This is a genomic window from Mesorhizobium sp. M1342 (genome assembly GCF_040317955.1).
Taxonomy (GTDB): Bacteria; Pseudomonadota; Alphaproteobacteria; order Rhizobiales; family Rhizobiaceae; genus Mesorhizobium.
Window position 1 is genome coordinate 1 of the sequence record NZ_JAMYLI010000001.1, and the last position, 113,538, is coordinate 113,538.

Annotated in this window: 106 protein-coding genes, 2 tRNA genes, 1 pseudogene and 2 riboswitches (1 of these 111 only partly in view); of the genes and pseudogenes, 59 read left to right on the forward strand and 50 right to left on the reverse strand. The window is 63.5% G+C overall.

What is annotated here, in order from left to right; translation table 11 throughout:
- Nucleotides 1-137 precede the first annotated feature (137 nt).
- Complete coding sequence (locus NKH06_RS00005) at nt 138-701, reverse strand: BA14K family protein (protein WP_023812414.1); 564 nt, start codon at nt 699-701, stop codon at nt 138-140.
- 188 nt (nt 702-889) lie between these two features.
- On the opposite strand from NKH06_RS00005, the gene NKH06_RS00010 reads away from it, so the two are divergent.
- Both NKH06_RS00010 and NKH06_RS00015 read left to right on the forward strand, forming a co-directional pair.
- Nucleotides 890-2,020 carry an endonuclease/exonuclease/phosphatase family protein gene (locus NKH06_RS00010; protein ID WP_023812413.1) on the forward strand — a complete coding sequence of 377 codons (1,131 nt, stop codon included), beginning with the start codon at nt 890-892 and terminating at the stop codon, nt 2,018-2,020.
- 23 nt (nt 2,021-2,043) lie between these two features.
- A complete protein-coding gene (locus NKH06_RS00015; protein ID WP_352439809.1) occupies nt 2,044-2,760 on the forward strand; it encodes a hypothetical protein in 717 nt (238 codons plus the stop codon).
- On the opposite strand, the gene NKH06_RS00020 is transcribed toward NKH06_RS00015, so the two are convergent.
- The 4 genes from NKH06_RS00020 to NKH06_RS00035 all read right to left on the reverse strand — a co-directional run bounded on the left by NKH06_RS00020 (nt 2,757) and on the right by NKH06_RS00035 (nt 6,357).
- Nucleotides 2,757-2,999: a hypothetical protein gene (locus NKH06_RS00020; protein ID WP_352439810.1), complete on the reverse strand. Its 243-nt coding sequence runs from the start codon at nt 2,997-2,999 to the stop codon at nt 2,757-2,759. The two genes, NKH06_RS00015 and NKH06_RS00020, sit on opposite strands and share 4 nt — an antisense overlap.
- Before the next feature lie 133 nt (nt 3,000-3,132).
- Entirely contained in the window at nt 3,133-4,350 is a 1,218-nt protein-coding gene (locus tag NKH06_RS00025) for an ABC transporter permease (RefSeq protein ID WP_352612402.1), read from the reverse strand.
- Nucleotides 4,347-5,060 (reverse strand): ABC transporter ATP-binding protein, encoded by a 714-nt coding sequence (locus NKH06_RS00030; protein ID WP_352891806.1) that lies wholly within the window; start codon nt 5,058-5,060, stop codon nt 4,347-4,349. Before NKH06_RS00030 ends, NKH06_RS00025 begins: the two co-directional genes overlap by 4 nt.
- A 4-nt stretch (nt 5,061-5,064) precedes the next feature.
- Entirely contained in the window at nt 5,065-6,357 is a 1,293-nt protein-coding gene (locus NKH06_RS00035) for an efflux RND transporter periplasmic adaptor subunit (RefSeq protein WP_352891807.1), read from the reverse strand.
- 101 nt (nt 6,358-6,458) lie between these two features.
- On the opposite strand from NKH06_RS00035, the gene NKH06_RS00040 reads away from it, so the two are divergent.
- The gene (locus NKH06_RS00040) at nt 6,459-7,367 is read left to right on the forward strand and encodes a PhzF family phenazine biosynthesis protein (RefSeq protein ID WP_352891809.1); all 909 of its coding nucleotides are present in this window, start codon (nt 6,459-6,461) and stop codon (nt 7,365-7,367) included.
- A gap of 355 nt (nt 7,368-7,722) precedes the next feature.
- A tRNA-Lys gene (locus NKH06_RS00045) sits at nt 7,723-7,798 on the forward strand.
- A gap of 71 nt (nt 7,799-7,869) precedes the next feature.
- Here the strand turns inward: NKH06_RS00045 and NKH06_RS00050 are convergent.
- The 8 genes from NKH06_RS00050 to NKH06_RS00085 form a co-directional block, all read right to left on the reverse strand.
- Complete coding sequence (locus NKH06_RS00050) at nt 7,870-8,268, reverse strand: hypothetical protein (RefSeq protein ID WP_352891810.1); 399 nt, start codon at nt 8,266-8,268, stop codon at nt 7,870-7,872.
- Between the two features lie 91 nt (nt 8,269-8,359).
- Nucleotides 8,360-9,370, reverse strand: a complete 1,011-nt coding sequence (cobT, locus tag NKH06_RS00055) for a nicotinate-nucleotide--dimethylbenzimidazole phosphoribosyltransferase (protein ID WP_352891811.1) — start codon at nt 9,368-9,370, stop codon at nt 8,360-8,362.
- A gap of 37 nt (nt 9,371-9,407) precedes the next feature.
- The gene (gene cobS / locus NKH06_RS00060; protein WP_352891812.1) at nt 9,408-10,184 is read right to left on the reverse strand and encodes an adenosylcobinamide-GDP ribazoletransferase; all 777 of its coding nucleotides are present in this window, start codon (nt 10,182-10,184) and stop codon (nt 9,408-9,410) included.
- Nucleotides 10,185-10,187: 3 nt separating this feature from the next.
- Nucleotides 10,188-11,501: a cobyrinic acid a,c-diamide synthase CobB gene (locus NKH06_RS00065; RefSeq protein ID WP_352891813.1), complete on the reverse strand. Its 1,314-nt coding sequence runs from the start codon at nt 11,499-11,501 to the stop codon at nt 10,188-10,190.
- Nucleotides 11,498-12,316 (reverse strand): uroporphyrinogen-III C-methyltransferase, encoded by an 819-nt coding sequence (gene cobA / locus NKH06_RS00070; protein WP_352891814.1) that lies wholly within the window; start codon nt 12,314-12,316, stop codon nt 11,498-11,500. Before cobA ends, NKH06_RS00065 begins: the two co-directional genes overlap by 4 nt.
- Entirely contained in the window at nt 12,313-13,077 is a 765-nt protein-coding gene (gene cobM, locus NKH06_RS00075) for a precorrin-4 C(11)-methyltransferase (RefSeq protein WP_352761444.1), read from the reverse strand. Before cobM ends, cobA begins: the two co-directional genes overlap by 4 nt.
- Nucleotides 13,074-13,460 carry a cobalamin biosynthesis protein gene (locus NKH06_RS00080; protein ID WP_023812401.1) on the reverse strand — a complete coding sequence of 129 codons (387 nt, stop codon included), beginning with the start codon at nt 13,458-13,460 and terminating at the stop codon, nt 13,074-13,076. The genes cobM and NKH06_RS00080 overlap by 4 nt, the downstream gene beginning before the upstream one ends.
- Nucleotides 13,457-14,686: a bifunctional cobalt-precorrin-7 (C(5))-methyltransferase/cobalt-precorrin-6B (C(15))-methyltransferase gene (locus NKH06_RS00085; protein ID WP_023812400.1), complete on the reverse strand. Its 1,230-nt coding sequence runs from the start codon at nt 14,684-14,686 to the stop codon at nt 13,457-13,459. The genes NKH06_RS00080 and NKH06_RS00085 overlap by 4 nt, the downstream gene beginning before the upstream one ends.
- 1 nt (nt 14,687) lies before the next feature.
- Between NKH06_RS00085 and NKH06_RS00090 the strand changes: the two genes are divergently transcribed.
- Nucleotides 14,688-15,449: a cobalt-precorrin-6A reductase gene (locus NKH06_RS00090; protein ID WP_352891816.1), complete on the forward strand. Its 762-nt coding sequence runs from the start codon at nt 14,688-14,690 to the stop codon at nt 15,447-15,449.
- Here NKH06_RS00090 and NKH06_RS00095 read toward each other — a convergent pair.
- From NKH06_RS00095 to NKH06_RS00130, 8 genes are all read right to left on the reverse strand, one after another.
- Nucleotides 15,413-16,177, reverse strand: a complete 765-nt coding sequence (locus NKH06_RS00095; RefSeq protein WP_023812398.1) for a precorrin-3B C(17)-methyltransferase — start codon at nt 16,175-16,177, stop codon at nt 15,413-15,415. The two genes, NKH06_RS00090 and NKH06_RS00095, sit on opposite strands and share 37 nt — an antisense overlap.
- On the reverse strand, nt 16,174-16,932 hold the full coding sequence (locus NKH06_RS00100; RefSeq protein ID WP_352891817.1) for a precorrin-2 C(20)-methyltransferase: 759 nt from the start codon (nt 16,930-16,932) through the stop codon (nt 16,174-16,176). The genes NKH06_RS00095 and NKH06_RS00100 overlap by 4 nt, the downstream gene beginning before the upstream one ends.
- The gene (locus NKH06_RS00105; protein ID WP_352751302.1) at nt 16,929-17,561 is read right to left on the reverse strand and encodes a precorrin-8X methylmutase; all 633 of its coding nucleotides are present in this window, start codon (nt 17,559-17,561) and stop codon (nt 16,929-16,931) included. The genes NKH06_RS00100 and NKH06_RS00105 overlap by 4 nt, the downstream gene beginning before the upstream one ends.
- A 2-nt stretch (nt 17,562-17,563) precedes the next feature.
- Nucleotides 17,564-19,090: a precorrin-3B synthase gene (gene cobG, locus NKH06_RS00110; RefSeq protein ID WP_352891819.1), complete on the reverse strand. Its 1,527-nt coding sequence runs from the start codon at nt 19,088-19,090 to the stop codon at nt 17,564-17,566.
- Nucleotides 19,087-22,809 carry a cobaltochelatase subunit CobN gene (locus tag NKH06_RS00115; RefSeq protein ID WP_352891820.1) on the reverse strand — a complete coding sequence of 1,241 codons (3,723 nt, stop codon included), beginning with the start codon at nt 22,807-22,809 and terminating at the stop codon, nt 19,087-19,089. The genes cobG and NKH06_RS00115 overlap by 4 nt, the downstream gene beginning before the upstream one ends.
- Before the next feature lie 18 nt (nt 22,810-22,827).
- Nucleotides 22,828-23,865 carry a cobalamin biosynthesis protein CobW gene (gene cobW, locus NKH06_RS00120; RefSeq protein WP_023812393.1) on the reverse strand — a complete coding sequence of 346 codons (1,038 nt, stop codon included), beginning with the start codon at nt 23,863-23,865 and terminating at the stop codon, nt 22,828-22,830.
- Between the two features lie 2 nt (nt 23,866-23,867).
- Nucleotides 23,868-24,296, reverse strand: a complete 429-nt coding sequence (locus tag NKH06_RS00125; protein ID WP_352891821.1) for a DUF1636 family protein — start codon at nt 24,294-24,296, stop codon at nt 23,868-23,870.
- Nucleotides 24,297-24,335: 39 nt separating this feature from the next.
- Nucleotides 24,336-24,540, reverse strand: a riboswitch (cobalamin riboswitch).
- A 29-nt stretch (nt 24,541-24,569) separates the two neighbouring features.
- Nucleotides 24,570-25,769, reverse strand: a complete 1,200-nt coding sequence (locus NKH06_RS00130) for a winged helix-turn-helix domain-containing protein (RefSeq protein WP_352891822.1) — start codon at nt 25,767-25,769, stop codon at nt 24,570-24,572.
- A gap of 331 nt (nt 25,770-26,100) precedes the next feature.
- Here NKH06_RS00130 and NKH06_RS00135 point away from each other — a divergent pair, with 331 nt between their 5' ends.
- The 23 genes from NKH06_RS00135 to NKH06_RS00245 all read left to right on the forward strand — a co-directional run bounded on the left by NKH06_RS00135 (nt 26,101) and on the right by NKH06_RS00245 (nt 51,187).
- Nucleotides 26,101-26,466: an NADH-quinone oxidoreductase subunit A gene (locus tag NKH06_RS00135; protein WP_010910112.1), complete on the forward strand. Its 366-nt coding sequence runs from the start codon at nt 26,101-26,103 to the stop codon at nt 26,464-26,466.
- Nucleotides 26,457-27,038, forward strand: coding sequence for a NuoB/complex I 20 kDa subunit family protein (locus tag NKH06_RS00140; RefSeq protein WP_013531090.1), 582 nt, complete (start codon nt 26,457-26,459; stop codon nt 27,036-27,038). Before NKH06_RS00135 ends, NKH06_RS00140 begins: the two co-directional genes overlap by 10 nt.
- 4 nt (nt 27,039-27,042) lie before the next feature.
- A complete protein-coding gene (locus tag NKH06_RS00145) occupies nt 27,043-27,645 on the forward strand; it encodes an NADH-quinone oxidoreductase subunit C (protein ID WP_127293230.1) in 603 nt (200 codons plus the stop codon).
- The gene (locus NKH06_RS00150; protein WP_127293232.1) at nt 27,646-28,836 is read left to right on the forward strand and encodes an NADH-quinone oxidoreductase subunit D; all 1,191 of its coding nucleotides are present in this window, start codon (nt 27,646-27,648) and stop codon (nt 28,834-28,836) included.
- Nucleotides 28,837-30,117: an NADH-quinone oxidoreductase subunit E gene (locus NKH06_RS00155; RefSeq protein WP_023812386.1), complete on the forward strand. Its 1,281-nt coding sequence runs from the start codon at nt 28,837-28,839 to the stop codon at nt 30,115-30,117.
- Between the two features lie 10 nt (nt 30,118-30,127).
- Complete coding sequence (gene nuoF / locus NKH06_RS00160) at nt 30,128-31,432, forward strand: NADH-quinone oxidoreductase subunit NuoF (protein ID WP_023812385.1); 1,305 nt, start codon at nt 30,128-30,130, stop codon at nt 31,430-31,432.
- 71 nt (nt 31,433-31,503) lie between these two features.
- Nucleotides 31,504-32,193 (forward strand): helix-hairpin-helix domain-containing protein, encoded by a 690-nt coding sequence (locus NKH06_RS00165; RefSeq protein ID WP_352439827.1) that lies wholly within the window; start codon nt 31,504-31,506, stop codon nt 32,191-32,193.
- 73 nt (nt 32,194-32,266) lie between these two features.
- Complete coding sequence (gene nuoG, locus NKH06_RS00170; RefSeq protein WP_352775550.1) at nt 32,267-34,348, forward strand: NADH-quinone oxidoreductase subunit NuoG; 2,082 nt, start codon at nt 32,267-32,269, stop codon at nt 34,346-34,348.
- Between the two features lie 2 nt (nt 34,349-34,350).
- The gene (gene nuoH / locus NKH06_RS00175) at nt 34,351-35,394 is read left to right on the forward strand and encodes an NADH-quinone oxidoreductase subunit NuoH (protein WP_352891823.1); all 1,044 of its coding nucleotides are present in this window, start codon (nt 34,351-34,353) and stop codon (nt 35,392-35,394) included.
- Nucleotides 35,394-35,885, forward strand: a complete 492-nt coding sequence (gene nuoI, locus NKH06_RS00180; protein WP_023812382.1) for an NADH-quinone oxidoreductase subunit NuoI — start codon at nt 35,394-35,396, stop codon at nt 35,883-35,885. The genes nuoH and nuoI overlap by 1 nt, the downstream gene beginning before the upstream one ends.
- Before the next feature lie 240 nt (nt 35,886-36,125).
- Nucleotides 36,126-36,746, forward strand: a complete 621-nt coding sequence (locus NKH06_RS00185) for an NADH-quinone oxidoreductase subunit J (protein ID WP_023812381.1) — start codon at nt 36,126-36,128, stop codon at nt 36,744-36,746.
- A 1-nt stretch (nt 36,747) separates the two neighbouring features.
- A complete protein-coding gene (gene nuoK, locus NKH06_RS00190; RefSeq protein ID WP_010910101.1) occupies nt 36,748-37,056 on the forward strand; it encodes an NADH-quinone oxidoreductase subunit NuoK in 309 nt (102 codons plus the stop codon).
- 10 nt (nt 37,057-37,066) lie between these two features.
- Complete coding sequence (gene nuoL, locus NKH06_RS00195; RefSeq protein ID WP_352891824.1) at nt 37,067-39,040, forward strand: NADH-quinone oxidoreductase subunit L; 1,974 nt, start codon at nt 37,067-37,069, stop codon at nt 39,038-39,040.
- Entirely contained in the window at nt 39,040-40,545 is a 1,506-nt protein-coding gene (locus NKH06_RS00200; RefSeq protein ID WP_027034803.1) for an NADH-quinone oxidoreductase subunit M, read from the forward strand. Before nuoL ends, NKH06_RS00200 begins: the two co-directional genes overlap by 1 nt.
- Before the next feature lie 18 nt (nt 40,546-40,563).
- Nucleotides 40,564-42,000 carry an NADH-quinone oxidoreductase subunit NuoN gene (gene nuoN / locus NKH06_RS00205; RefSeq protein WP_128304419.1) on the forward strand — a complete coding sequence of 479 codons (1,437 nt, stop codon included), beginning with the start codon at nt 40,564-40,566 and terminating at the stop codon, nt 41,998-42,000.
- A gap of 5 nt (nt 42,001-42,005) precedes the next feature.
- Nucleotides 42,006-42,827 carry a biotin--[acetyl-CoA-carboxylase] ligase gene (locus tag NKH06_RS00210; RefSeq protein WP_023812378.1) on the forward strand — a complete coding sequence of 274 codons (822 nt, stop codon included), beginning with the start codon at nt 42,006-42,008 and terminating at the stop codon, nt 42,825-42,827.
- A gap of 118 nt (nt 42,828-42,945) precedes the next feature.
- On the forward strand, nt 42,946-44,616 hold the full coding sequence (locus NKH06_RS00215) for a ribonuclease J (protein WP_127267199.1): 1,671 nt from the start codon (nt 42,946-42,948) through the stop codon (nt 44,614-44,616).
- A 111-nt stretch (nt 44,617-44,727) separates the two neighbouring features.
- A complete protein-coding gene (mce, locus tag NKH06_RS00220; protein ID WP_128304418.1) occupies nt 44,728-45,132 on the forward strand; it encodes a methylmalonyl-CoA epimerase in 405 nt (134 codons plus the stop codon).
- Nucleotides 45,129-45,413, forward strand: coding sequence for a DUF1467 family protein (locus NKH06_RS00225; protein ID WP_023812375.1), 285 nt, complete (start codon nt 45,129-45,131; stop codon nt 45,411-45,413). The genes mce and NKH06_RS00225 overlap by 4 nt, the downstream gene beginning before the upstream one ends.
- A 653-nt stretch (nt 45,414-46,066) precedes the next feature.
- A complete protein-coding gene (proS, locus tag NKH06_RS00230) occupies nt 46,067-47,395 on the forward strand; it encodes a proline--tRNA ligase (RefSeq protein ID WP_128304417.1) in 1,329 nt (442 codons plus the stop codon).
- Nucleotides 47,392-48,678, forward strand: coding sequence for a lipoprotein-releasing ABC transporter permease subunit (locus NKH06_RS00235; protein ID WP_128304416.1), 1,287 nt, complete (start codon nt 47,392-47,394; stop codon nt 48,676-48,678). Before proS ends, NKH06_RS00235 begins: the two co-directional genes overlap by 4 nt.
- On the forward strand, nt 48,675-49,358 hold the full coding sequence (locus tag NKH06_RS00240; protein ID WP_174800360.1) for an ABC transporter ATP-binding protein: 684 nt from the start codon (nt 48,675-48,677) through the stop codon (nt 49,356-49,358). Before NKH06_RS00235 ends, NKH06_RS00240 begins: the two co-directional genes overlap by 4 nt.
- 578 nt (nt 49,359-49,936) lie before the next feature.
- Complete coding sequence (locus tag NKH06_RS00245; RefSeq protein WP_352891826.1) at nt 49,937-51,187, forward strand: site-2 protease family protein; 1,251 nt, start codon at nt 49,937-49,939, stop codon at nt 51,185-51,187.
- Between the two features lie 72 nt (nt 51,188-51,259).
- On the opposite strand, the gene lipB is transcribed toward NKH06_RS00245, so the two are convergent.
- Nucleotides 51,260-52,003, reverse strand: a complete 744-nt coding sequence (lipB, locus tag NKH06_RS00250; RefSeq protein WP_352439836.1) for a lipoyl(octanoyl) transferase LipB — start codon at nt 52,001-52,003, stop codon at nt 51,260-51,262.
- 235 nt (nt 52,004-52,238) lie between these two features.
- On the opposite strand from lipB, the gene NKH06_RS00255 reads away from it, so the two are divergent.
- The 3 genes from NKH06_RS00255 (at nt 52,239) to NKH06_RS00265 (ending at nt 54,477) form a co-directional block, all read left to right on the forward strand.
- Nucleotides 52,239-52,323 (forward strand) — tRNA-Leu (locus tag NKH06_RS00255).
- 191 nt (nt 52,324-52,514) lie between these two features.
- Nucleotides 52,515-53,933 (forward strand): magnesium transporter, encoded by a 1,419-nt coding sequence (gene mgtE, locus NKH06_RS00260; RefSeq protein WP_023812369.1) that lies wholly within the window; start codon nt 52,515-52,517, stop codon nt 53,931-53,933.
- Between the two features lie 157 nt (nt 53,934-54,090).
- Nucleotides 54,091-54,477 (forward strand): MerR family transcriptional regulator, encoded by a 387-nt coding sequence (locus tag NKH06_RS00265; protein ID WP_027034793.1) that lies wholly within the window; start codon nt 54,091-54,093, stop codon nt 54,475-54,477.
- 252 nt (nt 54,478-54,729) lie between these two features.
- Here NKH06_RS00265 and NKH06_RS00270 read toward each other — a convergent pair whose 3' ends face one another.
- A complete protein-coding gene (locus NKH06_RS00270) occupies nt 54,730-55,206 on the reverse strand; it encodes a methyltransferase family protein (RefSeq protein ID WP_023812367.1) in 477 nt (158 codons plus the stop codon).
- Entirely contained in the window at nt 55,203-56,201 is a 999-nt protein-coding gene (locus tag NKH06_RS00275; protein ID WP_352612451.1) for a heparan-alpha-glucosaminide N-acetyltransferase, read from the reverse strand. Before NKH06_RS00275 ends, NKH06_RS00270 begins: the two co-directional genes overlap by 4 nt.
- Before the next feature lie 223 nt (nt 56,202-56,424).
- Between NKH06_RS00275 and NKH06_RS00280 the strand changes: the two genes are divergently transcribed.
- The 5 genes from NKH06_RS00280 to cobO all read left to right on the forward strand — a co-directional run bounded on the left by NKH06_RS00280 (nt 56,425) and on the right by cobO (nt 60,034).
- Nucleotides 56,425-57,624, forward strand: a complete 1,200-nt coding sequence (locus NKH06_RS00280; RefSeq protein ID WP_352632394.1) for an MFS transporter — start codon at nt 56,425-56,427, stop codon at nt 57,622-57,624.
- 56 nt (nt 57,625-57,680) lie between these two features.
- Nucleotides 57,681-57,884: riboswitch (cobalamin riboswitch) on the forward strand.
- Between the two features lie 36 nt (nt 57,885-57,920).
- Entirely contained in the window at nt 57,921-58,100 is a 180-nt protein-coding gene (locus NKH06_RS00285) for a CbtB domain-containing protein (RefSeq protein ID WP_013531117.1), read from the forward strand.
- Between the two features lie 15 nt (nt 58,101-58,115).
- The gene (locus NKH06_RS00290; protein WP_352439839.1) at nt 58,116-58,910 is read left to right on the forward strand and encodes a CbtA family protein; all 795 of its coding nucleotides are present in this window, start codon (nt 58,116-58,118) and stop codon (nt 58,908-58,910) included.
- A complete protein-coding gene (gene cobU / locus NKH06_RS00295; RefSeq protein WP_352891828.1) occupies nt 58,903-59,418 on the forward strand; it encodes a bifunctional adenosylcobinamide kinase/adenosylcobinamide-phosphate guanylyltransferase in 516 nt (171 codons plus the stop codon). The genes NKH06_RS00290 and cobU overlap by 8 nt, the downstream gene beginning before the upstream one ends.
- A 1-nt stretch (nt 59,419) precedes the next feature.
- Complete coding sequence (cobO, locus tag NKH06_RS00300; RefSeq protein ID WP_352439841.1) at nt 59,420-60,034, forward strand: cob(I)yrinic acid a,c-diamide adenosyltransferase; 615 nt, start codon at nt 59,420-59,422, stop codon at nt 60,032-60,034.
- Nucleotides 60,035-60,305: 271 nt separating this feature from the next.
- On the opposite strand, the gene cbiB is transcribed toward cobO, so the two are convergent.
- On the reverse strand, nt 60,306-61,274 hold the full coding sequence (gene cbiB, locus NKH06_RS00305) for an adenosylcobinamide-phosphate synthase CbiB (protein ID WP_352439842.1): 969 nt from the start codon (nt 61,272-61,274) through the stop codon (nt 60,306-60,308).
- Here cbiB and cobD point away from each other — a divergent pair.
- Both cobD and NKH06_RS00315 read left to right on the forward strand, forming a co-directional pair.
- Entirely contained in the window at nt 61,273-62,322 is a 1,050-nt protein-coding gene (gene cobD / locus NKH06_RS00310) for a threonine-phosphate decarboxylase CobD (protein ID WP_352891829.1), read from the forward strand. The genes cbiB and cobD overlap by 2 nt on opposite strands.
- Nucleotides 62,319-62,828 (forward strand): tyrosine phosphatase family protein, encoded by a 510-nt coding sequence (locus tag NKH06_RS00315; RefSeq protein WP_023812360.1) that lies wholly within the window; start codon nt 62,319-62,321, stop codon nt 62,826-62,828. The genes cobD and NKH06_RS00315 overlap by 4 nt, the downstream gene beginning before the upstream one ends.
- Before the next feature lie 21 nt (nt 62,829-62,849).
- Here NKH06_RS00315 and NKH06_RS00320 read toward each other — a convergent pair.
- From NKH06_RS00320 to NKH06_RS00335, 4 genes and pseudogenes are all read right to left on the reverse strand, one after another.
- Nucleotides 62,850-63,145, reverse strand: a pseudogene (locus NKH06_RS00320) (type II toxin-antitoxin system RelE/ParE family toxin).
- Nucleotides 63,145-63,399 carry a type II toxin-antitoxin system ParD family antitoxin gene (locus tag NKH06_RS00325; protein ID WP_352891830.1) on the reverse strand — a complete coding sequence of 85 codons (255 nt, stop codon included), beginning with the start codon at nt 63,397-63,399 and terminating at the stop codon, nt 63,145-63,147. The pseudogene NKH06_RS00320 and the gene NKH06_RS00325 overlap by 1 nt, the downstream one beginning before the upstream one ends.
- A 169-nt stretch (nt 63,400-63,568) precedes the next feature.
- Nucleotides 63,569-64,372, reverse strand: coding sequence for a creatininase family protein (locus NKH06_RS00330; RefSeq protein ID WP_352891833.1), 804 nt, complete (start codon nt 64,370-64,372; stop codon nt 63,569-63,571).
- A 54-nt stretch (nt 64,373-64,426) separates the two neighbouring features.
- The gene (locus tag NKH06_RS00335; protein ID WP_023812356.1) at nt 64,427-64,810 is read right to left on the reverse strand and encodes a RidA family protein; all 384 of its coding nucleotides are present in this window, start codon (nt 64,808-64,810) and stop codon (nt 64,427-64,429) included.
- A gap of 265 nt (nt 64,811-65,075) precedes the next feature.
- On the opposite strand from NKH06_RS00335, the gene NKH06_RS00340 reads away from it, so the two are divergent.
- The 7 genes from NKH06_RS00340 to NKH06_RS00370 all read left to right on the forward strand — a co-directional run bounded on the left by NKH06_RS00340 (nt 65,076) and on the right by NKH06_RS00370 (nt 71,838).
- Complete coding sequence (locus NKH06_RS00340; protein ID WP_127258460.1) at nt 65,076-66,080, forward strand: ABC transporter substrate-binding protein; 1,005 nt, start codon at nt 65,076-65,078, stop codon at nt 66,078-66,080.
- 12 nt (nt 66,081-66,092) lie between these two features.
- Nucleotides 66,093-66,920 carry an ABC transporter ATP-binding protein gene (locus NKH06_RS00345; RefSeq protein WP_352439846.1) on the forward strand — a complete coding sequence of 276 codons (828 nt, stop codon included), beginning with the start codon at nt 66,093-66,095 and terminating at the stop codon, nt 66,918-66,920.
- The gene (locus NKH06_RS00350; protein WP_128304401.1) at nt 66,907-67,758 is read left to right on the forward strand and encodes an ABC transporter permease; all 852 of its coding nucleotides are present in this window, start codon (nt 66,907-66,909) and stop codon (nt 67,756-67,758) included. Before NKH06_RS00345 ends, NKH06_RS00350 begins: the two co-directional genes overlap by 14 nt.
- Before the next feature lie 4 nt (nt 67,759-67,762).
- Nucleotides 67,763-69,061 carry a cytosine deaminase gene (locus NKH06_RS00355; RefSeq protein WP_352891835.1) on the forward strand — a complete coding sequence of 433 codons (1,299 nt, stop codon included), beginning with the start codon at nt 67,763-67,765 and terminating at the stop codon, nt 69,059-69,061.
- Entirely contained in the window at nt 69,061-70,464 is a 1,404-nt protein-coding gene (locus NKH06_RS00360) for an FAD-binding oxidoreductase (protein ID WP_352891950.1), read from the forward strand. The genes NKH06_RS00355 and NKH06_RS00360 overlap by 1 nt, the downstream gene beginning before the upstream one ends.
- Before the next feature lie 205 nt (nt 70,465-70,669).
- On the forward strand, nt 70,670-71,251 hold the full coding sequence (locus NKH06_RS00365; RefSeq protein WP_352609492.1) for an NAD(P)H-dependent oxidoreductase: 582 nt from the start codon (nt 70,670-70,672) through the stop codon (nt 71,249-71,251).
- Entirely contained in the window at nt 71,251-71,838 is a 588-nt protein-coding gene (locus NKH06_RS00370) for an NAD(P)H-dependent oxidoreductase (RefSeq protein ID WP_352891837.1), read from the forward strand. The genes NKH06_RS00365 and NKH06_RS00370 overlap by 1 nt, the downstream gene beginning before the upstream one ends.
- Nucleotides 71,839-71,939: 101 nt before the next feature.
- Here the strand turns inward: NKH06_RS00370 and NKH06_RS00375 are convergent, their stop codons facing one another.
- Genes NKH06_RS00375 through NKH06_RS00395 form a run of 5 tightly spaced genes read right to left on the reverse strand, consistent with a single transcriptional unit; the run spans nt 71,940 to nt 79,524 of the window.
- A complete protein-coding gene (locus NKH06_RS00375) occupies nt 71,940-74,390 on the reverse strand; it encodes a GcvT family protein (protein WP_352891839.1) in 2,451 nt (816 codons plus the stop codon).
- On the reverse strand, nt 74,387-75,568 hold the full coding sequence (locus NKH06_RS00380) for a pyridoxal phosphate-dependent aminotransferase (RefSeq protein ID WP_352891841.1): 1,182 nt from the start codon (nt 75,566-75,568) through the stop codon (nt 74,387-74,389). Before NKH06_RS00380 ends, NKH06_RS00375 begins: the two co-directional genes overlap by 4 nt.
- Nucleotides 75,561-76,466, reverse strand: coding sequence for a homocysteine S-methyltransferase family protein (locus NKH06_RS00385; RefSeq protein ID WP_023812346.1), 906 nt, complete (start codon nt 76,464-76,466; stop codon nt 75,561-75,563). Before NKH06_RS00385 ends, NKH06_RS00380 begins: the two co-directional genes overlap by 8 nt.
- Nucleotides 76,463-78,916: a GcvT family protein gene (locus NKH06_RS00390; RefSeq protein WP_352629334.1), complete on the reverse strand. Its 2,454-nt coding sequence runs from the start codon at nt 78,914-78,916 to the stop codon at nt 76,463-76,465. Before NKH06_RS00390 ends, NKH06_RS00385 begins: the two co-directional genes overlap by 4 nt.
- 20 nt (nt 78,917-78,936) lie before the next feature.
- The gene (locus NKH06_RS00395; RefSeq protein ID WP_502895354.1) at nt 78,937-79,524 is read right to left on the reverse strand and encodes a helix-turn-helix domain-containing protein; all 588 of its coding nucleotides are present in this window, start codon (nt 79,522-79,524) and stop codon (nt 78,937-78,939) included.
- A 180-nt stretch (nt 79,525-79,704) separates the two neighbouring features.
- Between NKH06_RS00395 and NKH06_RS00400 the strand changes: the two genes are divergently transcribed.
- Nucleotides 79,705-80,409 carry a nitroreductase gene (locus tag NKH06_RS00400; RefSeq protein WP_023812343.1) on the forward strand — a complete coding sequence of 235 codons (705 nt, stop codon included), beginning with the start codon at nt 79,705-79,707 and terminating at the stop codon, nt 80,407-80,409.
- Between the two features lie 11 nt (nt 80,410-80,420).
- Here the strand turns inward: NKH06_RS00400 and NKH06_RS00405 are convergent, their stop codons facing one another.
- From NKH06_RS00405 to NKH06_RS00425, 5 genes are all read right to left on the reverse strand, one after another.
- Nucleotides 80,421-81,863 carry an MFS transporter gene (locus tag NKH06_RS00405; protein ID WP_352891842.1) on the reverse strand — a complete coding sequence of 481 codons (1,443 nt, stop codon included), beginning with the start codon at nt 81,861-81,863 and terminating at the stop codon, nt 80,421-80,423.
- 168 nt (nt 81,864-82,031) lie between these two features.
- Nucleotides 82,032-82,634 (reverse strand): sarcosine oxidase subunit gamma, encoded by a 603-nt coding sequence (locus tag NKH06_RS00410; protein WP_023812340.1) that lies wholly within the window; start codon nt 82,632-82,634, stop codon nt 82,032-82,034.
- Nucleotides 82,627-85,620, reverse strand: coding sequence for a sarcosine oxidase subunit alpha (locus NKH06_RS00415; RefSeq protein WP_352891844.1), 2,994 nt, complete (start codon nt 85,618-85,620; stop codon nt 82,627-82,629). Before NKH06_RS00415 ends, NKH06_RS00410 begins: the two co-directional genes overlap by 8 nt.
- Nucleotides 85,617-85,931 (reverse strand): sarcosine oxidase subunit delta, encoded by a 315-nt coding sequence (locus tag NKH06_RS00420; RefSeq protein ID WP_023812338.1) that lies wholly within the window; start codon nt 85,929-85,931, stop codon nt 85,617-85,619. Before NKH06_RS00420 ends, NKH06_RS00415 begins: the two co-directional genes overlap by 4 nt.
- Before the next feature lie 17 nt (nt 85,932-85,948).
- Entirely contained in the window at nt 85,949-87,208 is a 1,260-nt protein-coding gene (locus NKH06_RS00425) for a sarcosine oxidase subunit beta (RefSeq protein ID WP_023812337.1), read from the reverse strand.
- A 256-nt stretch (nt 87,209-87,464) separates the two neighbouring features.
- Between NKH06_RS00425 and NKH06_RS00430 the strand changes: the two genes are divergently transcribed.
- The 12 genes from NKH06_RS00430 (at nt 87,465) to NKH06_RS00485 (ending at nt 102,638) form a co-directional block, all read left to right on the forward strand.
- A complete protein-coding gene (locus NKH06_RS00430) occupies nt 87,465-89,951 on the forward strand; it encodes a mechanosensitive ion channel family protein (protein WP_023812336.1) in 2,487 nt (828 codons plus the stop codon).
- Nucleotides 89,952-90,105: 154 nt separating this feature from the next.
- Nucleotides 90,106-90,369, forward strand: a complete 264-nt coding sequence (locus NKH06_RS00435) for a hypothetical protein (RefSeq protein WP_023812335.1) — start codon at nt 90,106-90,108, stop codon at nt 90,367-90,369.
- Between the two features lie 202 nt (nt 90,370-90,571).
- Nucleotides 90,572-92,005 carry a UbiA family prenyltransferase gene (locus tag NKH06_RS00440; RefSeq protein WP_023812334.1) on the forward strand — a complete coding sequence of 478 codons (1,434 nt, stop codon included), beginning with the start codon at nt 90,572-90,574 and terminating at the stop codon, nt 92,003-92,005.
- A gap of 2 nt (nt 92,006-92,007) precedes the next feature.
- The gene (locus NKH06_RS00445; RefSeq protein WP_023812333.1) at nt 92,008-93,360 is read left to right on the forward strand and encodes an FAD-binding oxidoreductase; all 1,353 of its coding nucleotides are present in this window, start codon (nt 92,008-92,010) and stop codon (nt 93,358-93,360) included.
- Between the two features lie 123 nt (nt 93,361-93,483).
- Complete coding sequence (locus NKH06_RS00450; RefSeq protein ID WP_023812332.1) at nt 93,484-93,933, forward strand: EamA family transporter; 450 nt, start codon at nt 93,484-93,486, stop codon at nt 93,931-93,933.
- Complete coding sequence (locus NKH06_RS00455) at nt 93,930-94,937, forward strand: NAD-dependent epimerase/dehydratase family protein (protein ID WP_128304388.1); 1,008 nt, start codon at nt 93,930-93,932, stop codon at nt 94,935-94,937. Before NKH06_RS00450 ends, NKH06_RS00455 begins: the two co-directional genes overlap by 4 nt.
- A gap of 104 nt (nt 94,938-95,041) precedes the next feature.
- Entirely contained in the window at nt 95,042-96,472 is a 1,431-nt protein-coding gene (locus NKH06_RS00460; RefSeq protein ID WP_245273256.1) for an aspartate aminotransferase family protein, read from the forward strand.
- A 21-nt stretch (nt 96,473-96,493) separates the two neighbouring features.
- Nucleotides 96,494-97,726, forward strand: a complete 1,233-nt coding sequence (locus NKH06_RS00465) for a hypothetical protein (RefSeq protein WP_352891847.1) — start codon at nt 96,494-96,496, stop codon at nt 97,724-97,726.
- Nucleotides 97,723-98,481, forward strand: a complete 759-nt coding sequence (locus NKH06_RS00470) for an FkbM family methyltransferase (protein WP_023812328.1) — start codon at nt 97,723-97,725, stop codon at nt 98,479-98,481. The genes NKH06_RS00465 and NKH06_RS00470 overlap by 4 nt, the downstream gene beginning before the upstream one ends.
- A gap of 154 nt (nt 98,482-98,635) precedes the next feature.
- Nucleotides 98,636-101,197, forward strand: coding sequence for a GcvT family protein (locus NKH06_RS00475; protein ID WP_352439860.1), 2,562 nt, complete (start codon nt 98,636-98,638; stop codon nt 101,195-101,197).
- 84 nt (nt 101,198-101,281) lie between these two features.
- Nucleotides 101,282-102,130 (forward strand): DUF1194 domain-containing protein, encoded by an 849-nt coding sequence (locus tag NKH06_RS00480; RefSeq protein WP_352439861.1) that lies wholly within the window; start codon nt 101,282-101,284, stop codon nt 102,128-102,130.
- Between the two features lie 166 nt (nt 102,131-102,296).
- Nucleotides 102,297-102,638, forward strand: a complete 342-nt coding sequence (locus tag NKH06_RS00485; RefSeq protein WP_023812325.1) for a peptidase inhibitor family I36 protein — start codon at nt 102,297-102,299, stop codon at nt 102,636-102,638.
- Nucleotides 102,639-102,713: 75 nt separating this feature from the next.
- Here NKH06_RS00485 and NKH06_RS00490 read toward each other — a convergent pair whose 3' ends face one another.
- The 3 genes from NKH06_RS00490 to NKH06_RS00500 all read right to left on the reverse strand — a co-directional run bounded on the left by NKH06_RS00490 (nt 102,714) and on the right by NKH06_RS00500 (nt 104,656).
- Nucleotides 102,714-103,652, reverse strand: coding sequence for a GlxA family transcriptional regulator (locus tag NKH06_RS00490; protein WP_348625597.1), 939 nt, complete (start codon nt 103,650-103,652; stop codon nt 102,714-102,716).
- A 345-nt stretch (nt 103,653-103,997) separates the two neighbouring features.
- Complete coding sequence (locus NKH06_RS00495; RefSeq protein ID WP_023812324.1) at nt 103,998-104,132, reverse strand: hypothetical protein; 135 nt, start codon at nt 104,130-104,132, stop codon at nt 103,998-104,000.
- 338 nt (nt 104,133-104,470) lie between these two features.
- On the reverse strand, nt 104,471-104,656 hold the full coding sequence (locus tag NKH06_RS00500; RefSeq protein ID WP_013531162.1) for a hypothetical protein: 186 nt from the start codon (nt 104,654-104,656) through the stop codon (nt 104,471-104,473).
- Between the two features lie 218 nt (nt 104,657-104,874).
- On the opposite strand from NKH06_RS00500, the gene NKH06_RS00505 reads away from it, so the two are divergent.
- Entirely contained in the window at nt 104,875-105,774 is a 900-nt protein-coding gene (locus NKH06_RS00505; protein ID WP_127291815.1) for a LysR substrate-binding domain-containing protein, read from the forward strand.
- 27 nt (nt 105,775-105,801) lie between these two features.
- Here NKH06_RS00505 and NKH06_RS00510 read toward each other — a convergent pair whose 3' ends face one another.
- The 8 genes from NKH06_RS00510 to NKH06_RS00545 all read right to left on the reverse strand — a co-directional run.
- Entirely contained in the window at nt 105,802-106,749 is a 948-nt protein-coding gene (locus tag NKH06_RS00510; RefSeq protein ID WP_128304386.1) for an alpha/beta hydrolase, read from the reverse strand.
- Nucleotides 106,750-106,982: 233 nt separating this feature from the next.
- A complete protein-coding gene (locus NKH06_RS00515; protein ID WP_348629751.1) occupies nt 106,983-107,162 on the reverse strand; it encodes a hypothetical protein in 180 nt (59 codons plus the stop codon).
- A 188-nt stretch (nt 107,163-107,350) separates the two neighbouring features.
- Nucleotides 107,351-109,501, reverse strand: coding sequence for an ASKHA domain-containing protein (locus tag NKH06_RS00520; RefSeq protein ID WP_128304385.1), 2,151 nt, complete (start codon nt 109,499-109,501; stop codon nt 107,351-107,353).
- On the reverse strand, nt 109,452-110,426 hold the full coding sequence (locus NKH06_RS00525; RefSeq protein WP_023812319.1) for a methyltetrahydrofolate cobalamin methyltransferase: 975 nt from the start codon (nt 110,424-110,426) through the stop codon (nt 109,452-109,454). Before NKH06_RS00525 ends, NKH06_RS00520 begins: the two co-directional genes overlap by 50 nt.
- 141 nt (nt 110,427-110,567) lie before the next feature.
- Nucleotides 110,568-111,659, reverse strand: a complete 1,092-nt coding sequence (locus NKH06_RS00530) for a methylenetetrahydrofolate reductase (RefSeq protein ID WP_128304383.1) — start codon at nt 111,657-111,659, stop codon at nt 110,568-110,570.
- Entirely contained in the window at nt 111,656-112,294 is a 639-nt protein-coding gene (locus NKH06_RS00535; RefSeq protein WP_128304382.1) for a methylenetetrahydrofolate reductase C-terminal domain-containing protein, read from the reverse strand. The genes NKH06_RS00530 and NKH06_RS00535 overlap by 4 nt, the downstream gene beginning before the upstream one ends.
- Nucleotides 112,287-112,589, reverse strand: a complete 303-nt coding sequence (locus tag NKH06_RS00540; protein ID WP_023812316.1) for a virulence factor — start codon at nt 112,587-112,589, stop codon at nt 112,287-112,289. The genes NKH06_RS00535 and NKH06_RS00540 overlap by 8 nt, the downstream gene beginning before the upstream one ends.
- A gap of 203 nt (nt 112,590-112,792) precedes the next feature.
- On the reverse strand, nt 112,793-113,538 hold the 3' portion of the coding sequence (locus NKH06_RS00545) for a formyl transferase (protein WP_352609522.1). Its footprint extends 37 nt past the window's final position; the window shows 746 of its 783 coding nt (coding positions 38-783); its start codon lies beyond the right edge, outside the window — the gene reads right to left on this strand; the stop codon is at nt 112,793-112,795.

The following is a 113,538-nucleotide window of genomic DNA, read 5'->3' on the forward strand; positions in this document are numbered from 1 at the left end:
ACGAACAGGATGGAAACGAATCTCCATCCTGTTCGATAGGTCTTACCAGATCCTCATCCAGCCCAACTTAAGTGAACTGCATTACGCCAAGTGGCGCCGTTTTTTCATTCTGTCGGTCGGCTCAGCTACAGGTCAGCTCAATAGGGTGAGTAGCACTGCTGGCGCGGGCCGTTATAGGGCTGGAAGGTGTTGTCGTAGGCCCGGTACGACCGGTAGCGGTTGTAGCACCATTGGACATGGGCGCTCGAAAGCCGTCCCGCGCGGTAGTAGCGGCGCGGCGCCGGCCGGTCATAGTAGTCGTAATTGTTGTACATGCTACCGAGGCCAAGCCCCAGGCCAAGGCCCAGGATTGCGGCACTCGCGCCATCATCGTAGTAACGGCCGCCGCGATAGTGATGGCGACCATGGCGCCAACGCCAGTTGTCTCCACCATTCCAGTTACCGCCGCCGCCCTGCCAGTGTCGACGGCCGCCGTCCCAATTGCCCGACCGGCGCCATCTCCAATCGTCGTTGTTGAACTGACGGTTGTTGCCGCCGGCCCAACTGTCGCGAACCGGCGTGACATTCGGCGCCGCCGTGCTGGTTGGTATCGACAGATCCGGCTGCATGATCGGTCCGGCGGCGGACGGTGCCGTGACGCCGGACAGGATACCGAGGGCTATCAGCCCCGATTTGACCGTGGAAGAAAAGAGCGAACTCATTGCACTCTCCAAGAGTTACAGGCCCCACGCCCACCCGAGGAATGGGCAACAATGGATGTTTGCATCTGAACGGCGGATGAACGGAAAGGTTCCGTCAACCATGACGCGAACGCGCCCAGGACCAATCGATCTCAGATGGTGGTTTTGCGCGCTTGTTTTCCGAAGCACTTGCGGGCAAAGGTCATGGCATGTCGCTGCGCCTTGCCACCTTCAATGTCGAGAACCTGATGAACAGGTTCGATTTTTCCGGCTATCGCAACCAGCTCAACGAGGATCGAACGCTGGCGCTGTTCGATATCCAGAGCGAGGCGGAATACAGGATCCTGGAGCAGGCCCGCGCCATCGCCCAGTCCGACGACACGCGCCAACTGACGGCGCTGGCAATCGCTGCCACCCGGGCCGACATCATCTGCATGCAGGAGGTCGACAACATCGAAGCGCTGAAGGCCTTCGAATACGGCTATTTGTTCAAGATGGTGGGGCAGGGCTACCGGCAGAAATACACCACATCGGGCAATGATTCGCGCGGTATCGACGTTGCCGTGATGATGCGCAACGAGACCGCGCAGGGCCAGCCGATCGAATTCGTGCGCATGACCAGCCACGCCTACGTCACCTACGAGCAGTTCGGGCTGCACACGCCGGAACTCGAGGTACTGGGCAATCAGGCCAATGAGCGCATTTTCCGGCGCGACTGCCTGGAGATCGACGTCACCGTGGGTGGCGTGCCGCTGACGCTCTATCTCGTGCATTTCAAGTCGATGGGCTCGCCGCGCAACGGGCTCGACGGGCGCGAGGCGACGATGCCGGTGCGCATCGCAGAGGCGCAGGCCGTGCGCCGCATCATCGAGGAGCGCTTCGGTGGGGACACCGCTGACAAAAGTGGGGCCGCCGACAAACGCTGGGCGATCTGCGGCGACATGAATGACTATCGCCAGCGCGTGAAGGTAGCAGGCGATGCGATCGACGGTTATCGCTTCGAGGTGGTCGACGAAGCCCTGTCCTGCATCAACGTGCTGACGGCAGGCGGCTTTTGCGAAAATGTCGTCGAGCGGCGGCCGGAGATGAACCGCTGGAGTTTCTACCACACGCGAGGACCCGAAGAGCGGCATCTGTGCCAACTCGACTACATTCTGTTGTCGAAGGGGCTCGCCGCCAGCAACGCAACGGCCGTTCCCGACATTATCCGCAACGGCCAGCCCTGGCGCACCATTTTTCCGCCCGGCCAGGAGGTCGAGCGGTTTCCGCGCGCCGGCTGGGACCGGCCGAAGGCATCGGATCATTGCCCGGTGGCGATCACGCTGGACATTGTCCGGTAAGCAGTATTGGGGCCTGATACGGTATGAGTTTCGACCTGCCGCGCAACGTCATCCTGCCGGTCGACGACATCGACGTCCGGCTCGATCCCGGTCCGCACCCTTTCGCAAGGGACAATGCAGAGGCGATCGCCGAGAACTGGCAGCACGAAATCGCCGCCAATCCGGCGCTGTTCGACGGCATGGTGGTGCTGCTGTCGCAACTTGCCTACCGCGACAGCCGTCTCGTCGGCCGCTGCCATGCGGTCAATTACTCGACGTTCATGCTGTGGCGGAAGCGGCGCGAGAATTCGGGCGCCGAGCATGCCTATGCCCATGCCATGCTGGTGGCCGGCGACAATGCGCTGGTGGCGATCCGCATGGGGCCGCACACAGTCAATGCCGGCCGCGTCTATTTCGCTGCCGGCTCGTTCGAGCCGATCGATTTTCGCGATGGGCTGGTCGATGTCGATTTCAACATGATCCGCGAGGTGCGCGAGGAAACCGGTCTCGACCTGTCAGGTGCGGAACGCGGCAAGCGCTACCATGCCATGTCGACCAGCAGCGGCACGGTAATCTTCCGCCGTTATCACGCGACGGCGTCCGCCGACGAGATCGCCAGGCGCATCTCGGCCTTCGTCGCCACCGAGACCGACCCGGAGATCGACGGGCCGGTGATCATTCGCCATGCCGCCGACCTGCCGGTCGGGCTGTCGCCGCACATGAAGCCGCTGATCGAGTGGCATTTCGCAAACAGGAATTAAGGGCGCGTCTTGTTCTGTGCCGCGTTGCGATCGTTGCGGGCGGCGACGAGGAACAGGATGAAGCCGATGCCAAGCAAGCCGCCCATCGCCATTCCCATGGTCTGGCCGACGACTGCCTGGAAATCTGATGTGACGCGATCGGGATTGGCCATGCCGAAGCGGGCGAGATACCACCAGATGCCTGCAAGACCTGCCTCGATGACCACCATCGCCAGGACCAGTCGCGCCTTCTTGCTCATCCCGCTATTCCTCCACCCAAGGTCAATTGCCCTAGCATCGCGAACAGTGTGGGGACAGTGGCGGGCCGGGTGGAAACGTCGAAGACTGTGCAAAACCGGGTCGGAGCGCCGGCCGCGTTCTGGCCGGGTTGCCCTATTCGTGCCTTAGCGCGTCGATCGGATCGAGCCTGGCGCCGCGCAATGCTGGGAAGAAGCCGAAGACCATGCCGATCAGGGCGGAAAAGCCGACGGCGAGCAGGATCACCGCCGGGCTCGGCGCAAACGGGATGGTCAGCGTCACCGCGGCGAGGCCGGCCAGCGCCAGGCCGATCAGGATGCCGATGATGCCCCCGAGCAGCGACAGCACCGTCGCCTCGACCAGGAACTGGATCAGGATGTGCTTCTCATGCGCGCCGATGGCCAGCCTGATGCCGATCTCCCGGGTGCGCTCGGTGACCGACACCAGCATGATGTTCATGATGCCGATGCCGCCGACCAGCAGGCTGACGCCGGCGACGGCGCCGAGCATGCCGGTCATGGTGGTGGTGGCGCTGGCCATGGCATCGGCGATCTGGGTCATGTCGCGGATGGCGAAATCGCTCTCGCGGTCCGGCGTGATGCGGCGCGCATCACGCAAAATATCCTCGACGCGCGGCTGCAATTCGCTGGTCGGTGTGCGGTCGTCGGCGGCGATGTAGATGTTGTCGATGTCGCGGTTGCCGGCGATGCGGCGCTGGTAGGCGTGCAACGGCATCAGCACGACATTGTCCTGGTCCTGGCCGAAGCCGGTATAGCCCTTGGGCTCGAGCCGGCCGATGATCTTGCAGGAGGTGCGGTTGACGCGGATGATCTCGCCCTCGGGATCGCCGGCGCCGAAGAATTGCTGGCGCACCGTCTCGCCGATCAGGCATACGCCGGTGCCCGAGCGGGTTTCGGAATCGCTGAACGGGCGGCCCGACACCAGCTTCCAGTCGCGCGCATCGAGATAGGCGCTGTCGGTGCCGGTGACGCCCGAAGTCAGGCTCTCGGTGCCGAAGATGACGCGGACCTGCTTCTGCGAGGCCGGCGAAATCGCGCGCGCGCCGCTGAGATGCGCCACAAGTGCCGCAAGGTCCTTTTCCGCGAGCGGACGCACCACCTGGTCGAGCCCGCCCGGTCCGCCGGGGCCGGCCGGACGGCCGGAGCGGACCACCAGCAGATTGCTGCCGAGCTTGGAGATGTCGGCCTTGACCTTTGCTGTGGTGCCCGAACCGATGGTGAGCATGGCGATAACGGCGGCAACGCCGATGACGATGCCGAGCAAGGTCAGGAACGAGCGCAGCACGTTGCGGCGGATCGAGCGCAGCGAGAGGCGGACGGTTTCCCAGATCATGGCTGTGCGATCTCCAGCTTCCTGGAATCCGAAGCGACGTGGCCGTCGAGGAAGCGGATGGTTCGTTCGGCATAGTCGGCGACGTCGGCCTCATGCGTGACCATGGCGACGGTCAGGCCAAGCCCGGTGTTGAGCCGGGTGAGCAGCTCCATGATCTCGTGCGTGCGGGCGGTGTCGAGATTGCCGGTCGGCTCGTCGGCGACGAGGAGTGTCGGGCGGGTGACGATGGCGCGCGCGATCGCCACGCGCTGCTGTTGGCCGCCGGACAGTTCGGCCGGCGTGTGGTGCTCGCGGCCGACAAGGCCGACCTCCGCCAGCGCCTGCATGGCAAGGTCTCGGCGCTCTCGCGCGGCAACACCGCGATAGATCAGCGGCAGTTCGACATTTTCGGCTGCCGTGGTGCGGGCCAGCAGATTGTAGCCCTGGAAGACGAAGCCGACATAAAGGTTGCGCAGCATGGCGCGGCGGTTGCGGTCGAGGCGGCCGGCGTCGATGCCCATGAAAGAATAGGTTCCGGCCGTCGGCGTGTCGAGGCAGCCGATGATGTTCATCGCCGTCGACTTGCCGGAGCCGGACGGACCCATGATGGCGACGAATTCGCCACGCCGGATGGCAAGATCGACGCCGGCCAGCGCATGCACCTTGGCCTCGCCCTGGCCGTAGCTCTTCCAGACCTTGTCGAAGGTGATGAGGGTCGCGCCCGCAGCCACGGCATCAGCTCCGCTGCTGCGACGCGGTGATGATTTGAGCGCCTTCATCCAGGCCAGAGATGATCTCGGTCAGTTCGCCGTCGGTGGAGCCGATCTTGACGTTGACTGGGTGCGGACGCCCATTCTCCAGCACGTAGAGCGTGCGCGAGCCGTCGGTGGGCACTGTGGCGGCCTGGCGCTGGCGGTTGCCGCCGGGGCGCCCCATGCGGCCGGTGAACAGGTCGCTCAGGCTCCAGCCGCGGGCGGCCTGCTGCGCCGGGCGATAGCGGAAGGCGGTGGCAGGTACGGTGAGCACGCCCTTGGCCTGCTTGGTGACGACCGAAACGGTGGCGGTCATGCCGGGCCGCAGCAACAACTCGTTGTTGTCGACCTCGAGCCGTGCATTGTAGGTGACGACGCCGTCGGTGGTGACGGAGGCATAGGAGATGTCGCGGATCTCGGCATCGAACGGCCGCTCGGGGAAGGCATCGACTGTGAAGCGGGCATGCTGTCCGCGCTTGACCGCGCCGATGTCGGCCTCGTCGACCGCCGCCACCAGTTCCATGTTCCTGAGATCGGCGGCGATGATGAACAGCACCGGCGCCTGGAGCGAAGAGGCAACCGTCTGGCCGGGATCGACCGAGCGCGTCAGTACGATGCCGTCGATCGGCGCATAGATGGTGCTCTTGGCAAGGTCGGTCTGCTGCGCCTTGAGGTCGGCCTGGGCGATGGCGAGGTTGGCTTGCGCACTGTCGAGCGCTGCCTTGGAACGGTCGCGCGTGGCGGTTGCTGCTTCAAGCGACTGGTCGGTCGCCATGCCGCGCTTGGTCAGCGCTGCTGCGCGCACCAGCGCCTTCTCGTTTTCGGCCAGCGTAACCGTGGCGTCCTCGACATTGGCGGCGGCGGCCTTGGCCGAAGCTTCGGCGCGCTCGATCTGGACCTCGAGTTTCACCGTGTCGAGTGTCGCCAGCACGTCACCCTTCTTGACCTGCTGGTTCTCCTCGGCCGAGACCGAGCGGATGATGCCGGATAGTTCGCTTGAAATGTCGACCTGGGTGAGCGGCTGCAGCGTGCCGGTTGCCGACACCGCGACGGTGAGATCAGCCTTGGCGGCAGGCACTGTGGTGTAGTCAATCCTGGCCGGCGAGCCGGCATACCACTGATAGGCACCAAGCCCGGCGACGAGCACGATCAGCGCCAGCAGCGCATAGAGCCAGCCGCGCCGGCGCGACTTGCGCCGCCCCCTCTGGTCGAGCCCAAGCGCTGTCTCGATGGCGGAATCCGATTCCGTGTTTGGCAGATTGACAATCTGGTCCACGCTGGACCCCTATAATGCGTAGTGTCCCTATCTGTGCACAGATCAGGCTTACTGGTTCAAATATCAAATTAAATTTCGCCCATGTTGGGATTGAGGCAGGAATGAAAACCCGGAATTACTTGCTTTACGATGTGTTTACGACCGAGCGACTGGCCGGCAATCCCTTGGCCGTCGTGCTGGACAGCAAGGGATTGGACACGGCCGCGATGCAGGCCATCGCGCGCGAATTCAACCTGTCGGAATCGGTTTTCGTGCTGCCGCCGGACAATCCCAAGCATAAAAATCGCATCCGCATCTTCACGCCCGACTATGAAATGCCGTTCGCCGGCCATCCGACGGTGGGTGCGGCGATCGCGCTGGCCGAACTGGCGGAAGAGGGCGGCGCCGGCATCTTCGTGCTGGAAGAAAACATCGGCCCGGTGCGGTGCGCCGTCAGCAAGCATGACGGCAACACCTTTGCCGAGTTCGACCTGGCGAAGCTGCCGGAGCCGCTGAAGCTCGAGGCCGATCCGGAGGCGATCTGTGCGGCGCTTGGGTTGACGCCGCACGAGATCGGCTTCGAGAATCACCGCGTCGCGTTCTGGTCGGCGGGCGTGCCCTACGTCACCATTCCGGTTGCCAATCTCGAAGCGGCGGGCCGGATCCGGCTGGACAACCAGGCCTGGTCGGAACTGGCGCCGCGCAAGAGCGAGTGGGCCTTCGCCAGTCCCTATGTCTACTGCCGCGAAACGGTGAACCACGAAAGCGCCTTCCATGTCCGCATGATCGTGCCCGGCACGCCTTCCTACGAGGATCCGGCGACCGGCTCGGCGGCTGCGGCCTTTGCCGGCGCCATCATGCATTTCGACGCGCCGACCGACGGCATTTCGCAGCTGTGGATCGAGCAGGGGCTGGAGATGGGCCGGCCTTCGCGCATCCGCCTCGAACTGACCGTGCAAGGCGGAAAACTGGCCTCGGCGCGCATTGGCGGCAATGCCGTGAAGGTGGCGGAGGGCAGACTGTTCGTCTGACTGCGCCTTAATGCATCGAGGAAGACCGTCGCTGTTAGCGATCCTTCACCGCCCCCCTCTGTCCTGCCGGACATCTCCCCCTCAAGTGGGGAGATTGGCCTTAACTTCGGATTTCGCCAACCTCGAATGCAGAAAGAGAGGTGGGACGACGAAGCTTCCGATCTCCCCCTGGAGGGGAGATGCCCGGCAGGGCAGAGGGGGGCGCTGTCCCGCCAAAAGAACGTAAAGCTTCGTCCTGCGTCAACGCCCAAAAGCGAGGCTCCAGGCGATTTGTCGGGAAATGATTCCGGCAGGGCTGGACAGGACCGATGGTGGCGGCTATATGCCCGCCAACGCCGGTTTTTGCCGGCCGAGTGGGTGCGTAGCTCAGTTGGTAGAGCAGCTGACTCTTAATCAGCGGGTCCACAGTTCAATCCTGTGCGCACCCACCAAATTCCTAGAAGAGTTGGTGGAAAGACCCTGAAAACGAGACGCGTTTGATGCGTCTCGAGCCTAGCGTCGATCACGGTGCAGGCTTGCCGAGGCTGGCCTTGAACTTGACCTTCATGGCGATCTGACCGGTCACGGTGATCTGCGATCCGGCAGCGGCACCCATGCTGCGATCCCTGGCGTTGACGTTGGTGGTGACGTTGGTGACTTCGCAGCTGTCGGCGATGGTTTCGAGCACCATGGCGCAACTGCCGGACGCGAGCTTGTAGAAGGAACGAAGCCCGGCCTCCTGCTGCACCGCGATGTCTTCGCCGTCCTTGACCGGAATGCTCATGGTGATGCCGGACTGCACCCTGGCAAGGCCGTCCTCGCCGGGTCGCCGCGGCCGGCCTGTCTCGTCAAGGACCTGAGAAAATGCCGGCGCAACAGTGCTGCAAAGCAGTGCGGCGATAATTGTCATCTTCAAATACATCGTTTGGTCTTCACATGAGATTTCTTCGTCTCATGGCACAATCAAAACGGCGTTATTGTTTTGGCTCAATCACGTTGAAATTTTGACGGATCTACTTCTCCGAAACGCCAGCCTCTGCAAAACTCGCCATCCTGACGTGACATTCCAGCGCCGAGCGGACGATGTTGACGGCGAGGCAGGCGCCGGAGCCTTCGCCGAGCCGCATGCCGAGATCGAGCAGCGGCGGCAGGCCAAGCGCTTCGAGCAGGCCGCGATGGCCTGACTCAGCCGAGACGTGTGCGGCGATGGTGTGGGCGAGGCCGGTTGGGTGCAGCTTTGCCAGCGGGGCTGCGGCTGCGGTGCAGACGAAGCCGTCGAGCAGCACGGGTATGCCGAGATGCCGGGCGGCCAGCGTCGCGCCGAAGATGGCAGCGAGTTCGCGGCCGCCGAGTGCTGCGGCGATAGTCAGCGGATCGGCGAAGGCGGCAGCGTGGCGCTTCAGGCCGGCTTCGATGGCGACCACCTTGCGCTTGAGGCCGGCGTCATCGACACCGGTGCCGCGTCCGGTCCATTTTTCCGCACCGCCGCCGAACAGGGCTGCTGAGATGGCGGCCGCCGGCGTGGTGTTGCCGATGCCCATTTCGCCGAAGCAGATCAGGTCGATGTCTTTCGTCACCGCGTCGTAGCCGGCCGAGACGGCGGCGAGAAAAGCTTTCTCATCCATCGCTGGCCCTTGCGTGAAGTCGCCGGTCGGATGGTCGAGATCGAGCGGGATGACGTCGAGTTCGGCGCCGGCCATGCGGGCAAGCTGGTTGATGGCGGCACCGCCGCCGGCGAAGTTCGCCACCATCTGCACGGTGACTTCCGAGGGATAGGCCGACACGCCTTGCGCGGTGACGCCGTGGTTGCCGGCGAAGACGAAGACTTTTACGCGGTCGAGTTTCGGCATGTCGCGGCCCTGCCAGCGCGCCAGCCAGGCGGCGATCGTCTCCAGCCGGCCAAGGCTACCTTGCGGCTTGGTGAGCGTGTCCTGGCGGCGCGCAACCGCATTGGCGGCAGTGTCGCTGCCGGCCGGCAGATCGAGGCAGGCGGCGCGCAATTCACTAAGCGATTTGAAGGGCATGGGGGCAAAGTCTCCGAAAGGGAATCAGGCCAAGGGATCAGGAAAGCGCTACGGAAGCGACGAGCAGCACCGCGATCTCGCTTGCCTGCTGCAAGGCGCCGATCGTGTCGCCGGTCTGGCCATCGATCTGGTTGAGGCAAAGGGCGCGGAAGGCGGCAAACAGCAGGCCAAGCAGGATCAGCGCGAAAACGGCGCCGCCCAGTCCGAGCAAGAGGAGCGGGATCGCGCCGAGCACGGCGCCGGCCATGGCGGTTTCCTGCGAAACCGTGCCTGCGTCGGCCGAGAGCCCGTCGATCCGCGCCGGGGGCAAGAGATGCATGAAGGCGCCAAGCAGGCCGCGCGAGGCCGCGTGCGCGGCCAGGAGGGCGAACAGGGCCTGTGTAGGGTCGACGAGTTCCGACAGCGCGCTCCAGCGGATCAGCAGCGACAGGCCCAGCGCCGCCGCACCATAGGCGCCGATGCGGCTGTCGCGCATGATCTCGAGTTTGCGGCCGCGTGATTTGCCGCCGCCAAAGCCGTCGGCGACGTCGGATAGCCCGTCCTCATGCAGGCAGCCGGTGGTGAGCACGGTTGCCACGAGCGCAAGTGCGGCCGCCGGCCCCATGGCCAGGCCAAACCGTTCCGCCGTGGCGAAGACGATGGCGCCGATCAGGCCGACGACAAGTCCGGCAATGGGGGCTGCCCAGATCGCGGCGGCAAGACTGCGGCCGCGAAAATCGAAGACGGGCAGCGGCAGACGGGTGAAGAAGACCAGGCAAAGCGCGATGTCGTCGACGACCTGCCGTGGTGAAAGAGCCAGATTCTTGAACTTCATGCTCTAGCCCCTCGCAATCGCATGGAAGAAGGTGCCGCTGACATGGCCGCGCCGATAGCCCGAGGCGCCGATCGGATTGCCCTGGCCGTCGGCAAGGTCGGCCAGCGGCTCGTCATTGCCTGTCGCCGTCATCTGAGCATAGTGGAATTCGTGGCCGCGGATCAGCGCACCTTGTGAGCCCAGCGGGCAGTCGACGCGCAACCGCGCCTCGCGGTAGCCGAGATTCATCTTGCGTTTGGCGAAGCTGGTGGAATGGCCGAGCAGGCCGAGCATCGCATGCGTTTCGCCCGACGCATCCTCCAGCGCTTCGCCCAACACCATGAAGCCACCGCACTCGCCATGGATGGGCTTTGTTGCTGCAAAACACGCCATCCCGGCGCGGAAATTCGCGGCGGCGGCGAGCTTGCCGGCGTGTAGCTCGGGATAGCCGCCGGGCAGCCAGCAGACATCGCAGGTCTCGTGGGGCGCTTCGTCGGCGAGCGGCGAGAACGGGACGATTTCCGCACCCGCCTTGCGCCAGTAGGCGGCGACATGTGGATAGAGGAAGGTGAAGGCGGCATCCTCGGCCAACGCGATGCGCTGGCCGGGCGGCGCCAGCGCGTCGTCGAAGCTGCCGGGCGCCGGGGTGAAGGGTGTCGCCAGGGCCATGATGGCGTCGAGGTCGAGCGACTTTTCCGCCATGTCGGCCAGCCGGTCGAGATGCGCCATCAGGTCGTCATATTCGCCGGCCTGGACGAGGCCGAGGTGGCGCTCCGGCAGGTTCAGCGAGGGATCGCGCAGGATGGCGCCGACGACCGGCAGGCCGATCGCCTCGATGGCGTCGCCCGACAGCCGCCGGTGCCGCTCGCTGCCCAGCCGGTTGAGCACGACGCCCGCCATGCGCACGTCCGGATCATAGGTGGCAAAACCCTTGGCGACGGCGGCCGCGGTGGTCGACTGGCCGGAGACGTCGAGCACCAGCAGCACCGGCAGGCCATAGAGCCGCGCCAGGTCGGCCGCCGACCCAGTGCGCCCCGGCGAGGCCGGAATGCCGTCGAACAAGCCCATGGCGCTTTCGAGGATGACGAAATCGGTGTCGTCGGCGGCTTGCGCGGCAAGCGCGTTGAGCAGTGCCGGGGACATCGCCCAGCTGTCGAGATTGACGCCGGACAGTCCCGTGGCGGCGGTGTGGAAGCCGGGGTCGATATAGTCGGGGCCGGATTTGGCGCCGCGCACTTTCAGCCCGCGCCGGGTCAGCGCGCGCAGGATGCCGATGGTGACGCTGGTCTTGCCGGAGCCGGAGCGCGGCGCGCCGACGATGATGGCGCGAGCCGTCATGCCTTGCCTGCCAGTGCCGCGCGCATGGCGACGATGCCGCCGACGACGATCAGCGCCGGCGAGGTCAGTCCGGCTGCGGCCGCTTGCTCGGCAATGGTGGCGAGCGTGGCGACGACGGTTCGTTCCTGCGGCGTCGTCGCGGCAACGATCACAGCCGCCGGCGTCGACGGCGCCAGCCCGCCGTCGAGCAGTGCCGCCGCGATCAAAGGCAGGTTGGCCATGCCCATATAGACGACGACAGGCTGGCCGGTGCGGGCGATCGCCGCCCAATCGAGATCGTCATCGGTGCCAGCGGCGTGGCCGGTCGCCAGGATCAGCGCCTTGTTGATGCCGCGCATGGTGGCCGGAATGCCGGTCGCGGCCAGAGCGCTGAGGCCCGAGGTCAGGCCTGGCAGCACGCGGAACGGGATGTTTTCACGCGCCAGCGCCAGAGCTTCTTCGCCGCCACGGCCAAAAATATAAGGATCGCCGCCCTTCAGCCTGACGACGCGGCGGCCGTCGCGCGCCAGTCGCACCAAAAGCGCGGTGATGTCGTCCTGTTTCATCGACGGTTTGCCGCCGCGCTTGCCGGCAAAGAAAAGCTCGGCATTTTCGGCAACGGCGACGACATCCGATGAGACCAGCGCGTCGTAGACCAATGCATCCGCCTCGGCCAAAGCCGCCAGCACTTCCAGGGTCAGGCAGCCGGGGTCGCCGGGGCCGGCGCCGGCCAGCCAGACATGGCCCGGTTCAAGCCGGAGCGGCTTGAAATTCAGCCGGGACAAGGCTTTTTCGAGCGTGGCGTTTTCGCCGTTGTTTTTGGTGCTGCCGTTCACAATCCGTCCCGCCCGCGAAAACGCCGCTGATAGTGGGCGTCGTACAATGAACTCTCGCCAAAACCTTCCGCTGCCAACGAGCGGCCTACGAAGATGATCGCCGTGCGCTCCATCGGGTCGGCAGCGAGCTGCGCTTCGATGGTCGCCAGAGTGCCGGTCAGCACGCGTTCGTCCGGCCAGGAGGCGCGGAAGACGATCGCCACCGGGCAATCGCCGCCATAATGCGGGGTCAGTTCGGCGACGACGCGGTCGATGGCGTGGATGGCCAGATGAATGGCAAGCGTGGCGCCGGTGCGGCCGAAGCCGGCCAGCGTTTCGCCGGGCGGCATTTTCGAGGCGCGTCCGGAAATGCGGGTCAGCACCAGGCTTTGCGCGACCTCGGGAATGGTCAGCTCGCGGCGCAATGCGGCGGCGGCAGCGGCGAAAGAGGGGACGCCGGGCGTCAGCGTATAAGGGATGCCGTGCTTTTCCAGCCGGCGGATCTGCTCGGCAACAGCGCTCCACACCGACAGGTCGCCGGAATGGAGACGGGCGACATCATGGCCGGCCTTATGGGCCGCGACATACTCGGCCTCGATCTCGTCGAGCGACATCGGCGCGGTGTCGATCAGTTTTGTCCCCGGCGCGCAGTGCTGCAGCAATTCGGGCGCGACGATCGAGCCAGCATGCAGGCAGACCGGGCAGCTCGCCAGCAACCGAGCGCCGCGCAGCGTGATGAGATCGGCGGCACCGGGACCGGCGCCGATGAAGTGGACGGTCATGGCGCATCTCCGCTGATGGCGATGGCGCAGGTGACCGGGCCGAGCACCGTGCGGGGCCCGAGCAGTCTGGCGCCTTTGCCGGCGACGGCAAGGGCGGACGCTTCGGAAACCGATGGTGTGCCGGCGAGTTCTTGCGAGAGCTCGGAATGGCTGAGCGTGTCCGACGAGGCGGCCTGAAGTGTCGCGTCGTCGACGATGATGACCGGAAGGTTTAGCGCGCGGCTAGCGGCGGCGATCGCTTCTTCATTCTTCTTGAACTCGGCAGTCGCCAGTGCCGAAAGGGCCGTCATCGCCAGCCCGTAGGCTTCGAGGGCGGTTTCGATCGCGGCAAGCACGTCTTCGACGCTCACGCCCTTTCGGCTGCCAATACCCGCGACCATCATGGCTTCACCCAGCTCCAATGCGTGACTGGCATGGCTGGCCGCCATGCCTGCATCGCGCCGACCGGCGACGCGCGAGAGATGGCGATGCGGGTGAGATCGCCGCCAAGCGAGACATGGCGGGCGAGAAGCAAGGCTTCCATCTCCAGCGTCACCGCATTGGCCACAAGACGGCCGCCAGTGCGCAGCGCTTTGATGGCAGCGTTCAAGACACCGGCATCGCTGCCGCCGCCGCCGATGAAGATCGCGTCCGGCGTATCCAGCCTGGCAAGCGCCTTGGGGGCGCTGCCTTCCACCACGACAAGGCCGGGAACGCCGCAGGCGGCCGCGTTGCGGCCAATGCGGGCGGCGCGGATCGGATCGGCCTCGATGGCTATGGTGCGCATCGAAGGATGGGCCAGCATCCATTCGATGCCGATAGAACCGGAGCCGGCGCCGATGTCCCACAGCAATTCGCCGCGCCGCGGCGCCAGCGCCGACAGGGTGACGGCGCGGATCTCGCGTTTGGTGATCTGGCCGTCATGGTCGAACAGATGATCGGCAAGGCCTGATGTGAGCGGCAGGACGCGCGCATCCGGACCCGAGTCAATTTCGACCGCCAACACGTTGAGCGGATGGATGTTTTCGAGATCGAAGGCATCGGCGCGGGTCGAGCGCTGGCTCTCGCTTGGCCCTCCCAACGCCTCCAGGATCGTCAGTCGTGAGGCGCCGAAGTCGAGTTCGGTGAGCAGGCGCGCTATTGCCGCCGGCGCATCGCTATCCGACGTCAGTGCCAAAATGCGCGCGCCTGGCTGCAGCAGCGGCCGGATCAGATCGAGCGGCCGGCCGTGCAGCGAGACGGTCTCGATGTCCTGCAGCGCCCAGCCAAGGCGCGCGGCCGCCAGCGAAACGGCCGACGGTGCGGGGATGACATGCATCTCCTGCGGCTTGACCTTGCGGGCGAGGGTGGCGCCGACGCCGTGGAAGAACGGATCGCCGGAAGCGAGCACGCAGACGTTCCTGCCTACAAGGGCGAGTACGTCTCGCATCTCAGCATCGAACGGAACCGGCCAGGTGCGAGCCTCACCCTTGGCGAAGGAGGCGACCAGCGCCAGGTGCCGCTTGCCGCCCAAGATGATCTCCGCCTGGGCAATCCGCTGCTTGGCCTCGTCGCCGAGACCCGCTAAACCGTCCTCGCCGATGCCGACGATTGTGAGCCAGGCGGCGCTCGATTGACCCCTAGCAGGCATGATGACCCACCGCATTCTGATCCTCGGCGGCACCACCGAAGCCCGGCAACTGGCCGGAAAACTGGCGGCGCGAGCCTCGGTCACGCTGTCGCTGGCTGGCCGCACTGAAAGCCCGGTCGCGCAAGGCGTGCCGGTGCGAAGCGGAGGCTTTGGCGGTGCCGATGGGCTGGCCGCCTATCTGCGGGAGACGGGCACCGACCTGCTGATCGACGCCACGCATCCCTATGCGGTGCAAATCTCCGCCAATGCCGCGCAAGCGGCGCGCATTGCCAGTTTGCCGATCCTTGCCCTGCGACGCCCCGGCTGGGAGCCTGTCGAAGGCGACCGCTGGACTGAGGTCAATACATCCGGCGATGCCGCGCGAGCGCTTGGACCGGCGCCGCGCCGTGTTTTCCTGGCGCTGGGCCGGCAAGAGGTCGCTGCTTTCGAAGCTGCGCCCCAGCATCATTATCTCGTCCGCAGCGTCGACGCGATCGAGCCCAAGCTTGCCGTGCCGGATGCGAGCTATCTTCTGGCCCGTGGCCCGTTTCGTGAGGCGGAGGAACGCGCGCTGCTCGAAAAGTATCGCATCGATGTCATCGTGTCCAAGAACAGCGGCGGCGCGGCGACTTATGGCAAGATCGTTGCGGCGCGGGCGCTTGGGATTGAGCTGGTCATGATCCGCAGGCCGGCTTTGCCGGATATTGCTTCGGCTGAAACCGTCGAACAACTCGCCGCGATGATCGATCATTTTGTCCGTCCCGTGGACGAACGCGGCGTGTAGACCAGCGCCGGCTTCTCCGCGCGCTTGATGATCCTTGTTTCCGGCGAGCCGATGATGATGCAGGTCGCCATGTCGGCCTTTTCAGCCTCGACATCGGCCAGCAGAGTGACCTCGATGCGCTCGTCCGGGCGGCCGGCGGCGCGGCCGAAAATCACCGGCGTGGTGCCGGGCAGAATCGCGGCCAGGCATTCGAAGGCGCGGCCGAGCTGCCAGGGGCGCGCCTTGCTGATGGGATTGTAGAGTGCGATTACGAAGCCGGCGCCGGCCGCCGCCAGCAGGCGCAGTTCGATCAGCTCCCAGGGCTTGAGATTGTCGGACAGCGAGATGGCGCAGAAATCATGGCCGAGCGGCGCGCCGATTCGGGCGGCGACCGCGAGCATTGCGGTGATGCCGGGCACGACGGCGATGTCGACCGCGCGCCATTCGGCCGGGCCGGCCTCGATCGCTTCGCAAACGGCCGCAGCCATGGCGAACACGCCGGGATCGCCACCAGAGACGACGGCGACATCGTGGCCTTCGGCCGCCTTGATCAAGGCGTCCTTGGAGCGGGCGAGTTCCTCGCGATTGTCGGAAGCGACGCGGGTCTGATCCGGGCGCAGCTCCAGCCGGTCGAGATAGGGTTTGTAGCCGTAAAAGAATTTGGCCTCGGCGACGGCGCGGCTGGCTTCCGGGGTGACCTGATGGGCATTGCCGGGGCCAAGGCCGATGACGGTGAGACGACCGCTCATGCCTGCGCTCCCAAGACGCCAGGCCGGCCGGACCAGCCGGCGACCAGCACGATGGCGAAATAGGGCGCCTTGTCGTCCGGCTTGTCGGCCAGCTTCATCGACACGCTGCCGGCCATGGTGCCGCGCTCGACATAGACGGCGCGCGACAGCTTGGCCGTAGCCTCCAGCGCCCTCCTGATCTTGGGCAGGTTACGGCCGACCTTCATGATGACGGCGGCATCGGTGTCAGCCAGCCGGCGCGTCAGCTCGAACTCGCTCATCGTGCCGGGCAGCACCGTCAGCACATCGTCGCCCTGGACGATCGGGATACCAGTCTGCGACCAGCAGCCGGACATGGCGGTGACGCCGGGAATGACTTCGGTCGGGAAGCGATGGGCGAGGCGCACATGCAGATGCATGTAGGAGCCGTAGAAAAGCGGGTCGCCCTCGGACAGCACGGCAACCATCCTGCCGGCTTCGAGGTGCTCGGCGACCCTCTCGGCCGACTCCTCATAGAAAGCCGTGATCTGCGACCGGTAGTCGTCGTGGTCCTTGTCGATTTCGGTGGTGACGGGATAGAGCAGCGGCAGTTCCGTCATTTCGGGGCGGAACTGCGCTTCGACGATGGCGCGCGCGTTGCTGTTGTTGCCGCGCTTGGCGAAATAGGCCACGACATCGGCTTCCGCCAAGGTGCGCGCGGCTTTCAGGGTCAGCAGTTCGGGGTCGCCGGGACCGGTGCCTACGCCGACGAGACGGCCTTTTGCAATGGCGTTCACAGGCCCGGCCTCGCCAATGAATTGAGCGCGGCGGCGGTCACGGCGCTGCCACCGAGCCGGCCGCGCACGATGGCGTAGGGAACGCCATAGGAATTCTCGGCCAGCGCGTCCTTCGATTCGGCAGCGCCGACGAAGCCGACCGGCATGCCGATGATGGCCGCCGGTTTCGGCGCGCCGTCGCGCAACTTCTCCAAGAGATAGAAGAGCGCGGTCGGCGCATTGCCGATGGCGACCACCGAACCGGCCATGCGGTCGCCCCACAGGTCGATCGCGGCGGCGGAGCGGGTGTTGCCGATCTCCCTGGCGATGTCGTGCGTGCGCGGATCGCGCAACGTGCAGATCACCTCGTTGCCGGCTGGCAGCCTGGCGCGGGTGACGCCATGCGAGACCATTTCCGCGTCGCAGAAGATCGGCGCGCCCGCCGCCAAAGCGATGCGGGCAGCGGCAACGAAATCCTTGGAGAACACAAAATGACTTGATGCTTCGACCTGCCCGCAGGCATGGATCATGCGGATGGCAACATCGGCCTCGGCCTCGGAGAAGCGCGACAGATCGGCCTCCGCGCGGATAATGGCGAAGGAGCGCTCATAGATCGCCGTGCCGTCATGGATATAGTCGTAGGCGGCCATGCTCATTTCCGTTTTTCAGTTTGGGCCTGTCGGTAAGCCTCGGCGATACCGGCCGGCCCGAGCCTTGCCAGGCAAGCGGCGGCGGTTTCGCCTTGATATCGTGTGCCGCGGATCATTGCCGCGACGCGGCCAATGCCGCGCGCGGCGTCATAGCCCGGCCTGTAGCCCGCAGGAAGGGCCTTTGCCGTCGCGTTCACGACAAGTCCGGCTCCGTTTTCGCCGCCGACAATCGTCAGCGCCGCCGAGCCGGGGTGGGCGCAACCCTTGGCGCAGCCGGAAACGTGCAGGGTGAAGTCGAGGATGTCGGCATTTTCAGTGGCGATTGTCTCGGCAATGTCGCGCGTGGCGATGCGGCCGGAGGCGCAGGCTGGTGTGCCGGGGCAAGCGGCTATGCGCGTGCGCGGGTCGGTGGGGGCGGTGACGAAGCCGAGGGCGGTGGCGGTGTGTTGGAGCGATGAGTTGGCGGCCGGTGGCTGACCTAGGAAAAGCAAGACGCGGCCTGGGGCTGGGCGGATTTCTGACGTGCCGAGGGCGAGGGCGTGTTGAGCGAGGGCGATGAGCTTGTCGGCCGGCATGCTGCCGTAGGGGAGGGCAATGCCGAGGGCGTGGTCGGTCGATAAAGAGAAAAGACCGATAGGTCGGCGATCCTGCACACCCCCCTCTGTCCTGCCGGACATCTCCCCCGCAAGGGGGGAGATTGAGCCGTCATCGGCGCTTTCGCCAATTGCCGACGTCACGTCCACCGCCGATGTTGCAGGACGAGAGCCGGCGTCGGAACCGCCGATCTCCCCCCTTGCGGGGGAGATGTCCGGCAGGACAGAGGGGGGTGCGACGGAGTGCCAACCTGCGAGAGAGACCAATTGGCGCTCCGTCAAATCCCTCGCATGGGCCTCCCGACCCTTCTCGGCAATCATCCTGAGCACCGCAACGGCAATATCGCGCGCTACATCGTCATCGACCGTCGCAAGCGGCCTCGCGCTTTGACCATCACCGGCAACAGACACAGCCCACAGCACGCCAGCGCTGGCCCGCACCGCCTTCAGCCGCACATCGGCCGTCACCGCATCCATGGTCAACTGCCCACCGCCATCGACAATCACGGAAACCTTCGGCCCGAGCCGTTGCGTCAGCCCAGCCTCGCCAATCGCCGCCCTGATCCGCTCGGCCAGTGGCCGGGGATCGGCAATCTCTTGCGGATCGATGCCGGCCAGCGGCCCGGTCTCGACCGGCACGCCGGTGCGCACCGCGATATCAAGCGCATCGACCTCCGCCGCCAGCAACGCCGCGCTGTCCGCCGTCAGCCCGCGTATCTGCAGGCTGCCGCGCGCGGTCACTTCCATGATGCCGTTGCCATGCCGCAAAGCCGATTCGGCTAACCCGATCAAAAGCTTCGGCGACAATCCTCCAGAAGATGGGCCTCCAGAAGATAGACCTCCAGCGACCGGGTTGAGCCGCACCAGCAGGCCGTCGCCGGTTTGCATTGGCGCCGACAGGGCCGGACAAGCGCCGCGACGCGAGAAGGCGTTCATGCCGCCACCCCAAGCGCTTCTGCTTCGGCAATCAGGGCGGCGAGATCGTCGTCGATGGAATTGCGCAGGGGATGCCAGAGGCCACGCCGGCGCGCCGACAGGAAGCGTTCGGCGATGACTTTCGCGGCGGCGGGGTTCTCGCGCAGGATGAAGGCGCGAACCATGGGATCGCCGAGATAGGCGTCATGAACCGCCTCGATCAGCGTTCCCGAAATGGCGTGTGTGGTTTCGGCAAAGCCGACCAGCCGGTCGACGGTTTCGGCAAATTCGGAGGCGCCGCGTGGGCCGTGGCGCATCTGGCCTGCAATGAAGCGTGGATTGACGGCGCGGGCGCGCACCACCCGCGATACCGCTTCGCCTACCGAGCGGAGCTTCGGCCTTTGCGGATCGGTGGTGTCGAGCACGATGACGTCGGCATGCCTGCCCAGGGTTGCCAAGGCAGCCGAAAACCCGCCAATGAAGGCGACGTCGGCGGAGCCCTCGAGGATATCGCGGCCGGGGTCGTCGCCGGTGTGGACGAGAAGATCGGCTTCGGCGATGCGGCCTTCGAAGGCGCCGGGCACCGAGATGCCTTCTCCTTCTGCGCCGCCATAGGCGTGCGAGGTGGCGTCGAGATAGGCGCGGCCGATTTCTTCGCGCGCGGCCCAGTTGCCGGAGGACAAGATATCCTCGACGCCGGCGCCATAGGTGCCGGGCGAGGTGCCGAAGATGCGCGGGCTGAGCTTGCCGTCGGCACGGGTTTTGGCCGCGAGCGGGTTTTCCGTATCGTCCTCGTCGCGGGCGGCTACCGCGTTGGCGGCGGCATCGATCAGTGCGATCTGGGTCGGGAACATATCGCGGAACAGGCCTGATATGCGCCAGGTGACATCGACGCGTGGCCTTCCGAGCGTGGCCGGCGACAATACCTCGATGCCGGTGATGCGGCCGGTCGCCGAATCCCATTGCGGCCGGCAGCCCATCAGCGCCAATCCTTGCGCGATCTCCTCGCCGCCGGTGCGCAGTGAGGCCGAGCCCCAGAGATCGATGACCAGCGAGCGCGGCCAGTCGCCATGCGATTGCATGTAGCCGCGCACCACTTCCTCCGCCGCTGCCTTGCCCAGATCATAGGCGGTCGGCGTCGGCATGGTGCGCGGGTCCGAGGTGAACAAATTGCGGCCGGTGGGCAGAACGTCCGAGCGACCCCGCGCGGGCGCGCCGGCCGGGCCGGCCTTGACGTGGCGGCCATCGAGTGCGGCGAGCAGCGCCGCCTTCTCGGCTGCCGCACTCTGGCGCCGCATGGCGTCGGGCTCGTCCTCAGGGGCGCGGCCATAGATATGCAGCCCGTCCTTGATGGCAAAATCCTTGAGGTCGCAGAGCCAGGCGTCGATGCGGCGCAACGCTTCGTCGGGCGCGTCGGTCGTGGCGACGCCGGCTTCGGAAGCGAGGCCGGTCTTCTGCGCCGTCTCGACGATCAGCTTGGCAAGGCGGTCGCGGCGGCGGCGGTCGAGCCCGTCGGCCTGGGCGTATTCGTCGACCAACCGTTCCAGCTTGTGCTGGTTCTCGTCCAGCTCGGCATCGGTCAGTGGCGGCGGCAGGTGGCCAAGGGTGACGGCGGCAATGCGCCGCTTGGCCTGCGCCGCTTCGCCGGGGTTGGAGACGATGAAGGGATAGATGACGGGCATGGCGCCGGTGACGATCTCGGGAAAGCAGTTCTCCGAAAGCGCAACGGTCTTGCCCGGCAGCCACTCCAGCGTGCCATGCGCGCCGACATGGACGAGCGCATGGACGCCGAGCGATTTGCGCAGCCACAGGCCGAAGGCGATCAGCGCATGGCGCGGCGGGAGCGTCGGGTCGTGGTAGTCGGCGCGGCGGTCGACGGAGCGGCCGCGGGCTGGGGCGAGGGCGACCGTGATGTTGCCGAAGGTGGCAGCGCGGAAGGGGAAGTGGGCGGCGGTTGGCGCTTGAGCACCCCCCTCTGTCCTGCCGGACATCTCCCCCGCAAGGGGGGAGATTGAGCTCTCATTGCCGCTTTCGCCAGCTACGAACGTCGCAGAATGAGCGCCGATGGCGGAACTGCCGATCTCCCTCCTTGCGGGGGAGATGTCCGGCAGGACAGAGGGGGGTGCCTCGCACAAACCTATCTCATATTCAGCCTTCCAAGCTGCATCTACGGCAGCAATTGCTGCAGACGGCAGTGCCTTCGAGAACTCCACATAATCCCTCAAGGCCAAGCCATGCCCGCCCTGGCCCAGCCGCGCCAGCAACTCACGCGGCGTTTGCGGAATCCCCTCAACGACATAGCCCTGTTCGCTGAGGTCCTGCAGCATGGCCAGCACGCTGGACGGGACATCCAAACCCACGGCGTAGCCGGTGCGGCCGGGGGCACTGGGATAATCCGGCATCAGGATGGCCAGCTTGCGTTCGGCGCGGGCTGTCTCCTGCAGGCGGATAAAGGCCGCGACGCGGTCAGCCACTTGCGCCACACGATCCGGTTCCGGCCGGTTGGCAAAGGCGCGGTGGCCAAGTGCTGGATCGATCTCGCTCTCGCCCTTAAAGGAAAGGGCGCCGGCCAGGATGCGGCCGTCGAGTTCGGGCAGCACGACATGCATGGCGAGGTCGGCGGGCGCCAGGCCGCGCTGGTTGGTCTCCCAGACGTCGCGGCGGGTGGTGGCGACGATGACCTGGAAGACCGGTACGCCGGCGCGGTCGAACAGGGTTTCAATGCCGGGTTCGGCGCCGGACGCGAAAGCGGTCGCGGTGATGATGGCGGCGGGATTGAGCGCGGCGAGTGCGGTTTCCACGAACGCCAGGGATGAGGGGTCCTTGAGGCTGGAGACGAAGATGGGGACCGGATTGATGCCGCGCTGGCGGAGCGCGTGGAAAAGCGCATCGATGGGCGCGACATCGGCGGCCAATAGCATCGAGCGATAGAACAGGATGGGGATGATAGGAGCGTTGACGTTGTCAGCGTCGAGTTCCTTCACACCCCCCTCTGTCCTGCCGGACATCTCCCCCGCAAGGGGGGAGATTGCGCTGTCATTGGAGATTTCGCCAATTGTCGAGGTTGCGGACGCGTCAGCTTCTAATGAAACGGGAAAAGAGCCGGCTTTGATGAAGTCCGATCTCCCCCCTTGCGGGGGAGATGTCCGGCAGGACAGAGGGGGGTGTGAAGGATCACCAACGACCCCAAGTCCTGGCTCATAAAACCCGGCTTTCGGCACTGGAACCGGCTCTGCAAAAGCCGCATCCTGTCCCGCCAGTCGCGCCAGCCTCCGCACCAGCGCGCTCATATTCGCCGGGCCGCCCTCGCGGAAATAGTCGAGCAGGCCATCGAGCTCCTCGCGCGGCAGCGTCGAGGCTTCGATCAGGCGCAGATCCTCGTCGCGGCATTCGCCGGGCAGCAGCGCCAGCTTTATGCCGTGTGCGCGGGCGGTCGAGGCAAGCTGGTCGCAGCCGTAGCGCCACCAGTCGTAGCCGCCGAGGATGCGCACGAGGATGACCTTGGCGTGACGGGCGACGCTGTCGACCCAGAGGTCGACGGACATGGGATGGCGCAGGTCACGCAGGGCAGCCAGCCGCATCGAGGGCAGGCGGCCGGCATCGGCCTTCCAGGCTGCCGCCAGTCCGGCGAGGTCGCTGTCGGTGAAGGACAGGGCCACGATATCCGCCGGCGCCTGCCGCAGATCGACCGGCTCGGCGAGGTCGTCGAGCGAGGCGGATGTCGTGGTGAGGATGTGCATCGCAACCCGTGTCCGAGATCAGCCGGCGAGTATACGCTCGATCGCCGGGCGGTTCAGCCCCTTCAGGCCGATGACGACGAGACGCGAGCGGCGGTCGTCCTGCGCGGTCCAGGCGCGGTCATAGTAATGATTGACGCGCGGCCCGACGGCCTGCAGCAAGAGCCGCATGGGCTTGCCGCCGACCTCGACGAAGCCTTTTACGCGCAGCACGTTCTCTTCTTCGGCGACGGTGGCGACGCGCTTTGCCAACTCGTCCGGATTGGCGATCGAGGCAATGTCGACGATGAAGGTGTCGAAGTCGTCATGCTCATGGTCGAATGCGCCGTCATGGTGGGACTTGCGGTTTTCGATGTCGTCCTCGACGGCGAGACCGAGCCCGAGCAGCACGGAGGGATCGACCTTGCCATGCGACGTCGGCACGATCTTCACCGCGCGGGCGGAATGTTCGTTGATGATGGCGTTGGCGCGGGCGGTGCCGGCGGCGTCCATCAGGTCGCTCTTCGACAGGATGATCAGGTCGGCGCAGGCGATCTGATCCTCGAACACTTCTTCCACCGGATCGTCATGGTCGAGCGTCTCGTCCCCGGCGCGCTGCGCCTGCAAGGCGTCCATGTCGTTGGCGACGCGGCCTTCGGCCAGCGCCGGGCCGTCGACCACGGCGATGACGCCATCGACTGTGACGCGGCTCTTCACGCTCGGCCACTGGAAGGCCTGGACCAGCGGCTTGGGCAGCGCCAGGCCCGAGGTTTCGATCAGGATATGGTCGACCCTCGGCGTCAGCGACAGGATCTTGTCAAGCGCCGGCACGAAATCGTCGGCGACGGTGCAGCAGATGCAGCCATTGGCCAGTTCGACGATGTTTTCCTCCGGGCAGGTGTCGATGCCGCAGCCCTTCAAAATCTCGCCGTCGATGCCGATGTCGCCGAATTCGTTGACGATGATGGCAATGCGTTTGCCGCCGGCGTTTTCCAGGAGATGGCGGACCAGCGTCGTCTTGCCGGCGCCGAGGAAGCCGGTGACGACGGTGCAGGGAACGCGCGAGACGGAAGCAGTCATGATCAGTCCTTCAACAGGTCGAGGGGAGGGATGCGGGCAACGAGGCCACGCTTCAGGCTATCGGGGCGGCCGCGCCATGGAATCAGGCCGTCCTTCGAGGTGGCGAAGAGCTTGGCACCCGTGATGAGGTCGGCGCCGCTGGTCGTGGTCAGGTCGCCGAAGACATAGCTCCAGCAGCCGTCGCGCAGGATGGCGGCGCTGAGGCGCCGCTTGCAATTGCCGAGGCATTCGACGCTGCGGATGCGAATATCGTCGCCAGATGCGGCGCGGCGCGTGTCGTCCGCCAGCAATTCGCCGGCGCGGGGATGGGCGTCGGAGCCGGTCTCATTGCGGCAGGAGGCGCAGACGATGATGGTGACGCCGGCCAAGGCATCATCATGGCCGGACGAAATATCCGCTGTGCCAGCCGAAAAACTGCTGTCGTGGTCCAAAGATCGGGCTCCTTGCCCGGAAACCCGCCGGGCGATCGGATTCTAAAGTCGCAGACGGCAGGTCTCCTGGCTCGCGGGTCATCGCCTTGGGTAGCCGCCTTCCCGGGAACTCCCCAGTGGCTTTCGGCCTTGGCTCTTCGCTTACAGTTGCGGGGACAGCCGCGGATTTGGGATTTTGCCCCGCACCGCATTCCCTCTTAGCCCTTGCCGTTGCGGGCAAGAGACCATCTGAACCGGATTTAGGCTTTTGCGGGCGGCGGTGTCAACGCGAGCTTACGACACGGCGATGTCGGCCAGCGCCGGCCCCAAATCCCCGGCAGGCGTCACTTCGATGCGTTCGAGACCGAGCCAGCCCTGCATCTGCTTCAATTCCTCGAACAGCTCTGCAGCGGTTTCAGGCGGTGCACCGGGCTCCGCATAGGCCGCATGGACGCGCAGTATGCTGGCCGGGCGATCGGCCTTGAGGTCGACGCGTGCCACGATCCTGTCGCCGAGCAGGAACGGCAGGACATAATAGCCGTATTGCCGCTTGTCGGCCGGCGTGTAGATCTCGATGCGGTAATGGAAATCGAACAGCCGCTCCGTGCGCGAGCGCTCGAAGACGACCGGATCGAAGGGTGCCAGCAGGGCGCGGGCCTCGACTTTGCGCGGCAGGCGGGCGTCTTTGTGAAGATAGGCGGGCTTGTCCCAACCTTCGACACGCACCGGCAGCAGCTCGCCCGTTTCAACCAGTTCCTCCAGCCGGCCCTTCATGTCGGCCGGCGACAGGCGGAAATAGTCGCGCAGGTCGCCTGAAGTCGCCACGCCGTGGGCGCGGGCAGAAATGCGCAGCAATTCGCGGTGCGCGTCCTCGGCTGCCGGTACCCGCAGATCGAGGATCGCCTGCGGCAGCACGCGTTCGGGCAGGTCATAGAAGCGCTCGAAACCGCGGCGGTGCGCCGTGGTGATGCGCCCGGCCCAGAACAGCCATTCGAAGGCGTGCTTGGCATGGCTCCAGCCCCACCAGCCGCCCGAGCCTTTCTGGCCTTCGAGCGCGGAAGCGGCGATCGGGCCGCGCTCGGCGACCTGGCGGTAGATCTCTTCGATGTAGGCGGCGTGCTCGCGGCCCCATTTGGCGAGGCCCAGATACATTTCGTCGCCGCGCTCGGCGCGCTGCATGCGCCAGCGCATCAGCGGGTATGTCTCGACCGGCAGGAAGGAGGCCTCGTGCCCCCAGTATTCGAAAACCGTGCGCTTGCGCGTCACGGCCGCGTTGTCGAGCAGCGAGAACGGGTAGGGGCCAAGGCGCGAATAGAGCGGCATATAATGAGCGCGCACCACCGCGCTGACGGAATCGATCTGCAGCAGGCCGGTGCGGGAGAGGGTGCGGGCAAAATGCCGGCGGTCGGGCGTGCCGGTCGGGCGGGGATCGAGAAACCCCTGGGCGGCAAGCGCGATGCGACGGGCCGTGGGGAGCGAGATCTTTTCCTTCATGCAGGCATCACTTTGAAGTGTTTTGACCGAGGGTCGAATGGCTGATTCCAACCCATGCTAGCAGGGTTTTGGCGGCATCCATGTCAGGAGAGAAAAGTGGAGTAAAAAGCGAAGGAAATCAAACAGGAGCGGATCGGACCAGTTTGCCGCGATATGCCGTCCAGGTCGGTGTTTTGAACAAGGTTTGACTTGCTTCGCTGGAAGTGCTGCGCTAACCCTCGCCGCGTTGCAGCATAGGCCCTTAAAACGGTTCAGCGGTTAAACTGTCACGCTTCCGCATTAGGGTCCGGTGCTGTAATCAAAGTGGATTGGCGCCAACGGAAAGCCGAGCATGAACGCACTCTTGAGCTCATACCTGCCCATCGTCCTGTTCATAGGCGTGGCGCTGGTTGTCGGCCTGGCGTTGCTGGCCGCACCCTTCCTGGTGGCCTATCGCAATCCCGATCCCGAAAAGCTTTCCGCCTACGAGTGCGGTTTCAACTCGTTCGACGACGCGCGCATGAAGTTTGACATCCGTTTCTACCTGGTGTCGATCCTGTTCATCATCTTCGACCTGGAAGTGGCCTTCCTGTTTCCGTGGGCGGTGTCGTTTTCGAAGATCGGCATGCTCGGTTTCTGGTCGATGATGGTGTTTTTGGCGGTGCTGACCATCGGCTTTGCCTATGAATGGAAAAAAGGAGCGCTGGAATGGGATTGAACGACAGTTCAGGCACCCTCGTCGCGCCGAAGCCCAAGGGTATTATCGATCCCAACACCGGCAGGCCGGTGGGGGAGGACGATCCCTTCTTCCTCGAGATCAACAATGAGTTGGCCGACAAGGGCTTTTTGGTCACTTCGACCGAGGCGCTCATCACCTGGGCGCGCAGCGGGTCGCTGATGTTCATGACGTTCGGCCTCGCTTGCTGCGCGGTCGAGATGATCCACACCTCGATGCCACGCTATGATTCGGAGCGGTTCGGCGTCGCGCCGCGTGCGTCCCCGCGCCAGTCCGACATCATGATCGTCGCCGGCACGCTGACCAACAAGATGGCGCCGGCGCTGCGCAAGGTCTACGACCAGATGCCGGAACCGCGCTACGTCATCTCGATGGGCTCCTGCGCCAATGGCGGCGGCTACTACCATTATTCCTATTCGGTGGTGCGCGGCTGCGACCGCATCGTGCCGGTCGACATCTATGTGCCCGGCTGTCCGCCGAGCGCCGAAGCGTTGCTGTACGGCATTCTTCTGCTGCAGAAGAAAATCCGCCGCACCGGCACGATCGAACGGTAAATCCATGACCGCATCCCTGAGCGAACTGTCGACCTATCTCGGCGAGAAGCTGCCTGGCCGCTTCAGTGACGGGGTGCTTGCCTATGGCGAGCTTACCGTTCACGTCGAGCCGCGCGATCTGGTCGAGGTGATGACCTTCCTGCGCGACGATGCGCGCTGCCAGTTCATCTCGATCATCGACGTCTGCGGCGCCGACTATCCGTCGCGGGCCAAGCGCTTCGACGTCGTCTACCACCTGTTGTCGCCGAAGCAGAATGTGCGCATCCGCGTCAAGGTGCAGGCCGACGAGGAAACCATGGTGCCGTCGATCACCGGCGTGTTCCCCGGCGCCGACTGGTTCGAGCGCGAGACCTACGATCTCTACGGCGTGCTGTTTTCGGGCCATCCCGATCTGCGTCGCCTGCTGACCGACTACGGTTTCGAAGGCCATCCGCTGCGCAAGGATTTCCCGCTGACCGGATTCGTCGAGGTGCGTTACGACGACGAGGCCAAGCGCGTCATCTATGAGCCGGTCGAGCTCAAGCAGGAATTCCGCAATTTCGATTTTTTGTCCCCGTGGGAAGGTACGGATTACGTGCTGCCGGGTGACGAGAAGGCAAAGCAGTAAATGGCTGAAACTTCGGTCCGCAACTTCAACATCAATTTCGGCCCGCAACACCCTGCGGCGCACGGCGTTTTGCGCCTTGTGCTGGAACTGGACGGCGAAGTCGTCGATCGCGTGGATCCGCATATCGGGCTCTTGCATCGCGGTACCGAAAAGCTGATCGAAGCCAAAACCTATTTGCAGGCGATCCCTTATCTCGACCGGCTCGACTATTGCGCGCCGATGAACCAGGAGCACGCCTTCGCATTGGCCGCCGAGCGCCTGCTCGGCATCGAAGTGCCGAAACGCGGGCAGCTGATCCGCGTGCTCTATTGCGAAATCGGCCGCATCATGTCGCACATCCTCAATGTGACGACGCAGGCTATGGACGTCGGCGCGCTGACGCCGCCGCTGTGGGGCTTCGTCGAGCGCGAAAAGCTGATGGTGTTCTATGAGCGCGCCTCCGGTTCGCGCATGCATGCCGCCTATTTCCGTCCCGGCGGCGTCCATCAGGACCTGCCGCAGAAGCTGGTCGAGGACATCGGCAAGTGGATCGACCCGTTCCTGAAGTCGATCGACGACCTCGATCAGCTGCTGACCGGCAACCGCATCTTCAAGCAGCGCAATGTCGACATCGGCATCGTCTCGCTGGAGGATGCCTGGGCCTGGGGTTTTTCGGGCGTGATGGTGCGCGGTTCGGGCGCTGCCTGGGACCTGCGCAAGTCGCAGCCCTATGAATGCTATTCGGAAATGGATTTCGACATTCCGATCGGCAAGAACGGCGACTGCTTCGACCGCTACCTCGTACGCATGGAAGAAATGCGCCAGTCGGCGAAGATCATGCGCCAGTGCGTCGATCTCCTGCTCGGCAAGGAAAGCGCCGGCCCGGTGTCGAACCTCGACGGCAAGGTGGTGCCGCCCAAGCGCCAGGCGATGAAGCGCTCGATGGAAGCGCTGATCCATCATTTCAAGCTCTACACCGAGGGTTATCGCGTGCCGGCCGGCGAGGTTTACGCCGCGGTCGAGGCGCCGAAGGGCGAATTCGGCGTCTATCTGGTTTCCGACGGCTCCAACAAACCTTACCGCTGCAAGCTGCGCGCGCCGGGTTTCGCGCATCTGCAGGCGATGGATTTCCTCTGCCGCGGCCACATGCTGGCCGACGTCACCGCCGTTCTCGGCTCCCTCGACATCGTGTTTGGTGAGGTCGATCGCTAAATGTCAGTCCGCCGTCTCGCAGAAGCCAGCGTCCAGCCAGCATCCTTCGCCTTCAACCGGGCGAATGCAGCGGCTGCGAAGCAATGGATCAAGAAGTACCCGAAGGGCCGTGAGCAGTCGGCTATCATCCCGTTGCTGATGATAGCGCAGGAGCAGGAAGGCTGGGTGACGAAGGCGGCGATCGAGACGATCTCCGACATGCTCGGCATGCCGCGTATCCGCGGGCTCGAGGTCGCGACCTTCTACACGCAGTACCAGTTGAATCCGGTCGGCACGCGTGCGCACATCCAGGTCTGCGGCACCACGCCCTGCATGCTGCGCGGTTCGGAAGCGCTGATGGATGTCTGCCGCTCCAGGATCCATCATGACCAGTTCCACGCCAACGACAAGGGCACCTTGTCGTGGGAAGAGGTCGAATGCCTTGGCGCCTGCGTCAACGCGCCGATGGTGATGATCTTCAAGGACACGTTCGAGGATCTGACGCCGGAACGCCTGGCTGAAATCATCGATCTCTATGACGCCGGCAAGGGTGCTTCGGTGGAACCGGGGCCGCAGAACGGCCGTACCGGCTCGGAGCCGGCCTCCGGCCTCACCACGCTGAAGAGCGAAAAGGCGATCCTCAAGTCGACCCGTGAAAGGGAAGCCAGGGAAGCGGCCAGGGCCGCCAGGGCGGCGCCCGACGCGATCATCGCAGGGCCCGTGCCGGCACCGGCCGCGGCCCCTGTCGCGCCGTCCAACACCAGCAAGCCGAAGACCGACGCCCCTGAAACCAGCCCGGCATTGAAGACGCCTTCAAAAACCAAGGTCGCGCCGACGGTTGAAAAGGCGGCGAGCGTTGCCGCCCCACTGCATTCGGCCGCCAATGCCAACAAGGCAGACTCCAAGGTCGAGCAGGTTTCCAAGCAGCGCAACGGTCCAATAACCAAGGCCGAGCCGGCATCCGCCTTCAAGGCGCCGGAGGTCAAGGTACCGGCAGCCAAGCCGGCCAAACCGTCGCTCGAGGACAAGAACCGTCCGGCCGGCATCGATAAACCGGTACAGGTCGATGACCTAAAGCTGATCTCCGGCGTCGGCCCCAAGATCGAGGGCATCCTGCATACGCTGGGCATTTTTACCTTCGCGCAGGTCGCGTCGTGGAAGAAGGCCGAACGCGAGTGGGTGGATGGCTATCTCTCTTTCCAGGGCCGCATCGATCGCGACGACTGGGTCAAGCAGGCCAAGGCGCTCGCCAAGGGTGGCGTGGCCGAATACATCCGCGTCTTCGGCAAGAAGCCGGTCTGAGGGACGAAAAATGCTCGGGGATAAAGACCGCATCTTCACCAATATCTACGGCCTGTTCGACAAGTCGCTGGCCGGCGCGATGGCACGCGGCGCCTGGGACAACACGCCCGGCATCGTTGCCAAGGGGCGCGAGTGGATCGTCAACGAGATGAAGGCGTCGGGCCTGCGCGGTCGCGGCGGCGCAGGCTTCCCGACCGGGCTCAAATGGTCGTTCATGCCCAAGCAGAGCGACGGCCGGCCGAGCTATCTCGTCATCAACGCCGACGAATCCGAGCCCGGCACCTGCAAGGACCGCGACATCCTGCGCAACGACCCGCACACGCTGGTCGAGGGCGCGCTGCTTGCCGGTTTCGCCATGGGCGCGATTGCCGCCTACATCTATGTGCGCGGTGAGTTCATCCGCGAGCGCGAGGCGCTGCAGCGCGCGATCGAGGAGGCCTACGAGGCCAAGCTGATCGGCAAGAACAACACGTCCGGCTACGATTTCGACATCTACATGCACCACGGCGCCGGCGCCTATATCTGTGGCGAGGAGACAGCGCTCCTCGAAAGCCTCGAAGGCAAGAAGGGCCAGCCCCGGCTGAAGCCGCCATTCCCTGCCAATGTCGGCCTCTATGGCTGCCCGACCACGGTCAACAATGTCGAATCGATCGCGGTTGCGCCGACCATCCTGCGCCGCGGTGCGGCCTGGTTCTCGTCCTTCGGCCGGCCCAACAATGTCGGCACCAAGCTGTTTTGCATCTCCGGCCACGTCAACAATCCGTGCACGGTCGAGGAGGCGATGTCGATCCCGTTCCGCGAGCTCATCGAGACGCATTGCGGCGGCATTCGTGGCGGCTGGGACAATCTTTTGGCGGTCATACCGGGCGGCGCCTCGGTGCCGCTGGTGCCTGCCGAGCAGATCATCGACGCGCCGATGGATTTCGACGCCTTGCGCGACCTCAAATCCGGCCTTGGGACCGCGGCTGTCATCGTCATGGACAAGTCGACCGATGTCGTGAAGGCGATTGCGCGGCTTTCCTACTTCTACAAGCACGAGAGCTGCGGCCAGTGCACGCCATGCCGCGAAGGCACCGGCTGGATGTGGCGGGTGATGGAACGGCTGGTGCGCGGCGAGGCGCAGAAGCGCGAGATCGATATGCTGCTCGACGTCACCAAGCAGATCGAAGGGCATACGATCTGCGCGCTGGGCGACGCGGCGGCATGGCCGATCCAGGGCCTGATGCGGCATTTCCGCGGCGAGGTGGAGCGGCGCATCGACGAGTTTTCGCGCAATGCGCACCGGGCGGAGCCTGTGATGGTGGCGGCGGAATAGAATAACGTTTTATGCGGATGAAAGTCCGCAGCGAAGGGCGGGGCGAACGAAGAAACGACCAGGAGAACTCTATGGCGCCGTATTCGAACCCGCTGATGCCCAATTTGGACCAGATCGAGAAGATGAACCAGGACTTGACCAGGATGATGCCGAAGGAGATGGCCAGCGCCGTCAACCTTTTCGTGCATCCCGTGGCGGGTGCGGCGGCGATGTCGGCGCTTGGCCTCGGGCTCGCCAACCACGCTTTCGGCGTCTGGCTGGGCGCGCTTTCGGGAGCGACTGAGGCCTCGCAACGGCTGCTGCAGCCGATCGTCGATGATTTCGAGGCGCGCGTCGCGCAGTTCGACGATCCGAACTCTTCCTCCACCAAGGCGCGGGCGACGGCGAAAACCATGATTGCCGAGGCGCAGTCCTTCGCCCGGGAGGTCACCGATATTGCCGCCAAGGAAGCCGCCACTGCCGTGCCGGCCGCAAATGCGGCTCCGGCTACGGGCGGCGCCGGCGATGCGCTGATGCCCGAGGATTTCAGGCAGCCCAACGCCATGGAGAAGCCGGCCATTCCGGCAGATCTCAAGGCCATCTCGGGCATCGGGCCGAAGCTGGAAAAGGTTCTCAACGGCCTCGGCATCTGGACGTATGCCCAGATCGCGGCATGGACGCCGCAAGAGGTTGCCTGGGTCGAGGACTATCTGTCGCTCGGCGGCCGCATCGGCCGCGACGATTGGACAGCCCAAGCGGCGGCGCTCGCCGTCAAGAAGTGAATGAAGTGCCCGACGTGGTCTCGACCGCGTCCGGAAAAAGAGATTGCGGGAACTCCGCAGGGGTTTGAGGCGAATGGCAAAGCTCAAGGTCGACGGGAAAGAGATCACTGTACCCGACCACTACACGCTGCTGCAGGCGGCTGAAGACGCTGGCGCGGAAGTGCCGCGCTTCTGCTTCCATGAGCGGCTGTCGATCGCCGGCAATTGCCGCATGTGCCTGATCGAGGTGAAGGGCGGGCCGCCCAAGCCGCAGGCCTCCTGCGCCATGAATGTGCGCGACCTGCGTCCCGGCCCGAATGGCGAGGCGCCGGAAATCTTCACCAACACGCCGATGGTCAAGAAGGCCCGGGAAGGCGTGATGGAGTTCCTGCTGATCAACCATCCGCTGGATTGCCCGATCTGCGACCAGGGCGGCGAATGCGACCTGCAGGACCAGGCGATGGCCTTCGGCGTCGATTCCTCGCGCTATCACGAGAACAAGCGCGCGGTCGAAGACAAATACATCGGACCGCTGGTCAAGACGGTGATGAATCGCTGCATCCACTGCACGCGCTGCGTCCGCTTCACCACCGAAGTCGCCGGCATTTCCGAACTGGGCCTGATCGGCCGTGGCGAGGATGCAGAGATCACCACCTATCTCGAACAGGCGATGACCTCGGAGCTGCAGGGCAATGTCATCGACCTTTGCCCGGTCGGCGCGCTGACCTCGAAGCCATTCGCCTTCCAGGCGCGACCGTGGGAGCTGACCAAGACCGAATCCATCGACGTGATGGATGCGGTCGGCTCGGCGATCCGCGTCGATAGCCGGGGCCGCGAAGTGATGCGGATCCTGCCGCGCGTCAATGAGGCGGTGAACGAGGAGTGGATCTCCGACAAGACCCGCTTCATCTGGGACGGCCTGCGCACGCAGCGTCTCGACCGCCCCTATGTGCGCAAGGACGGCAGGCTGGTTGCCGCCAGCTGGGCCGAGGCCTTCGCCGCGATCAAGGACACGGTGTCGAAGACGGCGCCCGAAAAGATCGGCGCTATCGCGGGCGATCTCGCCGCCGTCGAGGAAACCTATGCGCTCAAGCTGTTGATGGCTTCGCTCGGCTCCAAGAATACGGATTGCCGCCAGGATGGCGCCGCACTCGATCCGGCGCTCGGCCGTGCGAGCTACATCTTCAACCCGACCATCGAAGGCATCGAGCAGGCCGATGCGGTGCTGATCATCGGCGCCAATCCGCGCTATGAAGCTTCGGTGCTCAACGCCCGCATCCGCAAGCGCTGGCGGACCGGCAATCTGCCGGTTGGCGTCATCGGCGATGTCGGCGACACACGCTACGACTACGAACAGCTGGGCGCCGGACCGGATTCGCTGAAGGATTTGGCTGACGGCAATGGCAAGTTCTTCCAGGTGCTGAAGAAGGCGACGCATCCGCTGATCATCGTCGGCCAGGGCGCGCTGGCGCGCGCCGATGGCGCGGCCGTGCTCGGTCAGGCGGCCAAGCTCGCCGCCGCCGTCAACGCTGCCCGCGCGGATTGGAACGGCTTTGCCGTGCTGCACAATGCGGCCGGGCGCGTCGGCGGTCTCGATCTCGGCTTCGTGCCGGGCGAGGGCGGCAGAAACGTTGCCGGCATGCTGGGCGAAATGGAGCTCCTGTTCCTGCTCGGCGCCGACGAGATCGACATGGCCAAGACCGGCGGCGCCTTCGTCGTCTATATCGGCACGCATGGCGATCAGGGCGCGCACCGCGCCAATGTCATCCTGCCGGCGGCCGCCTACACGGAAAAGTCGGCCACCTATGTCAACACCGAAGGGCGTGTGCAGCAGACCAACCGCGCCGGCTTCGCGCCGGGCGAGGCGCGCGAGGACTGGGCGATCCTGCGGGCACTGTCGGATGTGCTGGGCAAGAAACTGCCGTTCGATTCGCTGCCGCAACTGCGCGCCAAGCTCTATGGCGAATACCCGCATCTGGCCCGTATCGACCAGGTCGCGGCCGGCAATGCCGAGGACATCGCTGGGGTGGCGAAGCTCGGCGGGCGGCTGAACAAGGGCACCTTTACGTCGCCGGTGACGGATTTCTACCTGACCAACCCGATCGCGCGGGCATCGGCCGTGATGGCGGAATGCTCGGCACTGGCCAAGAGCGGCTTCAAGCAGGCGGCGGAATAAGCATGGACACTTTCTTCTCCTTCTACGTGCTGCCGGCGCTGCTGATCCTGTTGAAGTCGGTCGTGCTGATCGTCGTGCTTTTGATCTTCGTCGCCTATATCCTCTACGCCGACCGCAAGATCTGGGCGGCGGTGCAGTTGCGCCGTGGCCCGAACGTCGTCGGCCCCTGGGGCACGCTGCAAGCCTTCGCCGATCTGCTGAAATTCGTCTTCAAGGAGCCGGTCATCCCGTCCGGCGCCAACAAGGGCGTGTTCCTGCTGGCGCCGCTGGTCTCGGCCGTGCTGGCGATCTCGGCCTGGGCGGTCATCCCGGTCAATCAGGGCTGGGCGATCGCCAACGTCAATGTCGGCATCCTCTATGTCTTCGCCATCTCCTCGCTCGAGGTCTACGGCGTGATCATGGGCGGCTGGGCCTCCAACTCGAAATATCCGTTCCTCGGCGCGCTGCGTTCGGCGGCTCAGATGGTGTCCTACGAAGTCTCGATAGGTTTCGTCATCGTCACCGTACTGCTCACCGCCGGCTCGCTGAACCTCACCGACATCGTGCTGTCGCAGCATGATGGAATTGGTACGCGGCTTGGCCTGCCCAACACCTTCCTCGACTGGAACTGGCTGGCGCTGTTCCCGATGTTCATCATCTTCTTCATCTCGGCGCTGGCCGAGACGAACCGGCCGCCTTTCGATCTGGTGGAAGCCGAATCGGAACTGGTCGCCGGCCACATGGTCGAATATTCGTCGACGCCGTTCCTTTTGTTCTTCCTCGGCGAGTATGTCGCCATCGTGCTGATGTGCGCGCTGGCCACCATCCTGTTCCTCGGCGGCTGGCTGCCTCCGTTCGACTTCGCGCCGTTCACCTGGGTGCCGGGCGTCATCTGGTTCGTGCTGAAAGTCTGCTTCGTGTTCTTCGGCATCTCCATGGTGAAAGCCTTCGTGCCGCGCTACCGCTACGACCAATTGATGCGGCTTGGCTGGAAAGTGTTCCTGCCGATCTCGCTGTTCATGGTGGTCGCCACCGCGGCCTTCCTCAAGATCACGGGGTTTGCGTGATGTCCGCTCTTTCCCAAGCCGCCAAATCGCTGCTGCTGCAGGATTTCGTCAGCGCTTTCTTCCTGTCGATGCGCCAGTTCTTCGCGCCGAAAGAGACGATCAATTATCCGCACGAGAAGGGGCCGACCAGTCCGCGCTTCCGCGGCGAGCATGCGCTGCGCCGCTATCCCAATGGCGAGGAACGCTGCATCGCCTGCAAATTGTGCGAGGCGATCTGCCCGGCGCAGGCCATCACCATCGAGGCCGGCCCGCGCCGCAATGACGGCACGCGCCGCACGGTTCGCTACGACATCGACATGGTGAAGTGCATTTATTGCGGCTTCTGCCAGGAAGCCTGCCCGGTCGACGCCATCGTCGAGGGGCCGAATTTCGAATTCGCGACGGAGACGCGCGAGGAACTCTACTACGACAAGGACAAGCTGTTGGCGAATGGCGACCGGTGGGAGCGCGAACTGGCGCGCAACATCTCGCTGGACTCGCCCTACCGCTGATATTTGACGCATGGACGGGGCAGGGGCCTCGTCCAGAGGATGATCCCGAAAAGTTGCGGACTTTTTCGGACCAGATCATGCTCCGGAATACAGAGTGGCCCATGTTTCTTTCGATCGGGCCTTTCAACCCGATCGGAACATGGGCTAGGACAGCGCGGCTTTGGAACCGGAGGCGGAACCAGGCCAGAGACAACAAACAGGACGAGCGTCCTGTTCGTACAGGAACCCGGGGGATCCCCAATGTTGAGTGGACTAGAGGCGGCCTTTTTCTACCTCTTCGCCTTTGTCGCGGTGGCGTCGGCGTTCATGGTCATTTCGTCGCGCAACCCCGTGCATTCGGTGCTGTTCCTGATCCTGACCTTTTTCAACGCCGCCGGCCTGTTCATGCTGACCGGGGCCGAGTTCCTGGCGATGATCCTGCTCGTCGTCTATGTCGGCGCGGTGATGGTGCTGTTTCTGTTCGTCGTCATGATGCTCGACGTCGATTTCGCCGAGATGAAGGAAGGCGCCCTGCAATATGCGCCGATCGGCGCGCTGGTCGGGCTGATCCTGGCGGCGGAGCTGATCGTCGTTCTCGGCGGCTACACTTTCGCGCCGCAGCTCGCTTCGACGGTCTCCAAGCCCATTCCGGATCTCGCCACGCGGACCAACACCGCCGCGCTCGGCGACATCCTGTATACCGACTACCTCTACTACTTCCAGATTTCGGGCCTCATCCTGCTGGTCGCCATGATTGGCGCCATCGTGCTGACGCTGCGCCATAAGCCAGGCGTCAAGCGGCAGTCGATCGCGGCCCAGGTCGGCCGCACGCCGGCGACCGGCATGGAAATCCGCAAGGTCAAGACAGGCGAGGGACTCTGAGATGGTTGTCGGCATCGCACATTATCTGACCGTATCGGCTGTTCTGTTCACGCTCGGCGTGTTCGGCATCTTCCTGAACCGCAAGAACGTCATCGTCATCCTGATGTCGGTCGAACTGATCCTGCTGGCGGTCAACATCAATTTCGTCGCCTTTTCGGCGGCACTGGGCGATCTGGTCGGCCAGGTGTTCGCGCTGTTCGTGCTGACGGTAGCTGCGGCCGAGGCCGCCATCGGACTTGCCATTCTCGTCGTCTTCTTCCGCAACCGCGGCTCGATCGCGGTCGAAGACGTGAACATGATGAAGGGTTGACGGAACCACCATGTATCAGGCCATCGTCTTCCTTCCCCTGCTCGGCTTCCTGATCGTCGGCCTGTTCGGCACGTCGCTCGGCGCCAAGGCGTCCGAATACATCACCTCGGGTTTCCTGGTGATCGCGGCCGTGCTGTCGTGGGTCGCTTTCTTCACCGTCGGTTTCGGCCATGGCGAGGTGTTCACCGTGCCGGTGCTGCGCTGGATACAGTCGGGTGGACTGGAAGCGTCCTGGGCACTGCGGATCGACACGCTGACGGTGGTCATGCTGGTGGTGGTCAACACCGTCTCGGCGCTGGTCCACATCTATTCGATCGGCTACATGCACCACGATCCGAACCGGCCGCGCTTCTTCGCCTATCTGTCGCTGTTCACCTTCGCCATGCTGATGCTGGTGACGGCGGACAACCTCGTGCAGATGTTCTTTGGCTGGGAAGGCGTGGGGCTGGCGTCCTACCTGCTGATCGGCTTCTGGTACAAGAAGCCGTCGGCCAATGCCGCGGCAATCAAGGCCTTTGTCGTCAACCGCGTCGGCGATTTCGGCTTCGCACTCGGCATCTTCGGCGTGTTCGTGCTGTTCGGCTCGGTCAATCTGGGCACGATCTTCGCCAATGCGGCAACGTTCATTCCGGCCGAAGGCGCCCCGCATGGCGCCGCGGTGCTGACCTTCCTCGGCTATGCGCTGGACAAGCAGGCGGCCATGACGATCGTCTGCCTGCTGCTGTTCATGGGCGCCATGGGCAAGTCGGCGCAAGTGCCGCTGCACACCTGGCTGCCGGATGCCATGGAAGGCCCGACACCGGTTTCCGCGCTGATCCATGCCGCCACCATGGTGACGGCCGGCGTGTTCATGCTGGCACGGCTGTCGCCGCTGTTCGAACTCTCGCATTCGGCGCTGACTGTCGTGACCTTCATCGGTGCCTTCACGGCCTTCTTCGCGGCCACCGTCGGTCTCGTCCAGAACGACATCAAGCGCGTCATCGCCTACTCGACCTGCTCGCAGCTCGGCTACATGTTCGTGGCACTCGGCGTCGGCGCCTATGGCGCGGCGATCTTCCACCTGTTCACGCATGCCTTCTTCAAGGCGCTGCTGTTCCTCGGCTCGGGCTCGGTCATCCATGCCGTGTCCGACGAGCAGGACATGCGCAAGATGGGCGGCCTCAGGAAACTGATCCCGACCACCTACTGGATGATGGTGATCGGCACGCTGGCGCTGACCGGCGTCGGCATTCCGGTGACGGTCATCGGCACCGCCGGCTTCTTCTCCAAGGACGCCATCATCGAGAGCGCCTTTGCCGGCCACAATTCGGTTGCCGGCATGGCCTTCGTGGCTCTGGTCGTCGCCGCCTGCTTCACCTCCTTCTACTCCTGGCGGCTGATCTTCATGACCTTCCACGGCAAGCCGCGGGCGAGCCATGAAGTGATGCACCACGTCCATGAATCTCCGCCTGTGATGCTGGTGCCGCTGTTCATCCTGGCCGCTGGCGCGCTGTTTGCCGGCATCATCTTTCACGGCGCCTTCATCGGCGAGGGCTATGCCGAGTTCTGGAAGGCATCGCTGTTCACACTGCCTGACAATCACATCCTGCACGACATCCACGAATTGCCGCTGTGGGTCGAACTGTCGCCCTTCATCGCCATGCTGATCGGCTTCGCGCTGGCCTGGAAATTCTACATCCGCTCGCCGGAAATGCCGGTCAACCTGGCCGCGCAGCATCGCGGGCTGTACGCCTTCCTGCTCAACAAGTGGTATTTCGACGAGCTCTACGACTTCCTGTTCGTGCGGCCCGCCAAGCGCCTCGGCCATTTCCTGTGGAAGACCGGCGACGGCACCATCATCGACGGCCTCGGCCCGGATGGCATTTCGGCGCGCGTCGTCGATGTCACCGACCGCGTCGTCAAGCTGCAGACCGGCTATCTCTACCACTACGCCTTCGCCATGCTGATCGGCGTTGCCGCACTCGTCACCTGGATGATGCTCTGATGACCGCCTGGCCAATCCTCTCGCTGGTCACCTTCCTGCCGCTGGTTGGTGTGCTGCTTATCCTGTTCATCAATGACGACAGCGAAAATGCCCGCCGCAACATCCGCGCCATCGCGCTGTTGACGACGACTTTCACCTTCATCATCTCGCTGTTCATCTGGACCGGATTCGACAATTCGCAGTCCGGCTTCCAGTTCGTCGAGAAGGTCGCCTGGCTCGACTCCGGCATTTCCTACCATATGGGCGTCGACGGCATCTCGATGCTGTTCGTCATCCTGACGACGTTCCTGATGCCGCTGTGCATCCTGGCGTCGTGGGAATCGATCGAGAAGCGCGTGAAGGCCTACATGATTGCCTTCCTGCTGCTCGAAACGCTGATGATCGGCGTATTCTGCGCGCTGGACATCGTGCTGTTCTACGTCTTCTTCGAAGCCGGCCTGATCCCGATGTTCATCATCATCGGCGTCTGGGGCGGCAAGCGGCGCGTCTACGCCTCGTTCAAGTTCTTCCTCTACACGCTCGCCGGCTCCGTGCTGATGCTGCTCGCCATCATGGCGATGTTCTTCCAGTCCGGCACAACCGACATCCCGACGCTGCTGACCCACAACTTCCCGGCCAACATGCAGACCTGGCTGTGGCTTGCCTTCTTCGCCTCCTTCGCGGTGAAGATGCCAATGTGGCCGGTGCACACCTGGCTGCCCGATGCGCACGTCGAGGCGCCGACGGCGGGCTCCGTCATCCTGGCCGGCATCCTGTTGAAGATGGGCGGGTATGGCTTCCTGCGATTCTCCTTGCCGATGTTCCCGCTGGCGTCGGAAATGTTCGCGCCGCTGGTCTTCGCGCTGTCCGTCGTCGCCATCATCTACACCTCGCTGGTGGCGCTGATGCAGGAAGACATGAAGAAGCTGATCGCCTATTCGTCGGTTGCTCATATGGGCTTCGTCACCATGGGCATCTTCGCCATGAACCAGGAAGGCGTGCAGGGCGCGATTTTCCAGATGCTCAGCCACGGCCTCGTCTCCGGCGCGCTGTTCCTGTGCGTCGGCGTCATCTACGACCGCATGCACACACGTGAGATCGCCGCCTATGGCGGCCTGGTCAACAACATGCCGAAATACGCCACGGTGTTCCTGATCTTCACCATGGCCAATGTCGGCCTGCCCGGTACCAGCGGCTTCGTCGGCGAGTTCCTGACCATGCTGGGCGTGTTCCGGGTCAACACCTGGGTGGCGTTCTTCGCCGCCACCGGCGTCATCCTGTCGGCCGCCTACGCGCTCTGGCTCTACCGCCGGGTGATCTTCGGCGCACTGACCAAGGAGAGCCTGAAGGGCCTGCTCGATCTGTCGCCGCGCGAGAAGGTGATCATCTACCCGCTGGTCGTGCTGGTCATCTTCTTCGGCGTCTATCCCGCCCCGGTCTTCGACGCGACGGCCGAATCGGTCAAGTCGCTCGTCACCAATGTCACTGCATCCATCGGCGCCGCGCAGACCGCGGCGGCGAACTGACCAGAGGTTTTGCGAACCATGACGCCGGACCTTCTCTCCAGCCTGTCGCTCTCGACGCCAGAGCTGATCCTTGCCGTCGGCGCGCTGGCGCTGCTGATGGTCGGAGCCTATTCGCGCGCCAACACGGCCAACACGGTAACCGGCCTTGCGGTTGCCGTTCTGGCGATCGCGGGCGCCTGGCTGATCTTCCGGACCGGGCAGGGCAGCGCTTACGGCAATGCCTTCATCCAGGATTCCTTCGGCCGCTTCATGAAGGTGCTGGCGCTGATCGGTTCGGCGGTGACGCTGGTGATGTCGATGCGCTTCGCCAAGGCTGAACGCTTCGACAAGTTCGAATATCCGGTGCTGATCCTGCTCTGCACGCTCGGCATGATGCTGATGATCTCGGCCAACAGCATGATCGGCCTCTATCTCGGCCTCGAGCTGCAGTCGCTGGCGATCTATGTGCTGTGCGCGATCAATCGCGACAATCTGCGCTCGACCGAAGCAGGCCTCAAATATTTCGTCCTCGGCGCGCTGTCGTCGGGCATGCTGCTCTATGGCATCAGCCTGGTCTACGGCTACACCGGCAACACCGGCTTCCAGGAGATCGCTTCTGCGCTCGGCAGCGGCGAGCGCCAGCTCGGTCTCGTTTTCGGCCTCGTCTTCGTGCTGGCCGGCCTGGCCTTCAAGATCTCGGCGGTGCCGTTCCACATGTGGACGCCAGATGTCTATGAGGGCGCGCCGACACCGGTGACGGCCTTTTTGGCGGCAGCACCGAAGATGGCGGCGATGGCGCTGATGGTGCGCGTCACCATGGGTGCGTTCAAGCCGATCGCCTCCGACTGGCAGCAGATCATCGTCTTCATCTCGATCGCCTCGATGGCGCTTGGTGCTTTCGCCGCCATCGGCCAGACCAACATCAAGCGGCTGATGGCCTATTCCTCGATCGGCCATATGGGCTATGCGCTGGTCGGCCTTGCCGCCAACAGCCAGGCTGGCGTGCGCGGCGTTGCCATCTACATGCTGATCTATCTGGTGATGACGCTCGGCACCTTCGCCTTCATCCTCGCCATGCGGCGCAAGGAAGGCGATGTCGAGCAGATCAGCGAGCTGGCCGGCCTGTCGTCGACCAATCCGATCATGGCGACGATCCTGACCATCCTGATGTTCTCGCTGGCCGGCATCCCGCCGCTCGCCGGCTTCTGGGGGAAATGGTACGTCTTCCTCGCCGCCATCAACGCCAATCTCTATGCGTTGGCGATCATCGGCGTGCTGGCCTCGGTGGTGGGCGCCTATTACTATTTGCGCATCATCAAGATCATGTGGTTCGACGAACCGGTCGGCGGTTTCGTGCCGATGGCGAGCGAATTGCGTGTCGTGCTCGGCGTCTCCGGCGCCTTCGTGCTGTTCTACGTGCTGATCGGCGGGCCGATCGGCACCTATGCCGAAGCCGCCGCCAAGACGTTTTTCTAGTCGGCATGGCATTTCGGCTGGCTCCAACCTCGGCGTCGGATGGGTTCCGGCTCGAGGCGCATGAGAGCGTCGGCTCCACCAATGCGCTGGCACTGGACCACGCAAGGGCAGGCGACCCCGGCAAATTGTGGGTCGTTTCCAAGAAACAGGAAAGTGGGCGTGGCCGGCGCGGCCGCGTCTGGGCGACGCCAGAAGGCAACCTCGCGGCGACGCTACTGGTCATCACCAAGGCAGAGCTTCGCCTTGCCGCGACGCTGGGCTTCGTCGCCGGGCTGGCGCTGGCCGATGCTCTCGATGCCGTGGTGCCGAAGGGCCGGATCGCCATCGGCCTCGACGGTGGCAGCGAAGGGAAAAACCGTTTCGAACTGAAATGGCCGAACGACGTGCTTGCCTCCGGCGCCAAGCTGGCCGGCATCCTGCTGGAATCGGCAATCCTGGAAGGCGGCCGTTTCGCGGTGGCGGTCGGAATCGGCGTCAATGTGGTGGCATACCCCGAGGATTTGCCCTATCCCGCAACATCACTCAGCGCGCTGGGCGCGGCATGCGATGCGGAAACACTTTTCCTGGCGCTGTCGGATGCCTGGAGCGAGAATGCCCGGTTGTGGGACGAGGGGCGCGGACTTGCCGCCGTCAGGCGTCGGTGGCTTGATCGTGCTGCGGGGCTCGGCGGCGAGGTTGCTGTCAGAATTGACGGTAATGTGGTGCGTGGGGTGTTCGAGACCATTGACGAGGACTGCCGTTTCGTGATCCGCGACGATGAAGGTTCGGTTCGGACGATCGCCGCCGGCGATGTGCATTTCGGCGCGGTCGCTTCGGCCAGGGCATAGGGCCGTTCATGAACGGTTCTAACTGTTTGTTTTTGCGCAACTCCGGTGGGAAAACCGTTACACACTTTTCCCGGAATTGCTTTTTGGGCTTGGCCTGAGGGCCAGGAAGGGAAAAATCATGGCGAAAGCGGAAACCGCCGAACTCGTCTTCGTGCCGCTCGGCGGCGTCGGCGAGATCGGCATGAACTTCGCTCTTTACGGCTACGGGCCGCCCAATGCGCGCGAATGGATCGTCATCGATGTCGGAGTGACCTTCCCCGATGCCAGCCTGCCGGGCGTCGACCTGGTGCTGCCCGACACGCGCTTCATCGAGGAGAACCTCGCCAATCTGCGTGGCATCATCATCACGCACGCGCATGAAGACCATTACGGCGCGCTGCTCGACACATGGCCGAAGCTGAAGGCACCGGTCTGGATGACGCCGTTCAGCGCCGGCCTGCTGGAAGCCAAGCGGCAAGGCGAGCAGGGCGCGCCGAAAATACCGGTGACGATCTACCGGGCGGGCGAGAAATTCACCGTCGGCCCGTTCGAGATCGAAGCCATTCCGGTCGCGCACTCGATTCCCGAGCCGATGTCGCTGGCGATCACCTCGCCGGCCGGCACCGTCATCCATACCGGTGACTGGAAGATCGATCCGGAGCCGACGATCGGGCCGAAGACCGACGAGGCGCGTTTCCGGGCCTATGGCGACAAGGGCGTTCTGGCGCTGATCTGCGATTCGACCAATGCGCTGCGCGAAGGTGAGTCGCCTTCGGAAGTGGCTGTGGGCGAGGGCCTCAAGGGCGTCATCCAGGCGGCCAAGGGCCGTGTCGCCGTCACCACATTCTCCTCCAATGTCGGACGCATCGTCTCCATTGCCAAGGCGGCGCGCGATGCCGGACGCCAGTGCCTGGTGCTTGGCCGTTCGCTGAAGCGGGTCATCGATGTGGCCGGCGAACTCGGCTACATGGACGGTCTGCCGGAGTTCATCGCCGAGGAGGATTTTGGTTTCATCCCGCGCGAAAACCTGGTCATCATCTGCACCGGCAGCCAGGGCGAGCCGCTGGCCGCACTGGCCAAGCTGTCGCGCGAAGAGATGAAGTCGGTGTCACTGACGGCAGGCGACACGGTGGTGTTTTCCTCGCGTACCATTCCCGGCAACGAGAAGGCGATCCTCGAGATCAAGAACCGTCTGATCGATCTCGGCGTCAAGATCATCGAGGACGGCGATGCACTGGTGCATGTCTCCGGCCATCCGCGACGCAGCGAATTGCGCAAGATGTATGAATGGGTGCGCCCGCAGATCGGCGTTCCCGTGCATGGCGAGGCGGCACATCTGGTGGCGCAGGGCTCGCTGATGTCGACATCGGGCATCGGCCAGGTGGCGCAGGTGCGCGACGGCGACATGCTCAGGCTTGCTCCCGGCCCAGCCACCATCATGGATCAGGTGCCGTTCGGCCGTATCTACAAGGATGGCAGACTGATCGGCACCGATCAGGCGATGGGCATCCGTGATCGGCGCAAGCTGTCTTTTGCCGGCCACGTGGCGGTCAATGTCGTGTTGGACGACAAATATGAGCTTGCCGGCGACCCCGACCTGGTCGCCATCGGCGTCGCCGAGGCCGATGGCCGTGGCGAGTCGCTGGAAGACTTGATGATCGATGCGGCAATCGGCGCGGTGGACTCGATCCCCCGTCAGCGCCGAAAAGACCTCGACCTGGTGCAAGAAGCAGTGCGGCGCGCCGTGCGCGGCGCCGCCAACGAAGCCTGGGGCAAGAAGCCGCTGGTGACTGTATTCGTCACAAGGTGACGAAAGGGAGTAGGGGAGTAGGGGAATAGGGGAATAGGAAGAGCAAGCAGCTGACATATCTGTCTTTTCCCCTACTCCCTTATTCCCCTACTCCCTTAGCTGGGAGTGCCAATGCTCGGACGACTGAACCATGTCGCGCTTGCCGTGCCGGATCTGGCTGCTGCCGTCGCTGCCTATCGCAACACGCTCGGCGCGGAAGTGACGGCGCCGCAGGCGCTGCCGGAGCATGGGGTGACGGTGGTGTTCGTCAATGTCGGCAACACCAAGATCGAACTTCTGGAGCCCTTGGGCGAGGGGTCGCCGATCGCCGCCTTCCTGGAGAAGAATCCTTCCGGCGGCATGCACCATCTTTGCTACGAGGTCGATGACATCCTGGCCGCGCGCGATCAGCTCAAGGCCGCCGGCGCCCGCGTGCTGGGCGACGGCAATCCGAAGATCGGCGCGCACGGCAAGCCGGTGCTGTTCCTGCATCCGAAGGATTTCTTCGGAACGCTGATCGAACTGGAGCAATCATGAGCTGGGTTTCGTTCACCGCCCTGTTTTTCGCGACCTGGTGGGTGGTGCTGTTCGCTGTGCTGCCGTTCAGCGTGAGGACGCAGGACGACGATCGTGACGTGACGCTTGGCACGGTTCCGAGCGCGCCGCGCGGACCTCACATGCTGCGCGCCGTGATCCGCACCACCATCGCCACCGCGATCCTGATGGGCATTTTCTATGGCCTGACGCATGGGCTGGGATACAGCCTCAACGACATCCCGCACATCGTGCCGGAATTCAGCCAAACCCCAGCCAAATAGCCGGTCCCGGCCCAAGAAGATTTGTCCGGCAAAGACGTTTTCATCCGTCGGAACAGCTTGGTTCCAGACAGGAATGCCGTGCCGTTTTGCGGCCGGACGAGCGCTGACGCTGGGTAAGGTGGTTTGGCAACGCGTTGCGCTAAGCAGATGATTGCACAAAAAAAATGCAAGGCACGAGGCCTTGCAATTTAAACGCGTCCGATCTGTTTCCGGTTTCCGGCGGCAGCGAGTAACCGCGCCTAGATCGCATCCTCCCAAGACTTTGACCGCGTAGGAGAGCAGATTTTTTTCTACCCTCTCGGTTATCGAGGTACATTAGCCTAAGGCGAATGACAATGTCACGAAGAATTTTGCCTTGAAACGGGCATTCTCGTGCTGCACTGCACAATAGTGTGGCAGGCGTTGCTTGGCGAACGATCATCAAGACGCGCGCGGTGACCGGGAGGCCTTGCGGCGCCGTGGGTCTTCTGGGCGGGCGAAGGACGGTGCGACGCTCTGATCCCGGCTATCCCGTGCTTTTTGAAAATCGATTGCCGCTTTTCGGGCCGAAGCGTCCGGGTTCCCATTCCGCCTTGAAATGGCTATGAAGCCGGGTCAAGCAAGCCAAAGTCGCGCCGATTCTGACGCGGCCATCCTCACTCACGGACCAGTCCATGCGTTTGTCGCGCTATTTCCTGCCTATCCTCAAAGAAAATCCGCGCGAGGCCGAGATCGTCTCGCACCGGCTGATGCTGCGCGCCGGCATGATCCGCCAGCAGGGGCAGGGCAGTTTCTCGTGGCTGCCACTCGGCAAGCGAGTGCTGGACAAGGTCTGCCGCATTATTCGCGAGGAGCAGAATCGCGCCGGTGCGCTGGAAATCCTGATGCCGACCATCCAGTCGGCCGATCTGTGGCGCGAAAGCGGCCGCTATGACGACTACGGCAAGGAGATGCTGCGTATCAAGGACCGGCAGGACCGCGACATGCTCTACGGCCCGACCAATGAGGAAGTGGTCACCGAGATCGTCCGCGCCTATGTGAAGTCCTACAAGGACCTGCCGCTCAATCTCTACCACATCCAGTGGAAGTTCCGCGACGAAGTGCGGCCGCGCTTCGGCGTCATGCGTTCGCGCGAGTTCCTGATGAAGGACGCCTATTCTTTCGACCTCGACTTCGAGGGCGCCAGGGCGGCCTACAACAGGATGTTCGTGTCCTATCTCCGGACTTTTACGCGCATGGGGCTGCAGGCAATACCGATGCGGGCCGACACCGGGCCGATCGGCGGCGATCTCAGCCATGAATTCATCATCCTGGCCGACACCGGCGAGAGCCAGGTCTATTGCCACCGCGACTATCTTTCGCTCGATGTGCCCGGAGAGAAGACCAACTTCGCCAATGCCGCCGAGATCGGCGATATCGTCAAGACTTGGACGACACCCTACGCGGCCACCGACGAGATGCATGACGAGGCGGCGTGGGAGAAGATCGGCGAGAGCGACAAGGTTTCGGCGCGCGGCATCGAGGTCGGCCACATCTTCCATTTCGGCGATAAATATTCGAAACCCATGGGCGCCAAGGTGACCGGGCCAGACGGCAAGGATCATTTCGTCTCCGGAGGCTCCTATGGCATCGGTCCGTCGCGGCTGGTCGCTGCGATCATCGAAGCCAGCCATGACGACAACGGCATCATCTGGCCGGAGGCGGTGGCGCCGTTCGACATCGGGCTGATCAACATGAAAGCGGGCGACGCCGAGTGCGACCGCGTCTGCGACGAGCTGCATGCCGCTTTCGTCGCCGCCGGCAAGGACGTGCTCTATGACGACACCGACCAGAGGCCCGGCGGCAAGTTCGCCACCGCCGACCTGATCGGCCTGCCCTGGCAAGTGATCGTCGGCCCGCGCGGTGTCGCCGCCGGCGAGATCGAGATCAAGAATCGCAAGACCGGCGAGCGCGAGACGCTGCCGATCGCAGACGTGAAAAAGCGCTTCGGTGTCGCCGCATGAGCGATGCGGTGGCGGCAAGACCGGTCGGCGCCGGACCCTTTTCCATCTTCGAGCGCATGGTTGCCTGGCGCTATCTGCGTTCGCGGCGCAAGGAGACGGTGATCTCGGTGATCGCCTCGATCTCCTTCCTCGGCATCATGCTGGGCGTCGCCACGCTGATCGTGGTCATGGCGGTGATGAACGGTTTCAGGGCGGAGCTTTTGACGCGCATCCTCGGCGTCAACGGTCACCTGATCGTGCAGCCGCTCGATTCGCCGCTGGAGGACTATGCGCAGGTCGCCAGCCGCATCAACGGTGTAGCAGGCGTCAAATATGCCATCCCGCTGATCGACGGCCAGGTGCTGGCTCAAGGCAATGTCGGCGGCGGAACCGGAGCGCTGGTGCGCGGCATCCGCGGCGAGGATCTGAGCAAGATCGCCATCGTTGCCAGCAACATCAAACAGGGCTCGATCGCCGATTTCGACTCCGGCGACGGCGTTGCCATCGGCAAGCGCATGGCGGAGAATCTCGGCCTGACGCTTGGCGATACCATCACCTTGATTTCGCCCGACGGCGACGTGACGCCGATCGGCACCACGCCGCGCATGAAGGGTTACAAGATCGCGGCGATCTTCGAAGTCGGCATGTCCGAGTATGACACCTCCATCGTCTACATGCCGTTTTCCGAAGCGCAGCTCTATTTCAACATGGACGGGCGGGCGCAGACGATCGAGATCTATGTCGAAAATCCAGACGATGTCGATGCGCTGAAACCGAAGGTGGAGGCGGCGGCGCAGCGGCCGATCGACATGGTCGACTGGCGCCAGCGCAACGAGACCTTCTTCTCCGCCCTGCAGGTCGAGCGCAACGTCATGTTCATGATCCTGACGCTGATCGTGCTGGTGGCGGCGCTGAACATCATCTCCGGCCTGATCATGCTGGTGAAGGACAAGGGCCACGACATCGCCATCCTACGCACCATGGGGGCATCGCGCGGCGCCATCCTGCGCATCTTCCTGATGACGGGCGCGGCGATCGGCGTGACCGGCACGCTTGCCGGTGTGCTGCTCGGCGTGCTGATCTGCACCAACATCGAATCCATCCGCCAGTTCTTCTCATGGATGACCGGCAAGGTGCTGTTCAATCCTGAACTCTATTTCCTCAGCCAGTTGCCGGCGAAGATGGATCCGCGCGAGACGACCTATGTCGTCCTGATGGCGCTCGGCCTGTCCTTCCTGGCAACGGTGTTTCCGGCATGGCGTGCCGCGCGCCTCGATCCGGTCGAAGCCTTGAGGTACGAATAGTGGCTGAGGTCATTATCGAGCTGAAGAGCGTCGAGCGGCACTATGTCCAGGGGCCGCGCAAGCTCACCATCCTGAACGGTGCCGATTTCTCGCTGAAGCGCGGCGAGATGGTGGCTCTGGTGGCGCCGTCGGGCACCGGCAAGTCGACGCTGCTGCACACCGCCGGCCTGCTGGAGCGTCCCGACGCCGGCGACGTCATCCTGGCCGGCCGTGCCTGCGGGCGGCTCTCCGACGACGAGCGCACGGCGATCCGCCGCAACGATGTCGGCTTCGTCTATCAGTTCCATCACCTGCTGCCGGAATTCTCGGCGCTGGAAAACATCATGATGCCGCAGCTCATCAAGGGGCTCAGCCGCAAGGACGCGGCCGAGCGCGCGGCGCAGCTGCTCGATTACATGCAGATCGGCAAACGCGCGTCGCACCGGCCGTCCGAACTCTCCGGCGGCGAGCAGCAGCGCGTCGCCATCGCGCGCGCGGTCGCCAATGCGCCGCTGGTGCTGCTGGCGGACGAGCCGACCGGCAATCTCGATCCGGTCACCGCGTCTTATGTGTTCGAGGCGCTGGCGGCGCTGGTCAAGCAATCGGGCCTTGCGGCGCTGATTGCCACCCACAATCACGAATTGGCATCGCGCATGGACCGGCGCGTCACCCTGGCCGACGGCAAAGTGGTGCCGCTTTAGTCTCCAATGTCGTCATCCTAGGGCGGAGCTCCGCGGAGCGGAGCGTAGACCCTAGGATCCATGCCGTTACTTTCGAGACAAATGCAGGGGTCGAGGATAACGAGCCTCTGTCAGAATGATGATTCTGCACCGTTGCATCGCCTCCAGATCGCGGCATGGATCCTAGGGTCTGCGCGCGTCGCTACGCTCCTTGCTCCGCCCTAGGATGACGAAGCGATGGGCGTATTGGCTAATCGCAAAGGCATGTGCTCTGCCCGTCAACCTTTCCTTAACCCTGCCGAATTGATCGCCGAGATTCCGGAAAATGCCGGATTGCGCGCATTGACATTTGAACAAAATTAGAACAAAATACGAACATATCAACAACGGGAGAGAGTTATGACCGATCTGGTTCAGGATGTCATCTCACTGGTTTGCATGAGCACCTTTCTCGTTTCCATGGCGATCTGGATCGGAGCCATGTGATTTGGCGGCGTTCGCCGTCGCTGTTCCTGCACGGTCGAAGGCCGTTCCGCCGTTAAGCTTTTCTTGCCGTCGCGGCGTTAGGGTGCGCCGGCAAGACAGGGAGCAACGTCCAGGTGTCGCCCATCGTCACGGCCATTCTGGTGGCCAGCAATCTCGGGCTGATCTTTCTGTTGATGACCGTGCCGCTTGGTTTGCGCACGGTCCGGCTGACCCGTCTGGTGGCAATGGATCGTCAGCGCCTCTGGCAGGCGCTGTGGCCGCTCGGCAGCGATGCCGGCTGGTCCGGTGAGATCCTTTCCGCCGAGGCGCCGGACGGCGAGGGCGTGGCCCGCATCACGCTGTCGTGGGAAGGTCGCGACGGCAAGCCGATCGAACGCAAGTCGCGGTTTGAGGACGTCGTCGAAGGTATCAGCTTCTCGATGCGTGTCATTGAGGACACCGCGCTCGATGCTTCGTTCTGGAAGGACTTTTCCGAAACCGCCGAACTCGTTTCCGAAGGCACCAGCACGCGGGTGACGCTCAGCCAGACCGATCGCTATCGCGGCGTCGCGTTCCTGGTGTTCCGCTATTTCGCCCTGCGCCGCGAACTCTCCAAGCTGCAGCGCTGGGCGCGGACCGGGGAGTATCGCAAGGGCGGTTGGTTCGAGCATCCGTTGAGCCAGGTCGGTTTCGCCGGGCTTTCGGCGCTGATCCTATGGCCATTCTTCGGCCTTCACTTCGGCGGCCTGGCACTGGCCGCGATCCTCACATCAGTGGTCGCCCTGCATGAGCTTGGCCATATGGCGGCGTTTCGGCTTATGGGCCACAACCGGGCACGGATGATCTTCATTCCGCTGCTCGGCGGCATCGCCATTGGCGGGCGGCCCTATGACAGCCGTTTCGAAGTCGCCTTCGTGGCGCTGATGGGCGCCGGCTTCTCCGCATTCCTGGTGCCGATCGCTATCGCCGCCAGCACCTTTGCCGGCGCTGAAGGACATCGGCTGGCGGCGGCGCTGCTGGCGACACTGGCGGGCTTCGCCGCCCTGTTCAACATCGCCAATCTGGTGCCGGTGTGGAAGTTCGACGGCGGTCAGGTGCTGCGCCAGATCTGTCCGGGGCCGGTCGCGCTGGCGCTGGCTTCCTTCTTCCTGCTCTCGGCTTTCCTGGCCGTGGGTTGGCAGGCCGGCTTTTCCTCCAATTTCCTGCTCGCGACGGGAGCGGTGTTTTCGATCCTCAGCCTGTTGACGATGAGCAGCGGGGTCAAGCCGCGTTACGAGCTGAAGCCGATCCGCACCATCGACCGCCTCGCCATGGCCGCGGCGTTGCTGGCGGTGTTCGCCATCCATGGCTATGGCGTCCTGTGGGCCTCCGCCCAGCTCATCTGAGGTGTGTTGATATTCAGATGGATGCCGGCCTGTGAATCACACATAGCTTGAGCCGTACCGGATCAGGAAGAATCAGCCGGCCTTGCGCTCGGCTTCGACAGGCAAAGCCGTGGCGGGACCGAACACATCCTCGAAGGCGGATTTCAGCGCCAGGTCAAGATCGGCCATGGTCAGGGGAAGGCCGAGGTCGACGAGGCTGGTGACGCCGTGGTCCTGCACGCCGCAAGGCACGATGCCGCTGAAATGGTCGAGATCGGGCTCGACATTGATGGCGATGCCGTGGAAGCTCACCCAACGCCGCAGCCGAATGCCTATGGCCGCGATCTTGTCCTCGGCCGGCGAGCCGTCCGGCAGGGCAGGGCGGTTCGGCCGCACGACCCAGACGCCGACCCGGTCCTCGCGGCGCTCGCCCCGCACGTTCAAGACGGCCAGCGTGCCGATGATCCACTGTTCGAGCGCCGCGACGAAGGCGCGGACGTCCTCGCGCCGCCGCTTCAGATCAAGCATGACATAGGCGACCCGCTGGCCCGGCCCATGATAGGTGTATTCGCCGCCGCGGCCGGCCGCGAACACCGGGAAGCGGTTGGCGTCGATCAGGTCCTCGCCGCGGGCGCTGGTGCCGGCCGTGTAGAGCGGCGGGTGTTCGACCAGCCAGACCATTTCGCCGGCGGCCCCGCTGCGGATCGCCTCGGCGCGCGCCTCCATGAAGGCAAGTGCTTCGGGATAGGCGGTAAGGCCGGGCTCGATCAGCCATTCGACCGGTGCTGAACCGGGGAGCGGCAGGAACGACGTGGCGATCTGGCTGCGTTCGGGCATGGCGTATCGTCTTTTCGCTTATGCATGTCGCGTCCCAAAACCGCCTCGCACCTTTGGGTGACATCAACTTGCCTTCCATATGGCGATATCAGGCGCAAACGTCCAGTTCCGACGCTGCGTTCGGACCCTGTGGAGCATTATGCCAATCGCCTGACATTATTGCTTGCCGTGCACTTGTTTCGCCGGAAACGATTTGCTACACGCCGCGAGCCGGTCGGTTCCGGCTCTACCACGTGCGGTCGTGGCGGAATTGGTAGACGCGCAGCGTTGAGGTCGCTGTGGGGCAACCCGTGGAAGTTCGAGTCTTCTCGACCGCACCATTCTCTTCCCAGAGTCCGATTTGTACCGGTCTCGCCCGCTGCGGGCCGGGCGCATTTCGTTTGATATTCCCGCACTTTACGCCACTTTCTTTCTGAGCGTCGGATTCTCCCAAAACCGGTTTCCCCTTTTGGGTCCGATGCTCTAGACCTGATTTGCACCTTTTCCGGGATTCTTGTGGCGGGAGGCGCTGGTGGAAGGCGAGCACGAACGGACGACCGGCGCCAGGGCCGCCGAGGACAACCACGCCGATATCTATGGCGAGGACGGCGCCGTGCTTTCGTCCTTCCTTGCGCGGATTGGCGCGGCGATCGCCGACCGCGACACGCTGACCCTCAAGCATGAAGTCGACGACCTGCACCAGTCGGAACTCGGCGACCTGCTCGAGGCGCTGCATCCCGAACAGCGCCGCGCGCTGGTCGAACTCCTGGGCGCCGATTTCGACTTCTCCTCGCTGACGGAGGTCGACGAGGCGATCCGTATGGAGATCGTCGACAATCTGCCCAATGCGCAGATCGCGCAGGCCGTGCAGGAGCTCGATTCAGACGACGCCGTCTACATTCTTGAGGATCTCGACCAGGAAGACCAGGACGAGATCCTGTCGCAACTGCCGTTCACCGAGCGGATCAGGCTGCGCCGCTCGCTTGATTATCCCGAAGAGACGGCCGGCCGCCGCATGCAGACCGAGTTCGTCGCGGTTCCGCCGTTCTGGACGATCGGCCAGACCATCGACTACATGCGCGAAGACAACAACCTGCCCGAGCGCTTCAGCCAGATCTTCGTCATCGATCCGAGCTTCAAGCTGCTCGGCGCCATCGACCTCGACCAGATCCTGAGGACCAAGCGTTCGGTCAAGGTCGAGGAAGTGATGCACGAGACGCGGCACGCCATTCCGGCCACCATGGACCAGGAAGAGGCGGCGCGGGAATTCGAGCAGTACGATCTTTTATCGGCCGCGGTCGTCGACGAGAACGAACGGCTGGTTGGCGTTCTGACCATCGACGATGTCGTCGACGTGATCCAGCAGGAGGCCGAGGAAGATCTGATGCGCATGGGCGGCGTCGGCGACGAAGAGCTTTCCGACAGCATCTTTTCGACCTCGCGATCACGCGTTCCGTGGTTGCTGATCAACCTTCTGACCGCGTTCCTGGCGGCGTCGGTGATCAGCCTGTTCGACCGCACGATCGAACATATCGTCGCACTGGCGGTGCTGATGCCGATCGTCGCCGGCATGGGCGGCAATGCCGGCTCGCAAACCATGACCGTCACCGTGAGGGCGTTGGCGACCAGGGATCTCGACATCTACAATGCCGGCCGCATCATTCGCCGCGAGATGGGTGTCGGCTTCATCAACGGCATCGTCTTCGCCATCCTGATCGGCATCGTTGCGGCAGCCTGGTTCCGTGACCCCAATCTGGGCGGCATCATCGCGGCGGCGATGATCATCAACATGTTCGTGGCCGCCCTGGCCGGCATCCTGATTCCGCTGCTGCTCGATCGTTTCAAGATCGATCCGGCGGTCGCTTCGGCGGTCTTCGTCACCACGGTTACCGACGTCGTCGGTTTCTTTGCATTTCTCGGCATCGCCACGTGGTGGTTCGGTGTGCCCTGAAGGCACGCCTTTTGGCTTAATTGACTTTTACGTAAATGCCGTGCGAGGCTTGCGCGGGGCGCCATGTCGATTCCGGCATGGCATGGGTTTTGGTTCGGGACATAAGGGTGACGCCGGCATGGCGATCGCCCCTTGGTTTCGGCGTGCGGGAGTGGCAATGCGAGAATATTATTCGATCACCGAGTTGACCCGTGAGTTCGATGTGTCGACGCGGACGCTGCGCTTTTACGAGGACGAAGGGCTGGTGCAGCCGGTGCGGCGTGGCCGCACGCGGCTGTTTCGCCCCTCCGACCGCCACCTCATCCGTCAGATCATGCGCGGCAAGAGGCTTGGTTTCTCGATCAACGAAATCCGCGAAATCATCCAGATGTACAGGGAGCCGCCCGGCGAAGTCGGCCAGCTCAACCTGATGATCAAGCGCATCGAGGAAAAGCGCGAGGATCTCCGGCAGAAGCGCCGCGACCTCGAGGAGACGCTGGCTGAACTCGACCAGGCCGAGGAGTCTTGTGTGGAGCGGCTGGTCGAGCTTGGCGTGAATACCTGAGCGGACTGGATTCTATCGCGCGTTAGCGTTCGGAATGAGCGGAAACGTCTATTCCTTCTGCAATGCACCGCGACGGCGCAGAACTTTGCTCCGCTGCACTCCTAGACCGAGGTCACGGCATGGATCCTAGGGTCTCCGCGACGGAGCTGCGCTCCTGCTTCGCCCTAGGATGACGAAGTTCGCAAGACTTAGGCTAATCGCCGAAGTGTGCACCTGTCAAAACCTCTCCGCGATGGAAACCGGAGCGCCAGCTCAAATCCAGCGGCGCACGCGTTTGGCGTAGTCGCGGTATTTCTTGCCGAATTTTGCCGCCAGCATCTTTTCCTCGCCTTCGATCGCCATTTTTTGCGTGGCATAGGCGGCGATGAAGGCGAGCGGCAGGAACCACACGATGCCCGAGACAAAGGCGACGCCGATCAACAGCAGGGTGTTGGCCAGATACATCGGATTGCGGGTGATGCCGAAGGGACCCGTGGTGACCAGGTGATCGGGCACAGCGTTCGGGTTCAGCGTGGTCTTGGCGCGGACCATGGTGCGGATCGCGGTGACCCAGAGCGCTGCAACGGCAAGCAGCACCACCCAGCCGGCGGCGAAAAGAATGTCGCCCAGGAGGTCACCGATCCAGGGCAGGGGATAGAGCAGGCCCAGCGCGATGCTGATGGCGATGGCGGCGGTGTAGATCAGCGGCGGCCACGGTATGAGCCCCGGCTTCGGCTGGTTCTCGGTCATTTGACCCCTTCCTCCATCAACTTGCTGTCCGTCTTGGCGGTACACATGCCGGCGAGATCGGACAGATGCGTCTTCCATTCCGCAGTCTGGTCGTTGTTGTAGAGCCGATCAAGCGTCGCCTCGCCCTCGAGCGTATCGAGCATGCAGACACAGTAGCTCGTACAGAACTCGGTGTCGCGCGACTGCTCGCAGGACAGCTGGCAGGTTTTGAGGAAATTCACCTGCGGGGTTTCGACCTGCGCCGGCATGATCTGCGAGAACAGCCAGACGCAGCCGATCAGCAATGGCTGGTGGATCAGGTAGAACGCCAGGCTGTGCCGGCCGATAAAGACCAGCGGGTTGGCCCAGCGACCGGGCGCCAATTCGGCAAGCCGGGCAAGCACGCCTGAACCGGCGGCGAGTTTCGTCACCGCGATGCCTGCAAGCACGGCGCCGAACCATGGAAACAACGGAACGTAGTCGTTGGAGCGTGGATTGTTAGCCGACAGGCCTACCCACCACAGCCATGGGTGATCGAACGCCTCGAGGCGCAGATAGACAGGCGCCGCAATGACGAGCGCGGCGACGACAAGCGTCAGCAGTGCCGGCAGCCGCAGAAAGGCGAGGCCGAGCAGGCTGGCCAGCGCGATCTCGTGCAAAATGCCGAAGAAGATGAATCCATCCGGGGTGGCGATGCGGGTGACGACCGAAATCGCGATCGCGGCTCCGGCGACCATGGCAAACCGCTTCCAGAAGCCGTTCCAGCGGATCTGTCGGCCATGGGCGAGGTACAGGCTGACGCCAACCAGGAACAGGAAGGTCGAGGCTATGCAGCGCGCGTAGATCTTCCACCAGCCGAAGGCGGTCAGGCCGGGATCGGTGTAGCCGAAGAACTCCAGATCCCAGGTGAAATGGTAGCTTGCCATGGCGATCAGCGCGATGCCGCGCACGATGTCGATGACGACGATGCGCTTTGGTCGATCCTGAACGGGTGCGGTCGGCGTTTGGATGCTCATGGTCTCGCATTCTGATTCAGCCCCGTTGGAGGACTATCACGGTTGCCCCGGACAAAAGAAGACCGGCAATCCTGCCGATAACGCCGGATCGGCCGCGGCATTGGGCCAGTGCCGGGAAGCCTTTGGCCGGCTTCGCTTTTGCCGGATGCACGTCGGTTTCCTCTTATTGGCACTGGGGTCGCCACGGCAGATTTAACCCGGTGAATCTGCTTCGGGGAAAGCAATGTCCACCCATGTGCGCCATCCGATCTGGCTGCCGGCTCTCAAGGCCGCGGACGCGCGCACCTTCGCGTCGCTCTATGCAGTCGAATCCTTCGCCCGCGCCACGGTGTCGAGCGTCATCCCGATCCAGGCCTATGAAATCCTGCACAACGAGCAGATCGTGTCGATGCTCTACACAGTCGTGGCGATGCTCGGCCTGTCGGTGACATTGTTCATGCCGATGCTGATCCGCCGCTTTGCCCGCCGCTGGGTCTACACATCAGGCGCCTGCCTGCTGGCCGTCGGCTCGCTGTTCTTCGTCACCGACACGCTTGCCGGGCAACTGGCCGGCATGCTGTGCCGGGTGATGGGCGCCAGCGCGCTGTCGATCACGCTCAACCTCTACATCATGGACCACATCCGCAAGACCGACTTCATGCAGGCCGAATCGCTGCGCATGGCGTGGTCGATGCTGGCCTGGACCGGTGGGCCGACGCTCGGCATCTTCCTCTACACGCGCTTCGGCATCTATGCCGCGCACGGTGCGGTCGCGGTGTTCGCGTTTGCCCTGCTGGCGCTGTTCTGGACCTACCGCCTCGGCGACACCCAGTCCATCCGTCCGGGCAAGACGCGCCCTGTCAATCCGCTCGCCAATATCGGCCGCTTCGTCGCGCAGCCCAGGCTCAGGCTGGCCTGGCTGATTGCCTTCGGCCGCTCCTGTTTCTGGACAACGTTCTTCGTCTACGGGCCGCTGTTCATGGTGATCACCGGCGAGGGCAAGCTGGCCGGCGGCCTGCTGGTTTCGGCCGGCAACGCGCTTTTGTTCATGGCCATCTTCTGGGGCAAGGCAGGAAAGCGCTTTGGCGGCCGCAGGACCATGACATTCGCCTATTTCGCCATGTCGGCCACGCTGCTGGCGGCAGGCTTCGTCGGCGAAACCGTGCCGCTGCTCACCGGCGCCTTCCTGCTCTGCGGCGCCTTCTTCACCATTGCGCTCGACGCGCTCGGCTCGACCGCCTTCATGCGTTCGGTGCGCTCCTATGAAAGATCGCAGATGGCGGCGGTCTACCGCACCTATCTCGACTTTTCCGAGCTGACGCCGCCGCTGGTCTATTCGGTGGTGCTGGCCTTCTTCGGCCTTGGCGCGGTGTTCGTCACGCTCGGCCTGCTGGCGGCGGTCTGCGGCTTTGTGACGTGGCGCTATCTGCCGAAATCGCTTTGACCTTCATGGCGCATTCGCAATGGCCGCCGGCGGAATTTGGTTTGCCGGAGGCGAGGATTCTGCCTATAGTCGCCGGTGTCGCCGGTTCCATTTTGGAGCCAAGAGGGAATGCGGTGCGGGCGAATTCGCCCAATGCCGTGGCTGCCCCCGCAACTGTGTGCGGTAGTCCTCTCCATATGCCACTGAAGATTTTTCTTCGGGAAGGTGGGGAAGGATGCTGATCCGCGAGCCAGGAGACCTGCCGGCGACAGGAAACTGACTTCGATGCCCTCGGGTGGAGGGCGAAAGGACAAGACATGACTACCGCTTCCGTCTCCCTCGGCGCCTCCGTCTCCTCGCAGTCGCGCTTCATGCAGCTCGCGCTTGCCGCGCTGCTCGGCATTTTCGTGATGGGCTTTGTCGGCTTCTCGCATATCGATGCCGTCCATAATGCGGCTCACGACTATCGCCATTCGATGGCGTTTCCCTGCCACTGACGAGGGGCTGACATCATGAATCTGTTTCGCAACGTCGTGTTCATCGCGGCGATCGCAGGGCTCGTGGCCGGCGTCGTCCTCGCCTGCCTGCAGGCCTATGCCACCGTGCCGCTGATCCTGAAGGCGGAAGTTTACGAACAGGCGGGCGGCGGGCATCACCATGACCATGGCGCTCCGGCCGCAACGGATAGCAATGCCATGAGCACAACTGCTCCGGCGGGAGATGCGATGAGCTCTGCTGCCCCGGCTGCGGCGGAAGCCGCTCCGGCAGACGAAGGTTGGGCGCCGGCAGACGGTTTCGAGCGTTTCGCCTTCAGCGTGCTTGCCAATATCGTCACCGGCATCGGCTTCGCCTTGATCCTGGTCGCGGTCTCCGAATTCGCCGGCGGCATCGGTGGCTGGCGCCAGGGCGTGTTCTGGGGCCTTGCCGGCTTTGCCGTGTTCACGCTGGCACCGGGCCTCGGCCTGCCGCCGGAATTGCCTGCCATGCCGGCCGCCGATCTCACCCAGCGGCAGATCTGGTGGTGGGCAACGGTGGCGGCAACCGCTGCCGGTCTCGGCCTGATCGCGTTCCGCAAGTCGCTGCCGCTGGCGATCCTTGCCGTCTTTTTGATCGTCGCACCGCATGTTGTCGGTGCACCGCAGCCCGACAGTTACGAGACGGCGATTCCGGAAGGGCTGCATCACCAGTTCGTGGTGGCGGTGACCGTGACCAACCTCGTGTTCTGGCTGGTGCTCGGCGCGGTCGTCGGTGTGGTGCGTGGCCGCTTCACCGGCACCGCGACCAGCCTGCGCGACAGCTTTGCCTGATCGCAAGACACTGACCTTCCTCATCGGCGGTGCGCGGTCCGGCAAGAGCGCGCACGCCGAAATCCTGGCGACCGCCTTGCCGCCGCCCTGGACCTATATCGCCACGGCGCAAGCCTGGGATGACGAGATGCGTGAGCGCATCGCGCTGCACCGGTCGCAGCGCGGCGAAGGCTGGACGACCATCGACGCACCGCTCGATCTCGCCGGCGCGCTTGCCGCCTTGCCTGATAACCAACCGGTACTCGTCGACTGCCTGACGTTGTGGCTGACCAACCATATGCTGGCCGAACACGATTTCGAGCTGGAATGCCGCCGATTGGCAGAGGTGCTGTCGCGGCCGCGCGGACCCTGGTTCGTGGTGTCCAATGAAGTCGGCCAAGGTATCGTGCCGGACAATGCACTGGCGCGCCGGTTTCGCGATGCCGCCGGCCGGCTCAACCAGCAGGTCGCGGCGATTGCCGATACGGTGCTGCTGATGGTGGCGGGGCTGCCGCTCAAGGTGAAATGACATGACCGACATCGACGATAAGGACGAAGAACGCCACCGCGCCAAGATGGCTAAGCGCAAGGCGGTGCAGGATGCCGAGGTGGCGAGCAAGACGGTCGAGAAGGGGCTGCTGATCGTCAACACCGGCCCCGGCAAGGGCAAGACCACGGCCGCCTTCGGCCTGGCGCTGCGGATGCTCGGCTACGGCAAGCGCGTCGGTGTCGTCCAGTTCATCAAGGGCAAATGGCACACCGGCGAGAAGGATGCGTTCGCCGCCTTCGGCGACCGCGTCGTCTGGCACGCGATGGGCGAGGGGTTCACCTGGGAAACGCAGGATCTGAAGCGCGACATCGCCGCGGCCGAAGCCGCGTGGGCCAAGGTGCTCGAGCTGATGGCCGACCCGTCGATCAGCCTGCTGGTGCTCGACGAGATGAACATCGCGCTGCGCTACGACTATCTCGATCTCGACAAGGTGGTTGCGGCGCTGAAAGCGCGGCGCGAGGGCCTGCATGTCGTGGTCACCGGCCGCAACGCCAAGCCGGCGCTGGTCGAGGCGGCCGACCTCGTCACCGAGATGGGCGTGACCAAGCATCATTTTTCCGCGGGCGTGAAGGCCCAGCAGGGAATCGAGTTCTGAGGCTTCTTACCCCCTTTGAAGGCAGGGCTATCGCATATGGATTCTTGCGAAGAGGGACCCCCACCCTAACCCTCCCCACAAGGGGGAGGGAACGCTGCCGCGTGCCTTTAATTCTTCTTTGGCGCCGAAAAGACAGGCGATTCGCTTGGGTCGGCGCCAGCGGAAGTCTCCCTCGCCCTTGTGGGGAGGGGCTAGGGGTGGGGGTCCGTGCCGGGCAGACATCTCAGGAATTCCATATGCGATAGCCCTGCCCACAAGGGGGAGCGTGAGATCACGTCACGATGACAACGACCGAAACCAACCCGAACAGGGCGATCAGCAGATAGTCGGCAACGCGATAGAGTTTCAGCGCCTGCCTGATGTCGAGGCTGTCGGCTTCGCGCCGCCCACCTTCGCCCATGAAGACGTCGTCGACCAGGACGCCGCCGTAGCTGCGCGGCCCGGCGAGCGCCAGGCCGAGCGCGCCAGCCATCGCCGCTTCCGGCCAGCCGGCATTGGGTGAGCGATGTTTTTTCGCGTCGCGCAATACCGCATGCCAGGCATTTTTCGCATCAGCGCCTTTGACGAGGAACGCCGCCAGCACGATCAGCAGCGCCGTCAGCCGCGACGCCGGCAGATTGATCCAGTCGTCGAAGCGCGCCGCTGCCCAGCCGAACGCCTCGTGGCGCGGGGTGCGGTGGCCGATCATCGAATCGGCGGTGTTGGCGGCCTTGTAGGCGGCGCCGCCGGCCAGGCCGCCGACGCCGGTCCAGAAGGCGGGGGCGACGATGCCGTCAGAGAAATTCTCGGCCAGGCTCTCGATCGCCGCGCGGCAGACGCCGGCCCTGTCGAGCGTTTCAGGGTCGCGGCCGACGATCCGCGAAACGGCAACGCGGCCCAAAGCCAGGCCGCCGGTGTCGAGCGCGTCAGCCACCGCCTCGACATGCTCATAGAGGCTCTTTTGCGACAGAAGCGACGTTGCCAGAAGGGCCGTGATGACGAGGCCCATGGGAACAAACCAGAACAGGATCTGCACGCCCAGGCCAATTATCGCCGGCACCAGCACGATGACCAGCAGCGCCTGGACACCACGCTTGCGACGCAGCGCGTCGGGATCAGTGGCGCGGTTGAGCCTGTGGTCGAGAAAGGATATCAGCCTGCCGAACCACGTCACCGGATGGCCGATGGCGCGAAACAGCCAATCGGGGTAACCGAGGGCGAATTCGACGGCCAATGACAGGAAAGCGATCAGGACTGACATGAAGCTTCTTAATGGGGCGGTTGTGGACCATGGTGGAAGTCTTGGCCGCGCGAGGGGGCTTTTTCCCAACGCCCTGCTGCCATTCGTCGACCTCTCGACCGGTATCAATCCGCACTCCTACCCGCTTTTCGACCTGCCCGCCACCTCGCTGTCGCGGTTGCCGGAAGCCGCGCGCACGCGTGAGCTGACAGAGATCGCTGCCAGTGCCTATGGGGCGCCGTCGCCAGCCAACATCGTGGCGGCACCGGGCACGCAGATCCTGTTGCCGCGCGTCGCCTCGCTGATTACCCCCGGAAGGGCGCTGGTGCTGGGTCCGACCTACGCCGAACATGCCCGCGCAGCAGTGATCGCCGGGCACGCGGTGACCGAGGTCGGCGATTTCGCTGACCTGGCGGACGCCGACCTTGCCATCATCGTCAATCCGAACAATCCGGATGGACGTGTCATCGAGCGCGACCGGTTGCTGGCTCTGGCTGCCGGATTGCGCGCCAAGGGCGGGCTGCTGGTTGTCGACGAGGCGTTCATGGATGTTGGGCCGCGCGAGCATAGCCTCTGCGGCGATGTCGGCCAGGGCGGTATCGTCGTGCTGCGTTCGTTCGGCAAGTTCTTCGGCCTGGCCGGGCTGCGGCTCGGTTTTGCACTTTCCGATGCTGTGACGGTCGAACGGCTGGAAACACAATTCGGGCCATGGGCCGTTGCCGGCCCGGCGCTGGAATACGGCATCCGCGCGCTTGCCGACATCGGCTGGCAGGACGCGATGCGATCATCCCTTGCCGGCGCATCGGCGCGGCTCGACGCGCTGTTGGCCCGCTTCGGCGTACCCGTAGCGGGCGGCACCACATTGTATCGTTTCCTCAGTTTGACCAATGCCGCCGATTTGTTTGCCGCGCTCGGCGAGCGCGGCATCCTGCTTCGCCATTTTGCCGATCGGCCTGACGTTCTGCGCGCCGGCCTGCCGGGAAGTGAGGAGGAATGGCAGCGGCTCGAGACCGCTCTTGCCGAATGGGCGTCGCGGCGCGAGGATCAATCGAAGGGTTCGGAACAATGATCCATGTCTGTTCGCTGGCAAAGATCGAGGAAACGGTGGCCAGGACCGGCGCCGACCGCATGCTGTCGCTGCTTGCCGCCGGAACGGAGGTGGTCCGTCCGGCGTCGATCGCCCGAGAAAACCATCTGCATCTGGTCATGCATGACATCGCGGCGGCGCAGGACGGCATGACCATGCCGGGCGAGGAGCATGTCCGTAACCTGCTCGATTTCGCGCGCCGCTGGGACCGGGCAAGGCCGATGCTCGTGCATTGCTATGCCGGCATCAGCCGCTCGACCGCCTCCGCCTACATCATTGCGGCGGCATTGGCGCCGAAACGCGATGAGGCCGAACTGGCTCAGACATTGCGGACGCTGTCGCCATCGGCGACACCCAATCCGCGGCTGATTGCGGTGGCCGATGCGCTGCTTGATCGCAACGGCCGCATGATCGAGGCAATCGAATCGATCGGGCGCGGTGCGGATGCCTTTGAAGGCACGCCCTTTGCGCTGAGGATCGACAGCTAGCTGCCCCATGTCGTTGTTCGATTATCGAGTGCCTTCATTCGCCCAATCTTCATGCCCGTGGCGTACCCGGACAATGAACACGTCGCCGTCGGCTTCGATCCGGTAGACGACAAGATGGGCTTTGAAGGGATGGATACGCATCGGTGGCCTCAATTCAAGCCGCTCTCGCGCTATTCGGGGACTGGCAGCGATCAGGTCAAAGATCGTGAACAACTCGTCATGATACTGTCTGGCCTGCACAGCGCCGAACGGCGCACCCCTTGCTCGGCAATACCGACGATGTCCTCTTCCGCGGCTAAAGAAAGGCGAAATCCCACTACCTATTGCCGGATGGCTTTTCAGCGCCTTTAACCGCCTCCGTGAAAAGCGCGTCCCTGGATCGATTGCCGATGCCACTCTTCAAGCCATCATCGACAAAGCGCTGCATGGCGGCAATCTTGTCGTTGCGCTCCTGATCCCGACGGATCAAATCGCGCACATAATCGCTCGCGTTGGCGTAGCGGCCCGTTTCGGTTTGCGCCTCAACCCAATCTTTCATCGGATCGGGCAATGATACGTTCATCGTTGCCATACTGGCCTCCATATCCCGTCCAGTATGGCCCATTTTGGCAAAGTTTGTCAAAATCTCTTGTGCGGAAATCTCTCTGTGCAAAAGCGTGATCGTCTGATCCGCCCTCCGTCGCCTGGTTTGTTCAAGAGGACAGCGTTTGCCTTTCGATGCCAGACCACTGGTTTGGAGGCTACGTCAACCAGTCCGCGAGCTTCGCCTTGCGCACATCCCGCAGCAGGCTGATGAACCCGTCGGCCTGATATTCTGCCGTCAGCCGGCCCTTCTCCGCCGTCGCGATGCTGGCATCGCCGACGACGCCGTTCGGGTTGAGATCGCCAGCTATCCAGGCAAAGGCGTGGGTGCCGGTGTGGCGCAGCAGCGAGAATTCCTTCTCGGCCTTGGCGACATTGGAAACGAAATTGTCGGCCTTGCCCATGTCGACGAGGTCCGGCCGGAAATGCAGCATCAGCGAGGTCTCGACATCGCCGCCATGGATGCCGTGACGGTCCTCCAGTTCGGTGTACATGCCGGCCGGACGACCAAAACGCTGCCAACTGGTCTTTACCGCCAGCATCTTTTCACGCACGCGCAGTTCGCGCGTGACAATGCCCATGATCTCTTCGTTGCCGCCATGCGAATTGACCACGATCAGCTTGCGCACCCCGGCGCGAGCGATCGACAGGCCAAGCTCGGTCCAGGCTTCTATCAGCGTGGTTGCCGGCAGAGTGAGGGTGCCCGGCGCGTGCAGATGTTCGTTCGACTTGCCCACTGCCTGGACCGGCAGGATGCGGATGTCGAGATCGTCGGGCAGGCTCGAAATAACCGTGTCGAGCATGCCGTTCATGATCGAAGTGTCGGTAGAGACCGGCAGATGTGGCCCATGCTGCTCGATCGCCGCCACCGGCAGCACGGCGATCGTCGCCTCCGGATCGATCGAGGCGTATTCGGTGGTCCGGTAGTCGCCCCACCACACACGTCTTTTGGGTACGGTCATGTCATGCCTCTTCAATGGTCCGGCAGACCTAGCGCGGCAAGCGCGGTCTGTCGATCACCCGGCCGCGATGGCCTCGACCTCGACCTTGAATTCGGGGCGGGCAAAGCCGGAAACGATCATCAGCGTCGAGGCCGGCGCGGGGCTGGAAAACAGCCGGTCGCGGACATCCATATAGGGCCGCAGATGCGCGCGATCGGTGACATAGGTGTTGATGCGCACGATATCCCTCAGACCCAGGCCGGCTTCGCCGAGAATCGCCGCGATGTTTTGAAAGCAGAGTTCGGCCTGCGCGCCGGCGTCTTCGGGAATCTGGTCGTCCGCGGTGATGGCGACCTGACCCGAGCACAGCACCAGCCGCTTGCCAGCCGGCACCTCGACGCCGTGGCTGTAGCGGGCAAAGGGCGGCTTGATCGACTTCGGGGTGAGGAATCTGAACATGGCAATCTCCTGGATGCCGTCAGCCTAAAGCCGGACCCACTACACCTTCAAGATGGCGGTGCATGTTGCCCGGGCGATTATGGACAGCCGTTCAAAAAATAGGCACGATGCCTTCCGTACAGCATGACCCGTCCGCGCTTGGCATGGCAACGTCTTTCAAGCGGGCGGCCCCGGCGCCAGACGCCGGTGGCATGTGTCTTGCTTCTTGAATCTTTGGTGTCGAGCCTGGCGCGTGGCGCGCCGGAGCAAACAGAGGGTGGTGTCGATGTACGGAAAACAGAAGATCTCGGTGGCGGTTGTGGCCCTGCTTGCAGCCAGCACGCTGGGTGCTGCTGCGAATGAGAAAGTCACCTTCGGCACCAACTGGTTGGCCGAGCCGGAGCATGGCGGATATTACCAGTCCGTGGCGGACGGCACCTATGCTGCCTGCGGCCTCGACGTCACCATTATGCAGGGCGGTCCGCAGGTCAGCGGCCGGCCGATGCTGCTGGCCGGCAAGATCGATTTCTACATGGGCGGCAATCTGCTGTCGGCTTTCGATGCCGTCCAGCAAGGCATTCCGATGCGGGTGGTGGCGGCGGATTTCCAGAAGGACCCGCAGGTCATCATGTCCCATCCCGGCGAAGGGCTCGACAAATGGGAGGACCTGAAGAACGCCGACCAGTACATATTGGGTGACGAGGGCGTGCAGACCTTCTTCCAGTGGATGGTCATCGAACTCGGCTTCGATGCCTCCAAGCGCGCGCCCTACACCTACAACACCGCTCCCTTCCTCGCCAACAAGAAGTCGATCCAGCAGGGCTACGTCACCTCCGAGCCGTTCGCGGTCAAGAAGGAAGGCGGCTTCGTGCCGAACCAGTTCCTGCTCGCCGACTATGGCTGGGACACCTACTCGACGACGATCGAGGTGATGCAGGACACGATCGACAAGAAGCCGGAGGTGGTCCAGTGCTTCGTCGATGGCTCCGCCAAGGGCTGGTACAAATATCTCTACGGCGACAACAAGGCCGCCAACGACTTGATCAAGAAAGACAATCCCGACATGAGCGACGAGCAGATCGCGTTCTCGATCGAGCAGATGAAGAAGTTCGGCCTGGCCGATTCCGGCGACACCGAAAAGCTCGGCATCGGCGCCATGACCGACGAGCGGATCAAGAGTTTCTACGACAAGATGGTCAAGGCCAAGGTCACGCCAGCCGGCATCGACATCAAGAAGGCCTACACGCTGACCTTCATCAACAAGGGCGTCGGGCTCGAGCTGAAGAAATAGGCCGGTCCCGGCATGATAAGGGAAAAAGTGGCGCCAGCGCCGGCTGTGTCGGGTACGGCCCCGACGCTTCTGGCGCTGCGCGGCGTCGGCAAGGTATTTTCCAACGGCGTGACGGCGCTCAGCGACGTCGACCTGACCATCCGGGAAGGCGATTTCCTCAGCCTGCTTGGGCCGTCGGGGTGCGGCAAGTCGACGGCGCTGCGGCTGATCGCCGGCCTGTCGACGCCGACCTCCGGCGTGCTCGACTGGCGCGGCGGTGGCTCGCTTGACCGTTCGAACATCGGCTTCGTCTTCCAGGAGCCGACGCTGCTGCCCTGGGCCAATGTTTTCGACAATGTCTGGCTGCCGCTTCGGCTGAAAGGCATTTCGCGCGCCAAGGCGACACCGGCGATCACGGAGATGCTGGCGCGGGTGCACCTGACCGGTTTCGAAGACGCGGTGCCGCGCGAACTGTCCGGCGGCATGAAGATGCGCGTCTCGATCGCGCGCGCAATGGTGACCAAACCGCGCGTGCTGCTGATGGACGAACCGTTCGCGGCACTCGACGAGATCACCCGCTTCAAGCTCAACAACGATCTGCTGGAGCTGTGGCAGGACGAACGCTTCACCGTCGTCTTCGTCACCCACAGCGTCTTTGAAAGCGTGTTCCTCTCCAACCGCGTCGTCGTCATGGCGGCGCGGCCGGGCAGGGTGTTCGACGAACTCGCCATCGAGGCCTCCTATCCGCGCGACGAGGCGTTTCGCACCTCGCCCGACTATGCGGCACTCTGCCGTCAGGCCTCCGATGTGTTGGTCAATGCCATCAATTCAACAGCAGGCGCGCATCATGACGGCCATTGACGAGCGCGTGCTCGAACTCGACCCCGAGGAAGCGCGCCGCGTGCGCCAAGAGCGGTTCGAACGGATCGGCCGCTGGCTGCTGCCGCTAACGATCATGATCCTGGCGATCTGGCTGTGGGATCGCATCTGCGTCTGGAACGCGATTCCGCAATACATCCTGCCGCGCCCGGGCGTGGTGCTGTGGACGCTCTACAACGACGCCGGCCTGCTGTTTTCCTCGCTGCTGGTGACCTTGCGCATCACCTTCCTCAGCCTGGCTCTGGCGGTCGTCGGCGGGGTCGGGCTGGCGGTGCTGTTCGCGCAATCGAAATGGGTCGAGATGTCGTTCTTTCCCTTCGCCATCGTGCTGCAGGTGACGCCGATCGTGGCGATCTTTCCGCTGATCAACATCTATGTGAACGACCAGACGACCAAGCTTCTGCTGTGCGCCTGGATCGTCGCCTTCTTTCCGATCCTGTCCAACACCACGCTTGGCCTCAACTCCGTCGACCGCAATCTGCGCGACATGTTCAAGCTCAATGGCGCGACGCGCTGGCAGCAATTGCGCTATCTCAGGCTGCCGGCCGCGATGCCCTATTTCCTCGGCGGGCTGAAGATCGCCGGCGGCCTGTCGCTGATCGGCGCGGTGGTGGCCGAGTTCGTCGCCGGCACCACCGGCCAGTCGTCCGGCCTTGCCTCGCGCATCATCGAGGCCGGTTACCGGCTCAACGCGCCGCGGCTGTTCGCGGCGCTGTTCCTGATCTCGCTGACCGGCATTTTGATCTTCCTCGTGCTGTCGCTGATTTCGCATCTCATTTTGCGGCGCTGGCACGAAAGCGCACTGAAGCAGGAGCGCTAGGCCCTTGATTCCGAACACAGGTTCATACCGGCTCGCCAATGTCAGGCTTCACGCATCCCTGACCCCAGGCCTTGGCGCTGCTCTCGACAGGGATGGCTTTGCGCTTGCCGACGTCACTATCGCGGACGGCAAAATCGCAGGCATTGCCGCCCACGGTCGTGCAGCGCCTGCTGATGCCGTCGATCTTGGCGGCCGCATCGTGCTGCCATGCTTCGTCGACTGCCACACGCATATCGACAAGGGCCATATCTGGCCGCGAAAGCCCAATCCCGACGGCACGTTCTTGGGCGCGCTGAATGCCGCCGGCGCCGATCGTGTGGCACGCTGGAGCGCCGAGGACGTTGCGAAACGGATGGATTTCTCGCTGCGCTCAGCCTACGCCCATGGCACCAGGGCAATGCGCACGCATCTCGACAGTGTCGCGCCGCAGGAAGAAATCTCCTGGCCGGTGTTCGAGACGATGCGCGAGGCATGGCGCGGCCGCATCGAGTTGCAGGGCGCCTGTTTGCTCGGCATCGAAGGCGTACGCGACAAAAAGTGGTTCGACAGGCTGGCAAAGAGGGTTGCCGCGGCAAAGGGCGTGCTCGGTGTCGTCACCTATATGGTGCCGGACCTCGAAGAACTGCTCGACCATGTCTTCGCGCAAGCGATCAAGCATGGCCTCGATCTCGATTTCCATGCCGACGAGACCGATGACATCTCCGCCATATCGCTGAAGAAGATCGCCGAGGCCGCACTTTGGAACGGTTTCGAAGGAAAGATCCTCGTCGGCCATTGCTGCTCGCTTGCGCGCCAGCCGGAACTCGACGTGCTCGACACGCTGGACAAGGTGGCGAAGGCAGGGCTAGCCGTCGTTTCATTGCCGATGTGCAATCTCTATTTGCAGGATCGGCGCGGCGACGGCACCACGCCGCGCTGGCGTGGTGTGACGCTGCTGCACGAAATGAAGGCGAGGGGCATTGCGGTTGCCGTCGCATCCGACAATACGCGTGACCCATTTTATGCCTATGGCGACCTCGACATGCTGGAGGTCTACCGCATGGCGACGCGCATCCTGCACTTCGATCATCCGGTCGCCGACTGGCCGCAAGCGGTCACCGCGACGCCGGCCAAGGTGATGCGGCTTGATGGCTTCGGCACGCTTGCCGCCGGCGGCGATGCCGATTTTGTCCTGTTCAAAGGCCGAAGCTGGACGGAATTGCTCTCGCGGCCCGAATCGGATCGCATCGTGGTGCGCGGCGGCAAGGCGATCGACCGGCAATTGCCCGACTATGCCGAACTCGACGAACTGATGGTGGAATGATGGACGTTTCGGCGCTCAAACGCGATCTCGAAGGCCTGAAGGTCGACGACAATCCGGCCATCGTCCAGCAGAAGAGCCGTGACTTCTACTGGTACAGCCCGGTGCTGAAGCAGCAGCTAGACCATGTCACCGGCGATCTGATCGTGACGCCGAGGAACGAGGCTGAACTGATCCGTGTGCTTGCGGCCTGTCATCGCCATGGCGTGCCGGTGACGCCGCGCGGCAGCGGCACCGGCAATTACGGCCAGGCGATGCCGCTTTCGGGCGGCGTCGTGCTCAACCTCGCCGAGATGAACGAGATCAACTCGATCGCGCCAGGTCGCGTGGTGACCGGACCGGGGGCCATTCTGGCCGATATCGATAAGGCGACGCGGGCGCATTCCGGGCAGGAGCTGCGGCTGTCGCCGTCCACCTACAACACCGCCTCGATCGGCGGCTTCATCGCCGGCGGTTCGGGCGGCGTCGGCTCGATCAATTTCGGCGGCCTGCGCGACTTCGGCAATGTGCTGCGGCTGCGCGTGGTGACGATGGAAGCCGAGCCGAAAGCGCTCGAACTCACCGGCGAGGATCTGCACAAGGTGACCCATGCCTACGGCACCAACGGCATCATATCGGAGGTCGAGATGCCGCTGACCGCGGCTTATGAATGGATCGACGTCGTCGTCGGCTTCGACGCTTTCATGGATGCGGCGCGCTATGGCAATGCGCTGGCCTGTCAGGACGGTATCCTGACCAAGCTGATCACGCCGATAGCGGCACCCGTGCCGCAGCTCTATTTCAAGCGGCACCAGAAATTCCTGAAGCAGGGGCAAAGCATCTGCGTCGTCATGGTGGCGCGGCATGGGCTCGATGCCTTCCTGGCCTTCACCAGGCGTGCCGGTGGCGAGGTGATCTTCAATGCAGCCTCAGCGACGCCGGACGAGAAAAAGGGCCTGCCGCCGGCCTATGAACTGGCCTGGAACCACACCACGCTGAGGGCACTGCGCGTCGATCCTTCGATCACCTATCTGCAGTCGCTCTATCCCTTCCCCAACCAGCTCGCGCTGGTCGAAAAGATGGATGCGATGTTTCCGGGCGAGGTATTCTCGCATCTGGAATTCGTGCGGCTGGATGGCAACATCACCTGTTTCGGCTTGTCGCTGGTCAAGTTCACCACCGAGGCGCGGCTCGACGAGATCGTGCGCCTGCACGAGGAGAATGGCTGCCCGATCTTCAACCCGCACCGCTACACGCTGGAAGAGGGCGGCATGAAGCAGACGGATGCCGTGCAGCTTGCCTTCAAGCGCGAAACCGATCCGCAAGGCCTGCTCAACCCCGGCAAGATGATCGCCTGGGAAAACCCGGACTACGACTACCGTTCGGGCCGGACGTTCTTGTTCAAGGGGTTGCAGAGGGCGGGATGAGGAGAGGTTCGCGCTTGAACACCCCCCTCTGTCCTGCCGGACATCTCCCCCGCAAGGGGGGAGATTGGCAGCTTCTGAGTCTCGACCATTCTGTGGCGTTGACAGTTGGCGAAAGCAATGCGGCAGTCCGATCTCCCCCCTTGCGGGGGAGATGCCCGGCAGGGCAGAGGGGGGTGCCTCGCACTGACCTTGCGGATATTCCCCTGTGAACATCCTCGTCCTTTACGCGCATCCGGTCGAGACCAGCTTCAATGCCGGCCTGCACCGCATGATCGTAGAGCGGTTGACGGCGGCGGGCCATACGGTCGATGACTGCGACCTCTACGCGGAGGATTTCGATCCGCGGATGACGCGGCAGGAAAGGCTGGACTACCACAATCCGCGCGGCGCCGCTGACGCTGCCGCACCTTATGTCGAACGCCTGCTGCGAGCCGATGCGCTGGTGCTTTCCTATCCGGTCTGGAACTATGGCTTTCCAGCGATACTGAAAGGCTTTTTCGATCGCGTCTTCCTTCCCGGCGTGTCGTTCAAGCTGGTCGACGGCAAGGCGCAGCCGTCGCTGCACAACATACGCAAGGTTGCGGCGGTGACCACTTATGGCGGCAGCCGGTTCCGCGCCATGCTGATGGGCGATCCGCCGCGCAAACTGATCAAGCGCATGCTGCGCGCCACCGTCAAACCGGGCGCGCCGGTGACCTACCTCGCGCACTACGCGATGAATCTCTCGACCGATGACACACGGCGGAAATTCATTGCCAAGGTCGCGGCCAGCATGGATGCCTTCTGATGCGTGCGCTGGTGGTCTACTGCCATCCGGTGCCCGACAGCTTCTGTGCGGCCATTCGCGACAGCGCCGTCGAGGTGCTGATGCGACGAGGCTGGGAGGTGCGGCTGCTCGACCTCTATGCCGAGAAGTTCGACCCGGTGATGGGTTGCGACGAGCGACGCTCCTACAATGACCAGGCGCCGCAGGACCCGGCGCTGAAGCCGCATTTCGAGCTGCTCAACTGGGCCGAAGCGATCCTGTTTGTATATCCGACCTGGTGGTACGGACTGCCGGCGATGCTGAAGGGCTGGCTCGACCGGGTGTGGGCGACGGACGTCGCCTTCAAGCTGCCGGCCGGCAAGGGGCGGATCAAGTCGCTGATGACGCATGTGACCAAGGTCGGTGTCATCACCACCTGCGGCGCCCCGACCTGGTGGAGCGTCGTCGTCGGCCAGCCGGGACGCAAGACCCTGCTGCGCGGCATGCGGGCGCTGTGCGCGACGCGCTGCCGGACGTTTTTCCTGGCGCACTATTTGATGGATGCCTCGACGCCGGCGACAAGGGCGGCGTTTCTGGCGAAGGTGCGGGTAAAGCTGGAGCGGTTTTGAGAAGCGGGGTCTCGTAGGGCGCTATCCCCACCCCGTCCCGCAATCTCCGCTCTGCTCCGACCGCGAGCCGACCCTCCCCACAAGGGGGAGGGTAAGAGGCGCTACATCTTCACCCGCTCGGCCTTCGGATCATACATCGGCTTCAGCGAGGCTTCCGCCGCAAAGCGCTCGCCGGCGATCTCGATTTCGTAGGATGAAGCCAGCACATCCGCTTCGCTCTCGCCCTCGGATGGCACATAGCCTAGCCCGACCGCGCCGCCGAGATGATGGCCGTAATTGCCTGAAGTGATCGGGCCGACGATCTTGCCGTCGCGCAGGATCGCTTCGTTGTGGAAGAGCAGGGGCTCTGGATCCTTCAGGCGGAACTGGACGAGCCGGCGTGACAGGCCGGCTTCCTTCTTGCGCAGCACGGCATCGCGGCCGATGAAGTCGCCTTTGGCGGTCTTCACCGCGAAGCCAAGGCCGGCTTCCAGCACATTGTCCTCGTCGGTGATGTCATGGCCGAAATGCCGGAACGCTTTTTCGATGCGGCAGGAATCCAGCGTGTGCAGGCCGCAGAGTTTCAGCCCGACATCCGCACCGGCCTCCTCGATCGCCTCGAAGACATGAGCCGCCTGATCGGTCGAGACATAGAGTTCCCAGCCGAGCTCGCCGACATAGGTGACGCGGTGGGCGCGGGCCAGGCCCATGCCGATCTCGATCTCCTGGAACATGCCGAACGGATTTTTATCATTGGAAAAATCGTTGGGGCTGACCTTCTGGATCAGCTTTCTTGCGTCCGGGCCCATCAGGCAGAGCACGCTTTCGGCCGCCGTCACGTCTGTGATGACGACGAACTCGTCGGTGACGTGCTTGCGCAGCCAAGCGAGATCGCGCTGCAGCGTGGCGCCTGGGACGACGAGGAAGAAAACCGTCTCGGACAACCGCGAGACCGTCAGATCGCTCTCGATGCCGCCGCGCTGGTTGAGCATCTGGGTGTAGACGATCTTGCCCGGCGCGACATCCATATCGTTGGCGCAGAGCTTTTGCAGGAAAGCACAGGCGTCGCGGCCCTCGACACGGATCTTGCCGAACGAGGTCATGTCGAACAGGCCGACGCCGTTCCTGACCGCGAGGTGTTCTTCGCGCTGGTTGTCGAACCAGTTCTGGCGCTTCCAGGAATAGCGGTATTCGCGCTCCTGGCCCTCGCGGGCGAACCAGTTGGCGCGCTCCCAGCCGGCGACTTCGCCGAACACGGCGCCGCGCGCCTTCAGATGCTCGTGCAGCGGCGAACGCCTGACATTCCTCGAGGTCGCCATCTGGCGGTAAGGAAAATGGTCGGCATAGAGCAGGCCGAGCGTTTCGGAGACGCGCTCCTTGAGGTAGCGGCGGTTCTTCTGGAACGGCTGGGCGCGGCGGATGTCGACTTCCCAGAGATCGAAGGGAGCTTCGCCGTCATTGATCCACTGCGCCAGCGCCATGCCGGCGCCGCCGGAGGAGACGATGCCGATCGAATTATAGCCGGTCGCCATCCAATAGCCGGACAGTTCCGGCGCCTCGCCGAGATAGTAGCGGTCGTCGGGCGTAAAACTCTCAGGACCGTTGAAGAAGGTGTGGATGCCGGCGGTCGCCAGCATCGGCATGCGGTTGACGCCCATTTCGAGGATCGGCTCGAAATGCTCCATGTCCTCCGGCAACTGGTCGAAGCAGAAATCCTCGCTTATGCCGTCCATGCCCCAGGGTTTTGCCACCGGCTCGAAAGCGCCCAGCATCATCTTGCCGGCGTCCTCCTTGTAGTAGGCGCACTCGTCGGGCACGCGCAGCACCGGCAGGCGGGTGAGGCCGGGGATCGGTTCGGTGACGAGGTAAAAATGCTCGCAGGCATGCAGCGGGATGGTGACACCGTTCTGCGCTCCCAGTTCGCGCGCCCACATGCCGGCGCAGTTGACGACGATGTCGGCTTCGATCGTGCCTTGGTCTTCGCCCTGTGCCCAGGACACGCCGCTGACGCGGCCGGCCTTGGTATGGACCTTGGTGACCTTCACATTCTCGACGATGGTGGCGCCGCGCTGGCGCGCGCCCTTGGCCAGGGCCATGGCGATGTTGGCGGGGTCGCATTGGCCGTCGAGCGGCAGATGCACGGCACCGACGACATCGGAAACATTGAGATGCGGGTACATCTCGCTGACTTCCCTGGGCGAAATCTCACGCACGTCGACATCGAAGGCACGCGCCAGCGACGCTTGCCTGTAGATCTCGTGCTTGCGCTCCTCGGTCAGCGCCACGGTGATCGAACCGACCTGGCGCATGCCGGTGCCGACCTCGGTCTCGGCTTCCAGCTTGACGTAGAGATCGGCGGAATATTTGGCCAGCCGTGTCATGTTCTGCGAACCGCGCAACTGGCCGATCAGGCCGGCGGCGTGCCATGTCGTGCCCGACGTCAGCTGTTTGCGTTCGAGAAGCACGATGTCAGTCCAGCCGAGCTTGGCCAGGTGATAGGCGACCGAACAGCCGGAAACGCCGCCGCCGATGATGACCGCTCTTGCTTTGGCGGGAACTGCCTTGGCGGTCATGCTGCCTCGCGACGGTAGCTGAAAGCAAAGCGGCGCAGACGAAGTGCAGCTTCCTGCAGCACGGGTTCGGGCTGGCAGAGGCTGATGCGAATGTGGCCGGCGGCCGCCTCGCCGAAGCTGGAGCCGGGCATCACGCCAACCTTTTCGTTGTCGAGCAGGGCCCAGGCGAATTTCTCGTCGTCCGGTTCGACGGCCGAGATGTCGAGCATGACATACATGCCGCCCTCCGAACCGCGCACGGTGACATCGTTCATGCCCCGCACGGCGTCGAGCAAGACGGTGCGGCGTGCCGCGTAACGTTCGGCGATCTCCTTGACGCCGTAACGGTTCTCCAGTGCCTCGGAACAAGCGATCGAGATGAAGGCCGGCAGGCCGTAGGTCGTCACCAGATTGAGATTGATCATGAGCGTGATCATCTCCTCCGGCCCAGTCAGCCAGCCCATGCGCCAGCCGGTCATGCCGTGGCTCTTGGACATCGAATTGATGACCAGCGTACGCTCGGCCATCCCTGGCAGCGAACGCGGCGAGACGTGCTCGCCGCCGCCGAGCGTCCAGTAGACTTCGTCCGACAGCAGCCAGAGGTCGTGCTCCCGGCAGACTTCTGCCAACTGCTCCAGCCGCTCGCGCGAATAGACAGCTCCTGTCGGATTGTTCGGCGTGTTGATCAGGACGGCGCGCGTGTTCGGCCGGATTGCCGCGCGGATCATGTCGGCACGCGGCTGGAAGCCATCCTCGGCCGGTGTCTCAACGACGGTGAAATCAGCGCCTGCGGCGCTGAACGTGTTGGGATAGGTGGCATAATAGGGCGCCACGACGATGGCGTGATCGCCCTGGTCGAGCACGCCCTGCACGGCGGCGTAGAGTGCGGCCTGGCCACCCGGTGTGGCGATCACCTGATCCGGCGACGTCTCGACGCCGGTGCAGGCGGTCGAGGCCGCCGCCATCGCCCTGCGCAGGCGCGGCAAGCCGGGAAGCGGGGTGTAGTGATGATTGCTGCCGCGAACCGCGGTCACACAGGCTTCGATGGTCTGCGAAGGCGTGTCGAAATCATGGTCGCCGACCGACAGCATGATGATGTCTTCGCCGGCCTCCTTGCGCGTCCAGGCGGCGAAATGGACTTCCCAGCCGTCCTTGCCCGAAGGCACGATGCCGGAAATACGCGATGATGGTCTAGGCATGCAAAACTCCCGAAATTTCGTAGCCGGCCTGTTCGAGCCGGTCGCGCAGGGCGGCGATGTGCGGCGGTCCGACTTCGCAGCAGCCGCCAACGATGCTTGCCCCAGCCTCGACCCAGCCGATCGCCTGGTCGGCATAGGCATCCGGGCCAAGGTCGTGACGGGCGTGCAGCACATCGACGGTGCCGCCGTGCTTGAGTGCTTCGGTTGAAGTGAAGCCATTGGCGTAGGCGCCGACCGGGCCGCCGAGGTCGATCAGTTCAGGCAAAGCCGCGGCGATTGCTTCCGGCCGGCAGCAATTGACCAGCCGCGCGGCGACTGCCAGGCCATCGAGCGCGCCTGCCGCGGCGGCTATTGTCTCGCCGCTGCGCAGCCGTGGCTTGCCGTGGTCGGCCAGCGTCCACGACACCCATACCGGCTTGCCGCTTTCCGATGCCGCGGTGACCGCCGCGCGGGCTTCGTCCGCCGACGCCATGGTTTCACACAGGAACAGGTCGACGCCATCGGCCTGCTCGGCAACGATGCGGCGGTAAATATCGAGCGTGTCCTCGAAGGAAATGGTCAGTGCCGGTGCATAGCTGCCGAAAAGCGGCGACAGGCAGCCGGCGATGGCTGCATCGCCGGCCTCGTCGCGGGCCTGCCTGGCCAATTCGATGCCGCGCTTCTGCAATGGCTTGAAGAGGTCTTCCGCGCCCTCGCGCGCCAGGCGTTCGGGTGTCGCAGAATAGGTGTTGATGGTGATGACACGTGCGCCGGCACGGATGAATTCCGCGTGCAGGTCGCGCACCAAATCGGGTTCGTCGATCAGCACCCTGGCCGACCAAAGCGGTGTCGGCTCGGATTTGCTGCGGCGGACCAGTTCCTGGCCCATCCCGCCATCGGTGAGGATGATTTTCTTCATGCGCGCAGCCTTTCGTTCTTCGGATCCCACAGCGGTTCATCCTTCTGCACGATCGCCTGAAAGCGGTCACCGAAGATTTCGACCTCGACTGATGTACCTGGTTCGGCCAGGTCGGCGCGCAGCATGCCGAGTGCGATCGACTTGTCGATGCGATGACCCCAGCCGCCCGACGTCGTCTCGCCGACGATCTTGCCGTCATGCCAGAGTGTAGAAACTGACGGAGCGTCGCAATCGCCGGGGTTTTCCACCACCAGCGTGACGAAGCGCTTCTTCACGCCTTGCTGCTTTTCGTTCTGGAGTGCCGCCTTGCCGCGGAAGTCGGGCTTGTCCCATTTGACGAAGCGCTCCAACCCGCCCTGCAGGATCGAATAGTCGGTCGACAGGTCGCCCTTCCAGGTGCGGTAGCCTTTTTCGAGCCTGAGCGAATCCAGCGCATACATGCCGAACGGCTTCAGCCCATGCTGTTGTCCCGCCGCGCAGATGGCATCGAAGATGGCGGCGGTGTCGTCGATCCTGGTGTGGATTTCCCAGCCGAGTTCGCCGGCGAAGGAGACGCGCACGAGTTTGGCCCAGCGACCGGCGATCTTTGTCTCCTGATGCGTCAGCCATGGCAGAGTGAGGTCGGCTTCGCAGACATCAGCGAGGATTTTTCGCGAGTTCGGGCCTGCCAGGATCTGGGTCGAGAATTCCTCGGTCCGATCGATCAGCTTGAAGGTCGCATCTTCAGGCATGCGCGATTTCAGCCACTCGAAATCATGCCATTGCGCGACCGCCGCGGTGATCAGCGTCATCAGGTTGTCGTCGTGGCGCACCACGGACATTTCGGTGACGATACGGCCCTTGTCGTCGGCGAAATAGGCCAGGCCGATGCGGCCTGGCTTCGGCACCAGCCCAGTGACCTGCAGGCTCAGCCATTCGGCGGCACCCGGGCCTTCGAGGTTGAAGCGCGAGAAGCCCGGCAGGTCCAAAATGCCGGCGGCATCGCGCACGGCCAGGCATTCTTCACGCACACGATGGTGCCAGGGTCCTTCGCGGCGGAAGGTCAGCGTGGCTTCCTCTGAAATATCATCGCCCTCTTGCGCATACCAGGTGGCGCGCTCCCAGCCATTATAGGCGTCGAAGCGGCCGCCGAGCGCCTTGATGCGATCGTGGATCGGCGACAGCTTGCGGTCGCGGCCTTCCGGCCAGGCATGGCGCGGGAACTGGATGGCGTATTCGTTGCCGTAGATCTCCATGCCCTTGGCGACGCAATAGTCCGGCGCCGCGGCAAAGGAGGTGAAGCGGCGCGGGTCGCATGACCACATGTCCCATTCGGTCTGGCCCTCTGTCACCCATTCGGCCAGCACCTTGCCGGCGCCGCCGCCCTGGGCGATGCCGAAGGTGAAGACGCAGGCCTCGAAGGCATTGGGAACGCCGGGCATCGGGCCGATCAGCGGATTGCCGTCCGGCGTGTAGGGGATCGGGCCATTGATGACCTTGGACAGGCCGGCGGTGCCCAGGATCGGCACGCGGGCGACGGCGTCGGCCAGATAATGTTCGAGCCGGTCGAGATCGTCGGGGAACAGCTGGAAGGAAAAATCCTCCGGCATCGGGTCGTTGTGGGTGGCCCAATGCGCGCGGCAATTGCGCTCATAGGGGCCGAGATTCATGCCGTTCTTCTCCTGGCGAAGATAGTAGGAGGTGTCGACGTCGCGCAGCAGCGGCAGTTTCTTCCCCTGTTCCTTCGACCATGCCGCCAGTTCGGGAATCTCCTCGAACAAAATGTACTGATGGCTCATCACCATCATCGGCACGTCGCGGCCGAACATCCGGCCGACTTCGGCGGCGCGGTAGCCGGCGGCATTGACGACGATCTCGCAGCGGATCTCACCTTGTGCCGTCTCGACCACCCATTCGTCGTTCTCACGGCGCACGCCTGTGACCGGGCAGAAGCGGATGATCTTCGCGCCCATGTCGCGCGCACCCTTGGCCAGCGCCTGGGTGAGCTGCGCCGGATCGATGTCGCCGTCGCTCGGGTCGTAGAGCGCGCCTTTCAGGTCATGCGTCTCGATGAAGGGATAGCGACGCTGGATCTCGTCGACACCGACAATGTCGATGTCCATGCCCTGGTAGAGGCCCATGCCCTTGGCGCGCTGAAATTCCTGCATGCGCTCTTTCGTGTGGGCAAGGCGCAGCGAGCCGGTGACGTGATAGTTCATGGGATAGTCGACCGCGTCGGCCAGCCCGCGATAAAGCTCGGTCGAATAGCGCTGCATGTTCATCAGCGACCAGGACGAGGAGAAAGTCGGCACGTTGCCAGCGGCATGCCAGGTCGAGCCCGAAGTCAGCTCGTTCTTTTCCAAGAGCACGCAGTCGGTCCAGCCCGCCTTGGCGAGATGGTAGAGCGAGGAGGTGCCGACGGCACCGCCTCCGATGATCACCACGCGCGCCGTGCTCGGCAAACCCGCCATGTTCTTCTCCAAACTTGAACTCAATAGACGGGTGGTGAAACCACCCAGATGACAATTGCCGGCTCGGCACCCGGATTGCGCCAGCGGTAGGGCTTGCCTTCGAAGCGAAAGGAGTCGCCCTCGCCAAGCCGATGCCAGACACCTCCGATCTCGATGTCGAACAGTCCGGACGCGACGTATCCGGCTTCCTCGGTCGGTCGCTGCGCCTCGGCCTTCAGTTCCGCGCCCGGCGCGAAGACCGACCGCACCATCTCGAAGCTACCGCCGAGATCGGGCGACAGAAGCTCCTCCACCAGGCCGGATTCGCTTGTGCCAAGCGTGCGGCGCCTGCCGGCACGCACGACCACGCCGCGCTCGCTTTCGACAGGCACGTCATGGCTGAAGAACAGGCTGATCGGCACGCCGAACAGTTCGGCGAAGGCTCGGAGGTCACCGAGCGATGGAATCGACAGGCCGCGCTCGACCTGGCTGACCCAGCCGACCGAACGGCCAAGCTTCAGGCCGATCTCGGCGAGCGTCAGCCCGCGCGCCTTGCGCAGGGCCCTGATATCGCCGGCCAGCACGCGTTCGTCAGGTCCCTGCAATGTTCTTGCGGTAGTCGAAGGCAAAACGCTCTCTTCATGAAAAAATACCGTCAAATTTCATGAGAAATCAAGCTCATGAAAAAATCAAGTAGATTTTCACGGATGCACAAGATTTGCTTGCGCGATTTTGACGGTTCATGCAAAGGCTCCGCCGAGAGCGGCGAGTGGGGACGTCCGATCGAGACAAAGGGTAAGGGACGGCCCATGCTGGAAAATAACCCCCGAATCGCGGGCGATGCCGAGATTGTCGACGAGGCGATCCTGTCGCGCCGTTCGGTGCGCGCATTCCTGCCCGACATGGTCGACGACGACACCATCCGCGCCATTCTGGCGGTTGCGGCGCGCGCCCCATCCGGCACCAACATGCAGCCATGGAAAGTCTATGTCACCAAGGGCGAGAGCAAGCAGCGGATATCAGACGCCATTCTCAATTCCGGCATTCGCGCCGAAAAAGCCGATTGGGACGAGTACCGGTATTATCCCACCCAGTTCTTCGAGCCGTATCTGACCCGCCGCCGCGCCAACGGTTTCGGCCTCTATGGCGCGCTCGGCATTGGTCGCCGCGAGGTCGACAAGATGCGCGCCCAGCACGACCGCAACTTCGTCTTCTTCGACGCTCCGGTCGGCATGATCTTCACCATCGACCGCCGCCTCAACCAGGGCTCGTGGATCGACTACGGCATGTTCCTGCAGAACATCATGGTCGCAGCTAGAGGCAGGGGTCTGCACACCTGTCCGCAGGCGGCCTTCGCGCCCTATCACCGGCAGATCAGGCCGGTGCTCGACATTCCGGACGAAGAGATCGTCGTCTGCGGCATGGCGGTTGGTTACGAAGATACGTCAAAGCCTGAAAACGCCTTCCGCACCGACCGCGTGCCGCTGGAAGAGTGGGTGACGTTCAGCGAGTAAGCCAGCCAGCTTCATTCCGTGTTCATCTGTGCGCCGTGGCCGCTGACATGGACGCCGTCTTGCGGCGTCAGCTTGAGGTAGGCAAGCAGCGCGCAGAGCGTGATGACGCCCTCGATCACGAACAGGATGCGAAAGTCGTCGGCGACGGCAGGGCCGCCACCGGCCAGAAACGACAGTGCCGCGGCGGCCAGGCCAACGCTGATCGCCACTGCCAGCTGCCATAATATGTAATAGAGCGCGCTGAAACGGGCGAGCTGCTCGGGCGCTATGTCGGAGTAGGCTAGATTGCCGGTCGAGGCCCATTGCGCGGAGCGGAAGACGCCGAAGACGAAGATGTAGGTGAGCACGATCCATACCGGCGTCGTCGCCTGCATCAGCGCGAAGCCGGCAACCAGGGCGGCGACGATGGGCGTGTTGTAGACCAGCACGCGGCGAAAGCCGAAACGGTTGAGGACACGCGGCATGAAGAACCGCATGGCCACCGAGCCGACCGCGGCGACGAAGGTCAGCGATCCCGCCTGCACCGCGCTCATGCCGAAGCCGAGCTGGAACATCAAGGGCAGCAGGAACACCACCGAGCTGAGCCCGATCGTATCCAGCCCGCCGCCGGTGAGGAACGAAATGCGGAAGGTACGGATGCGCAACAGCTTGAGATCGAGCAGCGGATTGCGCACGCGCAGGCAGTAGAACGAGGCGATGGTCAGGATGACGAGCGCCAGCGCCAGTTCGGCGGCGATGATGCCGCCCGCGGCATCCTTGGCGGCAAGCGAATCCATGCCGAAGACCAGCAGCACCATGCCGCTGCCGACCAGCAGGAAGCCCGGAAAATCGAACGGCGTGCGCACCGGCTTGGTCATCGTCGGAAATAGCGAGGCGGCAAGAATTGCCGCCGCCAGCGCGAACGGCACGTTGATGAAGAAGATCCAGCGCCAGGAAATGTAGGTGGTCAGCGCGCCGCCGACGAGCGGACCGACCAACGGTCCGGACTGGCCGGCCAGCGAGATGTACATGTTGATCTTCAGCGTTCGGCTGCGCGGAAAGGTCGACAGGATGACGACCTGGCCGAGCGTGCCCATCAGCGCGCCACCAAACCCTTGCAGGGCGCGTGCGCCAACCAGCATCCAGATATCGTTCGACAGTCCGCACAGCGCCGACGAGGCGGCGAACACCAGCAAGGCAAAGCAGTAGACGTTGCGCAGGCCGAAGCGGTCGGCGGCCCAACCACCAAGCGGCATCGAGATGATCAGGCTGGCGACATAGACGGTGATGAGCAGGCCGAGCTGGCTGGGCGGACGGCCGAGACTTTCGCTGATGCCGGGCAGCGCCGTCACCACGACATTCTGGTCGAGGCTGGTCATGAACACGCCGCAGGCGACCGTCAGCGGCAGCAGGAGCAACGCTCTGGCCGGCACATCGGCGCAATCCGTGGCGCCGGCGGATAGTTCTGCGGTCATGGAGATGTTCGAACCAAACGAATGTGCCGACTCTGAGACGGGATTTACCCCTTGGACCGGCCTGGCGGTCATGTTTCCAACCATGAGCGCCCGAGGCGCGATTCTCTAGCGGCAGAACCGGCTGGCGTTGATGCCAGAAGTGACGCGGCGCCCTGGCCGACAGGGCGCCTACTGCACCTCGTAGCCGACTTCCTCGCTGGCATGGCAGAGCGCCTTCCAGAACGAGCGTGCGAATGAGCGGAAGACATAGATGTCGAACTGGTCGGCGCCGGTGCGCTGGATCTGGGCGAAGATGTCGTGATGGGTGGTCGAGCGGCCGGCGCCGATGGGAAAGGCCGGCAGCGAAAAGTCGATGGCGAAGAATTTCGCCAGCACCCATTCAGCCTTAGGCCCGGCAATGCGGATGGCGGTGCGGCCATGTGAAAGATCGGTCACGGTGCCGATGGCCGGCGTTACCACTTTGGCAAAGGCGGGGGCCAACCCTTCGGCCTCGTCGGCGATAGTGAACTTTCCCGGCGCGAAGCCGAACACCGATTTCACGCCGTCGCTCAAGCCGCCGCCTGCGCCATCGGGCAGAGCAAGCCCGGTGACGGTGCGGATGGCTGCTATCAGCTTCTTCTCCTCGCCGGGCCACGCTGCCAGCTGCACGATCGAGCCAGGCCGCGTCTCGGTCAGGATGATCTCGACGCCATGCTCGAAATTGCCGTGTGAGCCGACGTGAAATTCCGGTTCGAGTGGCGACAAGGGTTCGGGTGACTGGCGCTCAACCATGCATGCGGCTCCCGTCCGGATCGAAGAAGTGGTTGGAGACGATCTCGACCGGTCCAAAGCGGTTGCGCAAGGGATCGGAGACATGGGCGCGCGTGCCCTGCCGTGCCTTGCCGCCCTTGACCAGCGCCAGCGCGATATGCTTGCCGAGCGCCGGCGAATAGCAGCAGGCGGTAATATGGCCGATGGAGTCGTGCGGATTGGCTTCGTCAACCTCCTCGACGATGTGGGCGCCACCGTTGAGCGGCCGGTTATCGAGGGCGATCAGGCCGACCAGTTCGAGGCGGTCCGATGCGATCAAGCCTTCGCGGTCCATCATCGCCGAGCCGATGAAAGGCTTCTTCTTCGACAGCATCCAGTCGAGATGCAGGTCACGTGCCGTGGTGCGGCCGTCGATCTCGGCGCCGGTGACATGGCCTTTTTCGATGCGCATGGTGCCTAGAGCCTCAAGGCCGTAGGTGACCAACCCGAACGGCTTGCCGGCCTCGACAAGCGCTTCCCAGACATGGGTGCCGTAGCCGGCGCCGGAATAGACCTCGAACGCCATTTCACCGGAGAAGGACAGCCGGCAAATCATCACCGGCACGCCTGCTATCTCGCCGCGCACGATGCCCATGAAGGGCAAAGTGGCGTTGTCGACCGATGTGCCGGTGACACAGGCGGCGAGGATCTGCCTGGCCTTCGGGCCGCCGATCGCGGCACCCGCCCATTCGTCGGTCACCGAGGTGACATGCACCTTCAGCTCCGGCCAGATCACGTCGAGGAAATATTCCAGATGCTGCATCACCTTGCCGGCATTGGCCGTGGTGGTGGTCATCAGAAAATCCTGCTCGCCGAGCCGCCATGTGGTGCCGTCGTCGAAGGCAAGGCCGTCCTCGCGCAGCATCAGGCCGTAACGTGCCTTGCCGACGGCCAGCGTCGAAAACATGTTGGTGTAGACACGGTCGAGGAATGCGGCGGCGTCGGGGCCCTGCACGGCGATCTTGCCCAATGTCGAGACATCGACGATGCCGGCGCTTTCGCGTGTCGCCTTGGCTTCGCGCACATAGGCCTGCTCGACCGTTTCGCCTGAAAGCCCGTAGATCATAGGGCGATACCAGAGGCCGGCGGAATACATCGTCGCGCCATTGGCCAGATGCCAGTCATGCATCGGCGTCAGTCGCTCGGGCTTCAGGTCGCCGAAGCGTTCCGCCGCCAGCGAGCCGATCGACACCGGCGCAAAAGGCGGCCGGAAGCGTGTCGTGCCAACCTCGGGGATCGGCTTGCCCAGCGCTTCGGCCATGATGGCCAAGCCAGGCACGTTGGAGCTCTTGCCCTGGTCGGTCGCCATGCCGAGCGTGGTGTAGCGCTTGAGATGCTCGACCGAGACGAAGCCTTCGCGGTGTGCAAGTCGCACGTCTTCTGCCGTGACGTCGTGCTGGAAATCGACAAAGCTCTTGCCCTTGGCCCTGATCTCGAACACCGGTGCCGGATCGGGATCGCCAGGTGCTGCTTCGACCGTCGGCAGCACGGCCGGCGTGCTCGTTCCACCGGCGGCGGCGAGGCCGGCGGCGCGGCCTTCGGCGATGGCCTCGGCGGTGGAAAAACTGCCAGTGAAAGCGCCGGCGCCAATCCAGCTCTGTGTCGGCTTTGGCGGCAGGAAAGCTTGCCGCGCGGCGTTCCATTCCGCCTTGGCACCGGCCTGGCTGGCCAGATGGATGGTCGGCGACCAGCCGCCCGACATCAGCAGGCAATCGGCGTGGATGCTGCGGGCATCACCGATGAGCGTGCCATTGGTCATGTCGAAGCGCTGCAGTTTGAGGCCGGACAGCGCCTTGCCGCCTTCGGTGGCGACGACGGCATGGCCGGCGAAGATCTCGGCCTCCGCTTCCGCGGCCAGCTTGCGCATCTCCGGCGAAAGTTCCGGCCTGACATCGGCGATGGCGACGACCGCGGCACCGGCCTTCTTCAAGGCGACGGCCGCCCGATAGGCACTGTCATTGTTGGTGAACAGTGCGATCCGCTCGCCCGGCAGCACGCCGAATTCGTTGGCATAGCGCTCGGCTGCATGCGCCAGCATCACGCCTGGCCGGTCATTGCCGGGGAAGACCAGCGGCCGCTCGAACGCACCAGTGGCCAGGACCACGGATTTGGCGCGGATCGCCCAATAGCGATGGCGCGGCTCGCCCTTGCCTGGCTGATCCTTGTGGTCGCTGACCCGTTCGAGCGCGGCAAGCGTGTTGTTGTCGTAATAACCCCACACCGTGGTGCGCGGCAAAAGCCGGACATTGTCGCGGCCTTCGAGCTGGGCGACGGTGCGACGGGCCCAGTCTGCGGCCGGCGCGCCGTCGATCGTCTCATCGGACCAGTTGGCCGAGCCGCCGAAACGCGGCTCGAGATCGGCCAGCATGACGCGCGCGCCCTGATCGGCGGCGGCCTTGGCGGCCATCAGTCCGGCCGGGCCGGAGCCGACCACCAGCACCTCGCAAAAGGCGTTCATGCGTTCGTAGCGGGCCGGGTCCTTCGCCGATCCGGCACTGCCGAGACCGGCTGCGCGGCGGATGAAGTGTTCGCAGAACATCCAGAAGCGCGTGCCTTTGAGCGGACCGAACACCGGTCCCATGAAGGTCTTGTAGTAGAACCCGGCCGACAGGATCTTGCCGCCGAGCTGGTTGACGGCGTTGATGTCCCAGGCAAGCGAGGGGAAGCGGTTCTGGCTGATGGCAACCAGGCCGTCATGGATCTCGACCATGGTCGCCGGGATGTTGGGTTCACGAACCTCGCCCTTCAGCACCGTTACCAGCGCATTGGGCTCCTCGACGCCGGCAGTCAGCAATCCGCGCGGGCGGTGGTATTTGAACGAGCGGCCGTACAGCGTGACGCCCTTGGCCAGCAGGGCTGACGCCAGCGTGTCGCCGGCATGGCCGGTGTAGGATGCGCCATCGAAGGTGAAGCGGATGGTTTTCAGCCGGTCGATGCGGCCGCCGGTGTCGGTGCGGCGCGGGCTCATGACTTGTCCTCCGCCTTGCGGCGCGCGGCGGAGCCATGATCGCCGCGCCCTTGATGATCACCGCGCACAAAAGCAACGCTGGAAATCTCATGCGTCAGCGTGTTGCGCACGACGCGCAGATGCGTGCGGCAACCGCCGGAATGCTGCCAGATCTCGTTGTGATCCCCGGCCGGGTTCAGCCTGTCATAGACATAGGCGTTCCACGCCTCGAAATTCTGCGAGGCGGGGTCGGGGCGCTCACGGTTGCCGTCACCCTGATAGGTGAACTCGATGACGTCGCGCGGGCCGCAATAGGGGCAAGTGATCAACATTGAACTCTACCTAATGCCTAATGCAGCCGCGGGTTTGCACCCTGGCCCTTGTCGTCGATCACCAGGCCGCGGTGGAAGCGGTCGAGGGTGAAGGGGGCGTTGAGATCGTGCGGCTGGTCCTTGGCGATGGTCCAGGCGAAGCACCAGCCGGAAGCCGGCGTCGCCTTGAAGCCGCCATAGCACCAGCCGCAGTTGAGATACATGCCGGGCAGGGGGCCGGTGGTGATGATCGGCGAGCCGTCCATCGACATGTCGCAAACACCGCCCCAGGAGCGCAGCATGCGCACGCGCGCAAGGCCCGGAAACAGCGCCAGCATTTCGCTCATCACCTCGTCGACGACGGGCAAATTGCCGCGCTGGGCGTAGCTGTTGTAGCCGTCGATGTCGCCGCCATAGATGAGGCCGCCCTTGTCCGACTGCGACATGTAGAAATGGCCCATGCCGAAGGTGACGACCGTGTCGATGAAGGGTTTCAGCGATTCGGTGACGAAGGCCTGCAGCACATGGCTCTCGATCGGCATTGTCTCGATACCGGCAAGCTGCATGACACGCCCGGTGCTGCCGGCGACCGCAACGGCCACCTTCCTGGCGCGGATGTCGCCACGGGACGTCGTCACGCCTGAAATGCGGTCGCCGTCGCGCAGGAAGCCGGTGACCTCGCAGTTTTCGATGATGTCGACGCCGCGACGGTCGGCGCCGCGCGCATAGCCCCAGGCCACCGCATCATGGCGGGCGGTGCCGGCGCGTCGCTGCATCAGGCCGCCAACCACCGGAAAGCGCGCGCTGTCGGAGATGTCGAGCGCCGGAATCAGACGTTTGATCTCAGCCTTCGTCATCAGTTCGGCATCGACGCCGAGATGGCGCATGGCATTGCCGCGTCTTGCATAGTCGTCGAACTGGGCCGGCGTGTGCGCCAGGTTCAGGCAGCCGCGCTGCGAGAACATGACATTGTAGTTGAGCTCGTGCGAAAGGTTTTCCCACAGCTTCATCGAGTGTTCGTAGAAGCGGGTGTTGGCCGGCAGCAGATAGTTCGAGCGCACCGCCGTTGTGTTGCGGCCGACATTGCCGGAGCCGAGCCAGCCCTTTTCCACAACGGCGACATTGGTGATGCCGTGTTCCTTGGCAAGATAATAGGCGGTCGCCAGCCCATGACCGCCGCCGCCGATGATGATGACGTCATAGGACGCCTTCGGGTCCGGCTTGCGCCATGCCGGCTTCCAATCCTTGTTTCCCTTGAGCGCGTTCGCGAGCAGCGAAAAGGCCGAGTACTCTGCCATTGATGTCATCCGGTTCGGGCGATGCGGCAGACTATAGAGCAGGCCGCACCGGCAAAGCCAATATTGCGCCATCGCCTTTCGACTGGCCGACGCATCGGTCAGGGGATCAATGGGGTCTGGGCTCAATGAGAGTCAGGATCAGTGAGGTCAATGATCGGATGAGTCCGCGATGCGACGGCTTGCCCCATGATAGGGCCGTCTTTATCAAGGACAGGCTTTCAAATTGCCTTCGCCGCCGATGAGTCGCCAACAAATCATGCTTTTCCGATTGCTTCGTCTCATTTTGATCCTCACGCTTGTCGTCTCGGCGCCGCTGTCGTTCGATGCGGTGGCACAGGGGCTTGGCCAGGCGCCTGCCGGACTGGTCGCCGACCAGCAGAAGATCATCCAGGCGCTGACGACCAAGACCGACAATTTCGAGAAGCAGATACAGCAGGACGGCGAGGAGGATAGCAGCCTTGTCGATATCCGCTTGCAACTCGAGGAGCTGTCGCGGCAATCGCTGAACAGCGCACTGGCCTTCCGTACGCGTCTTGGCGAGATCAACAGCCGTCTTGAGCAGCTTGGCGCGGCACCTGCCGCGGGTCAGCCGCCGGAGCCCGACATCGTCAGCGGCGAACGCGAGGCGCTGGTGTCGGAAAAGGCGGAGATCAATGCCGTCATTGCGCAAGCCCAATCGCTTTCGATCCGCATCAGCGGGCTGATCGACAAGATCGGCAACATGCGCAGCGAGCTGTTCCGCAATGTGCTCACCAAGCGCTATGTGCTGTCCGACGCGCTCAGCCCGCAGGTCTTTTCGGACGCCAGGGACGAATTCGGCAATTTCTACAAAGCGGTGTCGTCATGGCTAAGCTTCGCTTTCAAGTTCAAGTTCCAGGCCATTCTGGCGGCAACCTTCGTGGCGCTCGGGCTGGCGCTGGTGCTGCTGGTCGGTGGCCGGCGCCTGTTCGGGCGCGTGTTCGAAGCCGACCCTGCCAATGAGGATCCATCCTATCTCAGCCGCTTGTCGGTGGCCTTCTGGTCGACCTTGCTGCCGACGCTGGCGGTTGGCGTGTTCTTGGCCTCCACGGTGTTCTTTTTCAACTATTACAATGTGTTGCGTGGCGACATCGGCCTCTTCCTGAATGCGCTCGCGGCCGTCATCGGGGTGGTGTTCTGCGTCAACCGATTGACCAATGCGGCGCTCGAGCCGCGGCTGCCGAATTGGCGCCTTATCCCCGTCGAGACAGGTCCGGCGCGCTGGCTGGTGCGGCTGACGACCGCCATGGCCGTGGTCATCGGCGTCAATTATTTCCTGTCGGTCATCAACGACAAAATGGGCTCGCCGCTGTCGCTGACCATCGCCCGCAGTTTCGGCGCCACCATCATCGTCGGCGTCATCCTGATCCTGATGGCGATGCTGAGGCCGTTCAAGGCGCGTGACGGAAGCTGGCGGCCTTGGCCGGCATGGCTGCGCTATACGGCGCTTGCGCTCGGTCTTTTCACCATCGTCGCGGCGCTGCTCGGTTACATCGGCCTTGCTCTGTTCGTTTCGTTGCAGGTCGTCGTTACCGGCACCGTGCTGATCACCGCCTATATCGGCTTCCTGTCGGCGCAGGCGATCGGCGAGGAGGGTGCTTTCGCCAACACGACCGTCGGGCGCTGGCTGTCGGCCAAATCCAGCTACGAGGATACAGCCCTCGACCAGCTCGGCCTTGTCGTCAGCGTTGCCATCAATGTGATGATCGTGCTGGTGTTCCTGCCGTTGATCCTGCTGATGTGGGGTTTCCAGCCCGGCGATATCCAGGCCTGGGCCTACAAGCTCGCAACCGGGATCAACATCGGCTCGGTGACGATCTCGGTCACCGGCATCCTCTCCGGCATCGTCGTCTTCGTCATAGGCTATTTCCTGACACGCTGGTTCCAGGGCTGGCTCGACGGTTCCGTGATGGCGCGTGGCAAGGTCGATACCGGCGTGCGCAACTCGATCCGGCTGGCGGTCGGCTATGCCGGCGTCGCGCTCGCGGCACTGGTCGGCATCTCGGCGGCGGGCATCGACCTGTCCAGCCTGGCGCTGGTCGCCGGCGCTCTTTCCCTCGGTATCGGCTTTGGCCTGCAGAACGTGGTGTCTAATTTCGTTTCCGGCCTGATCCTGTTGGCCGAACGGCCGTTCAAGGTGGGCGACTGGATCGTTGCCGGCGATGTCAGCGGCACAGTCAAGAAGATCAGCGTGCGCGCCACCGAGATCGAAACCTTCCAGCGGCAATCGGTGATCCTGCCCAACTCGAACCTGATCAACAATGCCGTCGGCAACTGGACGCACCGCAACAAGCTCGGCCGCATCGACATCAAGGTCGGCGTCGCCTATGGCAGCGACGTCAAGCAGGTTCATGCCGTCCTGCTGGAGATCGCCCGCAGCCACCCGATGGTGCTGAAGAACCCCGAACCCTTCGTGCTGTTTTCCAATTTCGGCCCTGCCGCCCTGGAATTCGAGATCCGCGTGTTCCTGGCCGATGTGATGAACGGCAACATCGCGCAGAACGACATCCGTTTTGCCGTGCTTGAAAAATTCAGCAGCGAACACATCGAGATGCCCTCGACGCCACGCGCCGTGGTCGAGGCCCACAAGCCCAAGGCCTGGCCGACAGACGACGACAAGATCGAGGCCGACTTCGCCGAACAGGAGCAGGTGAAGGCCGAAGCCGAGGCGGAGAAGAAGCGACTGGTCAAGTCCCGCAAAACCAGGAAGCCAGATCCGGACTAGGCTGGGAATCGGTGGGTCTCAACCATCGAAAGCCGATTGCGGCATGAATGGGGCATTCAGTTGCGGTTCAGCTTCCATCTCATATAAGCTCCATGCAAAGGCGAAAATGCCTTGCGAAATGCAACAGAGGCGGTGGGAACACCGATATTGCACCATGTGGAAGTCTCTCGTCGCTGCCGTCGCCCTGGTCGCCGCTATCGGCTCGGTCCATGCCGCGAGCGCGGTCAACAAGGACGCCGAGACCCGAACGCTGGTCGTCACCGAGGGCGGCAGCAAGACCGACCTTGCGTTGGCCGGTGGCGAAACGGTTGAGTTCTGCCCGAATGGCTGCTTCGTCACCTTGCCCAATGGCGACCTCGAAGCCCTGACCGGTTCGGAAACCGTCGAGATTTCGGGCGGTGTCGCCCGCATCAAGTAATCCTGGCGTCACGATTGCGGAGGCCGGGAATTTGCCCGGCCTTTTATCGTTTCCGGTAGCGGTTGTTTAACAATGACGCCGGAAATACCCCCATGGCAGCCGTCTGCAACCGTGCGTTTTAACGTTCGCTACGTCATCGCCCGCTATACCAGCCTCAAGACGCCGAAAAGCGGCGCGCAACTCTACGCGGGCAGGGTAGGACATGGATGCGCGGTCGGACAGGAACGCAATACCGCTTGCGGTCGATCTCGACGGCACGCTGATCGCGACCGACCTGTTGTGGGAAGGGCTGTTCATCCTTCTCAAGAAGAACCCGCTCTATATCTTCCTCGTGCCTTTCTGGGCCGCCGGCGGACCGGCGCGGCTGAAGCAGGCAATCGCGCAGCGCATCGACATCGATCCGGCATCGCTGCCCTATCGCGAGGTGCTGCTTTGCCGCCTCCGGACCGAGCATGCCGAAGGCCGCAAGATCGTGCTGGCGACCGGCACGCCGCGCAAGTTCGCCGATGCCATCGCGGTCCATCTCGGCATTTTCGACCAGGTGCTGGCCACCGATGGTCTCGCCAATCTCACCTCGGGCAGGAAGCGCGCTTCGCTGATCGCAGCCTATGGTGATGGCGGTTTCGACTATGCCGGCAACAGCCGTCACGATCTCCAAGTCTTTGATGCAGCGCGCAACGCGATCGTCGTCGCGCCCGACCGCCATGCCGCGCGCTGGCAGGCGGCACATGGCGCCGAGACGATGCCGGCGCCGAAGCCGACTTTGCGGACCATCGTCAAGATGCTGCGTGTCCATCAGTGGCTGAAGAATTCGCTGATCGCAGTGCCGATGGTGCTCTCGCACGAATATTTCAACACCGACATGATCTGGCAATGCCTGCTGGCATTCGTCTCGTTCAGTGCGGTGGCATCGGCCATCTACATCCTCAACGATTTCTTTGACCTCGCGCTCGACCGCAAACACCTCACCAAGCGCAACAGGCCGTTCGCCAGCGGTGCGCTGTCCATCCCGTTCGGACTTGGCGCGATTGCGATGCTTTTGGCGATCGGCTTCGGCACCGGGCTGTTCTTGTCGCACGAATTTCTGGCTGTGCTTGGCGGCTACATGGTCGTCACCACGGCCTATTCGCTGTCGTTCAAGCGCATGCTGCTGGTCGATGTGCTGACGCTCGCCGGCCTCTACACGATCCGCGTCCTGGCCGGTGCGGCGGCGACCGGCGTCGACGTCTCGTTCTGGCTGCTGGCCTTCTCTATCTTCTTCTTCCTGTCGCTGGCGCTGGTGAAGCGCTTCGTCGAATTGCGCACCACCGCCATTCCGCCTGGCGAGCGCATTGCCGGCCGCGGCTATCGCACCGAAGACCAGGAGATCGTCGCCCAGGCCGGCATGGCCTCGGCCTTCTCCTCGGCGCTGGTGCTGGCGCTCTACATGGACAGTGTCGCGGTGCGGGAGCTCTATCCGCATCCATGGCTGATCTGGCCGCTGGCGCCGATCGTGCTTTATCTCACCATGCGCGTCTGGATCCTGGCGCGCCGCAACGAGATGCATGACGATCCGGTCGTGTTCATCATCCGCGACTGGCGCAGCCAGATCGTGGTGCTGATCGGTGCGGTGATGCTGGTCATCGGGGGCTGGTAGGCATGGCCGCCGGACGTTTCCCAAGCTTTGGCCTTGCCACACCGCCGGCGCCGCGCGCCATCGGGGCCGATGAGGCGATCGCGCTGCTGAAGGGCGGTCGGGCCAAGCCGGCGTCGCTGCTTGCCTATGGCAATGGCCGCTCCTACGGCGATTCCTGCCAGAACGAGGCCGGAGCGGTCGTCGATATGCGATCGCTGAACCGCATCCACGCCTTCAACGCCGAAACCGGTGTTCTCGAGGCGGATGCCGGCGTGCTGTTGTCCGACATCATCGCCCACGCCGCCCCTTACGGCTTCTTTCCGGCGGTTGTGCCAGGCACGCAATTCGTCACGCTCGGCGGCGCCATCGCCAATGACGTGCATGGCAAGAACCATCACCGGCGCGGCACCTTCGGCTGCCATGTCGAGAGCTTCACGCTGCTCAGGTCCGACGGAAGGACCTATCGCTGCTCGGCAGCAGACAATGCGCGCCTGTTTGCGGCGACGATCGGCGGCATGGGGCTGACCGGTCTCATCCTGTCTGCCTCGATCCGGTTGATGCGGGTTCATTCGCTCGACATCGTCGAAAAGGCGACGCCGTTTCGCGATCTCGACGAGTTCTTCGGTTTGGCCGAGGCGGCCGATCAGGCCAATGAATATGCGGTCGCCTGGATCGACCAACTTGCCGGCGGCCGCAATAGCGGTCGCGGGTTGCTGTTTACAGGCAATCATGCCGAGCACGGCTCGCATGCCGCCTCGCGCGCCGGTGGCAATCTCTCGGTGCCGGTCCAGCCGCCGTTCAATGTGCTCAACCGGCCGTTCCTGACCGCCTTCAACGCCGCCTACAGGTGGAAGAAGGGGCGGTCGACGGCGCCGCGCCAGGTTGGCTACCAGGGCTTCTTCTTCCCGCTCGACGGCGTGCGCGACTGGAACCGGCTTTATGGGCCGAAAGGGCTTTTCCAACACCAGAGCGTGGTGCCGGAAGCGGCGGCGCGCGAGGCCGTGCCGGCATTGCTTGCGGCTGCAAGGCAAGCCGGGCAGGGCTCGTTCCTCACCGTATTGAAACGCTTCGGCTCCATCCGCTCGCCGGCGCTGCTGTCGTTCCCGCGTCCCGGCTACACGCTGACGCTGGATTTCCCCAACAGGGGGGCTGCGACGCTGGCCTTGTTGCGGGAACTCGATCGCATCACCGTCGAGGCAGGCGGCGCCGTCAATCCCTACAAGGATGCTCGTATGGGCGCAGACATCTTCGCTTCGTCCTTTCCCGAATGGCCGCGGCTGGAGTTGCTTCGCGATCCCGCCTTCCTATCGAGTTTCTGGGCGCGGACGGCAAGGAAGCTCGACACGCGGCGCTGCGTAGCCGAGGCAGCGGAATAGATATAACTTGAGTAATTCTTGGTTATCGATCGTTAAATCCATGATTCACTCAAAACATTCTTGTGGCTTCACGAAATGTTTGCTGGTTTGTAATAGGAAGCATGAAGGGGTGGCTCGGAACACATGAAATACATCGTCTTCATTCTCTTTACGGTCATGACCAATGCCGCCGCACAGCTGATGCTGAAGCAAGGCATGATGTCGCTCGGGCCGATCTCGTTCGAGGGCGTCAATCCGCTCGTCAAGCTGTTGCAGATCGTTTTCAGCCCCTGGGTGTTCCTTGGCCTCTGCACCTTCGTCATCTCGATGGCCTCGCATCTCTATGTGCTGTCCAAGGTCGAGCTCTCCTTCGCTTATCCGTTCCTCAGCCTCGCCTATGTTGCCGTCGCCATCTTCGCTTATTTCGTCTTCCGCGAGGACCTCAATGGCTGGCGGATCGCCGGCATCGCCTTCATCTGCGTCGGCACGGTGCTGATCGCGCAAAGTGGCCGGGATTTGGGTAAGCAAGGGCATGAGGACCAGACCGCTTCCATCATGCCCGACAAGATCCAAGCAAACGAGATCATTCGATGAGACATGTGATTTTCGGCGGTGACGGTTTCGTCGGCCGCCACCTTGCTCCGAAGCTTGTGGCCGATGGTGAAGAGGTTGTCGTCGCCGACGTCGTCAAGAGCGACCTGCCGCAGTACCGCACCGTCCGCTTTATCCAATGCGACGTCACCGATCCGGCGTCGGTCGCGGCGGTCGGGCTGAAGGCCGATGATATGGTCTACAATTTGTCGGCCAAGATGCTGTCGCCGATCCAGGTGCGGGCCAAGCGGCACGATTTCTTTTTCCCGGTGAATTTCCACGGCACCGAGCACATCATGCAGGCCATGGACAGAGCCGGTGCGACAAAACTCGTCCACTACACGACCGACATGATCTACGGCCACACGGTCACGCAGCCGATGACCGAGGAGCACCCGGTGGCGCCGCTGGGCGAATATGGCTGGTCGAAGCAGAAGACAGAGGAGTTGGCGGCCGAATGGCGCAAGCGCGGCATGTCGATCTCGCTGTTTCGCCCGCGCCTGATCATCGGCCCAGGCCGGCTCGGCATCCTGGAAAAGCTGTTCAAGCTGATCGACTGGAACCTTCCCGTGCCGATGATCGGTTCGGGCAGGAACCCCTATCAGTTCATCTCGGTGTTCGACTGCGCCGAGGCCGCGCGCGCGGCCTGGAAGGCCGGTGTGCCTAATGAGGCCTATAATCTGGGTTCGCTCAACCCGCCGCCGGTCAAGAAATTGCTCGGCGATTTGATCCGGCATGCCGGCTCGAAATCGATCCTGATCCCGACACCGGGCTGGGCGGTCAAGCGCACGCTCGACCTGCTCGACCTCTTCAACATGCCGATCATGGACCCGGAACAGTATCTGATCGCCGACGAGGACTGCGTGCTCGACGTGTCCAAGGCCGGGCGCCAGCTCGGCTGGGTGCCGCAATATCGCGACGAGGACATGCTGATCGCCGCCTATAGCGAGTACCGCGCAAAGAAAGCCGGCCACGCAGTCGCCACCAAACATGTGCCCGCCGAATAGCGGCTCGCAAAACAGCTTTCGTTGCGCCCGATCCTGGTCGTGCGTGCAGACAGGAGATTGAAATGACCGTCATGGCCAAGCCCGAACAGACCAATTTGCGCACCATGGTCAGCGCGCCGTCGCTGTCGCCAGCGACCATCGCCAAGCCCGATTTGATCAGCGTCGAGCAGGCCAAGGCGATGGACGTCGCCCGCATGACCGACCTGTTCAAGGCGCATCTCAACCCCGGCCAGCTGCACTTCATGAAGCTGCTCGGCTTCCACAAGATCAAGATCGAGCGTGCCGAAGGCATGTTCTACATCGACCAGAACGGCCGCAAGATCCTCGACTTCTTCGGTGGTTTCGGATCGCTGGCCTTCGGCCACAATCATCCGCGCATCCTGGAAGCACGCAAGAAATTCCAGGAGGAGAAGCGCCAGGAAATCGCCATCGCCTTCATGTCGCAATATGCGGCGGCACTTGCGCACAACATCGCCAAATGCTCGCCCGGCGATCTCGACATGGTGTTTCTGGGTTCGTCCGGCTCGGAGGCGATGGAAGCGGCGGTTAAGCTCGCCGAGCGCGCCGCCGGTCCGAAGCGACCGAAGATCGTCTATGCCGAGAATTCCTTCCACGGCAAGACCAAGGGCGTGCTGGGCATCACCGACGGCCAGCTCTACCGCGCCGACTTCAAGGTGGCCGAAAACACGGTCCGCATCCCGTTTGCCGACATCGAGGCGGTCGAGCGCCTGTTCCGTTCCGACCCGGAGGTCGGCGTCATCGTGCTGGAAACCATCCAGGGCGGCGGCGGCATCATCCAGGCGCCTGCTGAATATTGGCAGAAGCTAAGGGCGCTGTGCGACCAGTATGGCGTGTTGTGGGTCGCCGACGAAGTGCAGTGCGGCTATGGCCGGTCAGGCCGCTTCTATGCCTTCGAGCATTACGGCGTCATTCCCGATGTGACGGCGCTGGCCAAATCGCTTGGCGCCGGCAAGGCGGCGGTCGGCGCGATGATCGCGCGGCGCGAGGTCTACATGAAGGCCTATGGCACGCCGAAAACGGCGATGATCCATGCCATGGCGACCTTCGGCGGCATGGGCGAGGCCTGCGTCACCTCGATCGAGGGGCTCAATGTACTCTATGATGAAGGGCTGATCGACAATGCCGCCATCACCGGCGACTATTTGCTGCAGCGCCTGCAGACGCTCAGGGAAAAGTACCCGAAGATCATCAAGGAGGTGCGCGGCAGGGGTTTTATGATCGGCCTGGAGTTCCACGACTTCTCGCAGACCTTGCCGATGGTGTTGCGGCCGATCGTCAGCGTGCTCGACGACAAGCTGAAGGGTTCGCTGTCGGGCTTCATCGGGGCGCTGCTGTTGCGCGACTACGATGTGCTGGTCGCCTTCACCGAATACAACCGCAACGTCATCCGGCTCGAGCCGCCGCTGATCTGCCAGCGCGAGCATGTCGACCGCTTCGTCGACGCCTTCGACAGCCTGCTGTCGCGCGGCATCGTGTCGATCGTCAAGGATTTCGTCAAAAGCCAGGTTCGTTAAGCGAGTTCGCTGGGTACAACGATGCTGACCAAGTCGCCCGATCCACAAAACCCGCTCGACCGCCTCATCGGAGCCGGTCTGGCGTGGGGCGAGGGGACTTATGCGCGGCTGGCAACACCGATCGGCGCGGCGGCCTTCGCGCTCTACATTCTTTTTACAGCGTTCACCGCCTGGGTGATGCCCGACGCCAACTGGGACATGCTGCCCTATCTCGCTATATCGGAGGAAGGCACCTATCCCGATGCGCAGGCGCTGCATGACTATGCCTACAACACTGTCAAATCGGGCGTGTCCGCAGGCGACTATAAGGCGCTGACCGACGATGGAGGCGGCTTCCGCAGTCACATGACGGAGAATGCCGCCGACTTCCATTCACTGCTCGGCATGTACCGGATCAAGTTCCTCTATGCCGAGATCCTGTCGACACTGAGCGCGGTGATGTCGCCGGTCGAGGCAATGCGACTGGTCTCAGTGTTCTCCGTGCTGCTGTTTGGCGCGATCGCGTTGATGTGGCTACGCTCCACAGGGGCATTGGCGTTGGCGCCTATCGTCGGCGCGGTGCTGATCATGGCCGATTTCGGCGATGCGGCACGCGCTTCGACACCGGATCTGCTCACTTCAGCGCTGCTGCTCGGCGGGCTCTATGCCTATGTCCGCGGCCTCGAGGTGGCAACGGCGATCCTGCTCTTCCTCGCCTTCATGGTACGGCCGGACAACATTGTTTTCCTGGCGATTTTCGCTGTGCTGCTGGTCGCGTACCGGCAGAGGGCATGGGGTGCGCTGGCCGGTTTTGCCGCTTCCTTCGTGGCCTACTTCGCCATCTCTCACTGGGCGCATCATCCCGGCTGGGCGCCGCATCTGTGGTTCTCCAGCATCGAGCAGCACTTCAATATGGACGGATTCGAGCCGCCATTCTCGGTCACCACCTATCTCAGGGCGTTTGCCACCTCGCTGCTGCGCGCCGTCAGCCTGAACAGTTGGGTCGGCGTGTCGGTGCTGGCACTGGCCGGCTGGTTTGCTGCCGCCCGCGCCGGCTTCCGCCTCGATCGCCGCGCCGGCATCCTGTTTGCGGCGCTGGTGCTCGGTGCGCTGGCGAAGTTCACCGTCTTCCCGATCCACGACACGCGCATCTATTTCCCCCATCTGATTCCGCCATTCCTGCTGCTGGCGACGCCGTTCATGGCGCTGTGGGCAGCCGTGGCTCGCGGCCAGAATCGCGCTGCCATGCAAATCATTCCCGGAGACAAGTCATGAGTTCGCTATCCAGCCTGGCGCGCGTTGCCCTGTCGCTTGCTCTTCCCAAGGGCGTTCTCGATCGCGGCCCGTCGCTGCGCGGCACCAAGTTCCTGGCCAGGGCGGCGCTGAAGGCGCGTTTTGGTGGTGCAGGGCGACCGTTCCAGATGGTCAATGTCGGCGCCTGCGACGGCGCACTGTTCGACGATGTGACGCCTTGGCTGCACAGGATTCCCGGTGCACGGGCCATGCTGGTCGAGCCGATCCCGTACAACCAGAAGAGACTGCGCGCCAATTATCCAGACACGGACCGCTTCATCATCGAGCCGGTGGCGGTGACGAAGACAAAGGGCACGATAACCGTCCACACCTTCGATGCCGCCGCCCTCGAGGCCGGCACGTTGCCCATCGAATTTATCGGCTGCTCGTCGGTCACCGACACCAATCTGATGTCGGGCAAGAATGCCTGGGGCGAGGCCGACGCCAATTTCAACAAGTTCGCGCCGCATCTCAGGGACATCGAGGTGCCATCCGAGACCTTGCAGACGCTGCTCGATCGCAACGGCATCAGCCATATCGACGCTTTCCTCGTCGATTGCGAGGGCGCCGACTGGATCGTCTTCGAACAGCTGGACCTCAAGCGCTACCGCCCCGGCATGATCAAGGTCGAGGTCGGCGCGCTGCCCGCCCCGGAGATCGGCCAGGTCGTGGTCAAGCTGAAGACATCAGGTTATCAGGTCGGCTTTCAGGCCGAGGACATCTGGGCCTTCGCCTGAGTTAGCCCACCGAAAAGCGAACCGCCCCAGGCGCCGGTGTGAAGCATTCTGCCGTCTGGTCGCTCGGCTTTTTGCCAATGTCGCAAACAGGCTTCAATCGGCCTGCCGCTCCGCCCTATAGTCCGCCCGCTTTATCACTTTGGAGTCGCGGGCAATGGCAGAGTTTCCGAAAAAGGCGAAGGTCGTCATCGTCGGCCTGGGCGGTATTGTCGGCGCATCGATCGCCCATCATCTGATCGAACGCGGCTGGGACGATATTGTCGGCATCGACAAATCAGGCATCCCGACCGATATCGGCTCGACCGCGCACGCCTCCGACTTCTGCTACACCACCAGCCACGATTTCCTGTCGTGCTGGACGACGCTCTACTCCATCGATTTCTACGAGAAGATGGGTCATTACGCGCGTATCGGCGGCCTTGAGGTTGCGCGTGTCGGCGACGACAGCCGCATGGAAGAGATCAAGCGCAAGATCGCCTCCGCCAAGGCGTTTGGCACGCGCGCCCGTCTGATCGAACCGGCCGAGATCAAGGAAAAATTTCCGCTGATCGAAGAAGCGATGGTGCAGGGCGGCCTGTGGGATCCCGATGCCGGTCTGGTCATCCCGCGCTCGCAGACGGTCGCCGGCAAGCTGGTCGACCAGGCGGAAGCCTCGGGCAAGCTCAAATCCTTCGCCAACACGCCGGCTCGGTCGCTTGTCGTCAAGGACGGCCGCATTTCAGGCGTGGTGACCGATCGCGGCACCATCGAGGCCGACTATGTCATCGTCTGCGCCGGCATATGGGGCCGGCTGATCGCGGAAATGGTCGGCGAGGATCTGCCTGTCATGCCGATCGACCATCCGCTGACCTTTTTCGGCCCCTACAACGAGTTTGCCGGCACCGGCAAGGAGATCGGCTGGCCGCTGCTGCGCGACCAGGGCAACTCGGCCTATATGCGTGACACCGGCGATCCAAAGACCGCCGAGGGCGGGCAGATCGAGTGGGGTTACTACGAAGAGACCAATCCGCGCCTTTGCCATCCGCGCGACCTGCTGGAGAAGGACCAGGCGCGGCTTTCGCCCTCACAGCGCGACCTCGACATGGAGCAGATCCTGGCACCGCTCGAACGCGCCATGGAACTGACGCCGATCCTCGGCGAACTCGGCTACAATGAGAGCCATTCCTTCAACGGTCTCTTGCAGGTGACCGCGGATGGCGGCCCGTCCATGGGCGAAAGCCAGAAGGTGCGGGGCCTTTGGTATGCCGTCGCCATCTGGGTCAAGGATGGTCCCGGCATGGGCAAGCTGATCGCCGACTGGATGACCGACGGCCGCACCGCGATCGATCACCATGCCATCGACTATGCACGGTTCTATCCGCACCAGACCAAGGAGCAATTCATCTGGGATCGCTGCACCGAGACGGCGATGAAGGTCTACAATCCGGCGGTGCATCCGCGCGAGCCGTTCTCGAAAGCCCGCAACATCAGGCGCTCGCCGTTCTGGGAACGCGAGAAGGAACTCGGCGGCTATTTCATGGAGCTTGGCGGCTGGGAGCGCGCCCACGGCTACGCCGCCAACGAGCATCTCTTGGAAAAATACGGCAACCGGGTGCCGGTGCGTGAGAACGAATGGGACAACCGCCATTTCTGGCGCGTCTCCAATGCCGAACATCTCGCCATGAGCGAGGATTGCGGCATCGTCAACCTGTCGCATTTCGCTATGTACGACATCGAGGGTCCCGACCATGTCGCGCTGCTGGAATGGCTGTGCGCGGCCAAGATCGGCGGCGACAACAACATCGGTAAGGGCATCTACACTCACTTCCTCGACGAGGAAGGCATGGTGCGCGCCGACTTCACCGTCATCCGCATGGCCGACCGCTGTCGTTTGATCGATGGCGCCGACGCCGGTCCGCGCGACTTCCAGTACATGCGCCGCACGGCACAGGACAAAGGTTTCGACGTCACCATCACCGACGTGACCGAGAAATATGTCACCATCGGCATCTGGGGGCCGAACGCCCGGGCGACGTTGCAGAAGGTGGTCGAGAATCCGGACGGGCTCTCTGTTGAGAACTTCCCATTCGCGGCGATCAAGCCGGTCCGGATCGGCGGCAAGGATGTCAGCGCTTTCCGCATCTCCTATGTCGGCGAGCAGGGCTGGGAACTGCATATGCGCTACGAGGACGGTCTCGCTGTCTGGAACGCGCTGCGCTCGACCGGCGTGATGCCCTTCGGCGTTGAGACCTATGCCAACACCCGCCGTATGGAAAAGAGCCTGCGCCTGCAGAACGCCGACCTTTTGACCGAGTACAACCTGCTCGAAGCCGATCTTGCGCGTCCGAAGGTCAAGGAGAACGACTTTTGCGGCAAGGCCAAACATGTCGAATACCGCGCCCGCGAGCACCAACCGGCCATGCTGTGCACGCTGGTGATGACCAGTAATGTCGATTCCAAAGGCGTTGCCCGCTATCCTGTCGGCACGATGCCGGTGATGGACCCGAAGACCGGCGAGACGCTGGTCGACGAACTCGGCCGCCGGTCGTTCACCACGTCGATGGCCTATGGCCCGACCATCGGCAAGAACATCGGCCTCGCCTATCTGCCATGGGCCTACGCCCAGGAAGGCCGCAAGCTCACCATCGAGTATTTCGGCGAGACATATCCGGTCGAAGTCGCCGCTGTCGGCTACAAGCCGCTTTATGATCCGGAGAATTTGAAGCCGCGCAGTTGAAGCAGCAGAATTTGAGAACGCAAAGCCCGGCCTTGGTCGGGCTTTTCCCTTTTTAAACGGGCTGCTTTCGCTTACCCTTGCGGAATGTCTGCTTTTGCCTGTGCTAGACATTTGCTTTCGGGCTGTGCCGCGTTCGCGCTGACGTTTTGGTTGGCGCCGGCGTCCCTTGCTGACGAGCCCGTCGATGTCGAGCTGGTGCTGGCCGTCGATGTCTCGCTGTCGATGTCACCGGACGAGCTCGAGATCCAGCGTCATGGCTACGCAGCCGCGCTGACGCACGACAATGTGCTGCAGGCCATTGCCGACGGCGCCCATGGCAAGATCGCCGTCACCTATGTCGAATGGGCCGGTACCACCTGGCAGCGCGTCATCGTGCCGTGGACGGTGATCGCCAGCCGCACCGACGCCGAGCGCGTGGTTGCGCAGTTGTCGGCGCAGCCGCCCAACAGCGCGCGGCGCACCTCGATCTCCGGAGCGCTGGAGTTCGGCAACGACCTGTTCGCCGAAAGCGGCTACCGAGGCACGAAGCGGGTCATCGACATTTCGGGCGACGGCCCCAACAATCAGGGCGCGCCGGTCAACCTGACCCGCGACGAGCTGATCAAGCAAGGCATCGTCATCAACGGCCTGCCGCTGATGACGCGAGGCGGCTTCACCGGCGCCTACGACGTCAGCAATCTCGATCGCTACTACAGCGACTGCGTCATTGGTGGTCCCGGAGCCTTCATGATCCCGGTCAATGACTGGACGCAGTTTCCCGAAGCCATTCGCCGCAAGCTGGTGTTGGAACTCGCCGGCCCGGCCTCGCCGCAATGGGCGGCGGAAGAAGCCGCGCATCCGCCGGTGATATTGGCACAGGAGAGATCCACCACCGACTGTCTGGTCGGCGAGAAAATGTGGCGAAACCGCAGCTGGATGTTCGACAGCCGCTAAAGCTCTTCCCCATTGAGCGTGATCTTTGCCGAACCGGCTCCCGCTCTTGCCCCGCTGCCTACCTGTTCGGGCTTACGCTCCAGGCTTGCCTCCGCGACCGAAGCAGTGGCAAACTGGGCAGGCCGCGTGACCCAGCCAGGAGCGCTGCCGAACCGAGGAAAAACCGATGAGACGTCTTGCCATCCTGACCGCAGTCGCGTCCGTGCTGTATGCCGACGTCGCCAGCGCCCAATACAACCAGGCTGCCTGTATCATGTTCGAGAACGGGAATTTTCGCGGGCGGTCCATCGGCATGGGTGCCGAGGATTCCGTAAATTTTCGTGGCGGCCAGTTCTGGAATGACCGTGTGTCGTCGGTGATCGTTCGCCGCGGCTGCACGCTCGTGGCCTATGAGGATTCTAGGATGGGCGGCCGCTCGATCGAGATCACGCGCAGGATCCGCAATTTGGGCGGCAGTGACTGGAACGACCGTATCTCCTCGGCGGAATGCACCTGCGACGATTACTGAGGTTGGTTCCAGGCAGCGGGGCGCCGCTGCCTGACGATATCATGAAATAGCCTGTTTGTCCGTGGGCGTATCGGATCAGGCCGCCAGCAGCTGCTTGCGGTCTACGCGCTCCTGCTGCGGCGAGCGGGCGTAGAGTTCTCGGTAGCATTTGGAGAAATGCGATGCCGAGACGAAGCCGCAGGCGACCGCCACCTCGACTACCGGCATCGACGACTGGATCAAGAGATGCCTGGCGCGGTCGAGCCGGATTTCCAGATAGTAGCGGGCAGGGGAGCGGCCCATCTCGGTGCGGAACAGCCGCTCGATCTGGCGGCGCGACAGATCGACATGGTCGGCGATCTCGATCAGTGACAGCGGCTCCGACAGATTGCCCTCCATCAGTTCGATGATGGTCAGCACCTTCGAGTTCTGGACGCCGAGGCGGGCGCGTAGTGGCAGGCGCTGGCGGTCGGTGGGGCTGCGTACGCGGTCGGTCAGCACTTGCTCGCAGACGCGGTTGACGAGGTTCTCGTCAAAGTCGTCGCCGATCAGCTTCAGCATCATGTCGAGCGCGGCAGTGCCGCCGGCGCAGGTGTAGATATTCTGGTCGATCTCGAAGAGGTCGGCAAAGACATTGGCCTTCGGAAACGCCTCGGAAAAGCCCGGCAGGTTCTCCCAGTGGATGGCGCAGCGCTTGTTGGACAACAGGCCGGCGGCGGCGAGGATATGCGCGCCGGTGCACAGGCCGCCGACGGCGACGCCGCGATTGTATTCCTCGCGCAGCCAGGCGAAGGCGGACTTGTTCTGATAACGCTCGACATTGATGCCGCTGCAGACGATGGCCATGTTCGGCCGGTCGGGGCCGGCCATCTTCTTGCGCTCATCCTCGAGCGAGGTGTTGACCGCGCATTCGACCCCGTTCGAGGCGCGCACCGGCTTGCCGTCGATGCTGGCGAGGCGCCAGCGATAGGCCTCGTAGCCGAGCATGCGATTGGCCGAGCGCAGCGGGTCGAGCGCGGTCGCAAAAGCGATCATGGTGAAATCGGGAATAAGGAAGAATACAAACGATCGCTTGATCGGATGCTTTACCGCGTTCAAGGGAACCTCACACAGCCATGGCGCGAACAGGATGTCGCGAATAGCATAGCGACATCAGGAAAAACCATGTCTGTCAATCGGCTACGCCGCTACGACAAGATTAAATTTGCGACATGGGTCGCAAATGGGCAATCGGCGTGCAGCGAGCCCTGGAAGTGGCACGAACTGTTCAAGGGACGGGCAACGTACGGCCTGCGCACAGAACAAAACGCCGCTCTGGCTGGAGCCAGGCGGTGTTGCAATTTTAAAGCAGCGGCAGGGATGCGCTGCCTCTAGAAATCTTCAGGCGATGAAGCCGAGGCGCGCCGCATTCATGGCGCCGGTCTGGCCGGGCATGGTGTTGGCAAGACGCTGACGCTCGAGAGCGGTGGTCAGGTTCATTTCGCGGCGGGCAAAGAGGCGTGCAAAAAGCTTCATAATCATCTCCATTTGTTGCTTAGACGGGTCGCCTTCGCTTGATGGAGTGGGGCAGCTCGTTTGCTGGCGCTGATATAGGCTTGTGTAAGCAGAAACTAAATCGCAAAAGCGAAGCGCTTGATATGAAATGCGACATCGATTGCGACAGATTTGAGCAAGGTGCCCAAAATTTACGATTATTTACAAGGCATTAATTGGAAACAGGAGCTGCTATGCGGCTTTCTCATATGCGTCATGCGCCGGCGACATGGCTCCAAAGCTCTGTTGAATACAAATAAAACAGAGAAGGCCTGCCGGGCGGGCTGCGCGGCAGGCCTTCAGCACATGGTACACACGATCTACTTTGCTCCAGCCCAGGATCCGATGCCATTGCGAGTACCGGTCTTGGTGTCGGAAGCTTCAGGCCAGCCGATATCCTTCTGCAGTTCGATCGGCAGGGAGCGGATAGCGCGCTCGGTCTGGTAGCGGGCGCGTGCCGCGCTGAATTCGGTCGCGATGCGACCAAGGGACGACAGGATAGACATCTCTTTCTCCTTTGGGTTGGCTAGTGCCAGACAGCGAGTTGGCTACTGCGGGTTTGTTTCAACTTCATTTCGTGTCGAATGCAGGTCTGTGTCGAGGTCGTTTCATGGCTGCTCGTGGCAGCTACTGCTTCGATGGAGTTGACTATCCTCCCAATCTGATGTTCAATCAAACGAAATGGAATGATGTTTTGTATCAGAAAAATTGAAGGTCGGTTGCCATGAACGCCCCGCTCAATCATCCGCTGCCACTGCTCGATCTCGATGTTTTGCGCACGTTCGTGGCGATTGCCGAGACCGGCAGCTTCACCACCGCCGCCAATGCCGTGTTCCGCACGCCGTCGGCCGTTTCCATGCAGATCAAGAAGCTCGAGGACATTCTCGGCCGCTCCGTGTTCGCGCGCGACGCTCGCTCGGTGTCGCTGACCACGGACGGCGAGATGCTGCTCGGCTATGCCCGCCGGCTGCTGTCCATTAATCGCGAGGTGGTGTCGAAGTTCATCATTCCCGACATTGTCGGTGTGGTGCGGCTTGGCTCGCCGGACGATTACGGTGAGCGCGTGCTGCCGCATGTGCTGAAGCGTTTCGCGCAGTCGCATCCGTCGATCGCCGTCGACGTCACCATAGACCAGAGCAGCAATCTGCGCCGGCGCATGGACGACCGGGCGCTCGACATCACGCTGTTGACCAATTCCTACAAGACCAGCGCGCTCGGCGCCGAGGTGCTGCTGACCGAGCCGATCGTCTGGGCCGGCGCCAAGGGCGGCTGTGCGCATCTGCGCGAGCCCTTGCCGGTATCGCTGTGGGAAGAGGGCTGCGCCTGGCGTGCCGGGGCGCTCGACGCGCTTGGCCGCGAGGGCCGCAACTACCGCATCGCCTATATGAGCGCGCACACGGCCGGCCAGCGCGCCGCGATCATGTCCGATCTCGCCGTGGCGCCATTGCCGAAGTCGTTCCTCGGCAACGACATGGTCGAACTCTGCCCGAAGGACGGCATGCCCGACATCGGGACCTACAATCTGGCAATGGTGGTGGCGCCGGATGCCAGTGCCCCGGTCAAGGCCGTTGCCGACCACATCCGCGCGACTTTCGAAGTCTTCCGGGAAACCGGCAAGTTCTGACCGGCTGGCAAGGACGATAGTATAGAGCTACTCCGCCGCTTCGGCGGGGCGCTGTTCATGCCTTACTCTCGTATCGTGCACGATCCGGCTCTCCCCGAGAAAGGCGACGATGCGCTCGCGGGCGCGCCGGGCTTCCGGCATGTCGATCAGCGGCCAGACGTGGAACATGCCTTCCTCATAGACAAGATCGATTTCAACGCCGGCTGCGCGGGCTTTTTCGGCGAAGATCAGATTGTCGGGAGTCAAAAGATCGCGCGAGCCGGTCAAAAGCAGCGTTCTTGGCAGCACGGACAAATCTCCATAGACCGGGCTGATGTGCCAATCGCTGGGATCGATGCCGGCACTGTACAGGCGAATTGCCTCTCGTCCGCCAGCTATGCCCAGCCAAGGGTCGTTGCGTTCCGCCTCGAACACTGCGGGATTGGTGAGCGACACGTCGAGACCCGGCGAAATGAGCACATGCCGCGACGGCAGGGGCAGTCCTTCTTCGGCGGCCATCATGGTCAGCACCACAGCCATATTGCCGCCGGCGGAATCGCCCATGAAGACGATGTCTTCGGCTTCCGTCTCGGCGAGCATCTGCCGGTAGACATCGCCAACCATTCCGAACATGGCATGGAAATCGTGTTCGGGAGCGATTGGATAGATCGGCACCGTGATCCCGTAGCCCAGCCGATCCGCCATCTCGGCGATTAGGTGCCAATGATAGGGTGTGATTTCAAAGACATATGCACCACCGTGCAAGTAGAGAATCCGCTTCTGCTCGCCGGTCCTGGGTGCGATTTCGTAGACGGGGAAGCCATCGACCGTATGCATCTCGATGTCGAGACGCTGGTGCAGCGAGGCGGGCGGCCGGTGGTTCTCGGTCTTGCGCGCGGCCGCGATCCAGCGCTGCAGATTTTCCGGACTGGCAAATGCCTGCTTGCGGCTGTGCCGCAGGACAAAAGACACGACATGGCTTTTCAAACTTGGCATGCGGATACGCGAACTTCGGCCAAAGCCGACTAAGAGAACCCCCACTATCTTCGAAGATCGTGCCGTGGCCGAAAATGTCAAGATTCGCGCCGTATCTACACGCTGGTGTGATCCGCGCCGCGATGCTCAGCGGCGCGGCAAAAGTGCGGCACGCAGCCGGTTGCTGGTGGTCGCCGGGGACATGCGTGATCCCCGGCGCATGCCGAGCAATTTGCATTTGTCGGCGAAGGTCATCAGCGCGCGGCGCTCCAGATGGTGTTGATGAGTGCTGCCTTTTCGCTGGATCGCGGCGACACCGGCCAGCCGATGTCCTTCTGAATCTCAGGCGGCAGACTGTTCAACAAGCGCCGCGCCTTGCTGCGGTCGTGAGCATTCTTGATGGCCGTGCCATAGCGGCCGAGGCTTTCGAGCATTGACATCGTTGTCTCCTCTGGAGCGTTGCGACGGCTGAAAGATATCTCCAGCCTGCCATTCGATGCCGGTTGAATGCGCCTGCCATGTATCTGGCGAATTTCACGAAAACAGCGTTTTGGTTTCCGGATCAAGCGATCCGGAAACATTTGCATGCAAATGAGTTTGGAAAGGCGGTGGGCGCGGCCGCTTATTCCCGTCCACGCCTGGCGGCGTGGCCTTCGCGCGAACGCCGTCGCGGAGCAGCGTCGCCGGCAACACCGTCCTCGCTGACCGTCTTGCGCGGCGGCAGTTTCACCGCTGCCGACAGTTTTGGGAACGGATCGACCTTGTTGGGCAGGGCCATGGCGTAGACGAAATGCTCCTGGAATTTCGGTTCCAGCGCCGTCTCGATCTTCTCGATCTTGCTGACCGTGTCCTCGATCTCGCGGCGGTAGCCGCGATTGAGCAGCGCCATGCGGGCGCCGGCACCTGCGGCGTTGCCGACGGCCGAGACCTTGTCGAGGTCGCAATCCGGGATCAGCCCGAGCACCATGGCGTATTTCGGATCGATGAAGGAGCCGAAGGCGCCGGCGAAATGGATGCGGTCGACATGCTCGGTGTTCTGCTTTTCCATCAACAGCTTGGTCCCGGCATAAAGCGCTGCCTTGGCAAGCTGAATGGCGCGCACATCGGTCTGGGTGATGGTGATCTTCGGCCCATCTTCCGTCAATGCGGCGGAGCCTTCCTTCAGCACATAGGAGAAGGTGCGGCCGTTGGCGGTGACGCGCGGCGAACGGGCCGAAAGCCCGCCGTCGATGACGCCGTCCTCGGAAATGATGCCGGCGAGATACATCTCCGCCACCACTTCGATGATGCCGGAACCGCAGATGCCGGTGACGCCGGTTGCCTGGACGCTTTCCAGGAAGCCCGGTTCGTCGGACCACAGTTCCGAGCCGATGACGCGGTATTTCGGCTCCAGCGTGTCTGGGTCGATGCGCACGCGCTCGATCGCGCCCGGTGCGGCGCGCTGGCCGCCGGAGATTTCAGCACCCTCGAAGGCCGGGCCGGTGGGCGAGGAGGCGGCAACCACGCGCGAGCGATTGCCGAGCACGATCTCGGCATTGGTGCCGACGTCGACAATCAGCATCATTTCGTCCTGGCGGTGCGGGCCTTCCGACAGCGTCACCGCCGCCGCGTCCGCGCCGACATGGCCGGCGATGCAAGGCAGCATATAGAGCCTGGCGCCCTGGTTAAGCTTCAGGCCGATGTCGGATGCCTTGATATGCACGGCGCCCGAAACGGCCAGCGCAAAGGGCGCGCCGCCAAGCTCGGTCGGATCGATGCCGAGGAACAGATGGTGCATGATCGGATTGCCGACGAAGACGCTGTCCAGGATGTCGTTGCGCTGGACATTGCCTTCGGCACAGACCTTGTCGACGAGACCCGAGATCGCCTCGCGCACGGCGACCGTCATGCCTTCGCGCCCGTCAGGATTCATCATCACATAGGAGACGCGGCTCATCAGGTCCTCGCCGAAGCGGATCTGCGGGTTCGAGGTGCCCGACGAGGCGGCGACGCGGCCCGACAGCAGCGATACCAGATGCATGGCGATGGTGGTCGAGCCGATGTCGCAAGCCAGCCCATAGGCTTCGTTCTTGAGGCCGGGCCACAGCGCCACGACGCGCGCTGTCTCTGAGTCGGCATCCTTGTAGATGGCGGCGGTCGCGGTCCAGTTGCCCTTGCGCAGGATACCTTGCACCTGCGGCAGCAGATGAAAATCGAAATCGAGGCTTTTCAGGCCCCAGTCGTGCATCAGCGCGATCTTCAGGCGGTCGAGGTCGCCAAGCGGCTTGTGCATGTCGGGCTCTTCGATCTCGACATAGCACATGCGGATCGCCGAATCGCGGGCGATGACCCTGGTGTCGGCATCCTTGCGGATGGTCTGCGCGTTGATCACGGTGTCCTGCGGCACGTCGATGACGAGGTCGCCGAGGATTTGCGCCGAGCAGGAGAGGCGGCGCCGTTCGGGCAGGCCGCGGACGCGCTCATAGCGCTCTTCCTTGGCGCCCTTGGGCGTGATGTGGTCGTTGGAAGAGGTGATCTTGTGCTTGGCGAAATTGCCTTCCTGCACTTCGATCTGGCAGCGCCCGCAGGTGGCGCGTCCGCCGCACACACTTTCGACATAGACACCAAGCTGGCGCGCGGCATCAAGCACCGGTGTGCCGACAGGAAACCGCCCGCGCTTGCCGGACGGCATGAAAAGCACGAGCGGATCGGTGATGTTTGCAGGTGAGTTCACGATTGCGCGCTTATCCTCGGCCCATCCGGGCTTCACGGCCGCCACGGCGGCGGCCGCCATTGCCGGCGCCGTCGCCCGGCGCATTGACCTGCGTCGGGGCGGCGACCGCCTGGCCGCCTTCGGCCGGCTTGTAATCCTTGTAGGTTCTGATCCAGTTGGTGCAGTTCTCGTCGGTGCCGTTCAGCACATTGGCGCCGCGCACGGCTTCCATTTCCTGCGGGCGTACCGGGTTCATGATGGCTGATGTCATGCCGGCGCCGATCACCATCGGGATGAAAGCGGCGTTGATGCCGTGGCGATGCGGCAGGCCGAAGGAGATGTTGGACAGGCCGCAGGTGGTGTTGACCTTGAGCTCCTCGCGCAGGCGACGCAGCAGCGCGAACACCTGGCGGCCGGCGTCGCCGAGCGCGCCGATCGGCATGACCAGCGGGTCGACGACGACGTCATGCGCCGGAATGCCGAAATCGGCGCAACGCTGCACGATCTTCTTGGCGACGGCGAAACGGACATCCGGGTCCATCGAAATGCCGGTCTCGTCGTTGGAGATGGCGACGACAGGCACATTGTACTTCTTCACCAGCGGCAGGATGGCTTCGAGCTTTTCTTCCTCGCCGGTGACGGAGTTGACCAGCGGACGGCCCTTGGCAACTTTGAGTGCGGCTTCGATCGCTGCGGTGACGGAACTGTCGATCGACAGCGGCAGGTCGACCAGCCCTTGCACGATCTCCAGCGTCTGCACCAAGAGGCCGGGTTCGGTCTCGTTCGGGTTAACCGAGGTGACACCGGCGTTGACGTCGAGCATGGTGGCGCCGCACGCTGCCTGCTCCAATGCGTCCCTGATGACGGTCTCGAAATTGCCCGCGATCATCTCGGCGGCCAGCTTCTTGCGGCCGGTCGGGTTGATGCGTTCACCGATCACGCAGAACGGCTGGTCGAAGCCGATGATGATTTCTCGTGTCGCCGAAGCGACGATGGTACGGGTCATGAATTCTCTCCGCCGTGATATAAAGATTTCTTTATATCGTTGTCTGTTTTCGTTCAAGCGAATGGGTGGCCGTCCGCGCTTCGCCTCGAGTTAAAGTATGTCGTTGTCCCAAAACCGGTTCCCACTTTTGGGCGACATACATCAGTGCGCGGTCTTCACCATGTCCACCTGCGTTTCGGTAATGTCGTCGTGCAAGATGCTGTCGAGCCGGTCGGCGACCATCTGGTCGTCGCGACGGATCTCACGTTTCCACGGCTGGCGGCCCCTCAGAACGCCCGATTCATCGACGATCTCGGCGACATATTCCTCCTGCCGGTAGGCCATTACGTGAACGCCGGAAACGCCTGATATTTCCTTCACCTCATTGATGATGTCGATGCAGAGCTGCTTGCCTTCCTTCTTCTGGTCCTGGGCGCCTTCCAGCCGCTTGATGACTGAATCGGGAATATGGATGCCCGGCACGTTCGAGCGGATCCATTTGGCCGTCTTGGCCGAGGCGAGCGGGCCGACGCCAACCAGGATGAAGCATTTTTCGGTGTAGCCGAGGTCGCGCACCTTTTGCATGTAGGTGCGGAACATCGGCACGTCGAAGCAATATTGGCTCTGTACGAATTGCGCGCCGGCGGCGATCTTCTTGCCCAGGCGATGCGGCCGGAAATCGATCGGCGGCGCGAACGGGTTGATCGCAGCACCCAGGAAAAGCTGCGGCGGCGTCGTCAGCTTGCGGCCGGACAGGAACTTGCCATTGTCGCGCATGATACGGCAGGTTTCCAACAGCGACATGCAGTCGAGGTCGAACACCGGCTTGGCGCCGGGCTGGTCGCCGGCCTGCACGCCGTCGCCGGTCAGGCACAGCATGTTGGCCACGCCCATGGCGGCACCACCCAGCACGTCGCCCTGGATGGCGATCCGATTCTTGTCGCGGCAGGCGATCTGCATGATCGGCGCATAGCCCATGCGGGTCAAAAGCGCACAGATACCGACCGACGACATGTGGCAATTGGCGCCCGATGCGTCGACGGCGTTGATGGCGTCGACCCAGCCATCGAAAATCTTCGCCCTGTTATAGACGTCTTCGGGATCGGCGCTGTCGGGTGGGTTGAGTTCGGTCGTCACCGCGAATTCGCCGCGCCTAAGCACGCGCTCCAGCCGGCCGCGCGAGGTGTGGCCGGGCAAGGGCTCAAGCGGCAGGTGGATGCCAGCCGGGTTCTCGTCGCGCTGGCGGCCGATCATGCCGACGCCCCGGTGTTGGCCGTCTCATTCTTGGCGGCAGCGGCCGCTTCGCGCGCGGTGGCCGCCTGCGCGGTCACCCGCAGCCAGGCCGAGGTTTCGCGCAGCGACTGGTCGACCGGCTTCTGCACGGTCAGGATCCTGTCGCCGTGCACCATGTTTTGCGAGCCTTCCCAGGCCTTGACCCAGACGCAGGGCATATCGGGCTCGACCTCGCAATTGCCGTTGGCGCGGACGCCGCCGCAAGGGCCGTTGCGCAATTGCTTGGGGCAGTTCATCGGGCACGACATGCCGGTCGAGGACAAGATGCACTGGCCGCACATGCGGCAGTCGAACATGAAGCCCTTGACGCGCTTCTCGACGAATTTGATCGGCCCTTCGACGCGGCCGTAGCCTATGCCCTTCCAGAGGGGATGGAGGAGCAGAAACATGTCGGCGAATTTGGCGTAGAACCATTCGAGCAGACGCGAATGCCTGATCGACCACAGCCGAACCGCAAAGGAACGCTGCACGCGCCGCTGCGGCGACACGTCGGCCGGCTTGTAGTCGGATTTCGGCGCTGCCTTCTTGACCAGAGTGGCTTGGGTAACCGGCTGGACAACCCTTTGGCCATCCTTGGCAGGAATGGTTTCAGACATTTTCTTTGCCGCCTGCCTTGACCAGGGCGACCAGCCGCTCGCGGTCGTATTTCGTGTCGATATCGTTGAATGCCTTCTCGACCTCGGCTTCGAGGTCATCGCCGACCGGGACGGGATCGGCCTTGCGCCATTCGGCCAGATAATCGTCGGTGCCGCCGGCGCCAGTGCGCATCGCGCACATGTCGATCGCCTCGGTGAAGCGCAGCGGCAGTTCGCGCTTGGCGTTCTGCCGGCCCTTCTTGACGATGATTTGGGCTGGGATGTCGCGCCAGTAGACGACGATCAGATCGGCCATGAATTCTCACTCCTCGATCTGCGAGCATTGCCGGAAGCGCAGTGGGGCCGCTTGTTATGGGACGACGCGCGCGCATTCAAAAGCGACGCATTTGGATGTCGTAAAATGAAAGGTGGGTTTATTCGTTTGCGGCGTGTGCTGGCGGCAGGTTCGACGCGCCGGAAGAGCCAGCGTGCGGCATGCGGATACGGGCGAGGAACTCGCTACCAGATGCCGGTTCTGAGGCCCGTCCAGACGTAGAACCAGATCGTCGGATGATACCACAGCTTCGAAGGCAGGCCGGGATCGATCGTCGTGAGTTTTCCAGCCAGTGCATCGCTGACGGCCTCGACGCAGATGTCGCGCGAGAACGCCGTCTGGCGTAGCGCGTGACTTGAGATGGTGTCGCCCTTTTTCGATCGTCCGCGCGCCTGCTTCAGCACGCCACCGGTGTCGACGCCAGCGTCGACGAGGTGGACAGTCGTGCCGAAATTCTGCGCATCGCCTGATACCAGAGCCCAATAGCCGCCATTCATGCCGCGATATTTCGGCGTGATGCCCGCATGGTAATTGAGCACCGGGCAGGGCATTTTGCTCAGCATCTCCGCCGAGATTAGTCGGCAACCGTTGAGCAGCACAACGCCTGGCCGGATCTTCTGGATTACCTGCAGGCACTCAAGCCCATTGGCCGAGGATACTTGGATGATCTCCTGGCCTGGTCGCGGCTCAACCTCCAGCTTCTCCTCGGCAATCAATCGCGCGCTATGGCCGGCCAGGAATCGCTTGCCCAACCTGCTCAGCACCATCGTGCCAAGCTGGCCCATGGCGGAGATCCAGCCTTGGCGGCGAGCCCGGCCACGCAGCAATTGCTTTTTGGATTCAGGGGTTTCGAGGACGACGCTGACAGGACCAACGCGATCGGCGATTGCATTGATCATAGCCCAGACATGCTGGCCGCCCCCGGTGACGA

Bases quoted from the DNA above. Each gene is read 5' to 3' on its own strand.
- NKH06_RS00005 (WP_023812414.1), bottom strand. From the start codon at position 701: ATGAGTTCGCTCTTTTCTTCCACGGTCAAATCGGGGCTGATAGCCCTC.
- NKH06_RS00010 (WP_023812413.1), top strand. From the start codon at position 890: ATGTCGCTGCGCCTTGCCACCTTCAATGTCGAGAACCTGATGAACAGG.
- NKH06_RS00015 (WP_352439809.1), top strand. From the start codon at position 2,044: ATGAGTTTCGACCTGCCGCGCAACGTCATCCTGCCGGTCGACGACATC.
- NKH06_RS00020 (WP_352439810.1), bottom strand. From the start codon at position 2,999: ATGAGCAAGAAGGCGCGACTGGTCCTGGCGATGGTGGTCATCGAGGCA.
- NKH06_RS00025 (WP_352612402.1), bottom strand. From the start codon at position 4,350: ATGATCTGGGAAACCGTCCGCCTCTCGCTGCGCTCGATCCGCCGCAAC.
- NKH06_RS00040 (WP_352891809.1), top strand. From the start codon at position 6,459: ATGAAAACCCGGAATTACTTGCTTTACGATGTGTTTACGACCGAGCGA.
- NKH06_RS00050 (WP_352891810.1), bottom strand. From the start codon at position 8,268: ATGTATTTGAAGATGACAATTATCGCCGCACTGCTTTGCAGCACTGTT.
- cobT (WP_352891811.1), bottom strand. From the start codon at position 9,370: ATGCCCTTCAAATCGCTTAGTGAATTGCGCGCCGCCTGCCTCGATCTG.
- cobS (WP_352891812.1), bottom strand. From the start codon at position 10,184: ATGAAGTTCAAGAATCTGGCTCTTTCACCACGGCAGGTCGTCGACGAC.
- NKH06_RS00065 (WP_352891813.1), bottom strand. From the start codon at position 11,501: ATGACGGCTCGCGCCATCATCGTCGGCGCGCCGCGCTCCGGCTCCGGC.
- cobM (WP_352761444.1), bottom strand. From the start codon at position 13,077: ATGACCGTCCACTTCATCGGCGCCGGTCCCGGTGCCGCCGATCTCATC.
- NKH06_RS00080 (WP_023812401.1), bottom strand. From the start codon at position 13,460: ATGATGGTCGCGGGTATTGGCAGCCGAAAGGGCGTGAGCGTCGAAGAC.
- NKH06_RS00085 (WP_023812400.1), bottom strand. From the start codon at position 14,686: ATGCCTGCTAGGGGTCAATCGAGCGCCGCCTGGCTCACAATCGTCGGC.
- NKH06_RS00090 (WP_352891816.1), top strand. From the start codon at position 14,688: ATGACCCACCGCATTCTGATCCTCGGCGGCACCACCGAAGCCCGGCAA.
- NKH06_RS00095 (WP_023812398.1), bottom strand. From the start codon at position 16,177: ATGAGCGGTCGTCTCACCGTCATCGGCCTTGGCCCCGGCAATGCCCAT.
- NKH06_RS00105 (WP_352751302.1), bottom strand. From the start codon at position 17,561: ATGGCCGCCTACGACTATATCCATGACGGCACGGCGATCTATGAGCGC.
- cobG (WP_352891819.1), bottom strand. From the start codon at position 19,090: ATGAACGCCTTCTCGCGTCGCGGCGCTTGTCCGGCCCTGTCGGCGCCA.
- NKH06_RS00115 (WP_352891820.1), bottom strand. From the start codon at position 22,809: ATGCACATCCTCACCACGACATCCGCCTCGCTCGACGACCTCGCCGAG.
- cobW (WP_023812393.1), bottom strand. From the start codon at position 23,865: ATGACTGCTTCCGTCTCGCGCGTTCCCTGCACCGTCGTCACCGGCTTC.
- NKH06_RS00130 (WP_352891822.1), bottom strand. From the start codon at position 25,769: ATGAAGGAAAAGATCTCGCTCCCCACGGCCCGTCGCATCGCGCTTGCC.
- NKH06_RS00135 (WP_010910112.1), top strand. From the start codon at position 26,101: ATGAACGCACTCTTGAGCTCATACCTGCCCATCGTCCTGTTCATAGGC.
- NKH06_RS00140 (WP_013531090.1), top strand. From the start codon at position 26,457: ATGGGATTGAACGACAGTTCAGGCACCCTCGTCGCGCCGAAGCCCAAG.
- NKH06_RS00145 (WP_127293230.1), top strand. From the start codon at position 27,043: ATGACCGCATCCCTGAGCGAACTGTCGACCTATCTCGGCGAGAAGCTG.
- NKH06_RS00150 (WP_127293232.1), top strand. From the start codon at position 27,646: ATGGCTGAAACTTCGGTCCGCAACTTCAACATCAATTTCGGCCCGCAA.
- NKH06_RS00155 (WP_023812386.1), top strand. From the start codon at position 28,837: ATGTCAGTCCGCCGTCTCGCAGAAGCCAGCGTCCAGCCAGCATCCTTC.
- nuoF (WP_023812385.1), top strand. From the start codon at position 30,128: ATGCTCGGGGATAAAGACCGCATCTTCACCAATATCTACGGCCTGTTC.
- NKH06_RS00165 (WP_352439827.1), top strand. From the start codon at position 31,504: ATGGCGCCGTATTCGAACCCGCTGATGCCCAATTTGGACCAGATCGAG.
- nuoG (WP_352775550.1), top strand. From the start codon at position 32,267: ATGGCAAAGCTCAAGGTCGACGGGAAAGAGATCACTGTACCCGACCAC.
- nuoH (WP_352891823.1), top strand. From the start codon at position 34,351: ATGGACACTTTCTTCTCCTTCTACGTGCTGCCGGCGCTGCTGATCCTG.
- nuoI (WP_023812382.1), top strand. From the start codon at position 35,394: ATGTCCGCTCTTTCCCAAGCCGCCAAATCGCTGCTGCTGCAGGATTTC.
- NKH06_RS00185 (WP_023812381.1), top strand. From the start codon at position 36,126: ATGTTGAGTGGACTAGAGGCGGCCTTTTTCTACCTCTTCGCCTTTGTC.
- nuoK (WP_010910101.1), top strand. From the start codon at position 36,748: ATGGTTGTCGGCATCGCACATTATCTGACCGTATCGGCTGTTCTGTTC.
- nuoL (WP_352891824.1), top strand. From the start codon at position 37,067: ATGTATCAGGCCATCGTCTTCCTTCCCCTGCTCGGCTTCCTGATCGTC.
- NKH06_RS00200 (WP_027034803.1), top strand. From the start codon at position 39,040: ATGACCGCCTGGCCAATCCTCTCGCTGGTCACCTTCCTGCCGCTGGTT.
- nuoN (WP_128304419.1), top strand. From the start codon at position 40,564: ATGACGCCGGACCTTCTCTCCAGCCTGTCGCTCTCGACGCCAGAGCTG.
- NKH06_RS00210 (WP_023812378.1), top strand. From the start codon at position 42,006: ATGGCATTTCGGCTGGCTCCAACCTCGGCGTCGGATGGGTTCCGGCTC.
- NKH06_RS00215 (WP_127267199.1), top strand. From the start codon at position 42,946: ATGGCGAAAGCGGAAACCGCCGAACTCGTCTTCGTGCCGCTCGGCGGC.
- mce (WP_128304418.1), top strand. From the start codon at position 44,728: ATGCTCGGACGACTGAACCATGTCGCGCTTGCCGTGCCGGATCTGGCT.
- NKH06_RS00225 (WP_023812375.1), top strand. From the start codon at position 45,129: ATGAGCTGGGTTTCGTTCACCGCCCTGTTTTTCGCGACCTGGTGGGTG.
- proS (WP_128304417.1), top strand. From the start codon at position 46,067: ATGCGTTTGTCGCGCTATTTCCTGCCTATCCTCAAAGAAAATCCGCGC.
- NKH06_RS00235 (WP_128304416.1), top strand. From the start codon at position 47,392: ATGAGCGATGCGGTGGCGGCAAGACCGGTCGGCGCCGGACCCTTTTCC.
- lipB (WP_352439836.1), bottom strand. From the start codon at position 52,003: ATGCCCGAACGCAGCCAGATCGCCACGTCGTTCCTGCCGCTCCCCGGT.
- NKH06_RS00265 (WP_027034793.1), top strand. From the start codon at position 54,091: ATGCGAGAATATTATTCGATCACCGAGTTGACCCGTGAGTTCGATGTG.
- NKH06_RS00270 (WP_023812367.1), bottom strand. From the start codon at position 55,206: ATGACCGAGAACCAGCCGAAGCCGGGGCTCATACCGTGGCCGCCGCTG.
- NKH06_RS00275 (WP_352612451.1), bottom strand. From the start codon at position 56,201: ATGAGCATCCAAACGCCGACCGCACCCGTTCAGGATCGACCAAAGCGC.
- NKH06_RS00280 (WP_352632394.1), top strand. From the start codon at position 56,425: ATGTCCACCCATGTGCGCCATCCGATCTGGCTGCCGGCTCTCAAGGCC.
- NKH06_RS00285 (WP_013531117.1), top strand. From the start codon at position 57,921: ATGACTACCGCTTCCGTCTCCCTCGGCGCCTCCGTCTCCTCGCAGTCG.
- NKH06_RS00290 (WP_352439839.1), top strand. From the start codon at position 58,116: ATGAATCTGTTTCGCAACGTCGTGTTCATCGCGGCGATCGCAGGGCTC.
- cobO (WP_352439841.1), top strand. From the start codon at position 59,420: ATGACCGACATCGACGATAAGGACGAAGAACGCCACCGCGCCAAGATG.
- cobD (WP_352891829.1), top strand. From the start codon at position 61,273: ATGAAGCTTCTTAATGGGGCGGTTGTGGACCATGGTGGAAGTCTTGGC.
- cbiB (WP_352439842.1), bottom strand. From the start codon at position 61,274: ATGTCAGTCCTGATCGCTTTCCTGTCATTGGCCGTCGAATTCGCCCTC.
- NKH06_RS00315 (WP_023812360.1), top strand. From the start codon at position 62,319: ATGATCCATGTCTGTTCGCTGGCAAAGATCGAGGAAACGGTGGCCAGG.
- NKH06_RS00325 (WP_352891830.1), bottom strand. From the start codon at position 63,399: ATGGCAACGATGAACGTATCATTGCCCGATCCGATGAAAGATTGGGTT.
- NKH06_RS00330 (WP_352891833.1), bottom strand. From the start codon at position 64,372: ATGACCGTACCCAAAAGACGTGTGTGGTGGGGCGACTACCGGACCACC.
- NKH06_RS00335 (WP_023812356.1), bottom strand. From the start codon at position 64,810: ATGTTCAGATTCCTCACCCCGAAGTCGATCAAGCCGCCCTTTGCCCGC.
- NKH06_RS00340 (WP_127258460.1), top strand. From the start codon at position 65,076: ATGTACGGAAAACAGAAGATCTCGGTGGCGGTTGTGGCCCTGCTTGCA.
- NKH06_RS00345 (WP_352439846.1), top strand. From the start codon at position 66,093: ATGATAAGGGAAAAAGTGGCGCCAGCGCCGGCTGTGTCGGGTACGGCC.
- NKH06_RS00350 (WP_128304401.1), top strand. From the start codon at position 66,907: ATGACGGCCATTGACGAGCGCGTGCTCGAACTCGACCCCGAGGAAGCG.
- NKH06_RS00360 (WP_352891950.1), top strand. From the start codon at position 69,061: ATGGACGTTTCGGCGCTCAAACGCGATCTCGAAGGCCTGAAGGTCGAC.
- NKH06_RS00370 (WP_352891837.1), top strand. From the start codon at position 71,251: ATGCGTGCGCTGGTGGTCTACTGCCATCCGGTGCCCGACAGCTTCTGT.
- NKH06_RS00375 (WP_352891839.1), bottom strand. From the start codon at position 74,390: ATGACCGCCAAGGCAGTTCCCGCCAAAGCAAGAGCGGTCATCATCGGC.
- NKH06_RS00380 (WP_352891841.1), bottom strand. From the start codon at position 75,568: ATGCCTAGACCATCATCGCGTATTTCCGGCATCGTGCCTTCGGGCAAG.
- NKH06_RS00385 (WP_023812346.1), bottom strand. From the start codon at position 76,466: ATGAAGAAAATCATCCTCACCGATGGCGGGATGGGCCAGGAACTGGTC.
- NKH06_RS00390 (WP_352629334.1), bottom strand. From the start codon at position 78,916: ATGGCGGGTTTGCCGAGCACGGCGCGCGTGGTGATCATCGGAGGCGGT.
- NKH06_RS00400 (WP_023812343.1), top strand. From the start codon at position 79,705: ATGCTGGAAAATAACCCCCGAATCGCGGGCGATGCCGAGATTGTCGAC.
- NKH06_RS00405 (WP_352891842.1), bottom strand. From the start codon at position 81,863: ATGACCGCAGAACTATCCGCCGGCGCCACGGATTGCGCCGATGTGCCG.
- NKH06_RS00410 (WP_023812340.1), bottom strand. From the start codon at position 82,634: ATGGTTGAGCGCCAGTCACCCGAACCCTTGTCGCCACTCGAACCGGAA.
- NKH06_RS00415 (WP_352891844.1), bottom strand. From the start codon at position 85,620: ATGAGCCCGCGCCGCACCGACACCGGCGGCCGCATCGACCGGCTGAAA.
- NKH06_RS00420 (WP_023812338.1), bottom strand. From the start codon at position 85,931: ATGTTGATCACTTGCCCCTATTGCGGCCCGCGCGACGTCATCGAGTTC.
- NKH06_RS00425 (WP_023812337.1), bottom strand. From the start codon at position 87,208: ATGGCAGAGTACTCGGCCTTTTCGCTGCTCGCGAACGCGCTCAAGGGA.
- NKH06_RS00430 (WP_023812336.1), top strand. From the start codon at position 87,465: ATGCTTTTCCGATTGCTTCGTCTCATTTTGATCCTCACGCTTGTCGTC.
- NKH06_RS00435 (WP_023812335.1), top strand. From the start codon at position 90,106: ATGTGGAAGTCTCTCGTCGCTGCCGTCGCCCTGGTCGCCGCTATCGGC.
- NKH06_RS00440 (WP_023812334.1), top strand. From the start codon at position 90,572: ATGGATGCGCGGTCGGACAGGAACGCAATACCGCTTGCGGTCGATCTC.
- NKH06_RS00445 (WP_023812333.1), top strand. From the start codon at position 92,008: ATGGCCGCCGGACGTTTCCCAAGCTTTGGCCTTGCCACACCGCCGGCG.
- NKH06_RS00450 (WP_023812332.1), top strand. From the start codon at position 93,484: ATGAAATACATCGTCTTCATTCTCTTTACGGTCATGACCAATGCCGCC.
- NKH06_RS00455 (WP_128304388.1), top strand. From the start codon at position 93,930: ATGAGACATGTGATTTTCGGCGGTGACGGTTTCGTCGGCCGCCACCTT.
- NKH06_RS00460 (WP_245273256.1), top strand. From the start codon at position 95,042: ATGGTCAGCGCGCCGTCGCTGTCGCCAGCGACCATCGCCAAGCCCGAT.
- NKH06_RS00465 (WP_352891847.1), top strand. From the start codon at position 96,494: ATGCTGACCAAGTCGCCCGATCCACAAAACCCGCTCGACCGCCTCATC.
- NKH06_RS00470 (WP_023812328.1), top strand. From the start codon at position 97,723: ATGAGTTCGCTATCCAGCCTGGCGCGCGTTGCCCTGTCGCTTGCTCTT.
- NKH06_RS00475 (WP_352439860.1), top strand. From the start codon at position 98,636: ATGGCAGAGTTTCCGAAAAAGGCGAAGGTCGTCATCGTCGGCCTGGGC.
- NKH06_RS00480 (WP_352439861.1), top strand. From the start codon at position 101,282: ATGTCTGCTTTTGCCTGTGCTAGACATTTGCTTTCGGGCTGTGCCGCG.
- NKH06_RS00485 (WP_023812325.1), top strand. From the start codon at position 102,297: ATGAGACGTCTTGCCATCCTGACCGCAGTCGCGTCCGTGCTGTATGCC.
- NKH06_RS00490 (WP_348625597.1), bottom strand. From the start codon at position 103,652: ATGATCGCTTTTGCGACCGCGCTCGACCCGCTGCGCTCGGCCAATCGC.
- NKH06_RS00495 (WP_023812324.1), bottom strand. From the start codon at position 104,132: ATGAAGCTTTTTGCACGCCTCTTTGCCCGCCGCGAAATGAACCTGACC.
- NKH06_RS00500 (WP_013531162.1), bottom strand. From the start codon at position 104,656: ATGTCTATCCTGTCGTCCCTTGGTCGCATCGCGACCGAATTCAGCGCG.
- NKH06_RS00505 (WP_127291815.1), top strand. From the start codon at position 104,875: ATGAACGCCCCGCTCAATCATCCGCTGCCACTGCTCGATCTCGATGTT.
- NKH06_RS00510 (WP_128304386.1), bottom strand. From the start codon at position 106,749: ATGCCAAGTTTGAAAAGCCATGTCGTGTCTTTTGTCCTGCGGCACAGC.
- NKH06_RS00515 (WP_348629751.1), bottom strand. From the start codon at position 107,162: ATGCTCGAAAGCCTCGGCCGCTATGGCACGGCCATCAAGAATGCTCAC.
- NKH06_RS00520 (WP_128304385.1), bottom strand. From the start codon at position 109,501: ATGGCGGCCGCCGCCGTGGCGGCCGTGAAGCCCGGATGGGCCGAGGAT.
- NKH06_RS00525 (WP_023812319.1), bottom strand. From the start codon at position 110,426: ATGACCCGTACCATCGTCGCTTCGGCGACACGAGAAATCATCATCGGC.
- NKH06_RS00530 (WP_128304383.1), bottom strand. From the start codon at position 111,659: ATGATCGGCCGCCAGCGCGACGAGAACCCGGCTGGCATCCACCTGCCG.
- NKH06_RS00535 (WP_128304382.1), bottom strand. From the start codon at position 112,294: ATGTCTGAAACCATTCCTGCCAAGGATGGCCAAAGGGTTGTCCAGCCG.
- NKH06_RS00540 (WP_023812316.1), bottom strand. From the start codon at position 112,589: ATGGCCGATCTGATCGTCGTCTACTGGCGCGACATCCCAGCCCAAATC.